100 protein-coding genes, 1 tRNA gene, 1 pseudogene and 1 riboswitch (1 of these 103 running past the window's edge) are annotated in these 115343 nt (G+C 70.3%); of the genes and pseudogenes, 47 read left to right on the forward strand and 55 right to left on the reverse strand.

The window, feature by feature from the left end:
* Positions 1 to 409: 409 nt before the first annotated feature.
* The gene (locus KCH87_RS23315; RefSeq protein ID WP_210588161.1) at positions 410 to 1417 is read right to left on the reverse strand and encodes a stage II sporulation protein M; all 1008 of its coding nucleotides are present in this window, start codon (positions 1415 to 1417) and stop codon (positions 410 to 412) included.
* Between the two features lie 128 nt (positions 1418 to 1545).
* Between KCH87_RS23315 and KCH87_RS23320 the strand changes: the two genes are divergently transcribed.
* Entirely contained in the window at positions 1546 to 2544 is a 999-nt protein-coding gene (locus KCH87_RS23320; protein WP_210588162.1) for an RDD family protein, read from the forward strand.
* Positions 2545 to 2583: 39 nt separating this feature from the next.
* On the opposite strand, the gene KCH87_RS23325 is transcribed toward KCH87_RS23320, so the two are convergent.
* Both KCH87_RS23325 and ahcY read right to left on the reverse strand, forming a co-directional pair.
* Positions 2584 to 3198 (reverse strand): hypothetical protein, encoded by a 615-nt coding sequence (locus tag KCH87_RS23325; RefSeq protein WP_210588163.1) that lies wholly within the window; start codon positions 3196 to 3198, stop codon positions 2584 to 2586.
* Positions 3199 to 3370: 172 nt separating this feature from the next.
* Positions 3371 to 4828 carry an adenosylhomocysteinase gene (gene ahcY / locus KCH87_RS23330; protein ID WP_210588164.1) on the reverse strand — a complete coding sequence of 486 codons (1458 nt, stop codon included), beginning with the start codon at positions 4826 to 4828 and terminating at the stop codon, positions 3371 to 3373.
* Positions 4829 to 5311: 483 nt separating this feature from the next.
* Here ahcY and KCH87_RS23335 point away from each other — a divergent pair, with 483 nt between their 5' ends.
* On the forward strand, positions 5312 to 7525 hold the full coding sequence (locus tag KCH87_RS23335; protein ID WP_210588165.1) for a fructose-specific PTS transporter subunit EIIC: 2214 nt from the start codon (positions 5312 to 5314) through the stop codon (positions 7523 to 7525).
* Positions 7526 to 7648: 123 nt separating this feature from the next.
* Here the strand turns inward: KCH87_RS23335 and KCH87_RS23340 are convergent, their stop codons facing one another.
* The 7 genes from KCH87_RS23340 to KCH87_RS23370 all read right to left on the reverse strand — a co-directional run bounded on the left by KCH87_RS23340 (position 7649) and on the right by KCH87_RS23370 (position 15288).
* Positions 7649 to 8629 (reverse strand): cation diffusion facilitator family transporter, encoded by a 981-nt coding sequence (locus tag KCH87_RS23340; protein ID WP_210588166.1) that lies wholly within the window; start codon positions 8627 to 8629, stop codon positions 7649 to 7651.
* Between the two features lie 116 nt (positions 8630 to 8745).
* Entirely contained in the window at positions 8746 to 9897 is a 1152-nt protein-coding gene (manA, locus tag KCH87_RS23345) for a mannose-6-phosphate isomerase, class I (RefSeq protein ID WP_210588167.1), read from the reverse strand.
* A 99-nt stretch (positions 9898 to 9996) separates the two neighbouring features.
* Positions 9997 to 11124, reverse strand: a complete 1128-nt coding sequence (locus KCH87_RS23350) for an SIS domain-containing protein (protein ID WP_210588168.1) — start codon at positions 11122 to 11124, stop codon at positions 9997 to 9999.
* A 29-nt stretch (positions 11125 to 11153) separates the two neighbouring features.
* Complete coding sequence (locus KCH87_RS23355) at positions 11154 to 11324, reverse strand: Trm112 family protein (RefSeq protein ID WP_020940431.1); 171 nt, start codon at positions 11322 to 11324, stop codon at positions 11154 to 11156.
* A gap of 294 nt (positions 11325 to 11618) precedes the next feature.
* The gene (locus tag KCH87_RS23360) at positions 11619 to 12983 is read right to left on the reverse strand and encodes a phosphomannomutase/phosphoglucomutase (RefSeq protein ID WP_210588169.1); all 1365 of its coding nucleotides are present in this window, start codon (positions 12981 to 12983) and stop codon (positions 11619 to 11621) included.
* Between the two features lie 114 nt (positions 12984 to 13097).
* Complete coding sequence (locus KCH87_RS23365; protein WP_210588170.1) at positions 13098 to 14714, reverse strand: L-lactate permease; 1617 nt, start codon at positions 14712 to 14714, stop codon at positions 13098 to 13100.
* A 151-nt stretch (positions 14715 to 14865) separates the two neighbouring features.
* Positions 14866 to 15288 (reverse strand): DUF3499 domain-containing protein, encoded by a 423-nt coding sequence (locus tag KCH87_RS23370; RefSeq protein WP_210588171.1) that lies wholly within the window; start codon positions 15286 to 15288, stop codon positions 14866 to 14868.
* A 284-nt stretch (positions 15289 to 15572) separates the two neighbouring features.
* Here KCH87_RS23370 and KCH87_RS23375 point away from each other — a divergent pair, with 284 nt between their 5' ends.
* A complete protein-coding gene (locus KCH87_RS23375; protein WP_210588172.1) occupies positions 15573 to 16022 on the forward strand; it encodes a metallopeptidase family protein in 450 nt (149 codons plus the stop codon).
* 20 nt (positions 16023 to 16042) lie between these two features.
* Here KCH87_RS23375 and KCH87_RS23380 read toward each other — a convergent pair whose 3' ends face one another.
* The 3 genes from KCH87_RS23380 to KCH87_RS23390 all read right to left on the reverse strand — a co-directional run bounded on the left by KCH87_RS23380 (position 16043) and on the right by KCH87_RS23390 (position 21664).
* On the reverse strand, positions 16043 to 17527 hold the full coding sequence (locus tag KCH87_RS23380) for a DUF5719 family protein (protein ID WP_210588173.1): 1485 nt from the start codon (positions 17525 to 17527) through the stop codon (positions 16043 to 16045).
* Positions 17524 to 21219 (reverse strand): glycosyltransferase, encoded by a 3696-nt coding sequence (locus tag KCH87_RS23385; RefSeq protein ID WP_210588174.1) that lies wholly within the window; start codon positions 21217 to 21219, stop codon positions 17524 to 17526. Before KCH87_RS23385 ends, KCH87_RS23380 begins: the two co-directional genes overlap by 4 nt.
* 181 nt (positions 21220 to 21400) lie before the next feature.
* A complete protein-coding gene (locus KCH87_RS23390; protein ID WP_003975777.1) occupies positions 21401 to 21664 on the reverse strand; it encodes a WhiB family transcriptional regulator in 264 nt (87 codons plus the stop codon).
* 680 nt (positions 21665 to 22344) lie between these two features.
* Here KCH87_RS23390 and KCH87_RS23395 point away from each other — a divergent pair.
* The 4 genes from KCH87_RS23395 to KCH87_RS23410 all read left to right on the forward strand — a co-directional run bounded on the left by KCH87_RS23395 (position 22345) and on the right by KCH87_RS23410 (position 26362).
* Positions 22345 to 22836, forward strand: coding sequence for a cysteine dioxygenase family protein (locus KCH87_RS23395; protein WP_210588175.1), 492 nt, complete (start codon positions 22345 to 22347; stop codon positions 22834 to 22836).
* 56 nt (positions 22837 to 22892) lie between these two features.
* Positions 22893 to 23852 (forward strand): 2-phospho-L-lactate transferase, encoded by a 960-nt coding sequence (gene cofD, locus KCH87_RS23400; protein WP_210588176.1) that lies wholly within the window; start codon positions 22893 to 22895, stop codon positions 23850 to 23852.
* Complete coding sequence (locus KCH87_RS23405; RefSeq protein WP_210588177.1) at positions 23849 to 25159, forward strand: coenzyme F420-0:L-glutamate ligase; 1311 nt, start codon at positions 23849 to 23851, stop codon at positions 25157 to 25159. Before cofD ends, KCH87_RS23405 begins: the two co-directional genes overlap by 4 nt.
* Before the next feature lie 183 nt (positions 25160 to 25342).
* The gene (locus KCH87_RS23410; RefSeq protein WP_210588178.1) at positions 25343 to 26362 is read left to right on the forward strand and encodes a DNA-3-methyladenine glycosylase; all 1020 of its coding nucleotides are present in this window, start codon (positions 25343 to 25345) and stop codon (positions 26360 to 26362) included.
* Between the two features lie 249 nt (positions 26363 to 26611).
* Here KCH87_RS23410 and KCH87_RS23415 read toward each other — a convergent pair whose 3' ends face one another.
* Positions 26612 to 27694 carry an NDP-sugar synthase gene (locus KCH87_RS23415; protein WP_210588179.1) on the reverse strand — a complete coding sequence of 361 codons (1083 nt, stop codon included), beginning with the start codon at positions 27692 to 27694 and terminating at the stop codon, positions 26612 to 26614.
* A gap of 137 nt (positions 27695 to 27831) precedes the next feature.
* Positions 27832 to 29217, reverse strand: coding sequence for a peptidoglycan recognition protein (locus KCH87_RS23420; RefSeq protein WP_210588180.1), 1386 nt, complete (start codon positions 29215 to 29217; stop codon positions 27832 to 27834).
* A 140-nt stretch (positions 29218 to 29357) separates the two neighbouring features.
* On the opposite strand from KCH87_RS23420, the gene KCH87_RS23425 reads away from it, so the two are divergent.
* From KCH87_RS23425 to KCH87_RS23450, 6 genes are all read left to right on the forward strand, one after another.
* Positions 29358 to 30113, forward strand: coding sequence for a TIGR03089 family protein (locus KCH87_RS23425; RefSeq protein WP_210588181.1), 756 nt, complete (start codon positions 29358 to 29360; stop codon positions 30111 to 30113).
* 140 nt (positions 30114 to 30253) lie between these two features.
* The gene (locus KCH87_RS23430; protein ID WP_374199021.1) at positions 30254 to 31507 is read left to right on the forward strand and encodes an LCP family protein; all 1254 of its coding nucleotides are present in this window, start codon (positions 30254 to 30256) and stop codon (positions 31505 to 31507) included.
* Positions 31508 to 31735: 228 nt separating this feature from the next.
* The gene (locus tag KCH87_RS23435; protein ID WP_210588183.1) at positions 31736 to 33472 is read left to right on the forward strand and encodes an LCP family protein; all 1737 of its coding nucleotides are present in this window, start codon (positions 31736 to 31738) and stop codon (positions 33470 to 33472) included.
* Positions 33473 to 33554: 82 nt separating this feature from the next.
* Positions 33555 to 35114, forward strand: a complete 1560-nt coding sequence (locus tag KCH87_RS23440) for an LCP family protein (RefSeq protein ID WP_210588184.1) — start codon at positions 33555 to 33557, stop codon at positions 35112 to 35114.
* Between the two features lie 278 nt (positions 35115 to 35392).
* Entirely contained in the window at positions 35393 to 37111 is a 1719-nt protein-coding gene (locus KCH87_RS23445) for an LCP family protein (RefSeq protein WP_210588185.1), read from the forward strand.
* A gap of 31 nt (positions 37112 to 37142) precedes the next feature.
* Positions 37143 to 38807 carry an LCP family protein gene (locus tag KCH87_RS23450; protein ID WP_210588186.1) on the forward strand — a complete coding sequence of 555 codons (1665 nt, stop codon included), beginning with the start codon at positions 37143 to 37145 and terminating at the stop codon, positions 38805 to 38807.
* A gap of 10 nt (positions 38808 to 38817) precedes the next feature.
* On the opposite strand, the gene KCH87_RS23455 is transcribed toward KCH87_RS23450, so the two are convergent.
* On the reverse strand, positions 38818 to 39870 hold the full coding sequence (locus tag KCH87_RS23455; protein ID WP_210588187.1) for a glycosyltransferase family 2 protein: 1053 nt from the start codon (positions 39868 to 39870) through the stop codon (positions 38818 to 38820).
* A 241-nt stretch (positions 39871 to 40111) separates the two neighbouring features.
* Between KCH87_RS23455 and KCH87_RS23460 the strand changes: the two genes are divergently transcribed.
* Positions 40112 to 41470 (forward strand): LCP family protein, encoded by a 1359-nt coding sequence (locus KCH87_RS23460; protein ID WP_374199028.1) that lies wholly within the window; start codon positions 40112 to 40114, stop codon positions 41468 to 41470.
* Positions 41471 to 41507: 37 nt separating this feature from the next.
* On the opposite strand, the pseudogene KCH87_RS23465 reads toward KCH87_RS23460, so the two are convergent.
* A pseudogene (locus KCH87_RS23465) lies at positions 41508 to 41812 on the reverse strand (acyl-CoA thioesterase); the annotation flags it as partial.
* Between the two features lie 177 nt (positions 41813 to 41989).
* On the opposite strand from KCH87_RS23465, the gene KCH87_RS23470 reads away from it, so the two are divergent.
* Positions 41990 to 43264, forward strand: coding sequence for an LCP family protein (locus KCH87_RS23470; protein WP_210588189.1), 1275 nt, complete (start codon positions 41990 to 41992; stop codon positions 43262 to 43264).
* Positions 43265 to 43327: 63 nt separating this feature from the next.
* Here KCH87_RS23470 and KCH87_RS23475 read toward each other — a convergent pair whose 3' ends face one another.
* From KCH87_RS23475 to KCH87_RS23485, 3 genes are all read right to left on the reverse strand, one after another.
* A complete protein-coding gene (locus tag KCH87_RS23475; RefSeq protein ID WP_210588190.1) occupies positions 43328 to 43693 on the reverse strand; it encodes a four-helix bundle copper-binding protein in 366 nt (121 codons plus the stop codon).
* 112 nt (positions 43694 to 43805) lie between these two features.
* On the reverse strand, positions 43806 to 44597 hold the full coding sequence (locus KCH87_RS23480) for an SAM-dependent methyltransferase (RefSeq protein WP_210588191.1): 792 nt from the start codon (positions 44595 to 44597) through the stop codon (positions 43806 to 43808).
* Between the two features lie 139 nt (positions 44598 to 44736).
* A complete protein-coding gene (locus KCH87_RS23485) occupies positions 44737 to 45894 on the reverse strand; it encodes an acyl-CoA dehydrogenase (protein ID WP_210588192.1) in 1158 nt (385 codons plus the stop codon).
* Positions 45895 to 46069: 175 nt separating this feature from the next.
* On the opposite strand from KCH87_RS23485, the gene KCH87_RS23490 reads away from it, so the two are divergent.
* The 7 genes from KCH87_RS23490 (at position 46070) to KCH87_RS23520 (ending at position 52405) form a co-directional block, all read left to right on the forward strand.
* Positions 46070 to 47413: a UDP-glucose/GDP-mannose dehydrogenase family protein gene (locus tag KCH87_RS23490; RefSeq protein ID WP_210588193.1), complete on the forward strand. Its 1344-nt coding sequence runs from the start codon at positions 46070 to 46072 to the stop codon at positions 47411 to 47413.
* 250 nt (positions 47414 to 47663) lie between these two features.
* Positions 47664 to 48296, forward strand: a complete 633-nt coding sequence (locus tag KCH87_RS23495; protein ID WP_210588194.1) for a hypothetical protein — start codon at positions 47664 to 47666, stop codon at positions 48294 to 48296.
* Complete coding sequence (locus tag KCH87_RS23500; protein ID WP_210588195.1) at positions 48293 to 49639, forward strand: copper resistance protein CopC; 1347 nt, start codon at positions 48293 to 48295, stop codon at positions 49637 to 49639. Before KCH87_RS23495 ends, KCH87_RS23500 begins: the two co-directional genes overlap by 4 nt.
* A 27-nt stretch (positions 49640 to 49666) precedes the next feature.
* Positions 49667 to 50653 carry a plastocyanin/azurin family copper-binding protein gene (locus tag KCH87_RS23505; protein ID WP_210588196.1) on the forward strand — a complete coding sequence of 329 codons (987 nt, stop codon included), beginning with the start codon at positions 49667 to 49669 and terminating at the stop codon, positions 50651 to 50653.
* 114 nt (positions 50654 to 50767) lie between these two features.
* On the forward strand, positions 50768 to 51277 hold the full coding sequence (locus tag KCH87_RS23510; protein WP_210588197.1) for a hypothetical protein: 510 nt from the start codon (positions 50768 to 50770) through the stop codon (positions 51275 to 51277).
* Entirely contained in the window at positions 51274 to 51978 is a 705-nt protein-coding gene (locus KCH87_RS23515) for a cupredoxin family copper-binding protein (protein WP_308298892.1), read from the forward strand. The genes KCH87_RS23510 and KCH87_RS23515 overlap by 4 nt, the downstream gene beginning before the upstream one ends.
* A 25-nt stretch (positions 51979 to 52003) precedes the next feature.
* Positions 52004 to 52405, forward strand: coding sequence for a VOC family protein (locus KCH87_RS23520; protein ID WP_210588198.1), 402 nt, complete (start codon positions 52004 to 52006; stop codon positions 52403 to 52405).
* Here KCH87_RS23520 and KCH87_RS23525 read toward each other — a convergent pair whose 3' ends face one another.
* The 5 genes from KCH87_RS23525 to KCH87_RS23545 all read right to left on the reverse strand — a co-directional run bounded on the left by KCH87_RS23525 (position 52406) and on the right by KCH87_RS23545 (position 56868).
* Positions 52406 to 53536 carry a dipeptidase gene (locus tag KCH87_RS23525; protein ID WP_210588199.1) on the reverse strand — a complete coding sequence of 377 codons (1131 nt, stop codon included), beginning with the start codon at positions 53534 to 53536 and terminating at the stop codon, positions 52406 to 52408.
* Between the two features lie 96 nt (positions 53537 to 53632).
* Complete coding sequence (locus tag KCH87_RS23530) at positions 53633 to 53992, reverse strand: MerR family transcriptional regulator (protein ID WP_210588200.1); 360 nt, start codon at positions 53990 to 53992, stop codon at positions 53633 to 53635.
* A 34-nt stretch (positions 53993 to 54026) separates the two neighbouring features.
* The gene (locus KCH87_RS23535; RefSeq protein ID WP_210588201.1) at positions 54027 to 55205 is read right to left on the reverse strand and encodes a dipeptidase; all 1179 of its coding nucleotides are present in this window, start codon (positions 55203 to 55205) and stop codon (positions 54027 to 54029) included.
* 5 nt (positions 55206 to 55210) lie between these two features.
* Complete coding sequence (gene purE / locus KCH87_RS23540) at positions 55211 to 55732, reverse strand: 5-(carboxyamino)imidazole ribonucleotide mutase (RefSeq protein ID WP_210588202.1); 522 nt, start codon at positions 55730 to 55732, stop codon at positions 55211 to 55213.
* Complete coding sequence (locus KCH87_RS23545; protein ID WP_210588203.1) at positions 55729 to 56868, reverse strand: 5-(carboxyamino)imidazole ribonucleotide synthase; 1140 nt, start codon at positions 56866 to 56868, stop codon at positions 55729 to 55731. The genes purE and KCH87_RS23545 overlap by 4 nt, the downstream gene beginning before the upstream one ends.
* A gap of 163 nt (positions 56869 to 57031) precedes the next feature.
* On the opposite strand from KCH87_RS23545, the gene KCH87_RS23550 reads away from it, so the two are divergent.
* A complete protein-coding gene (locus KCH87_RS23550; protein WP_210588204.1) occupies positions 57032 to 57595 on the forward strand; it encodes a GtrA family protein in 564 nt (187 codons plus the stop codon).
* A 17-nt stretch (positions 57596 to 57612) separates the two neighbouring features.
* Here KCH87_RS23550 and KCH87_RS23555 read toward each other — a convergent pair whose 3' ends face one another.
* Both KCH87_RS23555 and KCH87_RS23560 read right to left on the reverse strand, forming a co-directional pair.
* The gene (locus KCH87_RS23555) at positions 57613 to 58887 is read right to left on the reverse strand and encodes an ATP-binding protein (protein ID WP_210588205.1); all 1275 of its coding nucleotides are present in this window, start codon (positions 58885 to 58887) and stop codon (positions 57613 to 57615) included.
* 13 nt (positions 58888 to 58900) lie between these two features.
* On the reverse strand, positions 58901 to 59578 hold the full coding sequence (locus KCH87_RS23560) for a response regulator transcription factor (RefSeq protein ID WP_037748267.1): 678 nt from the start codon (positions 59576 to 59578) through the stop codon (positions 58901 to 58903).
* A gap of 502 nt (positions 59579 to 60080) precedes the next feature.
* Here KCH87_RS23560 and KCH87_RS23565 point away from each other — a divergent pair.
* The gene (locus KCH87_RS23565; RefSeq protein WP_210588206.1) at positions 60081 to 61619 is read left to right on the forward strand and encodes a peptide MFS transporter; all 1539 of its coding nucleotides are present in this window, start codon (positions 60081 to 60083) and stop codon (positions 61617 to 61619) included.
* Positions 61620 to 61751: 132 nt separating this feature from the next.
* Here the strand turns inward: KCH87_RS23565 and KCH87_RS23570 are convergent, their stop codons facing one another.
* The 6 genes from KCH87_RS23570 to KCH87_RS23595 form a co-directional block, all read right to left on the reverse strand.
* A complete protein-coding gene (locus KCH87_RS23570) occupies positions 61752 to 63083 on the reverse strand; it encodes a hypothetical protein (protein WP_210588392.1) in 1332 nt (443 codons plus the stop codon).
* Between the two features lie 62 nt (positions 63084 to 63145).
* On the reverse strand, positions 63146 to 64228 hold the full coding sequence (locus tag KCH87_RS23575; RefSeq protein WP_374199022.1) for a hypothetical protein: 1083 nt from the start codon (positions 64226 to 64228) through the stop codon (positions 63146 to 63148).
* A complete protein-coding gene (locus KCH87_RS23580) occupies positions 64225 to 65076 on the reverse strand; it encodes a hypothetical protein (protein WP_210588207.1) in 852 nt (283 codons plus the stop codon). The genes KCH87_RS23575 and KCH87_RS23580 overlap by 4 nt, the downstream gene beginning before the upstream one ends.
* Positions 65077 to 65114: 38 nt before the next feature.
* Entirely contained in the window at positions 65115 to 65792 is a 678-nt protein-coding gene (locus tag KCH87_RS23585; RefSeq protein ID WP_210588208.1) for an LPXTG cell wall anchor domain-containing protein, read from the reverse strand.
* Between the two features lie 181 nt (positions 65793 to 65973).
* Positions 65974 to 66495 carry an ATP-binding protein gene (locus tag KCH87_RS23590; RefSeq protein ID WP_210588209.1) on the reverse strand — a complete coding sequence of 174 codons (522 nt, stop codon included), beginning with the start codon at positions 66493 to 66495 and terminating at the stop codon, positions 65974 to 65976.
* 205 nt (positions 66496 to 66700) lie between these two features.
* Positions 66701 to 67078, reverse strand: a complete 378-nt coding sequence (locus KCH87_RS23595) for an STAS domain-containing protein (RefSeq protein WP_210588210.1) — start codon at positions 67076 to 67078, stop codon at positions 66701 to 66703.
* 240 nt (positions 67079 to 67318) lie between these two features.
* Between KCH87_RS23595 and KCH87_RS23600 the strand changes: the two genes are divergently transcribed.
* The 4 genes from KCH87_RS23600 (at position 67319) to KCH87_RS23615 (ending at position 73005) form a co-directional block, all read left to right on the forward strand.
* A complete protein-coding gene (locus KCH87_RS23600; protein WP_210588211.1) occupies positions 67319 to 68245 on the forward strand; it encodes an RNA polymerase sigma factor SigF in 927 nt (308 codons plus the stop codon).
* A gap of 140 nt (positions 68246 to 68385) precedes the next feature.
* The gene (locus KCH87_RS23605) at positions 68386 to 69882 is read left to right on the forward strand and encodes a ricin-type beta-trefoil lectin domain protein (RefSeq protein WP_210588212.1); all 1497 of its coding nucleotides are present in this window, start codon (positions 68386 to 68388) and stop codon (positions 69880 to 69882) included.
* Positions 69883 to 69983: 101 nt separating this feature from the next.
* A complete protein-coding gene (locus KCH87_RS23610; protein ID WP_210588213.1) occupies positions 69984 to 70961 on the forward strand; it encodes a DMT family transporter in 978 nt (325 codons plus the stop codon).
* 112 nt (positions 70962 to 71073) lie between these two features.
* The gene (locus tag KCH87_RS23615) at positions 71074 to 73005 is read left to right on the forward strand and encodes a DUF4157 domain-containing protein (RefSeq protein ID WP_247196678.1); all 1932 of its coding nucleotides are present in this window, start codon (positions 71074 to 71076) and stop codon (positions 73003 to 73005) included.
* 15 nt (positions 73006 to 73020) lie between these two features.
* Here the strand turns inward: KCH87_RS23615 and hutI are convergent, their stop codons facing one another.
* From hutI to hutU, 4 genes are all read right to left on the reverse strand, one after another.
* Positions 73021 to 74196, reverse strand: coding sequence for an imidazolonepropionase (hutI, locus tag KCH87_RS23620; RefSeq protein ID WP_210588214.1), 1176 nt, complete (start codon positions 74194 to 74196; stop codon positions 73021 to 73023).
* 32 nt (positions 74197 to 74228) lie between these two features.
* Complete coding sequence (locus KCH87_RS23625; protein WP_210588215.1) at positions 74229 to 75590, reverse strand: formimidoylglutamate deiminase; 1362 nt, start codon at positions 75588 to 75590, stop codon at positions 74229 to 74231.
* Positions 75587 to 76789, reverse strand: a complete 1203-nt coding sequence (locus KCH87_RS23630) for an allantoate amidohydrolase (protein ID WP_210588216.1) — start codon at positions 76787 to 76789, stop codon at positions 75587 to 75589. Before KCH87_RS23630 ends, KCH87_RS23625 begins: the two co-directional genes overlap by 4 nt.
* A gap of 338 nt (positions 76790 to 77127) precedes the next feature.
* Positions 77128 to 78792 carry a urocanate hydratase gene (gene hutU / locus KCH87_RS23635; RefSeq protein ID WP_210588217.1) on the reverse strand — a complete coding sequence of 555 codons (1665 nt, stop codon included), beginning with the start codon at positions 78790 to 78792 and terminating at the stop codon, positions 77128 to 77130.
* 170 nt (positions 78793 to 78962) lie between these two features.
* On the opposite strand from hutU, the gene KCH87_RS23640 reads away from it, so the two are divergent.
* The 5 genes from KCH87_RS23640 to KCH87_RS23660 all read left to right on the forward strand — a co-directional run bounded on the left by KCH87_RS23640 (position 78963) and on the right by KCH87_RS23660 (position 82551).
* Positions 78963 to 80342, forward strand: coding sequence for a diaminopimelate decarboxylase (locus KCH87_RS23640; protein WP_210588218.1), 1380 nt, complete (start codon positions 78963 to 78965; stop codon positions 80340 to 80342).
* A 168-nt stretch (positions 80343 to 80510) separates the two neighbouring features.
* Complete coding sequence (locus KCH87_RS23645; RefSeq protein ID WP_210588219.1) at positions 80511 to 80903, forward strand: hypothetical protein; 393 nt, start codon at positions 80511 to 80513, stop codon at positions 80901 to 80903.
* On the forward strand, positions 80900 to 81658 hold the full coding sequence (locus tag KCH87_RS23650) for a transcriptional regulator (protein WP_210588220.1): 759 nt from the start codon (positions 80900 to 80902) through the stop codon (positions 81656 to 81658). The genes KCH87_RS23645 and KCH87_RS23650 overlap by 4 nt, the downstream gene beginning before the upstream one ends.
* Before the next feature lie 19 nt (positions 81659 to 81677).
* Positions 81678 to 82163, forward strand: coding sequence for a roadblock/LC7 domain-containing protein (locus KCH87_RS23655; RefSeq protein WP_210588221.1), 486 nt, complete (start codon positions 81678 to 81680; stop codon positions 82161 to 82163).
* 13 nt (positions 82164 to 82176) lie between these two features.
* The gene (locus tag KCH87_RS23660) at positions 82177 to 82551 is read left to right on the forward strand and encodes a hypothetical protein (protein WP_210588222.1); all 375 of its coding nucleotides are present in this window, start codon (positions 82177 to 82179) and stop codon (positions 82549 to 82551) included.
* Between the two features lie 122 nt (positions 82552 to 82673).
* On the opposite strand, the gene KCH87_RS23665 is transcribed toward KCH87_RS23660, so the two are convergent.
* The 3 genes from KCH87_RS23665 to KCH87_RS23675 form a co-directional block, all read right to left on the reverse strand.
* Positions 82674 to 83252: a hypothetical protein gene (locus tag KCH87_RS23665; RefSeq protein ID WP_308298893.1), complete on the reverse strand. Its 579-nt coding sequence runs from the start codon at positions 83250 to 83252 to the stop codon at positions 82674 to 82676.
* Between the two features lie 85 nt (positions 83253 to 83337).
* Positions 83338 to 84198 carry a MurR/RpiR family transcriptional regulator gene (locus KCH87_RS23670; RefSeq protein ID WP_210588223.1) on the reverse strand — a complete coding sequence of 287 codons (861 nt, stop codon included), beginning with the start codon at positions 84196 to 84198 and terminating at the stop codon, positions 83338 to 83340.
* Complete coding sequence (locus tag KCH87_RS23675) at positions 84195 to 85703, reverse strand: aromatic amino acid ammonia-lyase (RefSeq protein ID WP_210588224.1); 1509 nt, start codon at positions 85701 to 85703, stop codon at positions 84195 to 84197. Before KCH87_RS23675 ends, KCH87_RS23670 begins: the two co-directional genes overlap by 4 nt.
* Before the next feature lie 141 nt (positions 85704 to 85844).
* On the opposite strand from KCH87_RS23675, the gene KCH87_RS23680 reads away from it, so the two are divergent.
* From KCH87_RS23680 to KCH87_RS23700, 5 genes are all read left to right on the forward strand, one after another.
* Entirely contained in the window at positions 85845 to 86879 is a 1035-nt protein-coding gene (locus KCH87_RS23680) for an ABC transporter ATP-binding protein (RefSeq protein ID WP_210588225.1), read from the forward strand.
* On the forward strand, positions 86876 to 87517 hold the full coding sequence (locus tag KCH87_RS23685) for an ABC transporter permease (protein WP_210588226.1): 642 nt from the start codon (positions 86876 to 86878) through the stop codon (positions 87515 to 87517). Before KCH87_RS23680 ends, KCH87_RS23685 begins: the two co-directional genes overlap by 4 nt.
* A complete protein-coding gene (locus KCH87_RS23690) occupies positions 87517 to 88179 on the forward strand; it encodes an ABC transporter permease (RefSeq protein WP_210588396.1) in 663 nt (220 codons plus the stop codon). Before KCH87_RS23685 ends, KCH87_RS23690 begins: the two co-directional genes overlap by 1 nt.
* 11 nt (positions 88180 to 88190) lie before the next feature.
* Positions 88191 to 89123 (forward strand): ABC transporter substrate-binding protein, encoded by a 933-nt coding sequence (locus tag KCH87_RS23695; protein WP_210588227.1) that lies wholly within the window; start codon positions 88191 to 88193, stop codon positions 89121 to 89123.
* 74 nt (positions 89124 to 89197) lie between these two features.
* A complete protein-coding gene (locus tag KCH87_RS23700) occupies positions 89198 to 89629 on the forward strand; it encodes a hypothetical protein (protein WP_210588397.1) in 432 nt (143 codons plus the stop codon).
* Between the two features lie 406 nt (positions 89630 to 90035).
* Here the strand turns inward: KCH87_RS23700 and KCH87_RS23705 are convergent, their stop codons facing one another.
* Positions 90036 to 91424: a cystathionine beta-synthase gene (locus tag KCH87_RS23705; RefSeq protein WP_210588228.1), complete on the reverse strand. Its 1389-nt coding sequence runs from the start codon at positions 91422 to 91424 to the stop codon at positions 90036 to 90038.
* A gap of 162 nt (positions 91425 to 91586) precedes the next feature.
* On the opposite strand from KCH87_RS23705, the gene KCH87_RS23710 reads away from it, so the two are divergent.
* The 3 genes from KCH87_RS23710 (at position 91587) to KCH87_RS23720 (ending at position 95035) form a co-directional block, all read left to right on the forward strand.
* The gene (locus KCH87_RS23710) at positions 91587 to 92606 is read left to right on the forward strand and encodes an SGNH/GDSL hydrolase family protein (protein ID WP_210588229.1); all 1020 of its coding nucleotides are present in this window, start codon (positions 91587 to 91589) and stop codon (positions 92604 to 92606) included.
* 135 nt (positions 92607 to 92741) lie between these two features.
* Entirely contained in the window at positions 92742 to 93962 is a 1221-nt protein-coding gene (locus KCH87_RS23715) for an acetyl-CoA C-acetyltransferase (RefSeq protein WP_210588230.1), read from the forward strand.
* A gap of 296 nt (positions 93963 to 94258) precedes the next feature.
* Entirely contained in the window at positions 94259 to 95035 is a 777-nt protein-coding gene (locus KCH87_RS23720; protein WP_210588398.1) for a hypothetical protein, read from the forward strand.
* Between the two features lie 91 nt (positions 95036 to 95126).
* Here the strand turns inward: KCH87_RS23720 and KCH87_RS49215 are convergent, their stop codons facing one another.
* Positions 95127 to 95438, reverse strand: a complete 312-nt coding sequence (locus tag KCH87_RS49215) for a hypothetical protein (protein ID WP_308298894.1) — start codon at positions 95436 to 95438, stop codon at positions 95127 to 95129.
* A 104-nt stretch (positions 95439 to 95542) separates the two neighbouring features.
* Between KCH87_RS49215 and KCH87_RS23725 the strand changes: the two genes are divergently transcribed.
* Positions 95543 to 95773 (forward strand): DUF4287 domain-containing protein, encoded by a 231-nt coding sequence (locus tag KCH87_RS23725; protein WP_210588231.1) that lies wholly within the window; start codon positions 95543 to 95545, stop codon positions 95771 to 95773.
* 61 nt (positions 95774 to 95834) lie between these two features.
* On the opposite strand, the gene KCH87_RS23730 is transcribed toward KCH87_RS23725, so the two are convergent.
* The 3 genes from KCH87_RS23730 to KCH87_RS23740 all read right to left on the reverse strand — a co-directional run bounded on the left by KCH87_RS23730 (position 95835) and on the right by KCH87_RS23740 (position 98385).
* Entirely contained in the window at positions 95835 to 96734 is a 900-nt protein-coding gene (locus KCH87_RS23730) for a Bax inhibitor-1/YccA family protein (protein ID WP_210588232.1), read from the reverse strand.
* A 201-nt stretch (positions 96735 to 96935) separates the two neighbouring features.
* Positions 96936 to 98111, reverse strand: a complete 1176-nt coding sequence (locus KCH87_RS23735; RefSeq protein ID WP_210588233.1) for a 4-hydroxybenzoate 3-monooxygenase — start codon at positions 98109 to 98111, stop codon at positions 96936 to 96938.
* Between the two features lie 191 nt (positions 98112 to 98302).
* Positions 98303 to 98385: transfer RNA gene (locus KCH87_RS23740), tRNA-Leu, on the reverse strand.
* Between the two features lie 395 nt (positions 98386 to 98780).
* Between KCH87_RS23740 and KCH87_RS23745 the strand changes: the two genes are divergently transcribed.
* On the forward strand, positions 98781 to 99551 hold the full coding sequence (locus KCH87_RS23745; RefSeq protein ID WP_210588234.1) for an ABC transporter ATP-binding protein: 771 nt from the start codon (positions 98781 to 98783) through the stop codon (positions 99549 to 99551).
* Positions 99551 to 102085, forward strand: a complete 2535-nt coding sequence (locus KCH87_RS23750; RefSeq protein ID WP_210588235.1) for an ABC transporter permease — start codon at positions 99551 to 99553, stop codon at positions 102083 to 102085. Before KCH87_RS23745 ends, KCH87_RS23750 begins: the two co-directional genes overlap by 1 nt.
* A gap of 82 nt (positions 102086 to 102167) precedes the next feature.
* Here the strand turns inward: KCH87_RS23750 and KCH87_RS23755 are convergent, their stop codons facing one another.
* Both KCH87_RS23755 and KCH87_RS23760 read right to left on the reverse strand, forming a co-directional pair.
* A complete protein-coding gene (locus KCH87_RS23755; RefSeq protein ID WP_210588236.1) occupies positions 102168 to 103472 on the reverse strand; it encodes a cyclopropane-fatty-acyl-phospholipid synthase family protein in 1305 nt (434 codons plus the stop codon).
* Between the two features lie 205 nt (positions 103473 to 103677).
* Positions 103678 to 105057, reverse strand: coding sequence for an NAD(P)/FAD-dependent oxidoreductase (locus tag KCH87_RS23760; protein ID WP_210588237.1), 1380 nt, complete (start codon positions 105055 to 105057; stop codon positions 103678 to 103680).
* 544 nt (positions 105058 to 105601) lie between these two features.
* Between KCH87_RS23760 and KCH87_RS23765 the strand changes: the two genes are divergently transcribed.
* The gene (locus KCH87_RS23765) at positions 105602 to 105817 is read left to right on the forward strand and encodes a hypothetical protein (RefSeq protein ID WP_210588238.1); all 216 of its coding nucleotides are present in this window, start codon (positions 105602 to 105604) and stop codon (positions 105815 to 105817) included.
* A 69-nt stretch (positions 105818 to 105886) separates the two neighbouring features.
* Here the strand turns inward: KCH87_RS23765 and KCH87_RS23770 are convergent, their stop codons facing one another.
* The 8 genes from KCH87_RS23770 to KCH87_RS23805 all read right to left on the reverse strand — a co-directional run bounded on the left by KCH87_RS23770 (position 105887) and on the right by KCH87_RS23805 (position 114259).
* Complete coding sequence (locus KCH87_RS23770) at positions 105887 to 106855, reverse strand: Ppx/GppA phosphatase family protein (RefSeq protein ID WP_210588239.1); 969 nt, start codon at positions 106853 to 106855, stop codon at positions 105887 to 105889.
* On the reverse strand, positions 106852 to 107382 hold the full coding sequence (locus KCH87_RS23775) for a DUF501 domain-containing protein (RefSeq protein ID WP_210588240.1): 531 nt from the start codon (positions 107380 to 107382) through the stop codon (positions 106852 to 106854). Before KCH87_RS23775 ends, KCH87_RS23770 begins: the two co-directional genes overlap by 4 nt.
* Before the next feature lie 50 nt (positions 107383 to 107432).
* Positions 107433 to 107909, reverse strand: a complete 477-nt coding sequence (locus KCH87_RS23780) for a septum formation initiator family protein (protein WP_210588241.1) — start codon at positions 107907 to 107909, stop codon at positions 107433 to 107435.
* A 124-nt stretch (positions 107910 to 108033) separates the two neighbouring features.
* On the reverse strand, positions 108034 to 109320 hold the full coding sequence (gene eno / locus KCH87_RS23785; RefSeq protein ID WP_210588242.1) for a phosphopyruvate hydratase: 1287 nt from the start codon (positions 109318 to 109320) through the stop codon (positions 108034 to 108036).
* A gap of 332 nt (positions 109321 to 109652) precedes the next feature.
* Positions 109653 to 110336, reverse strand: coding sequence for a transglycosylase family protein (locus KCH87_RS23790; RefSeq protein ID WP_210588243.1), 684 nt, complete (start codon positions 110334 to 110336; stop codon positions 109653 to 109655).
* A 3-nt stretch (positions 110337 to 110339) separates the two neighbouring features.
* Positions 110340 to 110521: riboswitch (cyclic di-AMP (ydaO/yuaA leader) on the reverse strand.
* Positions 110522 to 110719: 198 nt separating this feature from the next.
* The gene (locus KCH87_RS23795; protein WP_210588244.1) at positions 110720 to 111715 is read right to left on the reverse strand and encodes a transglycosylase family protein; all 996 of its coding nucleotides are present in this window, start codon (positions 111713 to 111715) and stop codon (positions 110720 to 110722) included.
* 146 nt (positions 111716 to 111861) lie between these two features.
* A complete protein-coding gene (locus KCH87_RS23800) occupies positions 111862 to 113160 on the reverse strand; it encodes a cytochrome P450 (RefSeq protein ID WP_210588245.1) in 1299 nt (432 codons plus the stop codon).
* A gap of 112 nt (positions 113161 to 113272) precedes the next feature.
* Positions 113273 to 114259, reverse strand: a complete 987-nt coding sequence (locus KCH87_RS23805; RefSeq protein WP_210588246.1) for a nucleoside triphosphate pyrophosphohydrolase — start codon at positions 114257 to 114259, stop codon at positions 113273 to 113275.
* A 126-nt stretch (positions 114260 to 114385) separates the two neighbouring features.
* Here KCH87_RS23805 and KCH87_RS23810 point away from each other — a divergent pair, with 126 nt between their 5' ends.
* A complete protein-coding gene (locus tag KCH87_RS23810; protein WP_210588247.1) occupies positions 114386 to 114988 on the forward strand; it encodes a carboxymuconolactone decarboxylase family protein in 603 nt (200 codons plus the stop codon).
* Positions 114985 to 115343: the start of an RNA polymerase sigma-70 factor gene (locus KCH87_RS23815; RefSeq protein ID WP_210588248.1), read on the forward strand. Its footprint extends 511 nt past the window's final position; the window shows 359 of its 870 coding nt (coding positions 1-359); its start codon is at positions 114985 to 114987; its stop codon lies off the right edge, out of view. Before KCH87_RS23810 ends, KCH87_RS23815 begins: the two co-directional genes overlap by 4 nt.

Here is a 115343-nt window from a genome sequence, read left to right on the forward strand (position 1 = left end):
AACGGACACTTCCTTCGTACTCACCCGAGAGACTCTCTCAAGGCTTTCCTCCGGGCGCTTCCCTTCGGTGTTTCCAACCCTACCAGATCCTTTTTCCGTTCCGTTTCCGGTCGGAATTCGTTTCCGGTGGCCGTTGGAGTGGCCTTGCCTATTCGGTTGCCCTGCGGCTCCCTTTCGGCGAGCCCGACTTTATCAGAAGTTTTCGGCCAGTCTGACCGGCCACTCATTTCTGAATAATCGGGGACTTCTCGGGAAGTGAATCCACAAGAAGCCGATAGATGCTAACAGTCGCCGCGGGGCAAGTCCTGCCCTCTAGGCAACTGTTCAAATCTACCTCCCCACTCTCTCCGTGTCAACGGCTTTTGTGGGGCGAAGGAGAGACTAACAGCTCAGCAGACATGTCCGCACATCAGGCAGCCGTTGGAACCACGGCGCTGCGCTCCGCAGCCTCGACATCGCCCGTCTCCCCGGTACGGGCCGCACGACCGCCCATGACGTAGACGTAGGCAAGGAAGACGAGTTCGGCGATGACGCCGATACCTATTCGCGCCCACGTGGGCAGGCCCGACGGGGTCACGAAGCCTTCGACGGCGCCTGAGACGAAGAGGACCAGCGCGAGGCCGATGGCCATGCCCACGGCGGCTCGGCCCTCCTCGGCAAGCGCCGTGCGTCGGCTGCGCGGGCCGGGGTCGATGACGGTCCAGCCGAGGCGCAGGCCGGTGCCGGCGGCGACGAAGACCGCGGTCAGTTCGAGCAGGCCATGGGGCAGGACGAGACCGAGGAAGGTGTCGAGCCGGCCGGCTGACGACATCAGACCGAAGCCGACGCCCAGGTTGAGCATGTTCTGGAACAGGATCCACAGGACCGGGAGGCCCAGGAAGACCCCGAGGATCAGGCACAGAGCGGCGGCCCAGGCATTGTTCGTCCACACCTGGGCGGCGAAGGAGGCCGCGGGATGGCTCGAGTAGTACGTCTCGTACTGACCACCGGGGCGGGTGAGCTCACGCAGCTCGGTGGGGGCCGCTATGGAGGACTGCACTTCCGGGTGGGTGCCTATCCACCAGCCCAGAAGTGCTGCGACAAGGGTCGACAAGAGTGCGGTGGGTACCCACCAGTGGCGCGACTTGTAGACCGCGGCGGGGAACCCGTGGGCGAGGAAGCGGGTGACGTCGCGCCAGGAGGCACGGCGGGTGCCTGTTACGGCACTACGCGCGCGTGCCACGAGTTGGCTGAGCCGACCGGTCAGTTGCGGGTCGGGGGCGCTGGACTGGATCAGGGAAAGGTGGGTGGCGGTGCGCTGGTAGAGGACGACGAGTTCGTCGGCCTCGGCGCCGGTGAGGCTGCGCTGGCGCCGGAGCAGGGCGTCGAGGCGGTCCCATTCGGCTCGGTGGGCGGTGACGAAGACGTCGAGGTCCATCGGTTTGCCTGCTCCTGGGCTGTTCGTCGGCGGCTCGTCGTGGTGTCAGCTTGTCGTACTGGGGCGCGATGCGCCCTCAGCTTGGCAGACTGGCCGTTCTCAGGGCAGGTCAGGGGAAGGACAGCGTCGTGAGTGAGCTTGTGACGGGCGAGGCGGTGGCGCTGGAGTTGCGCCCCGCGCGGCTGCCCAGCAGGGCGCTGGCCGTCCTGCTCGATCTGGTCGTGGCCATGATCGCCTACATCGTCGTAACCATCGGTCTGGTGGCCTCCACGGCCGCACTGGACGAGGCGGCACAGACCGCCCTGTCGATTGCGACGTTCGTATTGCTTCTGGTGGGTGCGCCGATTGCGGTCGAGACGCTGAGCCATGGGCGGTCGCTCGGCAAGATGGCGTGCGGGCTGCGCGTGGTGCGGGACGACGGCGGGCCGATCCGGTTCCGGCATGCGCTGGTGCGGGGCGGGATCGGCGTGATCGAGATTCTGATGACATTCGGCGTGATCGCCTGCGTCGCTTCTCTCGTATCGGCGCGCGGGCGGCGGCTCGGGGATGTGTTCGCAGGGACCCTGGTCGTGAGGGAACGGGTGCCCGTGGCTCGTACGGGTTTCGTTCCTCCGCCGCCGCCCTGGCTGGCCGGGCGGTTCTCCGGGCTGGACCTGTCGGCGGTTCCGGACGGTCTGTGGCTTGCCATCCGCCAATACCTGACGCGGATGCAGCAACTGGATCCGCAGGTCGGCTCGGCGATGGCGGAGCGGCTCGCCGGCGACCTCGCGGGTCGAACGGGGAGCCCGGCGCCGCAGGGCGTACCACCGGCCGCGTATTTGGCGGCGGTGGTGCAGGAACGGCAGGCCAGGGATGCCCGGCGCGCCTTCGCGAACGGCTCGGCCGTCGGCGCTCCGGCAGCCGGTGGCGCCTCCGCGAGCGGCGTACCGACGGGGTATGTGCCTTCGGCAGCTCCGCCCGCGGCTCCTCCCTCCTATCCCGCGTACGTCGCCCAGGCGGCGCCGGCGGACGGTTCGGGCGCGAATCAGGTCGGTGGTCAGCCGGAGGCTCCGGTCAGCCGCCGGATCGAGGCCCACGAAACGTCGCCCGCCGACCGTCCCGCCACTGGGTTCGTACCGCCTGCCTAGCCCTGCCTGCCGACCGACCAGCCCGCACGCTCGCAGCGCTCAGCTGAACGCGGACGGTGGCGAGTCAAGGTCCTCCAACTCGATGCCCGGCGCCGCGAGTACGACGTCGCCGGCGATGTGCACGGCGTGCTGCTCGCCCGTGTCCAGGGCTGTGACCTGGTATTCGTCCACGGTCAGAGGGCCGTTGTCAGTGGCGTGTGCTTCTCTTTTCATCAAGGCCCAGGACTGGTCCACGGTGCGCGGGGCGAGGACCGGGTCTGTGAAGGCGACGAGGCGTACGCGGGTTGCTGAGCCGGAAGGGGTGAGGCGCAGGAGACGAGTGGTGGCGATGAGGAATGCGGGGGATGTGCCGGTGAAGGCGTGGGCGCGGACATTGCCTTCTGTGGCATGAGCCCCGGTGGGGTCGGTGCGGACCCAGGTGACGCCGTCGAGCGCAGCACCGCGGACTTGCCAGCCCGCGGCGTGGAGTTCGAGGCGGATGGGGCGGCCGAGTTCGTCGAGGGCGAGGTCGACGGAGCCGCTGTGATCACCCGCGGGGGTGGTCAGTTGTGCGACATAACGCCAGCCGGAAGGGCCGGGGGCGCAGTGGAAGTGTTCGTGTGCAAGGGGGGTGTGATCGTGCGGATCGTGGAGCGAATAGCGGCCGCGGGGCATGGGGGTCCTGGGTCTTGACGGGCTGATCCGGCCGGCCGCAATGGCCAAAGGGGCAGGCCCCCGGCACGGGGGTGCGGGGGCCTGCCTCAGAGGGCCTGCTGGTGAGAGCGCGTCAGCGCACCGACGCGCTCGTCACGTACTGCGGTCAGTACTCAACTGCTGAGCCGACGGCTCAGTAGCGGTAGTGGTCCGACTTGTACGGCCCCTCGACCTCGACGCCGATGTAGGACGCCTGCTCGGGGCGCAGCGTGGTCAGCTTCACGCCGAGTGCGTCCAGGTGGAGCCGGGCGACCTTCTCGTCCAGGTGCTTGGGCAGCACATAGACGTCGGTCGGGTACTCCTCCGGCTTGGTGAACAGCTCGATCTGGGCCAGGGTCTGGTCCGCGAAGGAGTTGGACATCACGAAGGACGGGTGGCCGGTGGCGTTGCCCAGGTTCAGCAGGCGGCCCTCGGAGAGGACGATGAGCACCTTGCCGTCGGGGAACGTCCAGGTGTGAACCTGCGGCTTGACCTCGTCCTTGACGATGCCCGGGATCTTCGCCAGGCCCGCCATGTCGATCTCGTTGTCGAAGTGGCCGATGTTGCCCACGATCGCCTGGTGCTTCATCTTGGCCATGTCGCTCGCCATGATGATGTCCTTGTTGCCGGTCGTGGTGACGAAGATGTCGGCCTTGTCGATGACCTCGTCGAGGGTCGTGACCTGGTAGCCGTCCATCGCCGCCTGGAGCGCGCAGATCGGGTCGATCTCGGTGATGATCACGCGGGCGCCCTGTCCGCGCAGGGACTCCGCGCAGCCCTTGCCCACGTCGCCGTAGCCGAAGACGACCGCGGTCTTGCCGCCGATGAGGACATCGGTGGCGCGGTTGATGCCGTCGATCAGGGAGTGGCGGCAGCCGTACTTGTTGTCGAACTTCGACTTGGTGACGGCGTCGTTGACGTTGATCGCCGGGAACAGGAGGGTGCCGTCGCGGTGCATCTCGTACAGGCGGTGGACGCCGGTCGTGGTCTCCTCGGTCACGCCGCGGATCTCCGAGGCGAGCTGGGTCCACTTCTGCGAGCCGTCGGTGATGGTGCGGGTCAGGACCTCAAGGACGACGCGGTGCTCGTCGGACTCGGCGGTGTCGAGGGAGGGGACCTTGCCGGCCTTCTCGTACTCGACGCCCTTGTGGACGAGCATGGTGGCGTCGCCGCCGTCGTCCAGGATCATGTTCGGGCCGCCGGTGGGGGTGTTCGGCCAGGTCAGCGCCTGCTCCGTGCACCACCAGTACTCCTCCAGGGTCTCGCCCTTCCAGGCGAAGACCGGGATGCCCTGCGGGTTGTCGGGCGTGCCGTTCGGGCCGACGGCGATGGCGGCGGCCGCGTGGTCCTGGGTGGAGAAGATGTTGCAGGACACCCAGCGGACCTCGGCGCCCAGGGCGACCAGGGTCTCGATCAGGACGGCGGTCTGCACGGTCATGTGCAGCGAGCCCATGATGCGGGCGCCGGCCAGCGGCTGGGCGGCGGCGAACTCCCGGCGGATCGACATCAGGCCGGGCATCTCGTGCTCGGCGAGGGTGATCTCCTTGCGGCCGAACTCGGCCAGGGAGAGGTCGGCGACCTTGAAGTCCTGCCGGTTGTCGACAGTCGTCATTGCGAACTGCTCCTTGGAGGTTGGGGCGAGGTGGGTACGGCTGGTCTGCGCGGCGACGGACACAGGAGTGCCCGAAAAGAGGACACAGGCATGCCCGCGTACACGCAGCGCAGTCCGTCGGAGGCCCTCTCTCCCTCGGTCGGTCCGCGGTGGGACCGCCCGACCGCCATCAGCAGCGACGTCTGGCTCCGTCCCAAGCTACACCGGTAGGCCGGGCCGTCCCCAGTCCGCCTCCGAACCCATCGGACCGATCACGGGCGTGGCTACCGCCTCACCCTGCGGGCAGACGACGGTTGTGACAGCGATAACAGGACACGCACAAACGGGAGGACAGGAGTCGACAGACCAGGAGTTTCCAGGACTTTCGCGCCTTTGAGCCGGGCGGGAGGTGTTGCAGGATGCGAGGAGATCGGGACATCTGATCGATCCTGCGGGGACGTCCGGGACGGCGTTCTCGCGTGACAAAGGCGTTAGGAGATCGACGTGACCAGTCCGGCCGGCCCTCCCCCCACGGGCAGTGGCGGTGGCGAGCGCAAGAGGTTGAAGCTGCTCGCGGTGACCGCGTGCCCGACCGGCATCGCCCATACGTACATGGCTGCGGAGAAGCTCGCGCAGGCCGCCGCGAGCCGTGGCATCGACATGAAGGTGGAGACCCAGGGATCCATCGGGGCCGAAAACGTACTAGATGACAACGATGTCAGCTCTGCCGACGGCATCATCGTCGCCGCGGACAAGGATGTTGACCTGAGCCGATTCGCGGGCAAGCGGGTCCTGACCGTCGGGGTCGCCGAGGGCATTCGCCACCCCGAGCAGCTGATCGAGCGGGTGCAGTCGGCACCCGTGCACAAGGAGGGCGGTTCCCCCACGGCCGCCCCTGCCTCCGGTGGCAAGGAACGCAGCGTCGGGTACAAGGCGCTGATGAACGGGGTCAGTTACATGATTCCGTTCGTGGTGGTCGGCGGGTTGCTGATCGCGGTGTCGCTGGCGATCGGCGGGCACACCACGCCGGACGGCCTGGTCATTCCGGAGGATTCCTTCTGGATGGACGTGAACAACATCGGTGTCATCGGCTTCACGCTGATGGTGCCGATCCTGTCCGGCTATATCGCGTACGCGATAGGCGACCGGCCCGCGTTGGTGCCGGGCATGATCGGTGGCTGGATCGCCAACACCGGTGAGCTGTACGACTCCAAGGCGGGCGCGGGGTTCATCGGGGCGATCGTGACCGGGTTCCTGGCCGGCTATCTGGTTCTGTGGATCAAGAAGGTCAGGGTCCCGAAGTTCGTCCGGCCGATCATGCCGATCATTGTGATCCCGATCGTGGCGACCTCGGCGCTCGGGCTGTTCTTCATCTACGTCATCGGCAAGCCGATCTCCTGGGTGTTCGAGCATCTGACCAGCTGGCTCAGCGGAATGGCGGGCACGAGCGCGATTCTGCTCGGGGCGATTCTCGGGCTCATGATCGCCTTTGACATGGGCGGCCCTGTGAACAAGACGGCGTTCCTGTTCGGCGCCGGGCTCATCGCGACCGGCAATCAGACCGTCATGGGCATGTGTGCCGCCGCGATTCCGGTCATGCCGCTGGGGCAGGGTCTCGCCACGCTGATCCGCAAGCGGCTCTACACCGAGCAGGAACGGGAAACCGGTCTGGCCTCGCTGTTCATGGGCTGCTTCGGCATCTCCGAGGGCGCGATTCCGTTCGCGGCGGCGCGGCCCGCGCAGGTCATCCCGGCCAACATGCTCGGCGGTGCAGTCGCCGGTGCGATCGCCGGGCTCGCCGGGGTCGAGGACGCGGTGCCGCACGGTGGGCCGATCGTGGCCGTGCTGGGCGCGGTGAGCGGCGTGCCGATGTTCTTCGTGGCCGTCGCGATCGGCACGGCCGTCACCGCGCTGACGACGGTCGCCCTCGTCGACATCGTCGAGCGGAGGCGGGGTACGCCGGTCGGCGGTCCGGGCTTGAGCGGGCCCGAGCCCTTGCTGGTCGGTGCCGGCGTGGGAGCGGGGGGCGCAACCGGCGTCGTACCGCCGCATGCCGCCGCCCGTGCATCCGCAGTGCTGGTGAAGGGCGGTTCGAGCACTGGCGCATCCGCCGAGGCCACGGCTGCGCGTACCCCGGGCACGACGGACGAAGCCGCGACGTCTGCCCCTGCGGTGGACGCCGACGTCGCCCCGGCCCCACAGGCCGCCCCCGCCGTGGAAACAGCCGCGTCCGAAGCCGAAGCACCGGCCACCACTGCCTCCGAAGCCCTCTCCGGCCACCTCACCGCGCAGACCGTGAAGGTCCGGCTCGACGCCGTCGACAAGGAGGCGGCGATCCGTGAAATGGCGGCTCTGCTGGCGCGGACCGGCAGGGTTGCGGACGTCGACGAGTTGGTGGCGACGGCGTTGCGGCGTGAGGCGCAGGGCACGACGGGGCTCGGTGAGGAGATCGCGATACCGCATGCCAAGACGGACGCGGTGACCGCGCCGGTCGTCGGGTTCGCGCGGTCGGACGAGGGCATCGAGTGGGGCTCGCTGGACGGTACGAAGGCGAGGCTGGTGTTCATGATCGCCGTACCGGAGGCGGCAGCGGGTGACGAGCATCTGCGGATTCTGGCGCTGTTGTCGCGGAAGTTGATGGACGCCGGGTTCCGGGAGCGGCTCATGGCGGCGCCGGACGAGGCGGCGGTGCTCGGCGTGCTGAGCGAGATCCAGTAGCCGGAACAGAGGAGCCCGAGGCGCGGCTGCTCCTTGGACGTGCCACGTGCCGGGAAACCGCTGGGGCCCGCCGAACGCTCGGCGGGCCCCATGGTCGTGAGAACGCGGTCGTACGACGACGTATCAGTGCTCGGAGGTGTGCGGCGTCGGTCCTCCCGGCGTCGCCTCGCGGTCGGCGCCACGCGCGGCCTCGGACTCGCTGTAGATGTCCGGCTCCAGGTAGATCACGCGGGCGATCGGGACGGCCTCGCGGATGCGGGACTCGGCTGCGTTGATGGCGGAGGCCACCTCGGTGGCCGTGTCGTCGTGCTGGACGCCGATCTTGGCGGCGACGAGCAGTTCCTCGGGGCCGAGGTGGAGCGTGCGCATGTGGATGATGCCGGTGACGGTGTCGCCGGCGACGATCGCGGCCTCGATCTTCTGGACGTCTTCGACGCCCGCGGCCTCGCCGAGCAGCAGCGACTTGGTCTCGGCGGCCAGCACGAGGGCGATCAGGATGAGGAGCACGCCGATGCAGAGCGTGCCGATGCCGTCCCAGACGCCGTCGCCGGTGGCGAGGGCCAGGCCGACGCCACCGAGGGCGAGGATCAGACCGACCAGCGCGCCGAGGTCCTCCAGGAGAACAACAGGCAGTTCGGGCGCCTTGGCGTGGCGGACGAACTCCGTCCAGGACTTCTTCCCGCGCAGGGTGTTGGACTCCTTGATGGCCGTCCGGAACGAGAAGGTCTCGGCGATGATCGCGAAGATGAGGACGCCGACCGGCCAGTACCAGTGGTCGATCTCGTGCGGGTGCTTGATCTTCTCGTAGCCCTCGTAGATGGCGAACATGCCGCCGACCGAGAAGAGGACGATGGAGACGAGGAATGCGTAGATGTAGCGCTCGCGCCCGTACCCGAAGGGGTGTTGGGGGGTCGCCTCGCGCTGGGCCTTCTTGCCGCCGACGAGGAGCAGGGCCTGGTTTCCGGAGTCGGCGAGGGAGTGCACCGACTCGGCGAGCATCGACGACGAGCCGCTGAAGAGGAACGCCACGAATTTCGCTACCGCGATCGCGAGGTTGGCGGCGAGTGCCGCCACGATCGCCTTGGTGCCGCCTGACGCGCTCATGTATTCGCGATTTCCCTTCGTACGTACGCCGTCCAGACCTTTGCCCGGTCTTTGCCAGTGGGCCATTGTTGCAGCCCGCTCCGACAACGGCGCGCCAGGCCGCAACTCCTTGACCGTCAGGTGACGACAGTGGCCCGGAAGACCGTTCCGGAACCGGATACTTCGGCCTTTTCGCCTGCCGGGACGAAGACCGACTGACCGGGGCTCAGCTCGTGCTCCCCGGCCCGTACCGAGCCCGCCGTGCAGAGCAGAATCTGCGGGGTCTCTCGGGTGAGGTCGTGGGCCGCGCCGCCCGCGGGGAGGACGTACCTGGACAGCCGGAACTCGTCGATCGGGGTCTCGTAGACCTCCTCGCCGTCCGGAGAGGCTTCCGGGCGCAGGACGCCGGGGTCGCTCGGCTCGAAGCGGACGATGCGCAGGAGTTCGGGGACGTCGACGTGCTTGGGGGTCAGGCCGCAGCGCAGGACGTTGTCGGAGTTGGCCATGATCTCGACGCCCAGGCCGTTGAGGTAGGCGTGCGGGACGCCGGCGCCGAGGAAGAGGGCCTCGCCGGGCTGTAGGCGTACGTGGTTGAGGAGCATCGCGGCGATGACGCCGGGGTCGCCCGGGTAGTGGTGGGCGATGTCCGCGTAGGGGGCGTACTCGCCGCCGAGTCGCGCGCAGGCCGCGGCGGCCGCGGTGACGGTGTGGGCCATCTCCTCGCGGTCGGCGCTGAGCACGGCCGTCAGCACCTCGCGCAGCGCCGCCTCCTCGGGGTGGGCGTGCAGCAGGTCGACGTACGGCTTGAGGGAGTCGACACCGAGGCCGGCGAGCAGGCCGGCGGCCTGGGCCGGGTCGCGGAAGCCGCACAGGCCGTCGAACTCGGTGAGTGCGCAGATGAGTTCGGGCTTGTGGTTGGCGTCCTTGTAGTTGCGGTGCGGGGCGTCCACGGGGATCCCGCGGCGCTCCTCGTCCTCGTAACCCTCCTTCGCCTGCTCCAGGTTGGGGTGCACCTGGAGGGAGAGCGGGGCGCCGGCGGCGAGGATCTTGAGCAGGAAGGGCAGGCCCGGGCCGAACTTGGCGACGGCCGCGGCGCCGAGTTCGCGCTCCGGGTCGGCGGCGATGATCTCGACGAGTGTGCCGCGGTCGGTGCGCGAGGGCGCGCCCGGGTGGGCTCCCATCCACATCTCCGCCTGCGGTTCGCCGGTCGGCTCGACGCCGAGCAGTTGCGGGATCGCGGTGGTGGAACCCCAGGCGTAGGGGCGGATGGTGTTGTCGAGGCGGTCCATTCGGCTCTCTGTCTGCTCTCTCTGCGTTCGACGCGGGTTCGCCGGGTGTATGGCTGTCGTCCCGTCCCGCGTACGGCGGTCAGGGCGTCCTGGGTCAGATCAGGCCCTCGAAGCGAGCGCCAGGTAAACGGCGGCGAAATCCGTGATGGCGATCAGTTCGGCGAGGGTCTCCAGTTCGCCGCCGGGCTCCGGCTCCAGCTCACTGATCGGCGTGTCGTGACTGAGGGCCAGGTCACGGGCGGCTGGGGCGGCGGTGAGACCCCCGAGCGGGCGGTCGCGGAGCAGCACTACGCGCGCGTGCATCGCGGGCGGCTCGTCGACGCGGTCACGGAAGAAGTCGTCGGGGTCGGCGCTGGCGGCGAGCGATCCGGCGAGCAGGGCGCCGTGCGCGGCGAGCGCCTCGGGCAGTTCGGCGACCACGGCGGGCGTGCCGGAGAGCTCGGCGAGGGCCGCGGCGAACCGGCGGCCGGCCGGTCCCGCCGAGGTGCCCTCCGTCCAGATCACCGGGAGTGCGTCGGCGAGTTCGGCGGCGAGGGTCTTCGCGGGGTTGCTGTACGTCGCGATGGCCGGCCCGCAGCGCTCGGCGATGTGATCCAGGCGATCGGCGACCTTCTGGATGGCGTCCGGCGGAGCGGTGAGCAGGCCGGTGCGGTCGAGGAGGCCGAGCAGCGGGGTCAGCAGCGCCCAGAGGACGCCGGGCGCGGACGCGGCGTGGGGTTCGTCCTGCTCGTACGGGGCGGTCGCGAGCGGTACGAAGAGGCCGTGGGCGCCTTCCACCGCCTCGTCGAGCGGGGTGCCGGGCGGGGCGACGGCGACGACCGTGCAGCCGCGGCGGTAGGCCTGGTCGGCGAGCAGGGAGAGGCCGGGTTCGGTGCCGTCCGGGGTGGCGATGAGCAGCAGGTCCACCGAGCCGGCCCAGCCGGGCAGCTCCCAGCGCAGGGCGCCGGCGGCGGGGGCGACGCCGGAGGGGGCCAGGCGCGTGACGGGGCTGCCTGCGCCGGCGAGCGTGCCGAGGAGGTCGGCTACGCAGCTGGCGGCGGCGCCGGGGCCCGCGATGAGGACGGCGCGGGGGCGGCCGTCCGGCTTGAGGTCGTGGACGCCGGCCTCGGCGGCGTGCCGGGCCGCGGTGCGGACCCGGGCGCCGGCTTCGGCTGCGCCGCGGAGCAGGCCGCGTTGGTCGGCCTCCGAGAGTGCCTCGGGGGCGTCGAGCAGCGATTCGTCGAGCATGGGCGGCAGCCTCCGATCGCCGGTCGTCGTTACGCGGGGCGGCGGGCTTCGTCGACGAGGAGGACGGGGATGCCGTCGCGGACGGGGTATGCCAGGCCGCAGTCCTGGCCGGTGCAGATCAGCTCCGCGTCCTGCTCCTTGAGGGGGGCGTGGCAGGCCGGGCAGGCGAGGATCTCCAGGAGGCCGGCTTCGAGCGGCATGGGTGGTCCCTTCGGGGGCGGGGTGTTCTACGTCTTTGTGTGCGGATGTGCCTGGTCAGGGTACCGCCGGAGGGGGTGGGGTGCGGGGGTTGGATGGGGCGGGGTTCAGGGGTGAGCGGCGTTGGTGTGACCGTGGCCGGTTTTCGCCCCCGCCGCCCCTTCCCGTCCCGTCCCTGGGGGCTGCGCCCCCAGACCCCCGCTTCGGCCTGAACGGCCTCGTCCTCAAACGCCGGACAGGCTGAAATGCCCGGACCGGCGTCGAAAAGTCAGCCAAAGGCCGCCCTCCGGCGTTCGTCAGCCCCTGATGATCCCCAGCGCCTCGTCCCGCACCCGCTCCATCGTCGCCTCGTCGCGGGCCTCGGCGTTCAGCCGCAGCAGCGGCTCCGTGTTGGACGGGCGGACGTTGAACCACCAGTCGGCGGACGTGACCGTGAGACCGTCGAGGTCGTCGAGCTGGACGCCCTCGCGGCCCTCGTAGGCGGAGCGTATCGCGGCGAGGCGGGCGGTCTGGTCGTCGACCGTGGAGTTGATCTCGCCGGAGCCGGCGTAGCGGTCGTACTGGGCGACGAGGCCGGAGAGGGGGCCGTCCTGGCCGCCGAGGGCCGCGAGGACGTGGAGGGCGGCGAGCATGCCCGTGTCCGCGTTCCAGAAGTCGGCGAAGTAGTAGTGGGCGGAGTGCTCGCCGCCGAAGATCGCGCCGGACTTGGCCATCTCGGCCTTGATGAAGGAGTGGCCCACACGCGTGCGGACGGGCGTACCGCCGTTCTCCTTGACGACCTCCGGGACCGACCAGGACGTGATCAGGTTGTGGATGACCGTGCCCTTGCCGCCGTGCTTGGCCAGCTCGCGTGAGGCGACCAGGGCGGTGATGGCGGACGGGGAGACCGGGTCGCCGTGCTCGTCGACCACGAAGCAGCGGTCGGCGTCGCCGTCGAAGGCGATGCCGAGGTCGGCGTCCTCCTCGCGGACGCGCTTCTGGAGGTCGACGATGTTCGCCGGGTCGAGGGGGTTGGCCTCGTGGTTGGGGAAGGTGCCGTCCAGCTCGAAGTACATCGGGACCAGGGTCAGGGGCAGGCCGTCGAAGACTGTGGGCACGGTGTGGCCGCCCATGCCGTTACCCGCGTCGACGACGACCTTGAGCGGGCGGATGGGGGTCAGGTCGACGAGGGAGCGGAGGTGCGCCGCGTAGTCCTCCAACGTGTCGCGCTGCGTGATCGTTCCCGTCGTCGCCGCCGGTTCAGGGGCACCCGACTCCATCCAGCCCTCGACCAGTTCACGGATCTCGGTGAGCCCGGTGTCCTGGCCGACGGGGGCCGCGCCCGCCCGGCACATCTTGATGCCGTTGTACTGGGCCGGGTTGTGCGAGGCCGTGAACATGGCGCCCGGCAGGTCGAACGCGCCGGACGCGTAGTACAGCTGGTCGGTCGAGCACAGGCCGATCTCGGTCACGTCGGCACCGCACGCCGCCGCACCGCGCGCGAAGGCACCCGACAGCCCCGGGGACGAGGGCCGCATGTCGTACCCGATCACGATCGCGCTCGCCCCGGTCACCTGGACGAAGGCAGCCCCGAAGAGCTCGGCCAGCGACTCGTCCCACTGGTCGGGGACCACCCCGCGCACGTCGTACGCCTTCACGAGCTGCGACAGATCAGCAGACACGGCCAACCTTCCTGAAAAGTCCTATCGGTCACCACAAGCTACCCGCACCCGCTGACAGTGCGCTGTGCGCGGTCCCGGAGGACTCCCAGCCGTAACCTCAGGTCAGGCCTCGGGTCAGGGCAGCATCCACCCCAGCACCGGCGAGCTCTGTCCGACCACGATCAGACACATGATCATCAGCAGCCCCACGCTCCAGGGCAGCACCTTGCGCAGAATGTCCCCCTCGCGGCCCGCGAGCCCGACGGCGGCACAGGCGATGGTGAGGTTCTGCGGCGAGATCATCTTGCCGAGGACACCGCCCGAACTGTTGGCGGCAGCGAGCAGTTCGGGAGACAGCCCAGACTCCCGGGCCGCGGTCACCTGGAGGGCGCCGAACAGCGCGTTGGCCGAGGTGTCCGAGCCGGAGACGGCGACACCGAACCAGCCGAGCACCGGCGACAGGAAGGCGAGTCCCGCACCGGCCGCCGCCACGAAGTAGCCGATCGTGGCCGCCTGTCCGGAGAGGTTCATGACGTAGGCGAGCGCCAGTACGGACGTCACGGTCAGGATCGCGAACCGCAGTTCGTGCACGGTGGCCGCCCACTCCTTGACCGCCACGCGCGCGTGCACCCCGAGGACGACCGCGGTGCAGATACCGGCGAGCAGCACGAGCGTGCCGCCGGTGGAGACGATCGGCCAGGTGAAGATGTTGGCGCCGACCGGCTCGCCGTCCGCGTTGACGACGTTCAGGAAGGGCCAGTCGTACGTCTGGGTCGTCTCGGCGAGCCAGTCCTTGACGGCGGGTATCTGGGCGACGGAGAAGATGGCGATGATCAGCGCGTAGGGGGCGTAGGCGCGCACGACTTCGGGCCGTGGGTCCTCCACGTCCAGGTCCTCGCTGCGCACCCCGGTCAGCACGGACGCGCGGACCGACTCGGCGGCGGGCACGCGCGCGTGCGGTACGGCGACCAGGGCGGCCGCGCCGAGCAACGCGGCGCCGATGTCGGCGAGTTGCGCGGAGACGTAGTTGGAGGCGACGAACTGGCCGACGGCGAAGGCGATTCCGCACACCAGGGCGGGCACCCAGGTCTCACGAAGCCCGCGCCGTCCGTCCACCAGGAAGACCAGCACGAGCGGCACGACGAGAGCCAGCAGCGGCGTCTGACGCCCCACCACGGAAGCCACGGAATCCAGGGGCAGGCCGGTGACTTGAGCGAGCGTCACCACCGGCGTACCCATCGCACCGAAGGCCACCGGCGCGGTGTTGGCGACCAGTGCGACGACGGCTGCGCGCACCGGCTCGAAGCCGAGGGCGACGAGCATGACCGAGCAGATGGCGACGGGTGCGCCGAACCCGGCGAGCGCCTCCAGCAAGGCACCGAAGCAGAAGGCCACGACCAGCGCCTGGATCCGCGGATCGTCGGACAGCCGCCCGAACGACCGGCGCAGGATGTCGAAGTGGCGGGTGCGGACCGTCATCCGGTACACCCACAGGGCGTTGACGACGATCCACAGGATGGGGAAGAGGCCGAAGGCGGCGCCCTGCACGGCGCTGGAGACCGTCTGGTCCAGCGGCATGCCGTACGCGAGCCAGGCGACCAGGGCGGCCGCCAGAAGGCCCGTGAGGCCCGCCAGGTGCGCCTTCATGCGGACGCCGCCGAGCAGGACGAGGACGATCACGAGGGGCAGGGCCGCCACCAGCGCCGACAGGCCGAGCGAGTCGGCGACGGGCTCCAACTCCTGGACATACACAGGCGCCTCCCCGGATTCCGCAATGCGAAAGCGATTTCTCGCGGCTCCCGGAATGGTCGTGTCCGCGACAACGGCCCGTCAATGGGTGTGCGTCACTCAGCGAAACACACAGCAAAAACACACGGAAAACGCACAGGGAAGTCGGCCGACGTCAGTTGTCGGGCGAACGCAGCACCCGCAGATGCCCCCGCCGGGCGACCTCCATCGGGTCGGCCCCACGGCCACCGCCACTGGCCTGCGCGGCACGCTCCTGGGGCCGGGCCGCCTCGCGCACGGCGTTAGCAAGCGCTTCCAGATCATCGCCGCTGGGACGTGCCGGAGCCGAGCTGTCCAAGAGCCGTACGACCTCCCAGCCGCGGGGCGCGGTGAGGCGCTCGGAGTGCTCCGCACACAGGTCGTAGCAGTGCGGTTCGGCGTAGGTGGCGAGCGGGCCGAGGACCGCGGTCGAGTCGGCGTAGACGTACGTCAGCGTCGCAACGGCGGGTCGGCCGCAAGCGGTTCGCGAACAACGACGTACAGGGCTCACGACGTTGGACGGTACCGCACTCTTGAGCGGGCCGCGACGACTCTCCACCAGGTCACTCGACCGTGTCGTGCTGTGAAACGCCCCACACGCCCCTCCGGCCACACCCTTCTGACCTGCATGGACACCGCTTGCCGGATTGCCGGACGAACCCCGTCCCGGTCACCAGTCGGCACATACCATGTCAATTGCCTTGAGATCGGCGGTCTGGGAGGGATACGGAATCGAGCCCAACCTTGGCTGGAATGGTCATCTGCCGACATGCCGTACGGGACGGGCGGGCGCCGCGTGGGGACAGAGCACCCGGCTCCGGCGGGGACTACGCTTCACCAGTGATGGACAGCCCTGTACCGCCCCCTGCCGCCGGCTCCGGACCCCGCCGTCGTGATCGCCACGGCCGGGGCATGCGCGGCCCGATCGCGCCACCGCAGGTGCCGCTGGCGGCAAGCCGAGCCGAGGCGTTCGCGGACCTGGTGCAGGACTCCGTGGAGCGCCTGGAACGACGGTGGCCGCAGCTCGCCGACATCGATTTCCTGGTCCTCGAGGTACCGCGCCTCGACGGCTCCGGGCAGGCCTGGAACGACGAATCGGTCCCCCTCGGCGGCACGATTCCCGCGCGTGAGGGGCGTCGCGCACGGGTGGTCGTCTATCGGCGTCCGGTCGAGATCCGCACGAAGGCGCGTGACGAGCGGGCCGCGCTGGTGCACGAGGTCGTCGTGGAACAGGTCGCCGAGCTGCTCGGGCTGACCCCGGAGACGGTGGATCCGCGCTACGGCGAGGAGTGAACCGGAGCAGCGCTGCCGCCCTACTTCTGGAGCACCGCCAGGTCCTCGTCCGCCTCCGGTACCGACACCATCCCCCGGTCGTCCGGCAGGGTCTGGACCGTGAAGGCCGGGACGCCGTTCGCCGTCTTCGTCAGAGTCCTGGATGCGTACACCGGGGCTCCTGAGACCGGTTCCACCGTCAGGGCGTACGTGCCCTTCAGGCCGGTCGGTACCGGTGCCTCAACGTCCTGTGTCGTGCCGGACTTGATCGTGTACGTCTTCGACACCGCCGTCCCCCCGCCGCTGCCCGCGGACGCGGTGACCTTGACCTTCGCGGTGCCGGTGGGCGCGGTCAGGGACAGCGTGGAGCCCTTCGCCGAGTTGTCCACCGCCGTCGCGCGCGTGCCGACCGGCTTCGTGGCCGGGATGAACGCCGTCTCCTGCTTGTCGCCCTTGCCCCGTACGACCCGGAGGGCGGCCACCACGGGTGTGGCCCGATCGGTCGGCGTCAGCACCAGCGACCCCGCCTCCCCGCGCGTGACGTCCCCCAGGTCGACCGCTGTCGTCATGCCCGCCTTCACGTGCAGCGTCTCGTTCCCGGCGGGCGTGATCAGTCCGGACGGAGAGGCCAGCCGCACCTTGAGGTCGGCGTCCGCGTCGCCGGGCGTGAAGGCGATCAGCCGCACGGCCGTGGCGTCCTTCGGGATGCCGGGCAGCACCAGGCTGCCGGCCGGATCCGTGGTGGCGGCCAGCCAGTCACCGCCGAGCTTGTCGTCCAGCGCCTGCACCGCGGCCGCCACCCGACCGCTGCGCACATTCACATGCACGGTCATGTTGGTCTGCTCGTCGTCGGTGAGCGTCGACAGCAGCACCGGCTCACTGGAGTGCGGCTGAACCGTGATGCCCTCGCCGACCGTCGACTCCAGGGCGCCGTCCTTGCCGTACAACTCGATGTCGACGACCGCGGCGGAGTCGTCGGGGTTCGTCAGATGCACATAGTCGGTGCGGTCGGCCGCGGTACTGGCGCCGGGAAACCAGAACTCCGTGTCCGGAGCGGAGCAGTTGACGCCTTGCAGCCCCCGCCCCGTACCCGCGGCGACCTCCGTGTTCTCCTGCACGGTCCACCCGGGCGCGAACTTCCCCTCGGCCGTACCCACCAGCGCGGGCGAGTCGGCACCGGAGGCATCCCCGGTGACCGGCGTGCCGGGGTCCTTCGGCTCCAGGACGGGCTTGTCGGCCTTCTTGTCCTTCGCCTCGCTCCCGGACTCCTCCCCCGTGGACTGAAGTTCGGCCGCGCCATCGCTGTCCGTGCCCTTCGTGACCGGCGTGAAGGACGTGTACGACGTCTCGGCGAGATCCGAAGTGCTCGGTGCCGGACACAGCAAGCTCGTGCGCTCCACGGGCAGTTCGGCCGCCGCCTTCGCGGTGTCCGTGCCGGCCGCGTCCGGCGAGGTCAGCGCAGCCAGGCCGGTGACGGCGGCGAGCGCGGTCGCGCCGGCGATCAGGGACAGGGTGGTGCGCTTCACTGCTGACTCCCGTCGGGGCGCTCACTGCCGTTCGGGTACGGCTGCGCCGGGTCGTACGTCGGGTCGTAACCCTGCTCGTCGTAACCCTGGTGGTACGTCCCGTCCTGGCCCTGCTCGTACGGAGCCTGCCCGTACGCCTGCTGGTCGTACGACGCCGACTGGGACGAACCACCGTACGCGTAAGGGTCGTACTGCCCGCCCTGGTACGGGTCCGCCGGGTACTGCTGGTCGTACGACCCGGGCGGATACTGCTGCTGGGCGCCGCCCTGGTACTGGTCGCCGCCGTAGCCGTCGTACTGGGTACCCGCGTAGTCCCACTCGCCGTAGGTCTGCTGCTGCGGAATCGCCGCGGCGGGCGCCTCCTGCGGAGGAGCCGGGAACCCCTCGGCCTGGCCCGCCTCTTCGGCCTCCGCCTGGGCGCGCAGGCGCCGGGCGCGGCGGCCCTCGCCGGACACGGGCTGGGCCGGGACGGCCGGCTCCTCCGGGAGGTCGTCGTCGATGTCGCGGCGGCGGCCGGGAAGCGCCATGACGACGAGGACGACGGCGAGGAAGCCCTGGGCCCACAGCCAGGCGGTGTGGGTGATCGGCTCGTCGAAGGTGACGTCCAGCTTCCCGCCGGAGGCGGGGAGTTCGAAGCCCTGGGCCCACCCGTCGACCGTCGTACGCGTCAGGGGCTTGCCGTCCAGGGTGGCCGTCCAGCCCTCGTCGGCGGTGTCGGCGAGACGCAGGATTCGCCCCTGCGCGCCCGCCGCGATCGTGGTGTGGATCTCGACGGGCCCGGCGGCGACGGACTGCGCACCCCCGGAGCCCGAGCCGGACCCGGCGACTATCGCCGCCCGTGAGACCTGCTGGTCGACCCGCCACAGCGCCCCGCCGTCCTGCTGGCTCAGCCGGGACAGCCCGGGCGTGGCATCCAGAACGCGGGTCACCTCGCGCGGCGCGCCCTTGTGGACGAGGACGTAACGCACCGCGAACTTGCCCAGCTGGTCGGCCTGATCGGCGCCGGACCCGGCGACGAGGTTGGCGACGACCTTGTCGAGCGTGGCGTTCTCGCCGTCCGCCGCGGCCAGTTCGCCGTCGCCCATCCGCGCCCCGGAACCGCGGACGAGCATGTAGCCGACGTGGGCCGCGGAGTCGCTGTCGAGGACGAGGGTGCGGGCCTGGTCGCGGGTGTTGCTCTCCTCGGCGACGAACGCGGGCACCTGCACCGGGTCGCGCCGCTCCAGCGGCCCGTCGGCGCCGCTGATCATCCAGCCGGCGGCGACGAGCAGCGGGCCGGCGGCCGAGGCGAAGGCGATCAGCGCGGCCACCGGCTGACGCCAACCGAAGCTCTGCTCGGCCACACGCGCGCGTGCCCCGTCGGCGCCGAGCGCGGCGGCGGCGAGGAGGGCGATGCCGTACACCAGCGTCGCGGGTCCGGCCCAGGTCGAGCTGTTGGACAGGACAGCGAAGACGAGGCCCACCAGAGCCACGGCCCAGGCCGTCCAGATTCCGAACTGACGGTGGGACCGCATCAGGGCGCCCAGCGCGGCCAGCACGATGCCGATGAGCATCAGCCCGTTGACCGTGCCGGGCCCACCCGGGCCGGCGCCGAGCAGATCGGTGGCGGACGCGGCCGAGGCGCCGTACTCCAGACCGGCTTCCCGGAAGAAGCCGAACGGGAGCAGGGACAGCGACCAGGGCGCGAGCACCAGCAGAGGGGTGCCGAGCTGGGCCAGGAAGCGCAGGCCGTGGGCGGTGATGTCGGCGCGGCGCACGGCCAGTACGCCGATGCCGAGGACCAGCGCGATGGGCCACATGATCGGCGTGAACGCGGTGGTGACGGTCAGCAGCAGCGCATACGCCCAGGTGGCGCGCCAACTGCCGCGTGCGCCCGAGGCGTTCGCCAGGCCACTGGCCGCAACGCCCGCGCGTGCGAGGAGCGGCAGCAGGATCGCGAGGACGGCGGTGCCGATGCGGCCGCCGGCGAGCGCGCCGGTCGCGGCGGGCAGGAAGGCGTAGACGACGGCCGCCCAGGCACGCAGGAGCCGCGACTCGACGAGCGGGCGGGAGGCGAAGTAGGCGGTGAAACCGGCCAGCGGTACCGAGCAGACCAGCAGGACCGTTACCGCGAGTCCGGTGGAGCCGAACAGCGCGGAGGCCAGCAGGGCGACGGCTGCGAGATACGGCGGCGCTGACTGAGTGCCGCCGGCGCCCACGGCATGCCAGGAGTCCAGGTAGCGCGACCACAGCTCGCTCGCGTCCGCCGGGGCGGGCAGCAGCGCGCCGCCCGCGAGCGCTCCGCCGCCGAGCAGTTGGCGGCAGGCGATGAGCGAGACGAACAGCAGCACCAGGAAGAGCATCGGGCCGGGGTTGCGGGCGATGCGCTTGAGGCGGACGAACTGTTCTATCTCCAGGAACTCCGCGTCGTCCCCGCCCGGCCCGGACTCGACCGCGCCGCCGTGCCGCCCGGCACCGGCGACGGTCTCGGGGTCGGAGTCGCGGAAGAAACTGCCCGCGGCCTGTTCGACGGTGGCCCGCACGGTCGCGCCGGGCGGCGGGAACAACGGCCGCAGCTCGTCCTTCTCGACCTGGGGGCGGCCGCGCCTGCGCCGCCCGGCGATGATCCGCTCGGGCCGCAGCAGCACCCCCAGCAGACCCCGGATCTCGTCGACGGCCTGCCCGGGGACCTTGCCCACGAGGTAGGCGAGGGTCCGCAGCAGGGTGCCGAGCACCAGCCGCACCAGGACCCAGGGCAGCGCGGCGGTCCGCGTGTTGACCAGCAGGGTGTAGACGGCGCCGGCCTTGTCGACCTTGTGCGGGGAGGCCGACGTACGGCCCACGCAGTCGACGGTGCGGCGCTCTCGGGAGGCCGCCTCGGCATGTCGTACGACCGCCTCGGGGGCGATGAGGACGCGGTGGCCTGCGGCCTGGGCGCGCCAGCACATGTCGACGTCGTCACGCATCAGGGGCAGCCGTCGGTCGAAGCCGCCGAGCTGCTCGAAGACATCGCGCCGGACGAGCATGCCGGCGGTGGACACGGACAGCACGGACCGGACGTGGTCGTGCTGGCCCTGGTCCTGTTCACGACGGTCCAGGCCGGTCCAGCGGCGGCCGGAGTTGGCGATGCTGACGCCGACCTCGAGCAGCTGCCGGCGGTCGTACCAGCCGCGGAGCTTGGGGCCTACGACGGCGATGTCGTCGCGGCCGAGCTCGTGTTCGTTCTCCACGACGCGCAGCAGGTGGGCCAGGGCGTCCGGCTCCGGGGCGCAGTCGTCGTGCAGCAGCCACAGCCACTGCACCGGCTCCCCGTGGGGGAGTTCGGGCAGGTCGTACGCGTCGTCGCGCCACGTGCGCGTGACGGGGTCCCAGCCGCTCGGGCGCTTGAGGTAGGGCAGCTCGTCCGGCGTGAGGACGGGAGCGGTGCGGTCCGCCTCCTCGACGGCCTGCCCGAAGCCGGTGCGGCGGGCGAGGTGCAGTACGCGGTCGGCGCCGAGGGTGTCGGTGAGCAGCTGGGCGGAGGTGTCCGCGCTGCCGGTGTCGGCGGCCATGGCGTACTGAACGGGGCGCTCCTGGCCGAGCAGCCCGGCGAGCGCGTCGGGCAACCAGCGGGCGCCGTCGTGAGAGACGAGCACCGCGGTCACCACATGACGCGGAAACTCAGGCGTGGCAGCGACGTCTTGGTCGGCTGCCGTATGGCTGTGCACGGACATCGAGGTACGGGCCCCGGTTCGATGGACTGCGGTGGACACCTGTGCCCACAGGGGGCAGCGGTGTGTCTCGGACGAGCGACCACACTATCGGCTGGGCATGACGTCGGCCCGCCGCCTGTGGATAACCCACCTGCAACGGGCCGTTCGTCACGTATGTACGAAATGGATGCGTGCCGTCCGGTCAGACGGCGGCCTTCTTCAGCCGACGGCGTTCACGCTCGGACAGACCGCCCCAGATGCCGAATCGCTCGTCGTTGGCGAGGGCGTACTCGAGGCACTCGGAGCGGACTTCGCAGGCCAGACAGACTTTCTTGGCCTCGCGGGTGGAGCCGCCCTTCTCGGGGAAGAAGGACTCGGGGTCGGTCTGGGCGCACAGCGCGCGCTCCTGCCAGCCGAGTTCCTCGTCCGCGTCGTCGACCAGCAGTTGCTGCACCAGCTCGGTCATGTGCGCCCCTCGTCAGTCTTTCGCGTCCCCGTGATGTAGCCGTAACCGATTTCGGCTGAACGACACGAGTGAAATTACAAGTGTGCTGCTCCGGGCGAGTCAAGCCGAGATCTGCTATTGAGCCCCTTATTCACTCTGCGGAACCAAGGCCTAGCGGAAAGTGTTCAAATCGTCCTAAACCTTGACAGGCAGATAAGGCCCCGGAGGGCCTCCGTCCCCGCGCAGAGCCTGCACGGGGAAGGACGCCCGGAACATCGATCCCGTTCCGACATGTGCTCGAATCGATCCGGATCACAGTCCGATCACGGGATCGCGTCGAGGTTTGCGCGCCCGGTTGTGCGCCATGTGTCCCGGCCACCCCATGCACAAACCTTTCACCAAAGACATGAACCGGATGAGGTGAACCCCGTCCCACGTACCGGGCGCCGAGTTGACAGTGGAGGTGTGAACCGCTGTCCTTGTGGGCATGCTCGCGCACTCGGCACTCACCTCGACCCGCACCGCCGGGTCCCCCGGTGCTGCCCACGTCCGCTGTAGCTGTTGTTGCCGTTCCTGCTGTTGAGCCTCACGCGCTCCGGCTGCCTCTGAGTCCATCGGATTCGCTTCCGCGCCCGTCGGACTCGGCTGTTGTTCCCCTCGCCTCCGCCACTCTTCTCTTCCGACGAGGAACCACCGCACCCATGAACAGCGACAGCGACCTCCAGATCGCCGGCGACATCCTCGAAGTCCCGCACCTGCTGCGGGCACCGCGCGAGCACCCGGCCACCGTCGCCGACTTCGTCGGCCTGGCCCGCTCCGTCGCCGCCGACCGCACCCAGTGGGAACACCTCGTCCAGTACGACGCCACGTCCCGCTGGTACCACCGGCTGCGCACCGGTCCCGGGTACGAGGTGTGGCTGCTGTCCTGGGTGCCCGGCCAGGGCAGCGGACGGCACGACCACGGCCCCTCCTCCGGTGTGCTCACCGTCCTCGACGGCACGCTGACCGAACACACGGAGCGCGGCACGCGCGCGTTGGGGGCGGGTGCGCAGAGGGTGTTCGCGCCGGGGTACGTCCACGAAGTGGTCAACGACGCGCTCGAGCCCGCGGTCAGCCTGCACGTCTACTTCCCGGGCCTCACCGAGATGCCGATGCACAGCGCCCAGTGCATAGCGGCCGCCCCGGTCACCTGACGCATTCCGCGTCACCCGCTGCCGCATTGTCGTACCCGCCTGCAAGACTTGCTCCCATGCGCATTGTGGTTCTGGCAGGCGGCATCGGCGGTGCCCGGTTCCTGCGCGGTCTGATGCAGGCCGTGCCGGACGCGGACATCACCGTCATCGGCAACACCGGGGACGACATCCACCTCTTCGGCCTGAAGGTCTGCCCGGACCTCGACACGGTGATGTACACGCTCGGCGGCGGCATCAACGAGGAGCAGGGCTGGGGCCGGGCCGACGAGACCTTCCATCTCAAGGAGGAGCTCGCGGCGTACGGCGTCGGACCCGAGTGGTTCGGGCTCGGCGACCGGGATTTCGGCACGCACATCGTGCGGACGCAGATGCTCGGCGCCGGGTATCCGCTGAGCGCGGTGACCGAGGCGCTGTGCGACCGCTGGAAGCCGGGCGTACGGCTGATCCCGATGACCGACGACCGCGTGGAGACGCATGTCGCCGTCGAGGTCGACGGCGAGCGCAGGGCCATCCACTTCCAGGAGTACTGGGTGCGGCTGCGGGCGTCGGTGCCGGCCGAGGCGGTCGTGCCGGTGGGCGCGGAGCAGTCGAAGCCCGCGCCGGGTGTCCTGGAGGCGATCGCGGAGGCGGACATCATCCTCTTCCCGCCGTCCAACCCGGTCGTGTCCGTCGGCACGATCCTCGCCGTGCCCGGCATCCGTGAGGCGATCGCCGACGCCGGGGTGCCGGTCGTCGGCCTCTCCCCCATCGTCGGGGACGCGCCCGTGCGCGGCATGGCCGACAAGGTGCTCGCGGCGGTCGGCGTCGAGTCGACGGCCGCGGCGGTCGCCGAGCACTACGGCTCGGGGCTGCTGGACGGCTGGCTGGTCGACACCGTCGACGTGGACTCCGTGGAGCGCGTCGAGGCGGCGGGCATCCGCTGCCGGGCCGTGCCGCTGATGATGACCGACCTCGACTCGGCCACCCAGATGGCCCGGGAGGCGCTGACCCTCGCGTCGGAGGTACAGGCGTCATGAGCGCGGCACCTGACGACGGCTACAGAGTCTGGGCCGTTCCCGGCCTTCCCGAGGTGGCTGCTGGCGACGACCTCGCCAAGCTGATCGCCGCCGCCGAACCCGGGCTGGCCGACGGGGACGTGCTGCTCGTCACCTCGAAGATCGTGTCCAAGGCGGAGGGCCGGGTGGTCGAGGCGGCCGACCGGGAAGCCGCCATCGACGCCGAGACCGTACGGATCGTGGCCCGGCGCGGCCCCCTGCGCATCGTCGAGAACCGGCAGGGCCTCGTCATGGCCGCCGCCGGGGTCGACGCCTCCAACACCCCTTCCGGAACAGTGCTGTTGCTGCCCGACGACCCGGACGCGTCCGCGCGGGCGATCCGCGACGGGCTGCGGGACGCGCTCGGCGTCACCATCGGCGTCGTCGTCACCGACACCTTCGGGCGCCCCTGGCGTACGGGGCTCACGGACGTCGCGATCGGCGCGGCCGGCGTGCGCGTGCTCGACGATCTGCGCGGGGGCACGGACGCGTACGGCAATCCGCTCAGCGCGACCGTCGTGGCCACCGCCGATGAGCTGGCCGCCGCCGGAGACCTGGTCAAGGGCAAGGCCGAGGGGCTGCCTGTCGCGGTCGTGCGCGGACTGCCGCATGTGGTCGACGAGGACGACGGGGAGGGGGCGCGGGCCATGGTGCGCGGTGCGCGCGACGACATGTTCCGGCTGGGCACCTCCGAGGCGGTACGGGAGGCGGTGACCCAGCGGCGTACGGTACGGGCCTTCACGGACGAGCCGGTGGACGCGGGGGCGGTACGGCGGGCTGTCGCCGCGGCGGTGACCGCGCCGGCGCCGCACCACACCACCCCGTGGCGGTTTGTGCTGCTGGAGTCGGCGGAGTCCCGGACCGGGCTGCTGGACGCCATGCGGGATGCCTGGATCGCCGACCTGCGGCGGGACGGGAAGGGCGAGGAGTCCATCGCCAAGCGGGTGCGGCGGGGGGATGTGCTGCGGAACGCGCCGTATCTGGTGGTGCCCTGTCTCGTGATGGACGGGTCGCACACGTACGGGGACGTGCGGCGGGACGGGGCCGAGCGGGAGATGTTCGTGGTCGCCGCCGGGGCCGGCGTGCAAAACTTCCTGGTCGCGCTGGCCGGGGAGCGGCTGGGGTCGGCGTGGGTGTCGTCGACGATGTTCTGCCGGGAGGTCGTGCGGGAGGTGCTCGGGCTGCCGGAGCACTGGGATCCGATGGGGGCGGTGGCGGTCGGGCATCCGGCCGAGGAACCGCGGCCTCGGCCGGAGCGGGATGCGGGGGCGTTCATCGAGGTGCGGTGACGCTCCACTGGTGGTGCCGCGAGGGGGCGTCGGTCGGCTGCGGCGCCGTCGTGGCTCGTCGCGCCCACGCGGCGGAGCCGCATATCGACACAGCCCCGCGCCCCTTTGGGGCGTTGTCCGCGTCGTTGTCGTATGTACCGCCTAGTCTCGTAAGGCTTCTCCAGTACCCCTAGGACCTCATCCGTGGCAGGACGTTTCGCTCCCCGGCCCACGCGTACGACTGTGCGCGGTGGGCATGTTTCCGTGCCCGGGGCTGCGAGTGTGCCGCGGCAGGCGCCGGCGCCCGGGCGGGTGCGGACGTGGGTGCCGGACGGGCCACTCGACCTCGGGCTGGTGCTGGGGCCGTTGCGGCGGGGGCCGGGGGATCCGACGTTCCGGGCGGCGCCGGACGGGTCCGTGTGGCGGGCCACCCGAACGCCGGCCGGGCCCGGGACGCTGCGGGTCGCGGTGCGCGGTGGTGAGGTGTGCGGGGAGGCTTGGGGGCCGGGGGGTGAGTGGCTGCTGGAGCGGTTGCCGGAGTTGCTCGGGGGCGCCGACGATCCGTCCGTCTTCGAGCCGCGGCATCGGCTGGTGGCGTTGGCGCGGCATCGGCGGCCGGGGTTGCGGCTGACGCGGACCGGGCTGGTGCTGGAGTCGTTGATTCCGTCGGTTCTGGAGCAGAAGGTCACGACCGATGAGGCGTATCGGGCGTGGCGGATTCTGGTGCGGAAGTTCGGGGCGCCGGCGCCGGGGCCTGGGCCTGGGCCGGCCGGCGGGCGGATGTGGGTGATGCCGGCGGCGCGGACGTGGGCGCTGATTCCGTCGTGGGAGTGGCATCGGGCCGGGGTCGACAACAAGCGGGCGTCGACGATTCTTCGGGCCGTGCGGGTTGCTGCGCGGCTGGAGGAGGCGGTGGGGATGTCGGTGGAGGCGGCGCAGGCTCGGTTGGAGGTCGTGCCGGGGGTGGGGCCGTGGACGTCGGCGGAGACCGTGCAGCGGAGTCATGGGGCGGCGGATGCGGTGACTGTGGGGGATCTGCATCTGCCGGGGATCGTGGGGTGGGCGCTGGCCGGGGATCGGGATGCGGATGACTCCGTGATGCTGGAGTTGCTGGAGCCGTATGCGGGGCAGCGGCATCGGGCGGCTCGGTTGATTCTGTTGAGCGGGCGGACGCCGCCGCGGCGCGCTCCGCGGATGCCGAGGGGGGACATCGGGCGGTTGTGACGTCCCCGGCGCCGATCTGACCGTCACGGTTTCCGCCCCCGCCGCCCTTACCCGTCCCGTCCCAGGGGGCTGCGCCCCCGGACCCCCGCCATCGGCCCGAAGGGCCTTGTCCTCAAACGCCGGACGGGCTGAAATGCACGAACCGGCATTGAGAAGCCAACCCCCAGCGGGTGGGCAGGGCGCTCGGGACGGCAGCACCCGTCCTCAGACGCCGGACCGGCTGAGTTGGTCAGTCGGTCCGGTGTTGGGTCACTGGTCCGAGGAGAAGCGCAGGGCGCCTGCTGGGATTTGGGCGTCGCACCAGACTCGGGCGCCGTCGGAGAGTTCGTTGTCGGCGCCGATGATGGCGCCGTCGCCTATGACGGTGCCGGTGAGGATGGAGCGTTCGCCTACGCGGGCGTGGGTGCCGATGAGGGAGTCGGTGATCACGGCGCCGGGTTCGATGACGGCGCCGGGGAGGATGGTCGTGCCGGAGACCCGGGCGCCTTCGGCGACGTACGCGCCCTCGCCGACCACCGTGCCGCCCGTGAGCTTCGCGTCCGGGGCGACCCGTGCCGTCGGCAGGATCAGGCGGTCGCCGCAGCGGCCGGGGATGGCGGGGGACGGGGCTCGGCCGAGGACCAGGTCCGCCGAGCCGCGGACGAAGGCCGCCGGCGTGCCCAGGTCCAGCCAGTACGTCGAGTCGACCATCCCCTGGAGGTGGGCTCCCGCGGAGAGGAGGTCGGGGAATGTCTCCCTCTCCACCGACACCGGGCGGCCCGCAGGGATCGTGTCCATGAGCGAGCGGCGGAAGACGTACGCCCCTGCGTTGATCTGGTCGGTGACTATCTCCTCGGGGGTTTGGGGCTTCTCCAGGAAGGCCAGGACTCTGCCCGTCTCGTCCGTGGGGACCAGGCCGTAGGCACGCGGGTCCGTCACCTTCGTGAGGTGGAGCGAGACGTCCGCGCCTGTCGTCCTGTGGGTCTCCACCAGCGCCCTGATGTCCAAGCCCGTCAGGATGTCGCCGTTGAAGATCAGGACCGGGTCGTCGGGGCCGGAGTGGAGACGGCTCGCCACGTTGCGTATCGCGCCGCCCGTGCCGAGCGGTTCCTCCTCGGTGACGTACTCCAGATGAAGGCCGAGGGACGAGCCGTCACCGAAGTGCGGCTCGAAGACCTCGGCCAGGTAGGAAGTCGCCAGCACGATGTGGTCGACACCCGCCGCTCTCGCTCTCGCCAGCTGGTGTGTGAGAAAGGGCACCCCGGCCGCGCGGACCATGGGCTTGGGCGTGTGCACGGTGAGCGGACGCAGCCGAGTGCCCTTGCCGCCGACCAGGAGGATCGCTTCTGTCACCTGTCGTCTCTGCTTCCTGCCGGGACCGGCCGAACTGTCTTTCGACCGGCCAGTGTATGCAGACCTGTCGGCACGCCTGCGACGGCCGTGCGCCGTTCCGTCCCCTGTTCACAGACGTTTCATTCATGCGCTTTGGTTCAGCGGCCCTGGTAGCGGGCCGCCGTCGAGCGGGCGGAGCCGAGCTTCCGGTAGAGCTGCCGTCCCGGGCACGCCGTGTCGAAGCCGTCCCGGTGGCCGGAGATCACGTTCAACCGAACGTTCTTTCCCTTTCGGTAGAGATTGCCACCGCCCGACTTCAGGTATGTCTTGCCGCGCGGATTCGCGCCGTACAGACCGAGCTTCCAGGCCGTGAGCCGGGCGATCGCCTTCACCGAGGCGGCGGGCGGCTTGGCGGAGCCGAAGGTGCCGAGGGCGGCGATCCCCATGCTGTTGGTGTTGAACCCGAGGGTGTGAGCGCCGAGGACCGCCTTCGCCACGCCCCCGGCGCGGCCCTCGTAAATCTTCCCGCACTTGTCGACGAGGAAGTTGTAGCCGAGGTCGCGCCAGCCCATGCTCTTGACGTGGTAGCGGTAGATACCGCGGATGACGGAGGAGGCTTGTGAGCACCGGTACTTGTTACCGGTCCCCGTGTGGTGCACGAAGGCCGCCTTCACCTTCTTCGTGTAGACGACCTTCTTGTCGCGCAGCCTCTCGTTCGCGCCCCAGCCGCGGCGGGTGACGATGCGCGGACGCGGGCCGATGTACGGCTTCGCCCGCTGCTCGTCCGTCAGTTCGGCGGCGTGCAGCGCGTGCAGCTCCCGCTCGGTCTCCTTGCGGCTGAGTTCCGGGATCTCGGTGGCGCCGAGGGGTGCGAGGTCGGCGTTGGCGTCGTCCGTCGTCGTGTCCGCGTCCCGTGCGGTGGTGTTGCGGGTGGCCGGCGGGAGGGTGCCCCCGTCCTCCCGCACCGCATCCTGGCCCGGGTCCACGAGTTCCAGGCGCAGGCCCGGGGGAAGCGCCGTGGCGGCGTCGCCGGCCCGGTCGGGTTCGGCGGGGTGCGTCTCCGCGCTGACGCGTACCTCCACTCCGTCGGAGTCCCCCACCCACAGCGGCGCCGTGGCGCCGTGTACGCGGCTCTCGGCGGCCTCGGCCGTGTCCGGATCGGGGGCGTGCTCGCCGTTGTGCGTCTCGACGTCCTGCCAGCCGGACCAGGTGCCGGTACCGGTTTCTCTCGTACGGACCTGGACGCGGCCGTGGAGTTCGGTGTCCGGGGTGTCCCAGACGACGCCGACGAGGGAGAAGCGCCGTACGTCCTGGCGGGGCAGGCCCTGTTCGGCGGTGGGGCCGAGAGTGCGGTTGCCGTTGAGGGGGACGAGGGGCAGGGACTGGGTGCTGCCGGGGACGTCCGGCTCGGCCGCCCGGGCGACGGTCCTGGCCGCCTTCGTGCTCGACGCCGGTCCCGCCGCCGCGCCTGCGGGCGGGGTCAGCGGGAGGGCGAGGGCGGCCGCGCAGGTGACGCCGATCGAGGAAGCAAGGAATCCACGCATGCTCCTGATGTTGGACATATGTATTCATATCTGTCCAACGGGGAACTGACGGACCGTCGGCTGACGTTGGGCCGAATCGGTGGTGCGGGCGTGCGCCGGGTGTTGGGTCCACGCCCGCGTGCGCGCGTACGCTTGCGCGGGTGAACGCCACCGATCGCACCCCTGCCGACCTGCTGCGTTCCGCGCTCGCCGCGGATCCCGGACGCCCCCTGCTGACCTTCTACGACGACGCCACGGGGGAACGAGTCGAATTGTCCGTGGCCACCTTCGCCAATTGGGTGGCCAAGACCGCGAATCTGCTCCAGGGCGAGTTGTCCGTGGAACCTGGCGACCGGGTCGCCCTGCTGCTGCCCGCGCACTGGCAGACGGCGGCGTGGCTGCTGGCCTGTGCGTCGGTGGGCGTGATCGCGGACGTGGGGGGCGACCCCGGGGCGGCCGATGCGGTGGTCAGCGGGCCGGACGCGCTGGACGCGGCGCGGGCGTGTTCCGGGACGCGGGTCGCGCTGGCGTTGCGGCCGCTCGGCGGTCGCTTTCCGCAGCCGCCGGAGGGTTTCGTCGACTACGCCGTCGAGGTCCCGGGGCAGGGCGATCGTTTCGTGCCGTTCGCACCGGTCGATCCGGAGGAGCCGGCGTTGATCGTGGCCGGGCGGGAGTTCAGCGGGGCCGAGGTGGTCGAGCGGGCCCGGGACGAGGCGACGGGGCTGGGGCTGACGGGGCCGACGTCCCGGATCCTGTCCGGTCTGCCGTACGACACCTGGGACGGGCTGAACGCCGGGTTGTACGGGCCGCTGGCCACCGGCGGCTCCGTGGTGCTCTGCCGCCATCTGGGCGAACTGGGCGAGGAGGCCCTGGCCAAGCGGATCGACAGCGAGCGGGTCACGGCGACGGCGAGGTAGGGCGGACAGCGGCCCCACCGCCCCTGTCCCCCGTTCGGCCCAGCCCAACCCGCCCCCGGCCCCCCATCCACGCGATGGTCGTAGCAGCAGCCGCACGACACGTTCGCAGGCGCCCGTACGCCATGAGGGGTGGACCAGACGTGAGCGACAGCGTAGGTACGCCCTCCCGGGCCCCCGGGCCGGCGGCGGGGGCGTCGGCGACCGGGAGTGGGCTGATACGGCGGCGCCGGCGGCGTTGGGTGCGTGGCACCGCTCTCGGAGTCGGGGCGGTGATGCTGGCCGCCGGCGGGGGCCTGTGGGCCCTCTACGCCAAGCTCGACGGGAACATCACGTCGGACCAGGCGGCCGCGGCCGAGCTCGCGCGGTACGAGAAGGAGCGGCCCACCGCCCTCGTCAAGGGCGCGATGAACCTGCTGGTCATCGGGTCCGACTCACGGGCCGGGGACGGGAACTCGCGGTACGGGAAGGACTCCGGGACCGAGCGGTCCGACACCACCATCCTGCTGCACCTGTCCGCCGGGCGGCGCAGCGCCACCGCCGTCTCGCTGCCCCGCGATCTGATGGTGGACGTGCCCGCCTGTCTGCGGCGGGACGGCAGCCGGACCGAGCCGATGTTCGCGATGTTCAACTACGCCTTCCAGACCGGTGGTTCGGCCTGCTCCATCCGAACCGTGGAGAAACTGACCGGCATTCGGATCGACCATCACATGGTCGTCGACTTCGACGGGTTCAAGGAGATGGTCGACGCCGTCGACGGGGTGGAGATCTGCCTCAAGGAACCCATCCGCGACAAGGACGCAAAACTGCGGCTGCCCGCAGGCAAGGTGACGCTCGACGGTGAGCAGGCACTCGGGTACGTCCGCGCCCGAAAGACGCTCGGCGATGGCAGCGACACCGACCGGATGAACCGTCAGCAGCGCTTTCTCGGCGCGCTCGTCCACAAGGTGCAGAGCAATGACGTGCTGCTGAATCCGGTGAAGCTCTATCCCGTACTGGACGCCGCCACGTCGTCGCTCACCACGGACCCGGGACTGGCCAGCCTGCGCGGTTTGTACGAACTCGTTCGCGGAGTGCGCGACATCCCCACCGAACGTGTGCAATTCCTGACCGTTCCGCGGGAGTCGTATGTCTACAACGCCAATCGAGACCAGTTGGTGGAGCCCGAGGCGGAAAAGCTGTTCGAGCGGCTGCGCACGGACACACCGGTGGTGATCGCCGGGGAGGTTCCGCGGGATTCCGACGAAAAGGGCCGCACCGACGCCGACGACGGCTACTCCGCGTATGGGCCGGACGACGGAAAGTCCGATGCGCGGCGGCCCGAAGGGCCCGTCGCCGCCGATTCGCCCGCGCCCACCTTCAGCGGGACCACTGCCGACGAGGACACCTGCGAATAAAGCCAACGCAAAGCCCAGCAACAGCTTTCAAGGAAATGGGCGGAATGACCGGTTGTAGGGCGTGGAATGTGTCACCGCCGTCGCTCGACGCTGAGCTGGGCGGTTAGTGTGAGCGCTTCAGTGCGCCCGACCACGAGGTGAAGTCCCGGGGTCGCGCGCACTGCTTGTAAGAAACCCGGGCGCCTATGGGGGTGGGGCGCCGCGCCCCGACGGAGGATTCGGACAACCGTGGACGCGCAAGGCCGAGGGCGGGCGGACAACGTCGATCCCGCAGACCAGTGGGTGCTCAATCCGAACACTGGCGAATACGAACTGCGACTGACCCCTTCCGCTCCGCAGTCGGCGGTTCCCCGGCCCCGTAGACCTGCCCCGGGCGCGGCAGCGGGTACTCCGCGCAGCCGCACGGCATCCCCCGCTGCCCCCGGCCGTACGGTCCCGCCGCAGCGCAGGCGTCGTGGGGCGCCGCCCGAGGAGCCGCTGCCCGGGCGGCGAGGGCGGCGGCCGGCGAAGCAGCAGAAGTCGAAGGCGAAGAAGGTCCTGATGTGGACCGGCGGCACCATGGCGTTCGTGGTGCTGGCCGCCGCGGGCGCCGGGTACCTCTACATCAAGCACCTCAACGACAACATCACCGCTGTCTCCGACGACGGCGCGAGCACCGGCGGCTTCAGCAAGGACAAGGCGATCAACATCCTGCTGATCGGCACCGACAAGCGCACCGGTGCGGGCAACGAGAGCTACGGCGACTCCGGCAGCGTCGGACACGCCGACACCACGATCCTGCTGCACGTCTCCAAGGACCGGACGAACGCGACCGCGCTCAGCATCCCGCGCGACCTGATCACCGACGTCCCGGACTGCCCGACCACACAGGCGGACGGCACCACGAAGACCATCCCGGGCACCGACGGCGTCCGCTTCAACACCAGCCTCGGCCAGGACGAACGTACGCCCAGCTGCACCATGCGGACCGTCACCGAGCTGACCGGGATCACGCCCGACAACTTCATGGTCGCCGACTTCAACGCGGTCAAGACGCTGACCTCCGCGGTGGGCGGCGTCGAGGTGTGTCTGGCCAAGGACATCGACGACCCGGACTCCAAGCTCAAGCTGTCGAAGGGCACGCACACCATCGAGGGCGAGGAGGCGCTCGCCTTCCTGCGCACCCGGCACTCGGTGGGCTTCGGCGGCGACCTGAGCCGGATCGAGCTTCAGCAGCAGTTCCTGAGCTCGCTGATGCGCAAGCTGAAGTCCAACGACACGCTCACCAACCCGTCGAAGATGATCAAGCTGGCCGAGGCGGGCACCAAGGCGCTGACCGTCGACTCCAAGCTCGACAGCATCGGCAAGCTGAAGGACCTCGGTCTGGAGCTGGGCAAGCTCAACACCAAGAACCTGACCTTCACCACGGTGCCGGTGATCGACAACCCGGCGGAGAAGGTGAAGGCGACGGTCGTCGTCAACGACACGACGGCGCCCGAGGTCTTCGACATGATCAAGAACGATGTGTCGTTCACCGAGGTCAAGGCGCAGCAGAAGAAGGAGGCGGCCGCCGTGGCCGCCCGGCTGAAGGGCACCAAGGCCGACGCCTCCGAGGTGCGGGTGCAGGTCCTCAACGGCGGTGCCGAGGCAGGCAGCGCGCAGGCGGAGCTGGAGTACCTTCAGAACGAGGCGGGCGTACTGAAGTCGGAGAACGCCGGCAACGCCGACGCCGACCTGGCGAAGACGACGCTCGAGTACGCCCCCGACCAGGCCGACCAGGCCCGCAGGCTCGCGGACATCATGGGCCTGTCCGGTTCGGCGATGAAGCCGGGCCAGAGCGTGGAGAACTCCCAAGGCCTGCCGACGATGGCCCTCACCCTGGGCAAGGACTTCAAGGGCGCGGGCGTGAAGCTCAACTCCTCCTCGGGGTCGACGCCGGAGGGCGTGCAGAAATCCACCGCCGACAAGGTCGAATGCGCCAAGTGAGTTGACCTGACGGGCCTGTCCTACGTCTCACAGGACGTAGGACAGGCCCGTTCCATTGGCGCAAGGGTGGGGGAAACAGCGGATGACGCTCAGCGATGTGCAGAAGGAGGAGACGCCACCCGCACACCGACGGCGTCCCAAACGCAGGCACCGGGTACTCAGATGGTCCGCGACGACGCTGTCGGTGCTGATACTGGGGACGGCCGGCGCCGGATACCTCTACTACCGGCATCTGAACGGCAACATCGAGAAGGGCGAGCGCGCCAGCGGCGACTCCAAGGTGCACAAGGCCGGTGCGAACGCCGCCGGGCAGACACCCCTGAACATCCTGCTGATCGGCTCCGACAGCCGTAACTCCGACGAGAACGTGGCGCTGGGCGGCAGCAGGGACACCCGCGGCAACCCGCCGCTGGGCGATGTGCAGATGCTCATCCACCTGTCCGCGGACCGCAGAAGCGCCGCGGTGGTGAGCATTCCGCGGGACACCCGGGTCGACATCCCCGAGTGCAAGGACCCCGACACCGGCCAGACGTTTCCGCCCACCAACACGATCATCAACGAGTCGCTGGCCCGTGGCGGGGCCGGCTGCACGCTGGCCACCTGGCAGAACCTCACCGGGGTCTACATCGACCACTGGATGACCATCGACTTCGCGGGCGTGGTGAGCATGGCGGACGCCATCGGCGGCGTCGAGGTCTGTGTGAGGCAGAACGTGTGGGACCGCCCGCTGCCGGGTGTGCCCGGCGGCTCCGGTCTGAAGCTGACGGCCGGCCGGAAGAAGGTCGAGGGCAAGCAGGCGCTCCAGTGGCTGCGCACCCGGCATGCCTGGGGCAGCGACCCGCTGCGGGCCCGGGCCCAGCACATGTACATGAACTCGATGATCCGCACGCTCAAGCAGCAGAACGTCTTCACCGACACCGGCCGGCTGATGAACCTGGCCGAGGCCGCCACCAGGTCCCTGAAGGTCTCCGAGGAGATCGGCACGGTCAAGAAGCTCTACGACCTGGGCACGCAGCTCAGGACGGTGCCGACCGACCGCATCACCATGACGACCATGCCGACCGTCCAGGACGACCAGGACAGCGACCACCTGCTCCCCGACGGAACGAACGCCGAGCAGATCTGGACGATGCTCCGCGACGACGTGCCCTTCGACGACAAGGGCACGAAGGCCGAGGAGAAGAAGCCGGCGGCCAAGGAGAAGGCCTCCGCCGACCCCGCCGCGGACAAGGACGAGATCGGCGTCCTGGTGCAGAACGCCACCCGGTCCTCCACCCTCGCCCCGGTCGGCGGCCGGGCCGGCGCGGTCGCCCGGACCCTGGTGGGCGAGGGCTTCACCAGGGCCACGGCGGACGCCTCCGCCGCGCTCTCCGAGGGGCAGACCGTCGTGCGCTATCCGAGCGCCGAGTTGGAGGGCGACGCCCAGTCGGTCGCCAAGTCCCTGGGGATTCCGCTGAGTTCGGTGAAGAGGTCGACCGACGTCTCCGGCGTCACCGTCGTCGTGGGCGCCGACTGGCGCACGGGCACGGCGTATCCGAAGGAGTCGACGCCCGAGGCCGGGGACCTGCCGGGCAACTCCGACGAGATCAACGGCTCGGACACCAAGCAGTGCATGGACGTGTACGCGCCCTACCGCTGGTAGTTCGAACGCTGCGCGCCTCACGTACGTACTCAAGTCACAAGGGGAACCCGCACACCAGGACAGCGAACCGGCTTTCAGGGAAATGGGGTGGAATGACCGCTTGTAGGGTCGTGGAGTTTGTCACTGCGGCACTCAATGCCCAACTGGGCGGATAGTGTGAGCGATTCAGTGATCCCCGGCCACAAATCTGTCCTGGGGTCGAGCACTGTGTTGACCAACACCCGCGCGCTTTCCGGGGGGAGGGCGCCGCGTGGCCCTGACGGAGGTTTCGGACAACCGTGGACGCGCAAAGCCGTGGGCGGGGGGACGACATCGATCCCGCAGACCAGTGGGTACTCAATCCGAACACCGGTGAATACGAGCTGCGACTGAGCCCTTCCGCTCCGCAGTCGTCGGTTCCCCGACCCCGTAAACCAGCGGCCGACGCGGGAGCAGGCGCTCCCCGTGGCCGTACCAGGTCCCCCGAGATCCCGCCGCAGCGCAGGCGCCGCGGGGTCCCGCCCGAGGAGCCGCTGCCCGGGCGGCGTGGGCGACGGCCGGCCAAGCAGCAGAAGTCGAAGGCGAAGAAGGCCGTGCTGTGGACCGGCGGCACCATGGCGTTCGTCCTGCTCGCCGCGGCGGGTGGCGGATACCTCTACCTCAGGCACCTGGAAGGCAACGTCTCGACGACGGACGTCGGCGACGCGGGCGCCAGCAACTTCAGCAAGGACGAGGCCTTCAACATCCTCATCGTCGGCACCGACAAGCGGACCGGTGCGGGCAACGAGAGCTACGGCGACACCGGCAGCGTCGGACACGCCGACACCACGATCCTGCTGCACGTCTCCAAGGACCGCTCGAACGCGACCGCGCTCAGCATCCCGCGTGACCTGATCGTCGACATCCCGGACTGTCCGACGACGAAGGAAGACGGCACCGAGACGGTCATACAGGGTCTCGAAGGCGCCCGCTTCAACCGGAGCCTCGGCGAGAACGGCCGGAACGCGGGCTGCACCATGCGCACCGTGAAGGCGGCCACGGGCATCCAGCCGGACCACTTCATGATGGCCGACTTCAACGCGGTGAAGACGCTGACCACGGCCGTGGACGGCGTCGAGGTCTGTGTGGAGAACGCGGTCGACGACGACAAGTCGAAGCTGGTGCTGCCCGCGGGCAAGTCGACGGTCGAGGGCGAGCAGGCCCTCGCCTTCCTCCGCACCCGGAAGGCCTTCGGCAACAGCGGCGACCTCGACCGCATCAAGGTGCAGCAGCAGTTCCTGGGCTCGCTGATGCGCAAGATGGCCTCCGGCAACACGCTCACCAACCCCGCCAAGCTGCTGAAGCTGGCCGAGGCCGCCACCAAGGCGCTGACCGTGGACGAGCCGATCGGCAACGTCAACACGCTCAAGGACATCGCCCTGGAGCTGAAGAAGGTGCCGACGAAGAACATCACCTTCACCACGATCCCGGTGGTGGACAACCCCGCCGAGAAGGTCAAGGTGACGGTGGTCGTCGACGACACGAGGGCGCCCCAGGTCTTCGACATGATCCAGAACGACATCTCCTTCACCGAGGTCAAGGCGCAGCAGAAGAAGGAGGCCGCCGCGGTCGCCGCCCGGCTGAAGGGCACCAAGGCCGACGCCTCCGAGGTGCGGGTGCAGGTCCTCAACGGCGGTGCCGCCGCCGGCAGCGCGCAGGCACAGCTGGCCTACCTACAGACCGAGGCGGGCGTGACCAAGTCGGAAAACGCAGGCAACGCCGAGGCAACGCTGGCGAAAACCACTCTGGAGTACGCTCCCGACCAGGCGGACCAGGCGCGTCGGCTCGCCGACATCATGGGTCTGTCCGGTTCGGCGATGAAGCCGGGCCAGAGCGTGGAGAACTCCCAGGGCCTGCCGACGATGACACTCACCCTGGGCAAGGACTTCAAGGGCGCGGGCGTGAAGCTCAACTCCGCCTCGGTGGCGACGCCGGACGTGGAGAAGTCCACTGCCGACAAGGTCCAGTGCGCCAGTTGAGGCTTTAGGGGCAACCTCACGGGCCCGTCGTATGTCTCCAGGACATACGGCGGGCCTGTGTGTGGCGCCGGTGTGGGCGCAAGGGGTGGGGAGGGCTCGGAAGTTGACGCAGAACAGTGTTCGGGAAGCCGTACCGGCCGCCGAGGGGGACGGCGGGCGGGACGCGGAGGGTGACGGCCGGCACGGCACCCGCCCGCCGCGCCGGGGACGCCGTGTGCTCCGGTGGTCGGCGGTGACCCTCGCGGTCCTCATACTGGGCGCGTCCGGCGCCGGATACCTCTACTACCGTCATCTGAACGGCAACATCAAGCAGGACGAGCTGAACCTGGGCGACAACAAGGTCGCCGAGCCGACGCCGAACTCCGCGGGCCAGACCCCGCTGAACATCCTGATCATCGGCTCCGACGCACGGGACACCGAGGAGAACCAGAAACTCGGCGGCGCCCGGGAGACATTCGGCGGTACTCCGCTGGCCGACGTGCAGATGCTGGTGCACCTGTCGGCCGACCGCTCCAACATGTCGGTCGTCAGCATGCCGCGCGACACCCTCGTCCGGATCCCGAAGTGCACCGACCCCGACGACGGCGAGACCTACGAGGCGAGCGACGGCCGGGTGATGACCAACCAGAGCCTCGGTCACGGCGGTCCCGGCTGCACGGTGGCCACCTGGCAGGAGCTCACCGGCATCCACATCGACCACTTCATGATGGTCGACTTCGCGGGCGTGGTGTCGATGGCGGACGCCATAGGCGGCGTCCCGGTGTGCGTGGACGCCAACATCTACTCGAAGGACAGCCAGGGCCATGGCTCCGGTCTGAAGCTGAAGGAGGGCACGCATCCGGTGCAGGGCGAGCAGGCCCTTCAGTGGCTGCGCACGCGCTACGGCTTCGAGGACGGCAGCGACCTCGCCCGTGCCAAGGCCCAGCACATGTACATGAACTCGATGGTCCGGGTGCTGCGGGAGAACGCCACGCTGAGCAACCCGAACAAGCTGCGCCGGCTTGCCGAGCGGGCCACCGCGGCCATCACGGTCGACCCGGGTCTGGGCACCGTCAAGGCGCTCTACGACCTCAGCAACGAGCTGCGGAAGGTGGAGCCGAAGCGCATCACGATGACCACGATGCCCAACCGCCTCGTGGGCGCGCGCGTGGAGCCGACGGACGACGCCGAGCAGCTCTTCCGGCTGGTGCGCGAGGACATCGCACTGGACGGCAAGGACGCGAAGAAGACGCCGGAGGAGAAGGCCGCCGCGACCGAGAAGGCGTCGTCCGACGACCCGGCGGCCCCCGACTCCGACATCGCGGTCCTGGTCCAGAACGGCACCGGCACCGACACCCTCGCCGCGGAGAACGGCCGAGCGCGCGCCGTCACCAACCTGCTCGTCGGGAAGGGCTTCGACCAGGCGATCGCCGACCCGGGCGCTTCGGAGAGCGAGGACACGACACTCGTCCGCTACCCGAGCGCCGATCTCAAGGGCGACGCCCAGGCCGTCGCCAAGTCCCTCGGAATTCCGCTGAGTTCGGTCGAGCAGTCGACGGCCGTCTCCGGTGTCACGCTCGTCGTGGGTGCGGACTGGCGCGAGGGTACGACGTACAAGGCGGCGGAGGTCGACAACACGACGCCCGACTCGGCAGAGGCCCTCAACGGCGCGGACGACGAGGCCTGTATGCACGTGAACCCGGCGTTCACCTGGTGACGACCGCCGGTCAGCTCTGGCCGGCGTCCACCCGCACCGCGGGGCGCCGGCTCGCGATCACCTTGCGGGCCAGCGAGCGGGGACTGGTCAGGAAGCCCCAGCCCCACGACATGTGCATGGTGGCGAGCGCGACGGGGATCTCCAGCCGTGCCTTCAGCGGCAGCCCCCTGCCCGCGGGGACGGAGCCGAGGGCGATCGCCGCGAGATAGCCGCCGGGGACGACAAAGCCCCACGGCGTCACCAGCGCGCCCACGACCACACCCGCCGCGATGGCGCACACCGCGGTCGGCGGGGCGAGGTAGCGCAGGTTGATGGAGCCCTCGTGGTAGCGGGCGACGACGTGCCGCCAGCGGCCGTAGTTCCGGTACTGCTTCGCGAGCTCGCGCATGTTCGGCCGCGGCCGGTACGACACCTTCAGCTCGGGCGAGAACCAGATCAGCCCGCCCGCCTCCCGGATCCGGAAGTTGAGCTCCCAGTCCTGGGCGCGGATGAACTCCTCGTTGTAGCCGCCCTGTTGCTCCAGCGCCTCGCGCCGGAAGACACCGAGGTAGACGGTCTCGGCCTGCTGTGCCTCGCCGCCCGTGTGGAAGGCCGCGTTGCCGACGCCGATCCTGGAGGTCATCGCGGCGGCGACCGCGTGCTCCCAGTCGTTCTCGCCCTCGGCGTGCATGATGCCGCCGACGTTCTGCGCGCCGGTCTCCTCCAGGAGCCGGACGGCGGTGGCGATGTAGTTCGGCGAGAGCATGCCGTGCCCGTCGACGCGGACGACGATCGGATGGCGGGAGGCCTTGATCGCGGCGTTCAGCGCGGCGGGCGTGCGGCCGGTGGGGTTCGGAACGGTGTGTACACGCTTGCTTTGAAAAGACGCGGTTTCGGCCACGAGTTCGGCGGCGATCTCGTCCGTGCGGTCCGTGGACGGACCGAGGGCGATCACGACCTCCATCTCGCCGGCGTACTCCTGCGCGAGGATCGCTTGGACGGCTCCGCGCAGATGCCGCTCCTCGTTGAGGACGGGCATGATCACGGACACGGCGGGGAGCTGCACGTCGGACTTGGCGTTCATAGGGGGCTCACGTTACCGCGAACGGGGGACACCGATGCGCCCCGCCGGTGGCGGTGCCCCGGGCCACAGATCGTATCGGCCTACGGTGTCACGGATCCCACACGCAGCCCACCGTACGGCCCCAGCGGAGGTTCCTCCCTTGCCCACGCCGCCTCGGTCCAAAGCCCGGACGCAGCGCCGCCCCCAGCCGGCACCCCGTGCGCCGCAGCCGCCCGTACGGCGGAGCAAGCCCCGCTGGGCCATGCGGGTGGTGACCACGCTGTCCGTGGTGGTCCTCGCCTCCGCCGGCATCGGGCACTCGGTGATCACGAGCCTCGACGACGACATCGCCCGGGTGGACCCCTTCAAGGACATGAAGAACCGTCCGCAGGCCGGTCACGGCATGAACGTGCTGCTGGTCGGCACCGACGGCCGCGAGAAGATCGGCGAGGCCGAGCGGCGCAGATACCGGCTGGGCGGCGCGCCCTGCAACTGCACCGACACGATCATGATCGTGCACATCTCGGAGGACCGGGAGCGGGCGAGCGTGGTGAGCCTGCCGCGCGACTCCTACGCGGAGACGCCCCCGCACGTCGACACGACCACCGGCGAGCGGCACCACGGCCACCCCCTCAAGATCAACGCGGCGTACGCGGAGGGCGGGCCGCAGCTGACGGTGCGGACCGTCGAGCACATGACCCACGTGAAGATCGACCACTACCTGGAGGTCGACTTCACCAGCTTCATGCGGACCGTGGACGTGCTCGGCGGCGTGCAGATCTGCCTCGCCGAGCCGATGAACGACTCGTACACCGGACTCGACCTGCCCGCGGGCACCCACCGGCTGAAGGGCGGCCAGGCGCTTCAGTTCGTCCGCTCCCGGCATGTCGACGGGGCCTCCGACCTCGGCCGGATGAAGCGGCAGCAGCGGTTCATGGCCGCGATGGTCGACCAGGCGACGTCGTCCGGGGTGCTGCTGAACCCGATGAAGTTCCGGGACGTGACCCGGGCGGTGCTCGGGTCCGTGCGCGCCGACAAGGGCTTCGGCGCGGGCGAGCTGATCGGCCTCGGGCGGGCGATGCGGAACTTCTCCCCCTCCTCGTCCGAGTTCACGACCGTGCCGATCGGGCAGATGGGGTACGCCGTGAAGGATGTCGGTTCCACGCTGAAGTGGGATTCGGCCGGGGCGGGCCGGATCTTCCAGGCCCTGCGCGACGACAGACCGCTGGCCGCGGAGCGTCCGAAGAGCAGGGCCGTGCGCGTGGACGTGGCCCCGAAGCAGATCCGCGTCCAGGTGGAGAACGGGTCGCCCACCTCGGGGCTCGGCACCCGGGCGGACCGGCAACTGGCGGCGGCCGGGTTCCTGACGACGCGGCAGCCGGTGACGTCGCGGGAAGCCGTGAAGCGGACGGTGGTGGCCTACGACCCGCGCTGGGACCGGTCCGCGAAGTCGCTGGCCGCCGCGCTGCCCGGCAGCGAGCTGCGCGCGGTCAAGGGGCAGGGGCCGCAGCTGAAGGTGATCGTCGGACCGGACTTCCGGGAGGTGCGGAAGGTCCGGGCCGAGGATCCGGATCAGACGGAGTCCGGGGTGGTGCGGGGGGACGAGGCGAAGTGCACGTGACGGTCGGGGCCGGTCCTCGTGTACGTAACAGCCGGGATCAGTCCTCGATGCCCTCTGCCGCCCGCCGCGCAAGCCGGTGGGTGCGGCGGATCCGGGCCTCCTGGTAACGCCGCTTGTTGTCGGCGGCGACGGCGAAGACGAGGTAGGCCCAGCCGACCTGGGTGGACGGGGTGGATTCGTTCCACCGCTCGGCCGGCACCCGCACACCGACCTCCATCGACGTCCGGCCGGTCCAGTTGACCTGGGCCTTCATCACATGGACCAGGTCGCCCACGCGGACCGACCGGCCACCGCACCCGCGGCGTCAGCGGCCAGCTTCATGATCACACCGCCGTGCACCGTGCAGCTTGCCCGGAAAGGCCGGGGTGTCGGATTCCGTGGCGCTGGCCTGGTCTGTCACGACCCCCACCTTATGCCGACTCGACATGCGCGGACTTTGTGTCAGATTCGCAACAGCCGCGCCCTTATTTTCCGACGAACCTTGTAAGCCACACAGTGCAGACCTGCACACTGGGGCGCATGAGCGATTGGCCCGGAGCAAGGTCCGACGAGAACCGCGGCAGCCGGTACGGACGCGGCAGCGCGAGCGCACAGCCTGAGGGCCCGCGCGTGATGCGGCAGGTGCGCCGCGGTCCGGCGGCACCGCCCGGGCAGGGCGCGTACGGCGGCGGGGTCCCGCAGCAGCAGTCGTACGTCAATGGCGGTTACACGGACGACGGCTACGACAGCGGCTACAACACCGGCCAGGTCTACGGCTCCCCCGGCGGCGGAGGGCCGGGCGGCCCGGACGACCCGTACGACCAGCGGCCCCGGCCGAACTGGCGGCGCCGTATCAAGTGGACGGCGATCACGCTGGTGACGCTGTTCGTCGTGGTGTCCGTCGGCACGTACTTCTGGGCCGACTCCAAGCTCAACCGCGATGTCGACCTGTCGAAGGTGATCGACCGGCCGGAGGCGGGCGAGGGTACGAACTACCTGATCGTCGGCTCCGACAGCCGTGCGGGCATGTCCGCGGAGGAGAAGAAGGAACTCCACACCGGCTCCGCCGAGGGCAAGCGCACGGACTCGATGATGGTCCTGCACACCGGCGACAACGGCCCGACGCTCATCTCGCTGCCCCGTGACTCGGACGTGGAGATCCCGACCTTCGTCGGCTCCGAGTCCGGCAAGACGTACGAGGGCACGGGCCGGCACGTGAAGCTGAACGCGGCCTACGCGGAGGACGGACCCGAGCTCCTCGTCCGGACGGTGGAGGCCAACATGGGCCTGCACATCGACCACTACGTCGAGATCGGCTTCGCGGGCTTCGCCAACATCGTGGACTCGGTGGGCGGCGTCGAGATCGAGATCCCCAAGGGCGGGATGAAGGACACCAAGTCCGGCGCCGACTTCGAGGCGGGCAAGCAGACCCTGAACGGCGAGCAGGCCCTGGCCTTCGTCCGCACCCGGTACGCCCTCGCGGGCAGCGACCTGGACCGTACGAAGAACCAGCAGAAGTTCCTCGCGGCCCTGGCCAACCAGACCGCGACGCCGAGCACGGTCCTCAACCCCTTCAAGCTCTACCCGACGATGGGCGCGGGCCTCGACACCCTCATCGTCGACAAGGACATGGGCCTGTTCGACCTGGCCGACATGTTCTGGGCCATGAAGGGCGTCACCGGCGGCGACGGCAAGTCCATGAACATGCCGATCTCCGGCTCCTCGGGCGGCAACCTCGTCTGGGACGAGGCCAAGGTCAAGACGCTGGTCAGCCAGCTGAACAACGACGAGACGGTCACCGTCTCCGGCAACTGACGGGCACGGCACACGCGATCAGGGGCACCCCGAGGGGTGCCCCTGATCGCGTTCAGGCGGGTGTCACATCCTGGCGCCGGCCATCGCGCGACAGCTCTCGGCACAGCGACGACACGCCTCGGCGCAGCGCATCATCTGGGGGTCGTCCGGCATGGACATACACGCCTCGGCGCACATGTCGCAGGCCTTGGCGCACATCGCGCACATCTCGGCCGACATGGGCGAGCGGCGCATCATCATGTCCGCGCACATACGGGTCGTCTCGGCGCAGTCCATGAGCGCGCGCATGATCTGCATCTGGGCCTGACCGCCCATCTGCATGCAGGAGCTCATGGTCTCCTCGCACATGCTGTGGCACGTCATGCACGCCTCGACGCAGTCCTGCATCTCCTTGCTCATCGCGGTCATGGTCGTGGACTGCTGCTGCATGATTCCTCCTCGGAGTCGCGGGGCCCGGAGTCGGACCCTCGCCCCTCCGTCGTACGCCCCTCTGCGCGCCCCCGCCACGGGACGGACGTACGTATTCCGCCAGTCGTGCCGATTACGGCTTCCTGCCCACCCCGCCGAAGTGGGTGACGTCGGCGGTCTCCGCGTCCGCGGCGTCGGGTCGCCAGCGGGAACAGGTCAGGATGCCGGGCTCCAGGACCTCGACGTCCTCGAAGAACCGGACGAGGTCGGTGCGGCTGCGCAGGGTCATCGGTGCCGTTCCCGTCCCGTTCCAGTAGTCCACGGCCGCGGTCATCGCCTCGCCGTCGACCTCGGTGGTGGGGTGGGAGACGACCAGGTAGCTGCCGGAGGGTACGGCGTCCAGCAGCCGGCGCACGACGGAGGCGGCCTCGTCGGTGCGCAGGACGAAGTTCAGGATGCCCAGCATCGTGATGGCGACGGGACGGCTGAAGTCCAGCGTGCGGGCGGCCTCGCCGAGGATCGCCTCGGGGTCGTGCACATCGCCCTCGACGAAGACGGCGGCCCCCTCCGGCGTGCTGTTCAGCAGTGCGTGGGCGTGCGCGAAGACGAGCGGGTCGTTGTCCACGCAGACGATCCGGCACGACGGATCCACCCGCTGGGCGATCTCGTGGGTGTTGTCGGTGGTGGGCAGCCCGGTCCCGATGTCCAGGAACTGCCGGATCCCGGCCTCGCCGGCGAGATACCGCACCGCACGCGCCAGAAACCGCCGGTCCGCGACCGCCGACCGCGGCAGCGCCGGTACGAGCGACAGGATCCGGTCGCCGACCTCGGCATCGACGGGGTAGTGCCCCATACCGCCGAGCCAGTAGTTCCAGATCCGCGCAGAGTGCGACACATCGGTGCGGAACCGAGAGGAGCCAATCATGGGACCAAGTTAAGGCCGAAAAGGCACCCATGAGGGTCCCTCGCGGACTTTTCCTGACGATCGACGTGCGTTATGACCACAGCCCCCGGCTCCGTTCCGGGGGCTGTGGCCGTTCCGACGAGGTCCCGCCGAGGTCCCGCTAGGGGAGATTCCTGGCCATCACGATGCGCTGGACCTGGTTCGTGCCTTCGTAGATCTGCGTGATCTTGGCGTCGCGCATCATGCGCTCGACCGGATAGTCACGCGTGTAGCCGTAGCCACCCAGCAGTTGGACCGCGTCCGTCGTGACCTCCATCGCGACGTCCGAGGCGAAGCACTTGGCCGCGGCGCCCTGGAAGGTGAGGTCGCTGTCGCCGCGCTCCGACTTGGCCGCCGCCGCGTACGTCAGCTGACGGGCGGCCTCGATCTTCATGGCCATGTCCGCGAGCATGAACTGAATGCCCTGGAACTCGGCGATCGGCTTGCCGAACTGCTTGCGCTCCTGGACATAGCCCTTGGCGTAGTCGAGGGCGCCCTGCGCGATGCCGAGGGCCTGGGCGGCGATGGTGATGCGGGTGTGGTCGAGGGTCTTCATCGCCGTCGCGAAGCCGGTGCCCTCCTCGCCGATCATGCGGTCCGCGGGGATGCGAACGTTGTCGAGGTAGACCTCGCGGGTGGGGCTGCCCTTGATGCCGAGCTTCTTCTCGGGGGCGCCGAAGGAGACGCCGGCGTCCGACTTCTCGACCACGAAGGCCGAGATGCCCTTCGAGCGCTTCGTGGGGTCCGTCACGGCCATCACCGTGTAGTACTCGGACTCGCCCGCGTTCGTGATCCAGCGCTTCACGCCGTTCAGGACGTAGTGGTCGCCGTCGCGGACCGCCTTCGTCTTCATGCCGGCCGCGTCGGAGCCCGCGTCGGGCTCGGAGAGGCAGTACGAGAACATCCCGTCGCCCTTGGCGAGCGGTGTCATGTACTTCTTCTTCAGGTCCTCGGAGCCGGAGAGGATCACCGGGAGCGAGCCCAGCTTGTTCACGGCGGGGATGAGGGAGGAGGACGCGCAGACGCGCGCCACCTCCTCGATCACGATCACGGTGGCCAGCGCGTCCGCGCCCGCGCCGCCGTACGACTCGGGTACGTGTACGGCGTGCAGGTCGCTGGCGACCAGCGCGTCCAGGGCCTCCTGCGGGAAGCGGGCCTCCTCGTCCACCGCGGCGGCGTACGGCGCGATCTTCGCCTCGGCCAGGGAGCGGATGGCGTCACGGAGCATGTCGTGCTCCTCGGACGGGCGGTACAGGTCGAAATCAGCCGATCCGGCCAAGGTCTCTCACGCTCCAAAGCTGTGATGCTGGCGCTAATTACCGTTAAGTAACCCAAATTTTAGAGGGCGGCCCACGGGACGGGTACGTGAGCTTGGCGACAGCGGGAAAGCTGCCCGTCAGACCCTCCGACTATGCTCGGCCCCGCACTGCCGACCAACCCTCCTGGAGCACCCCATGGCCCTCAAGATCACCGTGATCGGCACCGGCTATCTCGGCGCCACACACGCCGCGGCCATGGCCGAGCTGGGGTTCGAGGTACTGGGCCTGGACGTCGTGCCCGAGAAGATCGAGATGCTCCAGCGGGGCGCGGTCCCGATGTACGAGCCGGGTCTTGAGGAACTGCTGCGCAAGCATGTGGCGGGGATCGAGGGGTCCTCCGGCCGGCTGCGCTTCACCATGGACTGGGCCGAGGTGGCCGCGTTCGGCGACGTCCACTTCGTGTGCGTGAACACCCCGCAGCGGCACGGCGACTACGCGGCCGACATGAGTTACGTCGACAGCGCCTTCGAGCTGCTCGCCCCGCACCTCACCGGCCCCGCCCTCGTCGTCGGCAAGTCCACCGTCCCCGTCGGCTCCGCCGAGCGCCTCGCCGACTACCTCGCCGAGCACGCGCCGGCCGGCGCGGACGCGGAGCTGGCCTGGAACCCGGAGTTCCTGCGCGAGGGCTTCGCCGTCGAGGACACCCTGCATCCGGACCGGCTCGTCGTCGGCGTACACAGTGAGCGGGCGGAGAAGCTGCTGCGCGAGGTGTACGCCACACCGGTCGCCGAGGGCACGCCCTTCGTCGTCACCGACTTCCCGACCGCCGAGCTGGTGAAGACCTCCGCGAACTCCTTCCTGGCGACCAAGATCTCCTTCATCAACGCCATGGCGGAGGTCTGCGAGGCGGCGGGCGGCGATGTCGCCAAGCTCGCCGAGGCGATCGGGTACGACGACCGGATCGGCAAGAAGTTCCTGCGCGCCGGGATCGGCTTCGGCGGCGGCTGTCTGCCCAAGGACATCCGGGCGTTCATGGCGCGCGCCGGTGAGCTGGGGGCGGACCAGGCGCTGACCTTCCTGCGCGAGATCGACTCCATCAACATGCGGCGCCGCGGCCAGATGGTCGAGATGGCGCGGGAGGCGCTAGGCGGCGGCTCCTTCCTCGGCAAGCGGGTCGCCGTGCTCGGCGCCAGCTTCAAGCCCGACTCGGACGACGTCCGCGACTCGCCCGCGCTGAACGTCGCCGGGCAGATACACCTCCAGGGCGGCCAGGTCACGGTGTACGACCCGAAGGGCATGGACAACGCCCGCAGGCTCTTCCCGACGCTCGGGTACGCGGACACCGCCGTCGACGCCGTCCGGGGCGCCGACGTCGTCCTGCACCTCACCGAGTGGCGCGAGTTCCGCGAGCTGGACCCGGCCGCGCTGGGCGAGGTCGCCAACGCCCGCGTGCTGCTCGACGGGCGCAACGCGCTCGACCCGGAGCTGTGGCGGCGGGACGGATGGTCGTACCGGGCGATGGGGCGGCCGACGGCTTAAGTGCCGCAAACGGGGTTCGAAATTCAATTCGAGCAATGTGAGGGAATTTCCATGCCCTCAACCCGAATTCTTCACGGTCGCATTGCGCGTATTGACATCGGTGTAGCCCCATCTCACAAGGCACCCCCACCCGAAAGAGAGCCAGGCAACAAGCGCTTAACTGCCGTGTAGCCATGCGGAATCCGCGCCACCCCCCAATGGTCCACATTCGCTGACCGGAATGACCGGACCATGCCAGGAGTGAGTGATCATGCCCTTGTTCCGCAGGGCGCAGTGGCCGAGGGACCACCGGGACGAGTTCGTCGCCGGAGCTCTCGTCGGGGCGGTGGTGATCGTGCTCGGCTATGCGTCGGGCATCGGGCCGTCCTCCGCCCCCGGCGCCGTCGAGGCCGCCGCTCCCCCCTCGTCGCCGCCCGCGGCCACGGCCCCGCCGAGCGGCGCGACATCCGCTCCCGGGGACTCCGCACCCGGGGTTCCGGGCACCGAGGTACCAGCGGGCAGCGGGGTGATACCGGCGCCCGGAGGAAGCGGCGCGCACACCGGGCACGACAGCGGCGCGGGGCACACCGGCGACGGCTCCGGACACGACCACACCGCCTCGCCCGACCCCGGCACCACGCCCGCCCCCGTCCCGTCCCCGTCCGGCTCCGCGTCCACGGAGCCACCGCAGGGGGACGACACCTGCGAGGACGGCGAGGTACGCCTCGTGGAACCGCTCCTCACCGGCCTCACCGAGCCGTTGTTCGGCCTCCTCAACGGCACGGACGACAGCACGGACGACGAGACCCCCGAGCCCGCCGCCTCCCCCTGTGTCGGACTCGTCGCCCCCACCGGCCTGCTCGGCATCACCAGCGCCTCCCCGCTGCCGGAGGCCACCCCGTGACCCGCACGACCCGCCGTCGCGCCCTCCTCCTGCTCCTCCTCACGCCGCTTCTGTACGGCCTGTTCGGCGCGGCCCCCGCCGCCGCCCACACCGAGCTGGTCCGCTCGACGCCCAAGGACGGCGCGGAACTCACCAAGGCCCCCGACCACCTCACCCTCGTCTTCGACGTACCCGTCGACCACGCCGACGTCCGCGCCATGACGCTCGACGGCGACCGGCTCCCCGTGGCCCGTGCGCCGCGGGGCGGCACCGACACCGTGCGGGTGTCCCTCGGCAGTCCCCCGGACGGCGAACTCGCCGTCGTCTGGTCCGTCGTCGACGAGGAGGACGGCCACGCCTCCTCCGGCCGGCTCACCTTCACCGTCGGCGATCAGACCGCGGCGGGGACTGCGGCCGCCCAGAACCGCGGCGACGAGGCCACCGCACCGTCCCCCTCACCCCTGGTGCGGAAGAGCCTCGTCGCCGCTCGCTGGGCCGGCTATCTCTCGCTGGCCCTGTTCATCGGTGGGCTCGCCTTCGTCGCGCTGCTCTGGCCGCGCGGCGCGGACGAACCCCGGGCACGGGCGCTGCTCACACTGGCCTGGGCGTGCGGGCTGCTGTCGACGGTCGCAGCGATCGGACTCCAGGGCGCGTACGCCGCCTTCGGCGGCCTGAGGGACGTACTGCGCCCGGCGACCTACGCCGACGTCCTCACCACCGAGCCCGGCATCGCACTCGCCGCCCGCGGCCTGCTGTGGGTGCTCGCGGCCGTGGTGCTGGGCGCGCTGCTCCAGGGCGGTGCGGGCACGTCCCGCTCACCGGGCTGGCGCGTGGGCGCCTTCGCCGTGGCCCTGGGCCTGCTCCGTACGACCGGTATGCGGGGCCACAACTCCGAGGGCAGCGAGCCGACCTGGGGCGCGATCGCCGATCTCGTCCACCTCCTCGGCGCCGCCCTGTGGATCGGCGGCCTGGCGATGCTCACGCTGGCCGTACTGCCGCGCCGCGAGCCCGGCGAACTGGCGGCGGTGGTGCCCGGCTACTCACGGCTCGCGGCCGTCTCCGTCGCCGCGATCGCCGCCGCCGGGCTGGTGCTGGCCTGGCAGGTCGTGGGGTCGTACGACGCCCTGCTGCACACCTCGTACGGGCAGTTGCTGCTGATCAAGACGGCCGTGCTCGGTGCCGTCCTGCTGGCCGCCCAGTGCAGCCGCCAGTGGGTGCGCACCCGCCTCGATCTCGCCGTGCTGCTGCGCGGCGACGCCGCCACCGTGCGGCCCTTCGGTTTCTCGGTCGCGGCGGAGACGGGGCTCGTCCTCGTCGTACTCGCCGTGACGAGTCTGCTGGTCACGGCCGATCCCGGCCGCTGAACTCCCCTAGAAACAATAGGAGTTGAAGTGAAAAGTAGTAACGAGACCGGCGATCGGCGGCGCAGGCCGCCGGTCGGGAACCGGTCCCTGCTCGTCGCGGGACTCGGCGCGGCTCTGGCAGCCGTCCTCAGCCTCGGGCTGCTGAGCGCGGCCTCGGGCTCCACGACGGCAGCCTCCCAGGAGGAAGCGGGCGCGGCTCAGGCGCCCGTGGCCGCCGCTGCCGAGGCCCAGCCCGCCGCTGCCGCCGCCGCGGACCACCAGGTCGACATCATGAGTTACAAGTACGGCGACGGGAAGCAGCTCGTCGTCGAGGTCGGCCAGACGGTCCAGTGGACCAACCACGACAGCGCGCCGCACACGGTCACCACGACGAAGGCCCCGGTGGCCTTCGACTCGGGGTCACTCCAGCAGGGCGACTCGTGGTCGTACACCTTCACCAAGGCCGGGACCTACGAGTACTACTGCGCGGTGCACCCGGACATGGTGTCGTCGGTGAAGGTCGTCGAGCCGTCCGACGGTGGCGGATCGACGCCCACGCCCACCGCCACGCCGACATCGACCCCCACCGCCACACCCACGGCGACGCCGACCGCCACCCCGACCACCGGGCCGACGGCCACCCCGACGGCCACCGGCGGCACCGGTGACGGCGGCGACGAGCAGTGCGCCAGCGTCCAGAACGTGCTGCTGCCGATCCTCCAGCACCTCTACTCGGCGCACCTGGAGCGGTCCCCGGGGCAGCAGGTGCAGGACGCGCTGGCGCTCGACTCGTACATCAAGATGCACACGGTGTGGGTCGAGAGCATCCTCAAGCCGGCCATCGAGGGCGGCAGTTCGGTGCTCGACAACACGCTCAGCACGCTCCTTGCACACATCAACTCCGCCCACCTGGAGGAGTCGCTCGGGCAGCAGATCACCGATCTGCTCGACATCGACAGCTACGTGAAGATGCACACCGTCTGGGCCGAGCACATGCTCACCCCCACCACGGACTTCCTCACCACCAGCTGCTGACCCGCCCCCGAGAGTGGACGCCGGTCCGGCCGAGGCTCAGTCGGCCGGACCGGCGCCCGCCCCATTCTCCACACCTCCGCCATACCTCGGGAACCGCTTCCAAGGAGATCCGGGATGACGACCGTCACCCTGCCCACCGTCCCGCCCCCGCCGGAGTCACATGACGCGGCCACCGCGCTGCCCCTGCCCGGCCGGTACACCGTGGCCCCCGGCCGCTCGCTCGTCGAACTCACCGCCTGGTACGGCCCGTTGCCCACCCGGCGCCGGCGCATCGCCCTCGCCTCGGCCGCACTGACCGTGCCCGAGGATGGTGAACGCCCCGCCCTGCGCTTCGAGTTCGAGGGCCTCGACCGGTCCGGCGCCCCGGTCGCGCTCACCTCCGAGGACGTCGAACCCCTCGACGGCGGACGCCGGTTGCAGCTGACCGGTGACCTGGAGCTGCGCGGGATCCTCTTCCCGGCCCTGCTGCGCCTGCGTGTGGTGGAGCATGCCGACGACCGGCTGCTCGTCGTGGGCACCGCCCGGCTGCCGTACCGGCTGCTGCGCCGGGCGACCGGGTTCCGCCTCGGCCCGCTGCGCCCGGCCACCCGGCTACGGCTGCTGGTCGCCGCGGAGTTCGCGTGAAGGCGGCACGGTGGGCGGCCCTTTCCGCCGTACTCGCCCTCGTCACCCTCCTGATGGCCGTGCCCGGCGAGGCGTCGGCGGCCACGTACCGGGTGACGATGCAGGGGTACGCCTTCTCGCCCGCGAACCTGACCGTCCCCGCCGGGTCCACCGTGACCTGGACCAACCAGGACACGGCACCGCACGACGTGAAGACCACCTCGGGCCCGGTCTCGATCCACTCCCCCATGCTGGACAAGGGCGAGAGCTGGAGCTTCACGTTCGGCACGGCCGGTGCGTACGGCTACTACTGCACCGTGCACCCGGACATGACGGCCGGGATCACGGTCCGGGCGGCGGCACCCGCCACCTCCGCGGCGCCCACGCCCGCCCACACGCACCAGGAGACCGGATCGGGCCGGCAGCACGACGAGCACCAGGAGACGGCCACGGTCAGGCCGACGGCGAGCAGCAAGGCACCGGCATCGCCCTCCTCGTCCCCGACCCCGTCCATGGTCATGCCCACGAGCACCGCCGCCCCGGCCGTACCGGCGGCCTCCCCCTCGACGGCCGCGGCGGCTCCGCAGACGCAGCCCGTCGCCTCGGCGCGGCCACTGGACCCGCTGCTCCTCCTGGCCGGGATCGTCGCCGGGGTCGCCGTACTGTGCCTACTGTTGGTGGGCTCCCGGGCGGCCGCTCCGCGCGGGAGGGACGAGACCTGATCGAGAGCTGAAGAGGAGAAACCTCATGGCACCGGTGGCACGTCTGCGCAACGTCGTCCTCGACTGCCCCGATCCGCTCGCGCTGGCCCGCTTCTACGCGCAGGTCGCAGGGGGTACGCCCGAGGTGGACGAGGATGGCCCGGAGTGGGTCGTACTCCAGGTGCCCGGCGGTCCCCGGCTGGGCTTCCAGTACTCGGCCGGCTACACCCCGCCGGAGTGGCCGCGGGCGGACCGGAACGGGCAGCAGTTCCACCTGGACTTCGACGCGGGCCCCAGCTGGGCGGATGTCGACGCCGCTCAGGAGAAGGTGCTGGCGCTGGGAGCGCGGCCGTTGGACCTGGACGACCAGGGCGGCAAGAAGGACTTCCGGGTGTTCGCCGACCCGGCAGGGCATCCGTTCTGTCTGTGCACGATCCCGGAGGCCTGATCACCCGTCCAAGTCGGCGATCTTCGCCGTCGACGGCTCGCGCCGCTGCTGTGCGGCGCGGGCCGTGAAGTCGGCGCTGCGGAGCACGCGCTGGACGTTTCCCCAGGTCAGCAGGGTGATATCGGCCTCGGGCCAGCCCCGGCCGAGAAGTTCGGCGATAAGGCGCGGATAGCAGGAGGCGTCGGCGAGTTCGAGCGGGTGGGCGGTGCCGACGTCGTACGTGCCGGACAGGCCGACGCACTCGGGGCCCGCGAGCGCCCGCACATGGTCGAGGTGGTCGGCGACGTCGCGGACGGCCGGGCCGGTCTGCTTGGCCGTCAGCGGCACCATGCACAGGCCCTTGGCCCCGCCCAGCTCGGCGAGCAGCTCGTCGGGGAGGTTGGCCGGGTGCGGGCGCAGGGCGTGGGCGGCGGAACGGGTGCAGATGACGGGGGACTTGGACACCACGAAGGCACGGCGGAGGGTCTCCCCGGAGGCGCCGGAGAGGTCGGCGAGCACGCCGAGCCGGTTCATCTCCCGCAGGACCTCCTCGCCGAACCGGGTGAGCCCGGCCTCGCTCGCCCAGGACACCCCGGACAGGGTGAGGACGCGCAGACCGAGCGCGCACAGGGAGCGCAGGATGCCGAGCGAGTCGCCGATGGCGGACGCTCTGGCGGGGCCGAGCAGGACGGAGACCCGGCCGCACCGGCGGACGTCCGTGGTCTGCCCGGCGGTGCAGGCCAGGCGCAGGCCCTCGGGGTGCGTACGGACCACTGCCCGCACCAGGTCCAGCTGCTCCAGCGTGGCGCCGACGGCCCGGTCGCCGTCCATGCCCTCGGGCAGGTGCAGCGACCAGAACAGCGCGCCCACATGCCCTTCGCGCAGCCGCGGCATGTCCGTGTCGACGGCGGCCTCACCGGTCTCCAGGTCGTACCAGGGCAGGTGCCGCAGCGCCCACGGCAGTCCGCTGTAACCGTCGGCGACGGGATGCGCGGCGAGGATGGCGTGGGCCCGCTCCAGGGGGTCGGTGTCCGGGTCGGACACCGACACGAAGGGCTCCGCCGGGTCCGCCGGGAAGGCCTCGTCCGCGAACGGCCCGGCCGGCCCGTCGACGCCGGCCTTCGTGTGCACTTCGTCCTGGAGGTCTGCCATGGCGGGCTCCGTACGTCGTGATCGTCCCGGGGGATACGGTCACCGTCGCACGACGCCGAGGGGGCTTCCTGGTGAGCGGTGCGTTCGGGGGTACGGCTACGGCTCCCGCGCCGCGTCGATCACGTCGTCCAGCGTCTCCCGGGACCGGACCAGGTCGGCGATCATCCGGTCGATGCGGGCGCGCTCCTCGGAGAGGTCGGCGACCAGCCTCGGTGTGGCGATCGCCGACGGACCGCCGTCGGCGTCCCGCATACACGGCAGCAGCTGCGCGATCCTGCTGCTGTGCAGCCCGGCCGCGAACAGCTCCTGGATCCGGATGACCCGGTCGACGGCCGCCTCCGGGTAGTCCCGGTGCCCACCGCGCGTCCGCTCGGCCCGCAGCAGCCCCTGGGCCTCGTAGTAGCGCAGCGACCGCTCGCTCACACCGGTGCGCCGGGCCAGTTCACCGATCCGCATACTGCCTCCGCAGGGTCTCGGGGGGACTCGGCGATCAACCGTCCAGCTCGCCGATGGTCGCGTTGGACGGCCCCCGCGTCGCCCGGAGGTCGCGGGCCACGTCCTCGGCGGCGCCGAGCACCCGTACCGCGTTCTGCCAGGTCAGCTTGGTGAGGTCGGCCTTCGACCAGCCGCGGTCCAGGAGCTCCGCGATCAGGTTCGGGTAGCCGGAGACATCGCTGAGGCCGTCGGGGGTGAAGGCCGTGCCGTCGTAGTCGCCGCCGATGCCGAGGTGGTCGATGCCGGCGACCTCGCGCATGTGGTCGAGGTGGTCGGCGACCGTGGACACGGTGGCGACAGGGCGCGGGGTCCGCTCCTCGAAGTCACGGTGGACCTTCATCGCCTCGGGCGTGGTGGCGAGGTGGTGGAAGCCGTGCGCGCGCATGTTGTCGTCCGCGGCGGCCGTCCAGTCCACGGCCGCCTGGAGCACGAACTTCGGCACGAACGTCACCATCGCCATGCCGCCGTTGCCGGCCAGCCGCTCCAGCACGTCGTCGGGGATGTTGCGCGGGTGGTCGCAGACGGCCCGCGACGACGAGTGGGAGAAGATCACCGGCGCCAGGGTCGCGTCCATCGCGTCCCGCATCGTCGTCGCCGCCACGTGCGAGAGGTCGACGAGCATGCCCTCGCGGTTCATCTCCCGCACCACCGCACGGCCGAAGGCCGACAGGCCGCCGACGCCGGGCTCGTCCGTCGCCGAGTCCGCCCAGTCCACGTTGTCGTTGTGGGTGAGGGTCATGTAGCGCACGCCGAGCGCGGACAACGCCCGTAGCGTGGCGAGGGAGTTGGCGATGGAGTGGCCGCCTTCGGCGCCCATCAGCGAGGCGATACGGCCCTCCGCGCGCGCCGCCTCCATGTCGGCGGCCGTCGTCGCGGGCTTCAGGTCCTTCGGATAGCGGGCCAGCAACTGCCGTACGCAGTCGATCTGTTCCAGCGTCGCCGCGACCGGTTCGGGCTGGTCGGCGCGGACGTACACCGACCAGTACTGGGCACCGACGCCGCCCTCGCGCAGCCGCGGGATGTCGGTGTGCAGATGGGCGTTCTGGTGGGTGGCGATGTCGCGGGCGTCGAGGTCGTAGCGGACCTGCTCGCGCAGCGCCCAGGGCAGGTCGTTGTGCCCGTCGACGACCGGGAAGTCGCGCAGGAGTTCCCGGGCTGCCTCCAGCGAGCTCACGGCCGTCACTTTCCGAAACCGAAGCCGTTGGCGCCCTCGACCTTGGCGCGCAGGCGCCGGCCCTTCTCGGCGGCCTGGTCGTTCAGCTCCTGCTGGAACTCACGCATCCGGCCGAGGAGTTCCTCGTCGTGCACGGCGAGGATGCGGGCGGCGAGGAGACCGGCGTTGCGCGCGCCGGCCACGGAGACCGTGGCGACCGGGACACCGGCCGGCATCTGCACGATGGACAACAGCGAGTCCATGCCGTCCAGGTACTTCAGCGGGACGGGGACGCCGATGACCGGGAGGGGGGTCACGGAGGCGAGCATGCCCGGGAGGTGGGCGGCGCCGCCCGCCCCCGCGATGATCGCCTTGAGACCCCGCTCGGCGGCCTGCTCCCCGTACGCGACCATCTCGCGCGGCATCCGGTGCGCGGAGACGACGTCGACCTCGTACGCGATCTCGAACTCGTCGAGGGCCTGCGCGGCGGCCTCCATGACGGGCCAGTCGGAGTCCGAACCCATGACGATGCCAACAACTGGGCTCATTCGGTGATCGTGCCTCTCAGATAGCCGGCAGCGTGACGGGCGCGCTCCAGCACGTCGTCCAGGTCGTCGCCGTAAGTGTTGACGTGACCCACCTTGCGGCCGGGCTTCACGTCCTTGCCGTACATGTGGATCTTGAGCTGGGGGTCGCGGGCCATGGTGTGCAGGTACGCGTAGTACATGTCGGGGTAGTCGCCGCCGAGGACGTTGACCATGACGGTCCACTTGGCGCGGGGCCGCGGGTCGCCGAGGGGGAGGTCGAGCACGGCCCGCACATGGTTGGCGAACTGGGACGTGATGGCCCCGTCCTGGGTCCAGTGACCGGAGTTGTGGGGGCGCATGGCCAGTTCGTTGACGAGTATGCGGCCGTCGCGGGTCTGGAACAGCTCGACGGCGAGATGGCCGACGACGTCCAGGTCCTTGGCGATACGCAGCGCCATCTCCTCGGCGCGCAGGGCGAGATGACGGTCGAGGCCGGGGGCGGGCGCGATGACGGTGTCGCAGACGCCGTCGACCTGACGGGACTCCACGACGGGGTACGCGACCGCCTGGCCGTGCGGCGACCGTACGACGTTCGCGGCCAGCTCCCGTACGAAGTCGACCTTCTCCTCGGCGAGGACGGGCACGCCGGCGCGGAAGGGCTCGGCGGCTTCCTCGATGGTCCGTACGACCCACACGCCCTTGCCGTCGTAGCCGCCGCGGACGGTCTTGAGGACGACCGGGAAGCCGTCGCCCTCTCCGGCGAACGCGGCGACGTCCTCCGTGTCCCTGACGATGCGGTGCCGTGGGCAGGGCACGCCGATCGCGTCGAGCTTCGCGCGCATCACGCCCTTGTCCTGGGCGTGCTGGAGCGCGTCGGGGCCGGGGCGGACGGGGATGCCGTCCGCTTCGAGGGCCCGCAGATGCTCCGTCGGGACGTGCTCGTGATCGAAGGTGATCACGTCACAGCCGCGTGCGAAGGCGCGCAGCGTGTCCAGGTCGCGATAGTCGCCGATGACGACATCGCTGACGACCTGCGCCGCGGAATCCTGAGGGGTGTCACTGAGGAGCTTGAACCTGATGCCTAGCGGGATGCCTGCCTCGTGTGTCATACGAGCGAGCTGGCCTCCGCCGACCATGCCGACTACCGGGAACGTCACGACCCCAGGGTATCGGTCACGCCACCGCGGCCGGATTCCGCGCCTTTCCCAAGGCTTTCCGCTGCCTTTCCCCTGGGTGTGCTCCGGCCCACAGGCGTTTGCAATGGGGGGTGGTTAGCATGGCTGCGTTGACGAAATCCGACTGATGGGGGCCTGCACGACCATGGGACATGGTTCCTCGGGGCTTCATTCGGCCCCCCAAGCGCTGCGACAGCGCATCGACCGGCTCGTGCGTGAGATCGCCAAGTTCGGGGCGGTGGGTGGCGCGGGGCTCCTGGTCAACCTCCTCGTGTTCAACCTGGTACGGCATGTCACCGACCTCCAGGTGGTGCGGGCGAGCGTCATCGCGACGGTGGTGGCGATCGTCTTCAACTACGTCGGGTTCCGTTACTTCACGTACCGCGACCGTGACAAGAGCCGCCGCACCAAGGAACTGACCTTGTTCCTGCTGTTCAGCGTGGTCGGCCTCGTCATCGAGAACGGCGTGCTCTACGCGGCGACCTACGGCTTCGGCTGGGACAGCCCCCTCCAGAGCAACATCTTCAAGTTCCTCGGCATCGGCGTCGCCACCCTCTTCCGCTTCTGGTCGTACCGCACCTGGGTCTTCAAGACCCTCCCGGCCAAAGAGGCCATCTCCGACGCGGAATCGTTCCTGACGGAGCAGCGCAAGGGTTCACCCACCGAGGAGCGGCCCGCACCTGCGGCTGCCGGCCGCCGCTCCGCGTAATCACGCCGAGCCCCCGGCTACCGAACCGTCGGCTCGGATTCCCCCGCCCCCGACTTCTCCGTGGCCGTACGGGACAGGAACAACCCGAACACCGGCGGCGCGGCCTGAAGCATCTCCAGTCGCCCCCCGTCGGCCTCCGCCAGATCCCGCGCCACCGCAAGACCGATCCCCGTGGAGTTCCGCCCGCTGATCGCCCGCTCGAAGATCCGCGCCCCGAGATCGGCAGGCACCCCCGGCCCCTCGTCCGTCACCTCGACCACGGCCTGGTTACCGGTGACACGCGTACGCAGCGCGACCGTGCCGCCGCCGTGCATGAGGGAGTTCTCGATCAGCGCGGCCAGCACCTGTGCCACCGCACCCGGCGTCCCCACGGCGTGCAGATGCCGTTTGCCCGAGCTGACGATCGCCCGCCCCACACTGCGGTACGCGGGCCGCCACTCGGCGAGCTGCTGCTGGATGACCTCGTCGAGGTCGAAGGTGACGGCGGAGCCGGTACGGGGGTCGCGGGAGTTCGTGAGCAGCCGCTCGACCACGTCCGTGAGACGTTCCACCTGCGCCAGCGCGATCGTGGCCTCCTCCTTCACCGTGTGCGGATCGTCGGTGAGGGTGATCTCCTCCAGCCGCATGGACAGCGCGGTGAGCGGTGTACGGAGCTGATGGGAGGCGTCGGCGGCCAGCCGGCGTTCGGCGGTCAGCATGCGGGCGATCCGCTCGGCGGATCCGTCCAGCACATCCGCGACCCGGTCCAGCTCCGGGACGCCGTACCGCTTGTGCCGGGGCCGCGGATCACCCGACCCGAGCCGTTCGGCGGTCTCGGCGAGGTCGGTGAGCGGTGAGGCTAGCCGATTGGCCTGCCGTACGGCGAGCAGCACCGCGGCGACCACCGCAAGCAACGCCACCGCCGCGATGATCAGCAACGTCCGCCAGACCTCACGGGTCACCACGGAACGCGGCTCCTGGACGGTGACCGTCTCCTTCTGCTCGCCCGTGCGCGTGGCGCTGATGGTGTCGCCGGAGGGCTTGGTGCCGATCTCGATGGGCTTCTCACCCGGGATCCGGATCACGGCGTAGCGCTCCGCAGGCACCTGCTCCCGCAGCACGTCCGCCGTGACGGCCCCGGTGGCGATCAGCCGGCTGTCCACGATGCTGGCGAGCCGGATCGCCTCGGAGTCCACCCGCTCCTGCGCGGTGCTGCTGATCGTCCGGGTCTCGACGATCACGAGGGAGACGCCGAAGACGGCGATCACGACGAGCACCACGGCGAGCGTGGACTGGATCAGTCGACGGCGCATGGAAGCTGGTTACTCAGCTCTTCTCGAAGCGGAAGCCCACTCCGCGCACGGTGGCGATGTACCGGGGGTTCGCCGCGTCGTCGCCGAGCTTCTTGCGCAGCCAGGAGATGTGCATGTCGAGGGTCTTGGTCGACGACCACCAGGTGGTGTCCCAGACCTCGCGCATCAGCTGGTCTCGGGTGACGACCCTTCCGGCGTCCCGCACGAGGACCCGCAGCAGGTCGAACTCCTTGGCGGTGAGCTGGAGTTCCTCGTCGCCCATCCACGCGCGGTGCGACTCGACGTCGATGCGCACGCCGTGCGTGGCGGGCGGCTGCTGGGGCTCGGCGGCGCCGCGCCGGAGCAGGGCCCGGACCCGGGCGAGCAGTTCGGCGAGCCGGAAGGGCTTGGTGACGTAGTCGTCGGCGCCGGCGTCCAGGCCCACGACGGTGTCCACCTCGTCGGCGCGCGCGGTGAGGATGAGGATCGGGACGGTGTGGCCTTCGGCACGCAGCCGGCGGGCCACTTCCAGGCCGTCCATGCCGGGCAGGCCGAGGTCCAGGACACACAGGTCGATGCCGCCCTGGATGCCGGCGTCGAGCGCGGTGGGTCCGTCCTCACGCACCTCGACCTCGTACCCTTCCCGGCGCAGGGCGCGGGCCAGCGGCTCCGAGATGGACGCGTCGTCCTCGGCGAGCAGTACACGGGTCATGAGGTGATGGTAGTCCGCGGATGACAAGAGCCGGGGTGTGATCGGCGAGCCGAATTCTTACCGTCCCATGGAGCGATTCTTACCTTGGGATACTTCCGGCCGAACCTGCGGCTCCACGATGCGAATGCACAGGGACCTTGGAAAGTATGCTTGCGGTTCCGCCGACACCTGTGATCCGTGTCTCAAGTCCTTCCATATCCGGCGGTGTCCTGCCTTATGGTGAACGAACGCCTGTAGCACCGCGGGGACCTTTGGCGAGTACTTGACGCTGAAGGTCTCTTTTGTGTGCGGGCTGGCCCCGGCCAGCCTTGAAAGGAATGACCTGTGGCCGGGCCCCCAGTCGGTGGGGGCGTGGATCCCGGTGGGCACCGTCCACCGTTCCGTAACCCGGAGCGGACTCCCCGTGGGCGTGGGGGTGGACGGACCGTCCCGGCCGGTGCCGGCCTCCCCCCACCGGGCGCGCATCGCTCTTGGAGCGCGTCCCGACCAGCAAGGATCGACCATGGCGTCCAGCCTGACGAAGGACTCGGCCTCACCGGGCACCCCCGGCTCCGAGAAGACCTTCTTCGGCCACCCCCGCGGACTGGCCACTCTCTTCATGACCGAGATGTGGGAGCGGTTCTCCTACTACGGCATGAAGGCCCTGCTCACCGTCTACCTGCTCTCCGGCGGCCCCGGCGCCGGCAAGGACAGCATGGGCGGCGGCCTCGCCATGGACGTGGCCACCACGACGGTGATCGTCTCTGTCTACTCGGCGATGGTCTACCTGCTCGCCATGCCCGGCGGCTGGCTCGGTGACCGCGTCTGGGGCCCCCGCAAGACGGTGGCCATCGCCGCCGTCACGATCATGGCAGGCCACCTCGTGCTGGCACTGCCCGGCGGCCAGGCACCGTTCTTCGCCGGTCTGGCGTTGGTCGCGGCCGGTTCCGGTCTGCTCAAGGCCAACATCTCCACGATGGTCGGCCACCTGTACGACGGCCCTGAGGACCCGCGCCGCGACGGCGGCTTCACGATCTTCTACATGGGCATCAACGCGGGTGCGTTCTTCGCCCCGCTGGCCATCGGCACCGTCGGCCAAGAGGTCAACTGGCACCTCGGCTTCGGCATGGCCGCGGTCGGCATGGCGATCGGTCTGGCCGCCTTCCTGCTCGGCACCCGCCACCTGAGCCCGCAGAGCAGCGTCGTCCCGAAGCCGCTGGCGGCCGAGGAGCGCGCGGTCTGGCTGCGCAAGGGCCTGCTCTGGCTGATCGCCGCTGCCGTGTTCTACGGCGTCGTCGGCTACACCGGTCACTTCACCCTGAACTGGGCGATGATCCCGCTCACGGTCATCGGCCTGATCGTCCCGGCCGGCGTGCTGCTGCGCATCAAGCGGGACAAGGAACTGACGGCCACCGAGCAGTCGAAGATGTCCGGCTACATCTGGTTCTTCGTCGCGGCAGCCGTGTTCTGGATGATCTACGACCAGGGCGCGTCCACGGTCCAGGCGTTCGGCGAGGGCAAGGCGGCGGGCTCGCTGCTCGGCTTCGACTTCCCGTCCTCCTGGTACCAGTCGCTGAACCCGCTGTTCATCATGGCGCTGGCCCCGGTGTTCGCCTGGGTGTGGCTGTGGCTGAACCGCAACGGCAAGGAGCCGAGCACCATCGTGAAGTTCGCGATGGGACTGGTCCTGATCGGTGTCTCGTTCTTCTTCTTCCTGATCCCGCTCGGCATGGCGGCGAACGGCACCGCGGTCAGCCCGATGTGGCTGGTCGGCATCTACTTCATCCAGACCGTCGGTGAGCTGTGCCTGTCACCGGTCGGCCTGTCGGTGACGACGAAGATGGCCCCGGCCAAGTACGCCAGCCAGATGATGGGCGTGTGGTTCCTCGCGGTCACCGCGGGCGACTCGATCACCAGCCTGCTGTCCAACCCGGCCATAGCCGGTGTCGACCTGGGCGGCAAGGGCGCCGTCTTCGGAGAGGCGGCCCTCGCTGCCCTCGCCGGAGTCGCCGTGTGGATGTACCGCCGGAAGGTCAAGACACTGATGGGCGACGTGCGCTGACGCACCGCCCCGCATACGGCGAGGGCCGCCGCACATGATGTGCGGCGGCCCTCGCCGTATGACGCGCGTCGGCCGTCAGGCCTTGGTCTCCACCCCAGAGGCCGCCCCGGCACGGTCACACCACCAACACCCTTACCGCAGCCGCCTCCCCGGCATGAACGTGAACACCGCGCCGCCCAGCAGTACGGCCGTCCCCGCCACCAGGCCCAGGGCCTTCAGGGTGCTGTGCTCGTCGGAGCCCGTGGCCGCCAGGCCGCCGTCCGTCGACGAGGAGCCGCCGCCGGAGGCCGAACCGGCCGAACCGGAGCCGCCGCCCGAAGCGCCGCTTGCCTGCTCGGTGGTGTCCAGGGTCAGGGAGACCTCCGACTTGGCCGGGGTGCAGGTCGTGGTCGTGCCGAGGGCCTCGATCGTGAGGACGCCCGGCGAGAGGGTGGACTCGCCGCTCGCGCCCGGCTTGTAGGTGCCGGTCAGGTCCGGGATCTCGATCGGGTCGCCCGATTTGATGGGCTCGGCGTTGGTGGGGCCCTCCACATGGACCGTGCCGGTGTCGGCGCCGCCCAGGGCCACCTCCATCGACGGCTTGACCGAATCGGCCGGGATGTCGGCGGGACTGTCCATCACCGACTTCTTGAACTGCACGGTGAGGTCGAAACTCCCGCCGCTCTTCTTGGCGTTGATCTGGACCGGCGAGGTCGCCTCCTTGTCACCGATCGGCGTCTTGCACTCGTACGGGACCTGGACCTCCTTGCCGGTGAAGTCGGTCTGGCCGCCGTCGTCCCCGCCGGTGCTGGAACCTCCGGTGTCCGAACCACCAGTGCCGGAACCGCCGCCGGTGTCGCCGCCGGTCTCGCTCTCAGTGGGGGACGCCGATCCGGTCGGCAGCGTCGGCACTCCGGTCGGCAGCGTCGGCAGCCCCGTCGGCAACCCTCCCGTCGTACCGCCCGAACTCCCGCCCCCGTCCGTCACCTTGATGGTCGCGGCCTTCTGCACCGTCTCCTTCGGAGAGCACTTGGTGTCCGTGGAGATCGGCTTGTTGACGTTGATGTTGTACGCGTCCGGCGTCAGCGTCACCTCACCGGCCGCCGTGAGCTTCAGCCTGCCCTTCATGTCGGACAGCTTCATGTCGCTGTTCTTGGGGATCGGCGGGTTGGTCCGCGGCCCCTCCATCGCGACGTTCCCGGTCTGGGCGCCCGCCGCCTTGAGGGTCCCGGTCGGCTGGACGGTGTCCTTCTCCAGATCGAGGATGTCGGGGTTCTTGGAGGCGGCCTGGACGAACTTCCAGGTGATCTCGACCTCGTCGCCGACCTTGGCCTCGGCGGGCGCGGTGATCTCCACCTTGGTCGTGCCCTGGACCGGCGGCAGTCCGGAGATCGCCGGCGGAATGCACTCGGTGGCGTACGACACCTCGGCGGCCTGGGCGGGCGCGGCGGTGACACCGATCAGGATGCCCGCGCCGCCCAGCATCATGGCGACGCCCGCCGCGCCCGTTCTGCGTCCGCGGGCCGGTGTGACTCTCCTTGGCTTGCTCACGTCTGTCCCTTCCTGGTGGGAGTCGTAGGACTCGTCGGGCTGTCGTCGTGCGGTGCGGAGAGCTGACCGGCCGTGCCCGGATCGGCGTCCGGGGTGAACCACGGCAGGGTCGAAGTCGAAGTGGCGGGTACGTCGCTTCCCGTCGAGGAGTGGGTCAACTTCGGTAGGTGCAGGGCGAGTTCGGGCATACGGAGCCGCCCGCGGCCGGTACCGCGACGCGGCCGCACCCGGTCCACCACCGCCATCCCGACGCGGAACACCGCCGCCGGCACGACCAGGCAGACCAGGACCCAGAACAGGGTCACGCCCCACGGCCGGCCCACGCCCCAGGGCTGCTCGGCGAGGACCTTCCCGCCGTACTTGAGCGAGACGGTGTAGTCGCCGTGCGCGCCGCCGGACAGCTCGACCGGCAGCTCGATGCGCGCCTTCCGGCCGGGCTCGACGGTGCCGCGCCACTGCTGGTCCTGCCACTCAGGGGCGAACACACCGTGCGAGGTGCCGACTTGGAAGACCGGGTTCTTGATGGTCGAGGTGCCGACATTGCCGACGGTGAAGACCAGCGAGCGCGTGGGCGGCGCCCCGAACCAGGTGAGCAGCCCACTGGACCCGTCGAGCCGGGTGTCCGTCAGCACCGACAGCCGCCCGCCGGCCGCCTCCGCCGGCAATGGCTCCACCGCATGCCCGGCGACCTGGAAGATGGCGTCCGCCTCGGCCTTCGCCCCGGTCACGGTGGCGACATGCACCACACAGGGACATGGCACCGGCGGCTCGGCGACCGGCAGCTTCCGCTCGAACCGGCCCTCGCCGTCCGTCGTCACCGCCCTTCCGTCCGCGTTGGCACAGGAGTTGGTCCCGCCGATCACTCCGCGGGACGGTACGGACTGCCCGCAGATCAGAATCATCAGCAGCGCCCGCGCCCGCCAGCCGCTCCCGGTGACGGTGATCGAACCCCCGGTCCCCGCCTGCGACTTGGACAACTCGACGACGGGCTTCTCCGCCGCGGCCGCCGGTGCGACCAGGGGCGCCAGCAGCAGCGCGAGCACCGCGACCAGCATCGGAATCCGCAGCTTGCCGCTCACGTCACCGCTCCCGTCAACTCGACTTCCGTACGCGGGGATTCGGGTACCTCGCCGGCTCCGGCCGTACGGCGCCTTCGACGTCGTACGACCGCCAGGGCGGCGCCTGCCGCCACAGCACCCAGTCCGCCCGCCGCCGCACCCCACGGCACGCACCACACCGACGCCCCCGCCTCGTCACGCGCCCCGCCCGCCGCCGTCACCGTCAGCCGCACGTCGACCGAGTCAAGGGCGGGCCGGTCCGCCCACGGTTCGGTGAGCTTGACGCGGCGCCCGGGGGCCAGTTCGACGGGGAGGGTGCGCGGGGCGCGGTCGAGGACGCGGCGGCCGAAGGCGCCGTCGGCGCGGACGGCGAGCGTCGGCGCGAGGACGGTCGTACCACGATTGACCAGCTCGTACGAGATGCCGGCGGCGCCGACCGCCACGTGCTCGACGGTCAGCGCGGACAGTGTGGGCCCGACGGCGCGCAGCCGCAGCGCCACCGTCCCGGAACGCCCGTCGCCGTCCCGCGCGACGATCTCTCCCGCGAGATCGCCGGGCGCGGCCCCGGCCGGAACGCTCACGGTGAAGGGAACATCGGCGCGCGTACGGGCGGGCACCCGGACCGAGCCGTCGGCGAAGGCGACCGCGACCCCGGTCCCCCGCAGCCGCACGGTGACCGGCTCCCCGCTCCGGTTGATCACGGACACCGTGTCCTGGAGAACCGTCCCGGGCCCGCCCTCGGCGTAGAAGGACGGCCGCCCGCCGCCGGAGGGCGCGAGGGACCACCCGTCGGCGGCGGAGGCGGCGGGCGCGGCACCCGACAGGATCAGCGCGGCCAGGATCAGGACACGGAGGGCAGCGGACGACATCGGCGGCTCCAACAGTCGTACGACTACGACACAGACGGTCAGCGCGCCGCCTGATTCCTCCGCGTCAGCCACAGCACGCCCGCCGCCCCCGCCAGCAGCACCGTGCCGCCGAGGGTGCCGAGGGCGATGGCCGAGTCCTCGGGGCCGGTCTGCGGGAGTTCGGCGCCGGAGTCGGTACCGGACTGGGTGGAGCCGGTGGCGCCCTCGGCGGCCGTGACGTCGAGGGTCAGGGAGGGGCCGGGGCTGTTGGACGGTGTGCAGGTCGTCGTCGTGCCGAGCGCCTTGATGGTGAGGATGGCCGCCGTGAAGGTGACCTTGCCGGTCTTCTTCGGGGTGTAGGTGCCCGTCAAGTCATTGATCTTGATGGGGGTGTTGGCGGGAATCGCTTCCTGGTTGGCGGGCCCGGTGACGGACATCGTGCCGCTGTCGGCGCCGCCCAGCTTGATGGTGGCGCTCGGGTTCATCGCGCCCTTGCCCAGTTCGACCGGGCTGGACGAGACGCCCTTCTGCCACGACATGGTGATCTTGTAGCCGCCACCGCTCTCGACACCCTTGATGTCGATCGGCGAAACGGCGGACTTGTCGCCGATCGGCGTCTTGCACTGGTAGTTGACGTCGACGACCTCGGCCCGGGCTGCGGGGGCGGCCATCAGCACCGCCGAGCCGGCCAGGGCCGCGACGGACGCGAGCGCGGCGGTTCGTTTCCGGTACGACACGGTTCCGCTCCCTCTCAAGTTCCTGACGGCACATCAGATCGAGCCGTCAAGGTACGCCGGGGCGTGTAAGGAGGGAAGACAAAGGGAGTGTTGGAAATGTGCCGATGCGAGAGCGCACGGGGAACTGCGCGACCAGCCACGGAATACCCGCGGCCACATGACGACCGAAGCCCTACGGCGCTTAGGCGGGCGCCCCCAACTCGGCCCAAACGGTTTTCCCGGCCACCCCGGGAGTCCGTACAACCCCCCAGTCCAGACAGAGCCGCTGCACGATGAACATCCCATGCCCACCGGGCCGCCCCGCACGATGCGGAGTCCGCGGCGCCGGCTGCCCCGCCCCCCGGTCGGACACCTCGATCCGGATCACCTTGTTGTCACAGGCGATCAACAACTCGTCCGGCCCTTCGGCATGGAGGCACGCGTTGGTGACCAGCTCGGAGACGACCAGCAGAACGTCCTCCGCGGCAGCCCGCTGGTCGGCAGTCGCGGCGGGCATCCAGCCCCACGCATACAACGCCCGCCGGGTGAAGTCCCGGGCGAGCGGAACAACCCCACTCTCACCGTCCAAGCTCAGCCGCCGGACCTGGCGCCCGGCGGACGGCACGGACGCGCCCTCCTCGGGCACCCCGAAAGCGCCGCCGGCCTCCGCGCCGCTGGGCTCATGGCCGCGGTCGCCCGGCGAGTGGGGCCGGGTGGTGCTCATCAGCGCTTCACCTCACCGATTCACCAGTTCACGATTCAAAGAAGTCACTACACGGTCAGTACGGCTGTAGGGCAGTACGCGTTTCTCCTGCCCTGCCGAACCCGGGGAACACCCCCGTCTTCGGCCACAGAGGCCGTGCGAAGGGTGTGACGCCCGGAAACCGCCGGTCCCGGAGGGGGCGGGCGGGGCGCTCATACCGGCCGATTCAGCCGGTCGGGTCGGCCAGGGCCGCCTCGAGCGAGTCATGCACGGTGAAGACCGCTTCGGCCCCCGTGATTTCGAACACACGCGCCACCACGGGCAGCATCCCGGCGAGGTGTACGCCGCCTCCGGCGGCCTCCGCCTTGAGTCGCGCGCCGAGCAGCACATTGAGCCCGGTCGAATCGCAGAACTCCAGACGCGAGCAGTCGACGACCAGCCTGCTGAATCCTTTGGCCAGACATTCCTCGAGTGGCTCACGCAACAAATCGGCGGTGTGGTGATCGAGCTCACCCGCCGGGGTCACGACGGCACTGGGGCCCTCTTCCCTGACCTCCACCAAAAGCCGGCCAGACTGTGCGCTGCCGACCGTGCCGCGGTCCATGCCGTCTCTCTCTCCCGACGTCTTGGCTGCTGACTGACGCCCTCGAACACTACGCCTTCCCTACGCCCTCCGACACCCGAACATCCGCCCAGAAACGGACATTTCCCCACAGAACGCACTTGCGGCGAGCTTGGTAAACCGGGTAGGGCTAGTAGTTACACGTAACCAAACACGGCCGGCTTTGGAGGCGCCGCACACCGCAGTGCACGTACAGGCTTCGGCAGCCATATGCCGAGAACGATGGAGGACATCATGTCACCCCGGCTCGACGCATCGCATACCCACACAGCGACGTCGACATCCCCCCCGGAACATCTGGATCCCATCGCGGACGCGGACGTACCCCCAGAGCAGGACGACCTGCTCGCCGGTCTCCCGGACATCCCCCCTTACGACGAGGTGGGGCCGGTGGACGCGCGGGCCCTGTCCAAGACCCTCTTCGAGCGGCTGGAGTCGCTGGAGGAAGGCACCCACGAATACTCGTACGTCCGCAACACACTCGTCGAACTCAACCTCGCGCTGGTCAAGTTCGCCGCCTCCCGCTTTCGCTCCCGCAGCGAGCCGATGGAGGACATCATCCAGGTCGGCACCATCGGCCTGATCAAGGCGATCGACCGCTTCGAGCTGAGCCGCGGTGTGGAGTTCCCCACCTTCGCGATGCCGACCATCGTCGGCGAGATCAAGCGCTTCTTCCGCGACACCTCCTGGTCCGTGCGCGTACCGCGCCGGCTACAGGAGCTCCGGCTCGACCTGGCCAAGGCCGGCGACGAGCTGGCCCAGAAATTCGACCGCGCCCCAACGGTCGGAGAGCTGGCGGAGCGGCTCGGTCTCTCCAAGGACGAGGTCGTCGAGGGCATGGCGGCGTCCAACGCGTACACGGCCAGCTCACTCGACGCCCAGCCGGAGGAGGACGACGCCGAGGGCGCCCTCGCGGACCGCATCGGCTACGAGGACCACGGGCTCGAAGGCATCGAGTACGTCGAGTCGTTGAAGCCGCTGATCGCGGAACTCCCGTCCCGGGACCGGAAGATCCTCTCCCTGCGCTTCGTCGCCGGCATGACCCAGTCGGAGATCGGCGACGAGCTGGGGATCTCACAGATGCATGTGTCACGGCTGCTGTCGCGGACGCTGGTGCGGCTGCGGAAGGGTCTGACGGTCGAGGAGTGACCCGTCCTCGACGGACGTAGGAGCGGCTCGGCACCTGCCGGGCCGCTTTTCGTCGCCCTGTTTCCCCAAAGGCGCCCGCGCGTCCCAGCGGTCACTCCAGACTGGCCGGTAGGTCAGGAACGGGGGCGAGGAGGCCGGGGATGGCACAGGGCGGGACGGGAGACGGCATGCACTCCGGGGCGTCCGACGCGCGGCTGACCGAGCTGCTGCGCGCCGACACCCCGACCGCGTACCCGGCGCTGCACGAACTCCGCGAACGCCACCGACCGTCGGTCCTCGCCTACGCCCGCCTGTGCACGACGAGCGACTCGACGGCCCGCCAGCTGGCCGCCCAGGCCTTCACCCTGGCCGCCCGGGAGACGGCCCGCGGCACCGATCCGAGCGTGCCCTGGCGGCATCAACTCCTGCTGCTGGCAGGGCAGGTGGCCGCCTCCTGGGCCCGGGACGAGCGGTCGGCGGGGCTGGACGCGGGCCTGCTGCTGGTGCTGAACACGGCGGCCCCGGTCCCCTCGATGCTGCCGGCGTTCCAGACGCTCCCCTCCCGCACGCAGGGCCTGATCTGGTACGCGGTGGTCGAGCGCGAGCCCGACGACCGCACGGCCGCGCTGCTCGGCCTCACCCGGGCCGACGTGACGTACGGCATGGCCACCGCACTCCAGCAACTGGCCCAGGCCTGTCTGCGCACCCGACTCGCCGCCTCGGACGACCCGCGCTGCGGGGACTTCCGGCGTCTCATCGAGAAGGCGGTACGGCCGGACAACCCGCGGGACAGCGCCGACCTGCACGCCCACATGGCCCACTGCCCGCACTGCACGGCGGCGTACGAGGAACTGTCGGCGCTGCGTGACACCCCGCGGACCGCGCTGGCGGAGGGGCTGCTGCCGTGGGCGGGGACGGCGTACGTCATGGGCGAGGCGAGCGAGCCGAAGAGCACCGTCCGCACGGCTACGGGCTCGTGGCCGCAGTCCCGCCGCCTCGTGCTGGCCTCGGCCGCGCTGGGTGTGGCTCTGGTGCCGCTGCTGGTCTATCTGCTGGCGCCGGGCGACCCGGCGTCCGAGGGCGCCGCGGCGTCGGTCACCACGCCGCCGAGTCCGCCACCGGTGACGGTCACGGCGACGGTCCCGGTGCGCCCGTCCGCGTCCCCTTCCCCGTCGGTGACCTCCAAGTCGCCGTCTCCCTCCCCGAGTTCGAAGCCGCCGACATCCCCGTCCCCCGCACCGGCCCATCGCCCGCCGGGCGGCACGTACGCCCAGGTCGTGAACGCGGCGTCGGGCCTGTGCCTCGACATTCGCGACGGGGTGCTGGAGAAGGGCACGGACGTCGTGACGGCGCCGTGCGGTGCGTCCGGTACGCAGCGCTGGCGGGTGGACGCGGGACGGGGTGTCGTCCAGTCGTCCGCCGACCCCGACTACTGCCTGGACAGCCGGGGTGCCACCGACAAGGGCGTCGGCATCTGGGAGTGCGATTCCGTGGACGGGAGCAACGGGCAGAACCTGGAATTCGCGGTGGGCGGTGACGGGGTGATCCGTCCGGCGATCGCGGTCGGGACGGCGGTGACCCCGGACGGGGGCGACGGCCTGGCGCTGGTGGCGGTGAGCGGGGGTGCGGAGCAGCGCTGGCGGGCGGGGGCGCGGTGAACCGACCGAATGGTGATCGCCGATACCGGCGCTGACCTGCTCATGGCTACGCTGCCCCTCCGCTTCGCACCATGATCCGCCGGGCACCAGGAGGAGCATCCATGAGCAGCACCGCGGCCCGCCTCGGCCGGCTGGCCGATCTTCCCGTCCTGCTGGTCGCGGTGGTGTGGGGCTCCAGCTACCTCGCCGCCAAGGAAGTCACGACGGCGCAGACCGTGCTGGCCGTGCTGGTGCTGCGGTTCGCCGTGGTCCTGCCCGTGCTCGTGGTGACGGGGTGGCGGCGGCTGCGCGCGCTCGGCACCGCCCAGATACGCGGCGCGGGGCTGCTGGGGCTGATCCTCGCCGGGATCTTCCTGCTGGAGACGTACGGCGTGGTGCACACCTCGGCGACGAACGCGGGGCTGATCATCAGCCTCACCATGGTGTTCACGCCGCTCGCGGAGAGCCGGGTGCGCGGTGTCCGGCTGCCGGGTCCCTTCATTGCGGCCGCGGCGGTGTCGGTGCTCGGTGTGGGCCTGCTCACGCAGGGCGCCGGGTTCACCGCCCCGTCCGTGGGTGATCTGCTGATGCTGGGGGCCGCCGTCGTCCGTACCGTGCATGTGCTCGCCATGGCCCGCATGGACTCCGTGCGCGGCGCCGACGCCCTGTCGCTGACCACGGTCCAGCTGGGCGGCGCGGTGCTGGTGTTCTGCGTGCTCTTCGCGGTGCCGGGGACGGGTGCGTCGCCGTGGGCGGCCGCGGCCGGCTTCGGTGCCGGGGACTGGCTGTGGCTGCTGTATCTGTCCGTGTTCTGCACGCTGTTCGCGTTCTTCGTGCAGATGTGGGCGGTACGGCGTACCTCGCCGTCCCGGGTCAGCCTGCTGCTCGGCACGGAGCCGGTGTGGGCGGCGGCCGTGGGTATCGCCCTGGCCGGGGACCGGCCGGGGTGGCTGGGCCTGGTGGGCGCGGTGCTGGTCCTCGTGGGCACGGCCTGGGGGCGGGCGGCGGCCGATCGGGGGGAGCGGAAGAGCACGGCCGTCGTGGAGGGGTCCGCTGCGGTGACGAGCCCGGCTGCCACCGCCACCCCGGTGGGCGACTGACCGGCACGAAAGGGCGGTGGACCGTGCAGCTTCTCTGCCCTCAGGGCCCTTGCCCGGCCGGCCACAGCGCCGTAGATGTGGCTGGAGCGCTCCCCGGACGCCAAGGAGATTCATGCACGCCCACCGTCGAGACGACATGCCGAAGAAGCAGCCGGTGGTGTCGCGACGTACCCCTCAGCCGGCCGGCACCTCGTCCTTCGGGCGGGCACTCGGCGCGCCCTCGGCAGAGCTTCTCGGCCGGCAGCGCAGTGCCGGGAACGCCGCTGTCGTGCAGATGCTCCACAGAGCCGGGCACGGACTCGGCAACGGCGCGGAGCAGCATCAGCACGGTCCGGACTGCGGGCATCAGCCGGCCGTGCAGCGGTCCGCCGTCCACGACGTCCTGCGTGGGTCCGGCCGCCCGCTCGACAACACCGTCCGCAGCGAGATGGAGGCCCGCCTCGGCGCCGACTTCTCCGACGTGCGCCTCCACACCGACCACGCGGCCCGTTCCTCCGCGAGGGAGATCGGGGCCCGTGCGTACACCTCCGGCAGCCACATCGTCGTCGGCGACGGCGGCGCGGACAAGCACACCCTCGCCCACGAACTCACGCACGTCATCCAGCAGCGGCAGGGTCCCGTCGCCGGCACCGACCACGGAAACGGGCTCGCCGTCAGCGACCCGGCGGACCGGTTCGAGCGGGCGGCCGAGGCGAACGCGTCCCGTGCGCTGGCAGGACCGGTACCGGACGTCCAACGGGCGCTCTCCGAGGAGCCGTCGGCGGGCGGCGCAACCGCCGCGCTCCCGGCCGTGCAGCGGTACGCGTCCGGCGGCTTCAACGGTCTGGTGGGTGAGGGCACGGACGTCGAGGGCCGGGAGAAGGCAGTCGACCACTTCGTGACGCAGGGGCCCGACGCCGTGCTGCGTCCGGGCAAGTCGCCCAACAAGCTGATCGGCGCCGAGGTCGACCACCTGGACGTCCGCGCGCACCATCCCGGTGACGTCTCCCTGCTGATCTCGAACGACGGCACGCTCGCCGTCCACGACACGGAGCGCGAGCCCAAGGAGTTCTACGCGTCCTCGGCGGTGTTCAATCGGTCGGTCGCGGACCTGGAGGCGCGCGGCAGCGCCTACACCCTGGTGCAGTCCGGGGGTGCGATCCGGACCGCGGGCGGAGAGCTTCAGCGCGTCACGCCCGTGGTCAGCGGGCAGGAAGAGCAGGCCAGGGCCGCGGGGTTCGCCGATCTGGTCAAGGTGCAGTGCATCGACGTGGCGCGCAAGGTGATCGGCAGCTACGCGATGGAGATCTCGCTACAGGGTGCCTCCGCCAACGAGACCGCGCCCTGGAGCGAAAGCCAGGGCGCCGAGATCGCCGGGCGGATCGCGGAGTCGGTTCGCCAGCTGACCGGGGGCGGGGCGCCCGGGTCCGACACCTCCGTGGCCGAGCAGTACGGCACCGCGCTGCGCGAGCATCCCAGTGAAGCCGACACCGCCGCACAGCAGTTGGGCGTCAACAACTACGCCCAGCCGGAGGTGGGCGAGGCGTTCGCCACCCTGTCGATCGGCAGCGACAAGAAGATCGACTACGCGACCGCCGCGGAGGGCGCGACGTCCACGGACCGTACGGGCGAGGACGTCTGGAACTACCACTTCGCCGGAGTCGTCGCCCGCAGCGGCGACGCCAACGACTGGGTGACGTTGGAGAACTACACACGGGACCAGCAGGCGCAGAAGGCACTGCACCAGCTGGAGGGCAAACTGCTCGACGCGTACAAGAAGAAGACCAGTGGCATCTTCAACCGCGAGGGCAAGACGCCCAAGGGCATGTTCGAGAGCGACCGGATCGTGGAGATGATCCAGGAACTCGCGAAGGTGACACGCGCGAAGGCACAGACGGAGTACATGGCCCTGGGCATGGCCAAGGAGGCCTGGCAGAGCAAGTGGTTCTTCCGGATGTACGGATCAGGCGCCGGCCAGCGTTTCCACGAGAAGCAGTACAACGCCGGTCAGGGCGACTTCGTCAACCCGCTGACGGTACGGACGAAGGCGGACCGTCCCGAGTGACGCCGGCCCCGGCCCTCACACCAGCCGCTCGCCCCTGCGCCACACACCGGTGACCAGGGGCACGCCGGGCCGGTAGGCCAGGTGCACATGGCTCGGCGCGTCGAGGAGGGTGAGGTCGGCCCGCGCGCCCGGAGTGATGCGGCCGATGTCGTCGCGGCGGAGGGCCGCCGCGCCGCCCGCCGTGGCCGACCAGACCGCCTCGTCCGGCGTCATCCCCATGTCCCGTACCGCGAGCGCGATGCAGAAGGGGACGGACGAGGTGAACGACGAGCCCGGGTTGCAGTCGGTGGAGAGGGCGACGGTGGCGCCCGCGTCCAGGAGACGGCGGGCGTTCGGCCACTCGGCACGCGTCGAGAACTCGGCACCGGGGAGGAGGGTCGCGACGGTGGCGCTGCCCGCGAGCGCGTCGACGTCCGCGTCCGTGAGGTGGGTGCAGTGGTCGGCGCTGGCGGCGTCGAGTTCCACGGCGAGCTGGACTCCGGGGCCGTACGACAGCTGGTTGGCGTGGACGCGCGGGTGCAGGCCCTTCGCCTTGCCCGCCGTGAGGATCGTGCGGGCCTGGTCGCCGTCGAAGGCGCCCTTCTCGCAGAAGACGTCGATCCAACGGGCGTACGGGGCGCAGGCGTCGAGCATCTCGCCGGTGACCAGGGCGACATAGGCGGCCGGGTCGTCGGCGTAGTCCGGGGAGACGATGTGGGCGCCGAGGTAGGTGACCTCGTCCGTGTGCGCGGCGGCGATGCGCAGGGCGCGGGACTCGTCCTCGACGGTCAGGCCATAGCCCGACTTGGTCTCGAAGGTGGTGGTGCCCTGGCGGAGGGCCTCTTCGAGATAACGGGTGACGTTCGCCTCGAGTTCCTCGTCGCTCGCGGCCCGGGTGGCGGCGACCGTCGTACGGATGCCGCCCGCGCTGTAGGAGCGGCCGGACATACGGGCGTTGAACTCCTGCGTCCGGTCGCCCGCGAAGACGAGGTGGGAGTGGGAGTCGACGAAGCCGGGGAGGACGGACCGGCCGCCGGCGTCGACGCGATTGTCAGTGGCGGGTGCTTTGCTTGATTCACCGGTCCACGCGACGCGGTCGCCGTCGATGACGACGGCCGCGTCCTGGATCAGACCGAGGGGAGAACTGTCACCGAGGGAGGGGTCGTTGGTGACCAGCGTGGCGATGTTGGTGATGACGGTGCTGCTGCTCATTGCGTCCTCGTGGGGGCTCGGTTCGGTGGGCGTCAGGCGCGCAGGGCGTCCACAGCCTGGGCGAGGGCCTGCGGCACATCCGGCACAAGGGCATGCGTTCCGTCTCGTACGACATGCCGCCCGCCGACGATCGTGTGGCGTACGTCCGCTGCCGTCGCGGCGAATACGGCCGTCTCGGCGCCGAGCCTGGGCAGCGGCCCCGCGGTTCTGACCGAGTCGAGCGCGATCGTCGTGAGGTCGGCGTGGGCGCCCGTCTCGATGGTGCCCGCGTCGTCCCAGCCGAGCGCGGCATGGCCGTCGGCGGAGGCCGCGCGCAGCAGGGCGGCGGCCGTCCAGTGACCGCGGGTGTGGGTGCGCAGCCGCTCGTTCAGCTCCATGGCACGCGCCTCTTCGAGCAGGTCGATGACGGCGTGACTGTCGGAGCCGAGGGAGAGCGGGGAGCCGGCGCGCTGGAGGGCGACGGCCGGTCCGATGCCGTCGGCAAGGTCCCGCTCGGTGGTCGGGCACATACAGGTGCCGGTGCCGCTGCCACCGAGCAGCGCGATGTCCTCGTCGGTGAGGTGGGTGTTGTGCACGCCGGTGGTGCGCGGCCCGAGGACACCGTGCTCGGCGAGGAGTCGGGCGGGCGTGCAGCCATGGGCCTCGCGGCAGGCGTCGTTCTCGGCGGTCTGCTCGGACAGGTGCACATGGAGCGGGGCCCGCCGTTCCTCCGCCCATCGCGCCACGGTCGCCAACTGGCCGGCGGGCACGGCCCGTACGGAGTGAATCGCCGCACCGATCCGCGCGTGATCCCGGTCCTTGAGAACTGAACAGCGTTCCGCCCAGGCGTCCGCGGTGCCGTCGGAGAAGCGGAGCTGATGGGTGTTGGGCGGCTGTCCGCTGTGCTTGTTCAGGATGGCGGAGGAAAGGTAGGCGGTGTCGAGGAGGGTGATGCGGATACCGGCGTCGGCGGCGGCCGCGATGAGGGCTTCGCCCATGGCGTTGGGGTCGGCGTAGGGGGTGCCGTCGTGGGCGTGGTGCACGTAGTGGAACTCACCGACGGACGTGACGCCGGCCAGCGCCATCTCCGCGTACACGGCACGGGCCAGCGCGTGGTAGGTGTCGGGCGTCAGCCGGTCGGCGAACGCGTACATGACCTCGCGCCAGGTCCAGAAGGTCCCGGAGCCGACCTGGACGGTGCCGCGCAGGGCTCGGTGGAAGGCGTGGCTGTGGGCGTTGGCGAGCCCGGGGAGGGTGAGTCCGCGGAGGATCTCGGCGCCGGGGGGCGGGGTGTCGACGCCCTGCCGGACGGCGGTGATCCGCCCGTCGCTCACCTCGATCGCCACGCCCGGCTCGACGTGGGTGTCGAGCCAGGCGTGCTCCAGCCAGTACGTCTGCGTCTGCGTCTGCGTCACGTGCAGGCCAGCCCTTCCAGTACGTCGGCGAGTGCGAGCACCCCGGCCATGCAGTCGTCCTCGGCCGCGAACTCGGCCGGGGAGTGCGAGACGCCCGTGGGGTTGCGCACGAACAGCATGGCGGTCGGGATGGTCCCGGAGAGGATCCCGGCGTCGTGTCCGGCGCCGGTTCCGAGGACGGGCACCTTCAGGTCGGTGTCCTTGCCGAGGATGCGGCCGAGTTCGTCGCGCAGGGCGTGGTCGAACTCGACGACGGGCGTGAAGGACTCGCGGACGACGTCGAGGTCGATGCCGTGGGCTGCCGCGTACTCGCGGGCGGCCTTCTCGACGCCGTTGACCACGGTGTCAAGGGTCCGTTGGTCGGCGGCACGGGAGTCGAGCCAGCCGCGCACCAAGGAGGGAATGGCATTCACACCGTTGGGCTCGACGGCAATCTTGCCGAAGGTGGCGACGGCGCCGGCGAGTTGGGCTTCCCGGCGAGCCGCGAGCACGGTCTCGGCGTACGACAGCATCGGGTCACGCCGGTCCCCGAGCCGCGTGGTCCCCGCGTGGTTGGCCTCACCCCGGAAGTCGAACCGCCACCGCCCGTGCGGCCAGATGGCACTGGCGATACCGACACGATCGCCGGACAGGTCGAGCGCCCGCCCCTGCTCGACATGCAACTCGACGAAGGCCCCGATGCGCGCGAGCCGCTCCGGGTCGGGCCCGATGGCCTCGGGGTCGTACCCGGCGGCCTCCATGGCCCGCGGCAGCGTGATCCCGTCCCCATCGGTCAGCCGATGCGCCTCCTCGACGCTGAGCTGCCCCGCGGCCAGCCGCGACCCGACACAGGCCAGCCCGAACCGCGCACCCTCCTCATCGCCGAAGTTGACGATGGCGAGCGGCTTGGTGAAGTGCACCTCGCGGCCCCGGAGTTCATCGAGAGCAGCGAAGGAGGACACGACCCCGAGGGGCCCGTCGAAGGCACCCCCGTCAGGCACGGAGTCAAGATGCGACCCGGTGACGACAGCATCCCCTCGGGCGGGGTCCCCGAGCCAGGCCCACTGATTGCCGTTGCGATCGAGCTCGTACCTCAGACCCCGAGCCTCTGCCTGCCCCTTGAACCACCCCCGACACTCCGCATCGGCACCGGTCCAGGCGAAGCGACGGTAGCCGCGGGAGCCGGAGTGACGACCGACGGGGAGCAGCTCACGCCACATCTCATGAAAGGAGCCGCCAGGCTGGGGGCTACCACCCGTCCCCGCAGTCGGCACAGGCTGCGCCGCGGACCCGCCGGGCCGTCCGGCACCGCCACCCGCACCGGCAGCCGGCACAGGCTGCGAGCCGTCACTCCGTACAGGCTGCGCAGAGGCCCCACCAGGCTGCGCGGAGGCCCCACCAGGCCGCGCAGCGGACCCGCCAGGCCGCGCGGACGCACCGCCAGGCTGTGGGCAGTCGTTCCGCAGGGCGGAACGGGTGGGCACAGCCGAAGCGGCAGACGGCGGCGAGACCTCAGCCCCCACCGGACCGTTGCCGCTCGGCTCACCAGAACGCTGGGTCACGCGTCGCCGCCTTCACGCATAGGCACCCGAACACCCCGCTCATCAGCGACCGACTCCGCAATGTCGTACCCAGCATCCACATGCCGGATGACGCCCATCCCGGGGTCGTTGGTGAGGACACGCCGGATCTTCTCACCCGCAAGCTTCGTGCCGTCGGCGACCGAGACCTGCCCGGCATGAATCGACCGCCCCATACCGACCCCACCACCATGGTGAATGGACACCCAGGACGCACCCGAAGCCACGTTCACCATCGCGTTCAGCAACGGCCAGTCGGCAATCGCGTCGGAGCCGTCCAGCATGGCCTCGGTCTCACGGTACGGAGACGCCACGGACCCACAGTCGAGGTGATCCCGCCCGATCGCCAGCGGAGCCGCCAGCTCACCGCTGGCCACCATGTCGTTGAACCGCTCACCGGCCTTGTCCCGCTCGCCGTACCCGAGCCAGCAGATACGCGCCGGCAGACCCTGGAAGTGGACGCGCTCACCGGCCAGCTTGATCCAGCGGTGCAGGGACTCGTTCTCCGGGAAGAGGTCGAGGATCGCCTTGTCGGTCTTGTGGATGTCGGAGGCCTCGCCGGACAGGGCCGCCCAGCGGAAGGGGCCCTTGCCCTCGCTGAAGAGGGGGCGGATGTAGGCGGGGACGAAGCCGGGGAAGGCGAACGCCCGCTCGTACCCGGCGAGTTGGGCCTCGCCACGGATCGAGTTGCCGTAGTCGAAGACCTCCGCGCCGGCGTCCATGAAGCCGACCATGGCCTCGACATGCCTGGCCATGGACTCGCGCGCACGGGTGGTGAAGCCGGCCGGGTCCTTCGCCGCGTAGGACGCCATGTCGTCGAAGTCGACGCCCAGCGGCAGGTACGCCAGCGGGTCGTGGGCCGAGGTCTGGTCGGTGACGATGTCGATGGGGGCGCTCTCGGCGAGCATGCGCGGCAGCAGCTCCGCCGCGTTGCCGAGCAGGCCGATGGAGAGCGGGCGCCGGGCGTCGCGGGCCTCGACGGCCAGCTGGAGGGCGTGCTCCAGGGAGTCGGCGCGTACGTCGAGGTAGCGGTGCTCGATCCGGCGCTCGATGGCGCGCGGGTCAACGTCGATACAGATGGCGACGCCGTCGTTCATGGTGACGGCGAGGGGCTGGGCGCCGCCCATGCCACCGAGGCCGGCGGTCAGCGTGATCGTCCCCGCCAGCGTCCCGCCGAACTTCTTCGCGGCGACGGCGGAGAAGGTCTCGTAGGTGCCCTGGAGGATGCCCTGGGTGCCGATGTAGATCCAGGAGCCGGCGGTCATCTGGCCGTACATGGTCAGGCCGAGCTGCTCAAGGCGGCGGAACTCCTCCCAGTTGGCCCAGTCGCCGACGAGGTTGGAGTTGGCGATGAGGACGCGCGGGGCCCACTCATGGGTCTGCATCACGCCGACCGGGCGGCCCGACTGGACCAGCATCGTCTCGTCCTGCTTGAGGGTCCGCAGCGTGCGGACCATCGCGTCGAAGGAGCGCCAGTCACGGGCGGCCTTGCCGGTGCCGCCGTAGACGACGAGCTTGTCGGGGTGCTCGGCGACCTCGGGGTCGAGGTTGTTCTGGAGCATCCGCAGGGCGGCCTCCTGCTGCCATCCCAGGGCGCTCAGTTCCGTACCGCGCGGGGCTCGTACGGGGCGGGGTCCTGACATGGGCTGCCTCCTAGCGGATGTACTGCGCATTGTTTCTGCCGTTATTCACATCCTGGCTTCCTGAATAGAACTAGTCAATACATTCTTGCGTCGGCACTGGTAGGTCACCGATGTTTGGCTGGATGCACAGCACAGGCTGGACGCAGGCAACGACACGACCGGGGGATGCCATGGACAACGTCACCGACCACCACGAGAACCGCCTCGATCGGACCGGCCGCCGCGACGACGCGGTCCGCGCGGCCGTGGAGCAGGGGTGGCTCGGCCCTGACACCCCCATCGTGGGACTTCTCGACGTCACCGGCATCCGGGAGTCGGCGGCCGAGCTGCGGGCGGCGTTCGACGCGGTCGTCGCGCCGGGTACGCCGGTGCTGCACGCCTTCGCGGTGAAGGCGACCCCGCTGGTGCCGGTACTGCGGCTGCTGCGCGACGAGGGCATCGGCGCGGAGGTGGCGAGCCCGGGCGAGCTGGCGCTGGCGCGGGCGGCGGGACTGTCGCCGGCCCGGACGGTGCTCGACTCGCCCGCGAAGACCCCGGCCGAGCTACGCGAGGCGCTGGCGCTGGGCATCGCCGTCAACGCGGACAATCCGCAGGAGCTGGATCGCATCGACGGGCTCATGCGGTCCGCCATCAGCCGCTCGCCCATCGGGATCCGGGTGAATCCGCAGGTCGGCGGGGGCTCCATCGAGGCGACGTCCACGGCCACCGCGACCTCGAAGTTCGGCGTGGCGCTGCGGGACGAGGGGGCGCGGGAGTGGGTGGTGCGGGCGTATGCCGTGCGCCCGTGGCTGACCCGGCTGCATGCGCACACCGGGTCGCAGGGCATCCCCCTGGAGCTGATGGCGCAGGGCACCGCGGAACTGTTCGCGCTGGCCGAGGAGATCAACCGGCGGCTCGGGCGACCGCAGATCGACACGATCGACATCGGCGGCGGGCTGCCGGTGAACTTCGGGTCGGACGCGACGACGCCGACGTACGCCCAGTACGCGCGGGTGCTGCGGGAGGCGGTGCCGGGGCTGTTCGACGGACGGTACGGGCTGGTCACCGAGTTCGGGCGGTCGCTGCTGGCCAAGCACGGGACGGTGGTGGCGCGGGTCGAATACGCCAAGAGCGCGGGCGGGCGGCCGGTCGCGGTCACGCACGCGGGCGTGCAGGTGGCGACGCGGACGGTGTACGTGCCGCAGTCGTGGCCGCTCAGGATCGCGGCGTACGACGGGAAGGGACGGCCCAAGGAGGGGCCCGAGGTGGTGCAGGACGTGGCCGGTCCGGCCTGTTTCGCGGGTGACCTGCTCGCCGAGGGGCGTGCGCTGCCCCTGCTGGAGCAGGGCGACCATGCGGCGGCGCTGGACACGGGCGCGTACTACTTCGCGCACCACTACGCCTACAACTCCCTTGCCCGCCCGGGCATTTACGGCTTCACCCCGGACGGGGCCGGGGGCGTCGCCTTCGCGACCGTGCGGGAGCCGCAGAGCCTCGACGAGATCGTGGCCGAATCGGGAGGGGCGCACGCTTCCGCCCTCACCACCCTCCGCACGCCCGGGCGACCTTGACGCATCCGGCAGTTCCGGAGTTCAACGGGTGAGGAAAACGGGTCAGTTGACCCACCTTAGTCACTCGGCGCATGTTCCACTGGAAAATGCCAGAACCCTCACCCGCCGCTCACACGGAGCGTAGTTTCGGCGTCACTCAGCCGAACGCCAGGCAGGAGGGGAGCCACGGTGCCCGGAATCGACGAGTGCTTACTGGAAGCCATGCGACTGCCCGGTGCCCGGGGCGCCGCCCTGGTCGACTGGACCAGCGGCCTGGCCCTGGGCACGGTCGGCGAGTCCCCCGGCGGCGACCCGGACACGACCGCCGCGGAGACGGCCGAGCTCGCCCGACTGGCCGCCGAACACCGGGCGTTCGCGCCGGGCGACGACGCCGATGAGGCGGATCTCCCGGTCGAGGACCTGATCATCAGCAACCGGGACAGCTATCACGTGCTGCGGTTCGTGTGGACGTCCTTCGACAGCAGCGTGTTCCTGCATCTGTGGCTGGCCCGCGCGGAGGGCAACCTCGCGCTGGCCCGCATCCGGCTCGGCGAGATGGCCGGACGGCTGGTGCTGGGATGACGACGGTCCGAACCTCCCCTGCCACGCCGCCGCCCCGTCTGCCGGTGCGGGACCGGGCGGGGGCCGGCCGGCGTGCGTGGGGCGGAGTGTCGCCGATGCTCGGCCGCCTCGCAGACGAGCGCGCCACCGGCGTCCTCGTCCGCGAACGCGGCACGCTCCACCTCGCCGAGGGCCGCGTGGTGTACGCCGAGAGTCCGTCCTCCCCCGGCCTCGACGTGCTCCGCGCGGCCGGCGACGCCCTGGCCGAGGGCGCGCTGGAGATCTGCCACCTCGTCGCGCTGTACGACGCCGCGTACTTCGCCCTGTCCCCCAGCAGCGCACCCGGCCGCTTCCGCTACGAGGCCGAGCCCTCGCCCGGCTCCGGCCACCCGGTCCCGGTGGCCGCCGTGGAGCAGGAGACCCTGCGCCGCCGCGACCTCCTCGACGCCATCTGGCCCGATCCCACGACGGACGCCGATCCCCTCATCAGAGCCGATCCCGCCGATGCCCCACGGGTCACACCCCGGCAGAGAGCGGTGCTGACCCGGGTGGACGGCACACGGACGGCGACGGACATCGCACGGGAGCTGGGCCGCCCGGCGTTCCACACGCTGGTGGACGTACGCCGGTTGGCGGCGGCCGGGCTGGTGACCACGGCGCCGGCACTGGCGCGGGCATACGGCGACCGGGTCTCCGTGCCCGCCGAGCCGCTGCCGGCGCACGACCCCGACATCGCCTTGCTGAAGAGGGTCAGGGATGCGCTGGAGGCCCTTTGACCGACCGAGGAGAACCCTGATGGCGGCCGACCCCGCAATAGTCGACGAACTCCACCGGCTCAGAGCCCGCGTCCCCCAGCTCACCGGCGCCCTCGCCGCCAGTGTCGACGGCCTCGTCATCGCCGCGGACACCCCCGGTTCCGAACCGGAGAGCGTCGCCGCCCTGACCGCCGCCGCGCTGGGCGTGGCCGTACGGATGACGGACGTCACCGGCCAGGGCGAGCTGCGCGAGCTGCTGGTGCGCGGCGTGCAGGGCTATGTGGCGACGTATGCGGCGGGCCGCACCGCCGTACTGACGCTGCTCGCCGAGGACGGCGTGAGCGTCGGCCGCCTCCACCTGGAGGGCCGTCGCTCGGCCACCCGTATCGGAGAGCTCGTCGACGCCCGGCCCCAGACCAAGACCCAGTCGCAGGCCAAGGCCCCGGCCAGAGCCCCCGCCAAGCCCCCCACGCGCACCAGAACCCCCCGCACCAACCGCAGCACACCCACCACCACCGAAAGTTGAGAGGAACCCCGACATGGCCAACACCGAGACCGCGCTCAAAGAGGCCCTGACCTCCATCGAAGGCGCGACCGGAGTCGCGCTCGTCGACTACACCAGCGGCATGGCGCTCGGCACCCTGGGCGGCAGCAAGAACTTCGACCTGGGCGTGGCCGCCGCCGGCAACACCGATGTCGTGCGGGCCAAGATGCGCACGATGGAACACCTCGGGCTCAAGGGCCAACTGGAGGACATCCTGATCACGCTGACCGACCAGTACCACCTGATCCGGCTGCTCAGCGGCCGCAGCGGCAACGGACTCTTCCTCTACCTGGTCCTGGACATCAAGCGCTCCAACCTGGCGATGGCCCGCCACCAGCTGAAGAAGATCGAGCAGGACATCGAAGTATGAGTCGTACGATTCCCCGCGCCCCTTAGGGGCGCGGGGCTGTATCAATATGCGGCTCCGCCGCGCGGGCGCGACCAGCCACGATGGCGCCGCACCGGACCACGGCGCATCGCGGCAATTCCCGGTCAAGCCAGCGCAGCGCGACGCGCCCCACCCGGGGCCGCGTCGCCCGCCGCGATGCCGGTGCTGCGGTAGGCCTTCACGGTCTTGCCGGCGGGACGGCCACCGTTCGCGGCGAGCCAGTCGACCCGCACCCACAGCAGCGCTTCCCCGGCCCGCTCACGCCGTCCGAGCCACGCCGCCTTCAGCCACAGCCCGACCGCGCACCCGGCCGGCAACGCCCCGCCCGCGACCGGCACGGCGAACGCGCTGCCCAGCGCGGCGAGGAAGGCGAGCAGCAGCCACCAGCGGTGTCCGCGGCGCCAGTTCCGTACCGTCACATCGCGGTCCTGGAGTACGTCGTGCTTGCCGGCGCGGGCCGCCGAGTGGGCGAGTGCGACGTACCGCTTGCGCCGGGCCCAGGCCACCACGGCCATCCCCACGATGAACAGCGCGGCCCCGGCGAGCACGCCGATCCGGCGTCCCGTCAGCCCCGGCACCAGCATCCCGATGCCCGCAGCGAACACACCCAGCCACCACATCGGCGCCGCTCCGGCCCGTACGACCACGGCCACCCGAGCCAGCCCCTGACCTCCCCGAGACACGTCCCGCCTCCTCGTCGTGTCGGCACACAGTCCTTGTTGGAGCGGGAGGCTAGTGGCACAACGTGAGACGAATCTGAGAGGCGCGTCACTCGACGAAAAGCCCCTTCGCCGCCGCCTTCGCGTCGAACTCCTCCAGGCGTGCCTGCGCGTCCGGCAGGTCGTCGCACATCGCCTCCAGCAGCACCCGCCCGAGCAGCATCGGCGCGCAGGCCGTGTCGAAGGCGAGCCCCGTGCCGACGGCGGCGGGCAGCAGCAGGTCGGAGGCCTTGGCGACCGGCGCGAAGGCGGAGTCGGCGACCGTGACCACCGTCAGCCCGGCCTCCTTCGCATAGCCCAGGGTGTCCACGACCTCGCGCGGATGCCGGGGCAGCGCGAAGCACAGCAGGGCCGTGGCCCCGGCCCGGACCGCCGCGTCGATCCGGTCGTGGATCATCGTGCCGCCCTCGTTGAGCAGCCGGACGTCCGGATGGACCTTGGCGGCGAAGTAGGCGAAGCCGTACGCCTGGGAGGCCGCGGCCCGCAGCCCGAGCACCGGAAGCGGCCGGGACGCGGCCAGCAGCCTGCCCGCCCTCGCGACCGGCCGCGGATCGGCGAGCAGCTCCGCCAGATGCCGCAGGTTCTCGATCTCGGCCGCGACGGCCTGCTGGTACTCGTTGTACGACGCCGAGGCCGCCGACTGTTCGGTGGGCGCGACCTCGCGCAGGTGCTTGCGCAGTGCGGGGTAGCCGTCGAAGCCGAGGGCGACCGCGAACCGGGTCACCGACGGCTGGCTGACCCCGGCCAGCTCGGCCAGCTCCACGCTGGACAGGAACGGCACGTCGGCGGCGCTCCGCACCATGCTGTGCGCGATGCGCCGCTGGGTCGGCGTCAGCCGGTGCCCCTCGAAGAGCGCCTGAAGCCGTGCGGCCGGGCTGTCGGTCACACCCGTACTCCTGTCCGAGCTCATGACTCGCTCCCCCTCCAGATGTCCGTGAACCGGTCCAACAGTGTGGCCGCGGCCGTCACGTCGTCCGTGAGCGGCCGGTCGGCCAGGTCGTCGTCGAGCACCGACTCGGCCAGCTCCAGCGCCCTGCCGACCGGCAGCTCAGGGTCGGGCCTGAGGCCGCGCAGGCGCAACGCCCGTACGGCGGCGACGAGTTCGCAGCCGACGACGAGACGGTACGCGCCGCACGCGCGCAGTGTCTGCCGGGCGGCGAGCGAAGCGAAACTGGCCTGCTCCTCGACGCCCCGGGAGAGTACAGCGTGGCCGAGCGACGCGGGCGCGGAGAAGGCCCGCAGGTCACCGAGGGCGGCCGCGGCGGCGTACTCGAGGATCATCAGGCCGGAGGAGGCGGGTTCGTTGTCGGCGAGGAAGGGCTTGAGGCGGGTGTAGGCGGGCTCGTTGAGGGTGGACAGGCGGGAGGTGGACAACCTCGCCACCTGGGTGAGCGCGAGCCTGAAGTGGTCCAGGGACAGGGCGAGTTGGGCCTGGTAGAAGCCGCCGTGGTGGTAGGCGGTCATGTCCTCGGCGGAGATCAGCGGGTTCTCGGCGGCGGCGTTGATCTCGACGTTCAGCACCTCCTCCAGGGCGTCCGCCGCGTCCTGCGCGGGCCCGTGGATCTGGGGCAGACAGCGGAAGCCGTACGGGTCCTGGATCCGCCCGAGGGGAGGCGTGGGCCGGTCCGCCGCACCGAGCAACTCCCGCATCCGGCGGGCGACTTCGGCGGAACCCCGGTGCGGGCGGGCGGCGTGCACGGGGGCGGCGTACGCCTCGTACGAACCGTCGACGGCGAGCAGCGACAGCGCGCCGACGACCTGGGTGGCGCCGATCAGCCCGCGCAGTTCGTGCAGGGCGAGGGCGGCCTGGCCGAAAGTGAGGGCGTTGCTGCTGATGAGCGCGAGGGCGTCGTTGTTGTCGAGCGGCTGGGGTTCGGGCGCCCCCGAGCCGCGCCAGGGGTGCTCGCCCGCCAGCGCGAGCCCGGCCTGCGCGAGGGCGGCGAGGTCACCGGTGCCGACCGAGCCGAACTCGTTCACGACCGGATACGCACCGCTCTCCAACGCCTCGCACAGGGCCGTGACGACGGTGGGGCGCAGGCCCGAGCCGCCGGCCAGCAGCTGATTGGCGCGGACGGCGAGCATGGCGCGGACCTGCCGGGCCGGGAGCTCGTCGCCGATGCCGCCGGCGTGGCTGCGCAGCAGGCGGAGGCCGTGTCCGGCGGCGGCCTCGGTGGGGATGTCCTCGTTCCGGTTGGCGCCGACGCCGGTGGACCGGCCGTAGACGCGTCCGGTCGCGGCGATCCGGCGGGCGGCGTCCCAGGACTCCTCGGCGCGTTTCATGGCGTCGGTCCCGGGGACCGGCCGCGCGGCACCGTCGGCGAGGCGCACGACGTCCGCGACGCCGAGCCCCACACCGTCGAGGACGACCAGGCCGGTATGCACAGCGTCCTGCGTGTCCACGATCCGAGACGACATAAAGCCCAAACTCCCCTCAATCCAGACATTCGATCTTGCCTGCCGGTCATCCGTTACCTCGGATTAACCCCGGAGCATTGACAACCTATTCAGACACAAAGAACTCTGCATGACGTTATACAGCCGGGCAAGGGACACATCATGATCCAGTTCGACGCGGTCCACAAGCGCTTCCCGAACGGCACGACAGCAGTCAACGACCTCTCCCTGGAGATGCCGGAAGGCGGCGTGACCGTGCTGGTCGGATCCTCCGGTTGCGGAAAGACAACCACGCTCAGGATGATCAACCGAATGGTCGAGCCGACCTCCGGCACCATCCGGGTCGGCGGCCAGGACGTCACCCGGCAGGACGCGGCCGAACTGCGCCGCTCCATCGGGTACGTCATCCAGCAGTCCGGACTCTTTCCGCACCGTACGGTGCTCGACAACATCGCCACCGTGCCGATCCTGCTCGGCTGGAGCCGCCGGAAGGCGCGCTCCCGCGCGGCCGGGCTCCTCGAGACCGTGGGCCTCGCCGCCGACACCGGCAAGCGGTACCCGCACCAGCTCTCCGGCGGCCAGCAGCAGCGCGTCGGCGTGGCCCGCGCGCTCGCCGCCGACCCGCCCGTCCTGCTCATGGACGAGCCGTTCGGCGCGGTCGACCCGGTGGTCCGCACCCAGCTCCAGGACGAACTGCTGCGGCTCCAGAAGGAGTTGAGCAAGACCATCGTCTTCGTCACCCACGACGTGGACGAGGCCGTACGCCTCGGCGACCAGATCGCGATCTTCCGCACCGGCGGCCACCTGGTCCAGTGCGCGAACCCCGCCGAGCTGCTGGCCCGCCCCGCCGACGACTTCGTGTCCGACTTCCTCGGCGCCGAGCGCGGTCTGAAGCTGCTCTCGCTGAAGACCCTCGCGGAGGTCCCGCAGGGCCCGGCGCCGGAGGGCGGCACCTGGACGCTCGTGCTCGACGACGCGCGCAAGCCCCTCCACTGGACCTCCGAGGACGCCCAGATCCCCGTACGACCGCTGGGGGACAGCGACTCCCTGCTGTCCGCGCTCAACGAGTCCGTCGCCTCACCCACCGGTCTGATAGCCCGAGTCGACGCCGAGGGCGTCCTCACCGGCGTCTCGTCCCGCGACGACATCCACGAGCACGCGGGCAACGCGCACACCGAAGCGCGAGTGGCCGCATGACCGTCGACTGGTCGTGGATAGCCGACCACACCGACGACCTGACCACCCTGACGGTCTCCCACCTCCAGGCGGCCCTGAGCGCGGTCTTCTTCGGCCTGCTGATCTCGCTCCCCCTCGCCGTCGTGGCCCACCGGATCCGCCCCCTGCGCGGCTTCCTGCTCGGCCTCTCGAACGTCCTGTTCACGATCCCGTCGATCGCGATCTTCGTCCTGCTGCTCCCGGTCAGCGGTCTGACTCGCACCACGACCGTCATCGGCCTGACCGTCTACACCCTGGTCGTCCTCCTCCGGAACACGGTCGAGGGCCTGGACTCGGTCCCGGCGAAGACGAAGGAAGCGGCCAAGGCGATGGGCACCCGTCCCTTCCGAACCCTCCTCACGGTCGAACTCCCCCTCGCCCTCCCCGTGATCATGGCGGGCGTACGGATCGCGACCGTCATGTCGATCTCCCTGGTCTCCGTCGCGACCTACATCGGCGACGGCGGCCTCGGCCAGCTGTTCACGGACGGCTTCCAGCGCAACTTCCCGACCCCGGTGATCGCAGGAGTGGTCCTCACGCTGCTGCTCGCCGTGGTGGCGGACGCGCTGCTGGTCGCCGTCCAGTACGCCCTGACCCCGTGGAAGAGGCGGCGAGCCTGATGTACGAACTCTTCAAGAACCTCGGCAGCTGGCTGGTCAGCGGCGAGCAGTGGGCCGGCCCGGACGGCATCGGGCACCGCCTCGCCGAGCACCTCCAGTACTCGCTGATCGCCACGCTCGTAGCGGCCGCGATCGGCCTCCCGCTCGGCCTGCTGATCGGGCACACCGGCAAGGGCGCGTTCGTCGCGATCAACCTCGCGTCCTTCGGCCGCGCACTGCCGACCGTCGGCCTGGTCGTGCTGGTCTTCCTCTCCAGCGGCCTGTCCATGACGCCGGTGTACGTCGCCCTGGTCGCCCTCGCGGTCCCGGCGATCGTCACCAACACCTACGCCGGCATGACGGCCGTCGACCCGGACGTGAAGGACGCGGCGCGCGGCCAGGGCATGCGCGGCCACCAGGTCCTCCTCCAGGTGGAACTCCCGCTCGCCCTCCCCCTGATCATGACGGGCCTGCGCCTGGCGCTGATCCAGGTCGTCGCCACGGCCACCATCGCCGCCTACGTCTCCTTCGGCGGCCTGGGCCGCTACGTCTTCGACGGCCTCGCCCAGCGCGACCTCGTGCAGGTGATGGGCGGCGCGGTCCTCGTCGCCGTGGTCGCCATCGCCCTCGACCTCGCGCTCTCCGGCCTCCAGCGCTTCCTCTTCCGCCACCGCACCGCCTAGGGAACCCGCAAATGAATCGTCGTACGCTCCTCGGCGGCCTGTTCGCAGCAGGCTCCGTCACCGCCCTGTCCGCCTGCTCCAGCGGCATCACCTCCCTCGACAGCGGATCCACCACCAGCGGTGGCGGCGGCTCCAGCAAGGGCGGCATCACCATCGGCACCGCCAACTTCACCGAGAACCAGGTGCTGGGCTACCTGTATGCGGCCGTGCTCACCACGGCCGGAGTCGAGGTGAAGGTCCGCCCCAACCTCGGCACCCGCGAGATCCTCATCCCCGCGCTCAAGGGCGGCGACATCGATCTCCTCCCCGAGTACCAGGGCGCCCTGCTGCACTACCTCGCCCCGAAGGCCACGGCCACGGAGGAGGGCGAGATGCAGAACGCCCTCGCCATCGCGCTCCCCGCCGGCCTACAGATCCTGCCGTACGGCATGGCCGAGGACTCCGACGCCTTCGTGGTCACCCAGGAGACCGCGAGGAAGTACGGCCTGACCTCCCTCGCCGACCTGAAGAAGGAGAACGGCAAGCTGGTCATCGGCGCCGCTCCCGAGGTCAAGAAGCGCGAGGTCGGCGCGGTGGGCCTGAAGGACGTGTACGGGGTGGAGTTCAAGGAGTTCAAGTCACTGGACTCGTCGGGCCCGCTGGTCAAGGGCGCCCTCAAGAAGGGCGACGTGGACGTGGCGAACCTCTTCACCACCGACACCGACATCGTGGCCAACGACTGGGTGGTCCTCACCGACCCCAAGAACCTCATCCCCGGCCAGCACGTCGTCCCCCTCATCGCCGACCGCAAGGCCGACTCCACCGTCCGCAAGGCCCTCGCCGAACTCGGCAACGTCCTCACCACCGCCCAGCTCACCGAGCTGAACCGCCAGGTGGACAAGGACAAGAAGGACCCGGAGGACGTGGCGAACGACTACGCGAAGCAGCACGGGCTCACCGAGTAGCCCGAACCCGAACAGGGGGGCTAACCCCAGTGCAGCGCCCTCCCGCACTACCTACCGTGGAACGCATGACGGGAATGGACGCGCGGGACGCGGAGATCAAGAAGGAACTCAACGCCACTCTGCAAGCCCGCAGGGAACTGGGCGAGGAGTACGAGTCCGCGCTGGTCGACTCGTTCCTGGAGAAGGTCGACCAGCGTATCGACGGCGCGGTGGAGCGCCGGGTGCGCCGGCAGCTCGCCGAGCAGCAGATGGTGGTGGCCCGCGACTCCCGGTCGCCGAAGGCCAACGACTCCGACTCCTTCGGCGAACGCTGGGGCTTCGGCATCGTCTCGCTGGTCCTCGCGGTCCCGCTGTCGGGGATCGGCGGCGGCGTCGCGGACCTGCCGGGTCTGCTCGTCGCCTGGGCCGGCATCGTCGGCGTCAACGTGGTCCAGGCCGTCCGCAACAACCCCGGCCTCTTCCGCGGACGCCGCAAGTCCTCCCAGGACAGCGACTGGGAGGGGTGAACCGGCCGGCGGGTCAACGGGGGAGTTGGGCGAGCGCCGACTCACGTTGATTCTTCTGCCCTGAGCCGGCCCGAAAAAGCTTCCGCGGGGACCGCCGCACCCCCGTTGCCGGGGGGCGGGACGACGGCGGTCCCCGCGAGGGACGCGGGCCGGGTCAGGGCCGGGCTTGCGCGTCCATGGCGTCCATGGAGGTCCGGGAGCCGCTCCGGAGGTCCTTGACGCCGTTTTGGTGTCGGCCGGGGCGGGGAGCCGCTCCCGCCCTGCCGACACCCACTAATGTGCCGGACCCGTGTTAAGCGGGTGCTGCGCGGACGTGACGCGCTCGTACCACTTCCACGAAGTCCACGAAGGCCGTTGATCGCCGCAAGTTCGCCAGCGACACGGGTCGTTCACCGCAGGTTTCCCGTCACTTACTGCCCTTGGCGAGGAAGGCCAGCAGGTCCTGCCTGCCGATGACACCGGTCGGCTTGCCCTCGACCAGGACGATCGCCGCGTCCGCCTTGCCCAGCACGGCCATCAGGTCCCCCACCGGCTCGCCGGAGCCGACCTGCGGCAGCGGCGGCGACATGTGCTTCTCCAGCGGGTCCTCCAGCGAGGCCGTCTTGGTGAACAGCGCGTCGAGCAGCTCCCGTTCGACCACGGAGCCGATCACCTCGGCGGCCATCACGTCCGGATGACCGGCGCCCGGCTTCACGATCGGCATCTGCGAGACGCCGTACTCGCGCAGCACCTCGATGGCCTCGCCGACCGTCTCGTCCGGGTGCATGTGGACGAGGGAGGGGATGTGGCCGTGCTCCTTGTCGTCGAGCACGTCGGCGACGCGGGCGCTGGGTCCGGCGTCCTCCAGGAAGCCGTAGTCGGCCATCCACTCGTCGTTGAAGATCTTGCTGAGGTAACCGCGTCCGCTGTCGGGGAGCAGGACGATCACGACGTCGTCCGGCCCGAGCCGCTCGGCGACCTTCAGCGCCGCGACGACGGCCATACCGCACGAACCGCCGACCAGCAGCCCCTCCTCCTTGGCCAGCCGCCGGGTCATCTGGAAGGAGTCCTTGTCGGAGACCGGCACGATCTCGTCGGCGACCGTCCGGTCGTACGCCGTCGGCCAGAAGTCCTCACCGACGCCCTCGACGAGATACGGCCGCCCGGACCCGCCCGAGTACACGGACCCCTCGGGGTCGGCGCCGACGACCTGCACCTTGCCGTCGCTGACGTCCTTCAGGTAGCGCCCGGTCCCGGAGATGGTCCCGCCGGTGCCCACGCCGGCCACGAAGTGCGTGATCCGCCCCTCCGTCTGCTCCCACAGCTCGGGGCCGGTGGAGTGATAGTGCGAAAGGGGGTTGTTGGGGTTGGAGTACTGGTCGGGCTTCCAGGCTCCGGGCGTCTCGCGCACCAGCCGGTCCGAGACGTTGTAGTAGGAGTCGGGGTGCTCAGGGTCGACGGCGGTGGGGCATACGACGACCTCCGCCCCGTAGGCCCGCAACACGTTGATCTTGTCCGTCGACACCTTGTCGGGGCACACGAAGATGCACTTGTACCCCTTCTGCTGGGCCACGATCGCCAGCCCCACACCGGTGTTACCGCTGGTCGGCTCGACAATGGTGCCGCCCGGCTGAAGTTCTCCGCTCTTCTCCGCGGCCTCGATCATGCGCAGCGCGATGCGGTCCTTCACGGAGCCGCCCGGGTTGAAGTACTCCACCTTGGCCAGGACGGTGGCCCTGATGCCCTTGGTGACGTTGTTGAGCCTCAGCAGCGGGGTGTTGCCGACGAGACTGATCATCGAGTCGTGGAATTGCACCGTTGTCTCCGGATGCTTGCAAAAGGGGTGGTCGTGACTGGTGCCGCCAGCCTATGACCTGTTCGTGGCCCACGGCGGTCGTTCACTCCCCGTTGAGATTGGGCGACGCCCGGTACGGGGCAAGCAGTGGATGTACGGCAACGAGGGAGGTGGCGGCGACGCATGACGAGCATGTCGAGGGCGAGGGTGGCCCGGCGAATCGCGGCCGGCGCGGCATACGGAGGCGGCGGGATCGGACTGGCCGGCGCCGCGGCCGTGGGGCTGGTGCTGGCGGAGGTGCAGTTGGCCAAGCGTCACGTGGGCAACGGCGCGGCGCCGCACCCGCCGAACGCGAACGGCCGGTACGGCGACGCCTACACCACCCCTGACGCACCGCCCCTGCGCCTTGCGCTGCTGGGCGACTCCACGGCCTCCGGCCAGGGCGTCCACCGGGCCGGCCAGACACCGGGCGCCCTGCTGGCGTCCGGTCTCGCGGCGGTGGCGGAGCGCCCGGTGGAGCTGCGGAACGTGGCGCTGCCGGGGGCCCGCTCGGACGACCTGGACCGCCAGGTGGCGCTGGCTCTCGCGGACCCCGCGCTCGCCCCCGACGTCTGCGTGATCATGATCGGCGCGAACGACGTGACGAACCGGATGCCGGCGACGCGCTCGGTGCGTCATCTCTCGGCAGCGGTACGACGGCTGCGCACGGCCGGCGCGGAGGTGGTGGTCGGCACCTGTCCCGACCTGGGCACGATCGAGCCGGTCCAGCAGCCGCTGCGCTGGCTGGCCCGCCGGGCGTCCCGTCAGCTGGCGGCGGCCCAGACGATCGGCACCGTCGAACAGGGCGGCCGCACGGTGTCGCTGGGCGACCTGCTCGGCCCCGAGTTCGCGGCCAACCCGCGGGAACTCTTCGGCCCGGACCACTACCACCCGTCGGCGGAGGGCTACGCAACGGCGGCCATGGCCGTACTCCCGACGGTCTGCGCGTCCCTCGGTCTGTGGCCTGCGGAGGAGGAGCGCCCGGACGCCTCCCGCCGCGAGGGCTTCCTGCCGGTGGCGAGGGCGGCGGCCGAGGCAGCCTCGGAGGCCGGCACCGAGGTAGCGGCAGCGATGCCGACGGGGCCGCGCGGCCCCTGGGCGCTGCTGAAGCGGAGGCGGCGGCGCCGGGTGACGGCCACGGATCCGGCACCGCAGCCGTCCTAGCCGGAACACCAAAAAAGCAAGCGCTTAGAAAATTGCGGCCCTAGTCACACCCCCACACCCGTGACCTGGCTCATACGTACGGGTAACTTCCAAACCAGCCCTGCCAATATCCGCCTGTACGCCAATGGAGCCGTCATGCCCGAAGCCGTGATCGTCTCGACCGCCCGCTCCCCCATCGGCCGCGCCTTCAAGGGCTCGCTCAAGGACCTGCGCCCCGACGACCTCACCGCCACGATCATCCAGGCCGCCCTCGCCAAGGTCCCCGAGCTGGACCCCAGGGACATCGACGACCTGATGCTCGGCTGCGGCCTCCCCGGCGGCGAGCAGGGCAACAACCTCGGCCGCATCGTCGCCGTACAGATGGGCATGGACCACCTCCCGGGCTGCACGATCACCCGCTACTGCTCCTCGTCCCTCCAGACCAGCCGCATGGCCCTGCACGCCATCAAGGCCGGCGAGGGCGACGTCTTCATCTCGGCCGGCGTCGAGCTGGTCTCCCGCTTCACCAAGGGCAACTCGGACAGCCTCCCGGACACGCACAACCCGCTGTTCGCGGAGGCCGAGGCTCGCACCGCGGCCGTCGCCCAGCAGGAGGGCACGACCTGGCACGACCCGCGCGAGGACGGCCTCGTCCCGGACGCCTACATCGCGATGGGCCAGACCGCCGAGAACCTCGCCCGCGTCAAGGGCATCACCCGCGAGGACATGGACGAGTTCGGCGTCCGCTCGCAGAACCTCGCCGAGGAAGCCATCAAGAACGGCTTCTGGGAGCGCGAGATCACGCCGGTCACCACCCCTGACGGCACGGTCGTCGCCAAGGACGACGGCCCCCGCGCCGGCGTCACCATGGAGGGCGTGGCGGGCCTGAAGCCGGTCTTCCGCCCCGACGGCCTGGTCACGGCCGGCAACTGCTGCCCCCTGAACGACGGCGCCGCCGCGGTCGTCATCATGAGCGACACCAAGGCCCGCGAGCTCGGTCTCACGCCGCTCGCCCGCATCGTGTCCACCGGCGTCTCCGGCCTCTCCCCCGAGATCATGGGCCTGGGCCCGGTCGCGGCCTCGCAGCAGGCCCTGGGCCGCGCCGGCCTGACCATCGACGACATCGACCTGGTCGAGATCAACGAGGCGTTCGCCGCGCAGGTGATCCCCTCCTACCGCGACCTGGGCATCGACATCGACAAGCTGAACGTCAACGGCGGTGCCATCGCCGTGGGCCACCCCTTCGGCATGACCGGCGCCCGCATCACCGGCACGCTCATCAATTCCCTCCAGTTCCACGACAAGCAGTTCGGTCTGGAGACGATGTGCGTAGGCGGCGGGCAGGGCATGGCGATGGTCATCGAGCGCCTGAGCTGAGCCCGTACACCTGATCCCGTACGGTAGTTGACGTACGACCCAGCGTGACCCTCAGGCCCGGAACCCGGGAACCACCCGGGTTCTGGGCCGATTTGTGATCCAATCTCCCCCAGGATGTGACCTATCTCCCTCGAGAGAGGGATTTACGCAGCTCAGAGCCGTTTCACCACCAAACATCAGGGCCAAAGTCCTGTCCCTTTCGTGACGTTACGCACTGACAGCGGGATAGTCCTCCCTTCAAGCTGATGTAGGAAGTCGGGGGTCGACTTTGAACCGGGAGTACGTCAGTGAGCGCCATGCCGATCGCCTTGCTGCTCACCACGGTCGCCACAGGCGCCGTGGGCGTCGCCGTCCTGCGCACCCTCATGGTGCTCCGCCGACAGGTCGCGGCCCTGCACACCGAGCTGGCCGAGAGCCGGACCGCCGCACGCGCCCGCGTGCCCGCCGCCCGTCCCTCCGCCGACGCCGATGACATACGCGCCGCCGTGGCCGAGGCGCTCGCCGAGGAGCGCGAGCGTGAGCTGGCCGAGGCTCGCGCCTTCTGGGCCGCCCAGGAGACGCGGGACACCGACGCGCCGACGCTCCTCGGCCTGACCGACAGCGAGCTGTTCCTGCCCCGCCAGAGCGACTTCGCGGGCCTGGAGCCGCTCGAGCCGGTCGCCGAGCCGGGCGCGGACGCGGACGAGTACGCCGGGGACTCACCCGAGCTGGCCGCGGCCCGCCGCCGCCACCCCTCCCACCCGGACTTCGTCCCGGTCCAGTCACCGGTCGTCAACGACCACGAACGCACGGTGTCCACCCTTGAGGAACTAGCCGCCGACCGCATAGAGCTGACCGACGTCCGCCCGGGCCCCCTCGGCACCCTCGACGTCTACGTCTTCGCCGACGGCACGACCTTGTGCATGACCCCGGGCCACCGAGAAACAGCAGAACGCCTGGCAACAGCCCTGACCCAGGGCGAGTCCCCGATCCTCCTCGGCGGCTCAGGCATCTCGGGCGCGTACACCCTGACCTTCGAGTGCGGAGAAGAAACGGTCTACATCCTGGCGGACAGGGTCATAGCGTCCCTTTAGCTTTGAAGACGCCGGAGGACTGGACGCGCCCCGTCAGGGGCGCGGGGAACTGCGCGACAAGCCCCCACACACCCGCAGCCGCCAACGGACCTCAGACCCCCGCCCTCTTCTGCGCACCTTCCACCAACCGCACGGCCTCCTCAACTTCACTCTCGCTCTGAAGTACGAGAGCCAAGTCATGCACAGCAACGGTGATTTGATCGGCCGCGGCAAACATCCCCGCATCCGGCATCTCCCGAGGCTCAGCCTCAGGCGCCTCCACCAGCTGGGCCCGCCGGGCCATCTCCCTGGCCAACGCCAACGCCTCCCCCGCACCGCCCCGCTGCAAGCGAGACTGCGGGGCCGCCCGCAACCGATCGGCAAAGTGATCCACAGCTCGCGTCAAGGGCGTCGTATCAACCACGCGCAGAGCCTACGCACCTTCCCCGCACTGTTGCCAACAGACGAACGCTCAGGCACGGTGACCTGAAGGACCGGCTTACATCCCCTTTGCGTCCGGAGGCGCCGATGTCCCACGTCCTCTCCGAGGAGACCCATCGCAACCTGCTCGCCCGCATCCCCCACTGCACCGGTCGTGAAGTCGCCGACTGGCTGCGCACCGTCGACGAAGGCCCCGCCCTCTTCCGCTTCGAGGAAAAGGTCAGCTGGCTCCGGCACGAACACAACCTCGCGTACGGCCACGCGAAGGCGCTGATTCACGAGTACGACCTGAGGAGGGCCGCGCGCAACTTCCTCTAGGCGCGCACAACGGAGAAGGGCCCCGAGCGAACCCGGGGCCCTTCCGCACAACCGACTCGGATCAGTCGGAGCTGTTGAGGATCGCGATGATCCGCAGGAACTCCATGTAGATCCACACCAGCGTCAGCGTCAGGCCGAAGGCCGCCAGCCACGCCTCCTCGCGCGGCGCGCCGTACGCGATGCCGTCCTCGACCTGCTTGAAGTCGAGCGCCAGGAAGCACGCGCCGAGCAGGATGCCGACGACACCGAAGATGATGCCGAGCGGGCCGCTGCGGAAGCCGAGGCCGTCACCGCCGCCGAAGACGGCGAACAGCATGTTGATGACCATCAGCAGGATGAAGCCGAGCGCGGCCGCCATCACGAAGCCGTAGAACCGGCGGTTGACGCGGATCCAGCCCGCCTTGTAGGCGACCAGCACACCGGCGAAGACCGCCATCGTGCCGAGCACGGCCTGCATGGCAGCACCGTCGGCGATGCGGTTGTCGACGATGCTGGACAGGACGCCGAGGAAGACACCCTCGAACGCGGCGTACGACAGGATCAGCGCCGGCGAGGCCTTGCGCTTGAAGGCCTGGACGAAGGCCAGGACCATACCGATCAGCGCGGCACCGATACCGATGCCGTACGACCGGCTGATGTTCGCGTCGTCGACCGGCAGCAGCGCCCAGGCGAGGGCGGCCGTGACGATCAGTACGCCGAGCGTGGTACCGGTCCGCATGATGACGTCGTCGATCGTCATCGGGCGGCCGGTGGTGACCGGGGCCTGCGGCGGTGCGCCCTGCCGCAGGTCCTGCTGGGCGTACGGGTTCTGGGCGTACGGGTTGCCGGCCTGCGGCTGGGCGTACGGGTTGGCCTGCGTGCCTACAGCTGCGCCCCCGGCCTGCGGCGCGGTGTTGAAGCCCGCGTGGCCGTTGTCGCGGCTGAACCCCCGTCGCGAGAAGACCGGGTTGCTGCTCCTCATTTCACTCCTCCATGGCCACCCTCGTGGCCTTGGCTCAAGAGTAATAGGTAGGCAAAGGATTGACCCTAGTGCTTGGGGAGGATCTTTCCCTTGTCGTGGTGCGCAACACGCTACGCGGGTCCTTGATTCCCAGCACTGGTGGGCCTCATTCATGACCAACCTGCGACACGCCCGGAACCCACCGGAGATCACCGCCTTACGTCAGCCGAACGCAAACCCCGTGTACGCCTCGGCCAGATCCGTCTCGGCGGCCCGGGAGGACGCGATCCGCTCCAGCCGCGCCAGCTGGAGCCGGTCCTCGAAGGGAGTGGCGTCGGGGGCGCGATGCAGGAGCGTCGTCATGTCGTACGAGAACCGCTCGGCCTGCCAGACCCGCCGCAGACAGGTCTCCGAATAGGCGTCGAGCAGTTCCGCCGAACCGGTCTCCTTCTCGTACGACAGCGCCCGCGCGAAGGTGACGACGTCGCCGACGGCCAGGTTCAGCCCCTTGGCCCCCGTCGGCGGCACGATGTGCGCCGCGTCCCCGGCGAGGAAGAGCCGTCCGTGCCGCATCGGCTCATGGACGTACGACCGCATGGGTGTGACCGACTTCTGGGTGATCGGACCGCGCTCCAGCCGCCAGTCGTCGGCGGTCTCGAACCTCCGCCCCAGCTCGTCCCAGATCGCCTCGTCGCTCCAGGCTTCCGCGTCCGTGCCGTCGGGCACCTGGAGGTAGAGGCGGGAGACGGACGGGGAGCGCATGGAGAGGAGGGCGAAGCCGCGCTCGTGGCGGGCGTAGACCAGCTCGTCGTGCGAGGGCGGTACGTCGGCGAGGATGCCGAGCCAGCCGAAGGGGTACGTTCGTTCGAACACGCGGGTGAGTTCGGCGGGGATCGCCTTCCGGGCCACTCCCCAGAAGCCGTCGCAGCCGACGACGTAGTCGCACTCCAGGACGGACTCACGCCCCTCGTGCCGGAACCGCACCCGCGGGCTGCCGGTCTCCGCGCCCTCGACGGCCAGCGCCTCCGCGTCGAACAGCAGCGGGCCGCCCTCCTTGAGCTGGAGGGCGATGAGGTCCTTGCAGACCTCGGTCTGCGCGTACACCGTCACGGACCGGCCGCCGGTCAGCCCCGGGAAGTCCACGCGGTGACGCTTGCGGTCGAAGCGCAGCTCGATGCCGTCGTGTTGCAGCCCCTCCCGGTCCATCCGCTCCCCGGCCCCGGCCGCGCGCAGCACGTCGACCGTGCCCTGCTCCAGGATTCCGGCCCGCTGCCGCTGCTCGACGTAGGCACGGTCGCGGCTCTCCAGGACGACCGAGTCGATCCCGGCGTTGTGGAGCAGCCGGGCAAGGAGGAGCCCGGCGGGGCCGGCTCCGATGATGCCGACGGTGGTGCGCATCGATCGCTCTCCGTTCACAGGGCCCGTGAAGCGCTGTTCGTGTCGCTGTTCGTGTCGTGAACTTTTCTTCACCATCTCCTGAACGCGAGTCTCCGACGGCGTACGCCCCCTGTCAACGGTGGAGCGGTGAAGTCTTCAATGAACGGGGCAGGAGAAAGCGGCCGCGATGGCGGCCGCAGAAGGTCGGAAGGTGCCCGGAACCGGACTTGAACCGGTACGCCCGCGAGGGGCAGCGAGGTTTAAGCTCGCCGTGTCTGCATTCCACCATCCGGGCAGGCCATGGGCTCCGCATCGAGGTTCCGAGCCTATCGGGGCGCTTCCCCCGAACAGCGGACGGGCGGACCGATGTTGTCTTATTTTATTGACGCCTGAGGGTGCATCAGCACTTGGAACGGGCCATCCGCACTTGCCACCAGCCTTTCGTGCGACACCTGGCGGTGCATGCGGAATGACGGAATTTCACCGCCCGAACGAGGGGGCTCCACCTGTTCTCGACGTTTGGCCTCCACTCAGGGTCGAGCGTCATCCCCAGGTATGACTCGGCCGCCCGTGGTCCGACCGAAGTCGCCCCCCGGAACCAGAACAGCGGCTGACTACACGGCGCGGGACGGCGGGGACGATGGATGCACGTCCCCCGAACATCACCGTCGTCCTCAGGAGTGCCTTCTCGTGACCACCGCATCCATCGCCGGCCGGGCCACCGCCGTGGCCGCGCGCGCCACGGATCTGTCGAAGATCTACGGACAGGGCGAGACCCAGGTGGTCGCCCTCGACCGGGTCTCCATCGACTTCCGCCAGGCCGAGTTCACCGCGATCATGGGCCCGTCCGGGTCCGGCAAGTCCACGCTGATGCACTGCGTGGCCGGCCTCGACACCTTCTCCTCCGGTTCCGTGCGCATCGGCGACACCGAGCTGGGCTCCCTGAAGGACAAGCAGCTCACCAAGCTCCGCCGCGACAAGATCGGCTTCATCTTCCAGGCGTTCAACCTGCTGCCGACGCTGACGGCGCTGGAGAACATCACGCTGCCCATGGACATCGCGGGCCGCAAGCCGGACAAGCAGTGGCTGAACAACGTGATCCAGATGGTGGGCCTGAGGGACCGGCTGAGCCACCGCCCCGCCCAGCTCTCCGGCGGCCAGCAGCAGCGCGTCGCGGTCGCCCGCGCGCTCGCCTCCCGGCCCGAGATCATCTTCGGTGACGAGCCGACCGGAAACCTCGACTCGCGCTCCGGCGCCGAGGTGCTGGGCTTTCTGCGCAACTCCGTACGGGAGTTGGGGCAGACGGTGGTGATGGTCACGCACGACCCGGTGGCCGCGGCGTACGCGGACCGGGTGGTGTTCCTCGCGGACGGACGGATCGTCGACGAGATGTACCGGCCGACCGCGGACAACGTGCTCGACTTCATGAAGCAGTTCGACGCGAAGGGCCGCACCAGCTGATGTTCCGCACCGCCCTGCGCAACGTACTCGCGCACAAGGCCCGGCTCCTGATGACCGTGCTCGCCGTGATGCTCGGTGTCGCGTTCGTCTCCGGCACCCTGGTCTTCGCCGACACCCTCTCCAACGCCTTCCGCAACCAGTCGGCGAAGAGCTACGACGACGTGGCCGTCGCCATCACCTCGCACGCCAACCCGGACAACCCCAAGGAAGAGCCCGGCCTCTCCCGGAAGACCCTCGACCAGGTCTCCGCGGTGGACGGCGTCGGCGCCGCGTACGGCCGCGTCGACGGCTTCGCCGGGGTCGCCGACCCCGACGGGAAGCTGATCGGCGTCGGCTGGTCCAACAAGGGTTCCAACTTCGCCCCCGGCAAGGACGGCAAGGACCCCGCCTATACGTTCACCGACGGCTCGGGCCCGGTGAAGGACAGTCAGATCGCCCTGGACGAGGAGTCCGCGGCCAAGGGCGAGTACCAGGTCGGCGACCGGGTCCGGGTCGCCACGAACGGGCCGGTGCAGGAATTCACCCTCAGCGGCGTGTTCACCACCGAGGACGGCGCCGTGAACGCCGGCGGCAGCCTCGTCCTGTTCGACACCGCCGTCGCCCAGAAGCAGTACCTCAAGCCCGGCTACTTCCAGAGCGCCACCGTCACCGCCGCCCCCGGCGCGACCGACACGAAGATCCTGGACGCGGTCAAGCCGCTGCTGCCGGACACCGCCGAGGCCGAGACCGGCCAGGCGCTCGCGGACGAGCAGGCCGAGCAGATCGAGCAGGGCCTGGGCAATCTCCAGCAGGTCCTGCTCGGGTTCGCGGGCATCGCGCTGTTCGTCGGGATCTTCCTGATCTCCAACACCTTCACGATGCTGGTCGCCCAGCGCACGAAGGAGATCGCCCTGATGCGCGCCGTCGGTGCGTCGCGCAAGCAGGTCACCCGCTCGGTGCTCGCCGAGGCGGCGGTGGTGGGCCTGGTCGCCTCGCTGATCGGCTTCGTCCTCGGCGTCGGGCTTGCGGTCGGTCTGCGGTCCGGGATGGCCGCGTTCGGCATGAAGATGCCCGACGGCCCGCTGATCCTGTCCTTCACGCCGGTGATCGCCGCGATCGGCGTCGGTGTGCTGATCACGATGTTCGCCGCCTGGCTGCCCGGCCGCCGGGCCGCGAAGATCCCGCCGGTGGCGGCCATGAGCAGCCTCCACGCGGTGGCCACCACCAAGTCGCTGGTGGTGCGCAACTCCATCGGTACGGCCATCACCGGCCTCGGGGCGGCCGCGATCGTGCTGGGTGCCTCGACCGGCGGCGGCGACGGTCGCATGTACATCGGGGCGGGCGCGTTCTTCGCGCTGATCGGTGTGATCATCCTGATCCCGCTGCTGTCCCGGCCCGTGATCGCGCTCGTCCGTCCGCTGCTCGTCGGCCCCTTCGGGGTGGCAGGCAAGCTGGCCGGCCAGAACGCGGTCCGCAACCCGCGCCGTACCGGCGCCACCGCCTCGGCGCTGGCGATCGGACTGACGCTGGTGACCGGCCTGTCGGTGCTCGGTGCCACGGTCGGCTCGGCCATCGACAAGATGACCACGGACAACATCAAGGCCGACTACATGGTCTCGATGGCGAACGGCGGGGACCTCGACCAGTCGGCGCTGACCGCGCTGGAGAAGGCCAAGGGTGTCTCCGCGGTCTCGCCGCAGCAGGACGTCTACTTCCAGGCCGGCGACGATGACTTCGTGTCCGCTTCGGCGGTGACGCCGGGCGACATCGAGCAGGTCCTGAACGTCGACGTCGTCAGCGGCGACCTCGGTTCGCTCGGCAAGGGCCAGATCGCGGTCGCCGAGAAGACGGCCAAGAGCAGGGGCTGGCAGACCGGCGACACCGTCCCCGTCACCTTCGGCGACGAGAAGAAGGACACGCTGACGGTCGGCGCCGTCTTCAAGGACAGCGAGTTCCTTTCCCCCGTCCTCATCGACACCAAGGTCGTGAACCCGCACGAGGTGAAGCCGTACATCCCGCAGATCTTCGTGAAGGTGGACGGCGGCCAGTCCGCGGCGAACGAGAAGGTCCTCGTCGACGCGCTGGGCGACAACCCCGCGATCAAGATAATGAACCAGCAGGACATCCGTGACGAGTTCGGCGGCGCCATCAACACCCTGCTGAACATCATGTACGGCCTGCTGGCGATGGCCCTGATCATCGCGGTGCTCGGCGTCGTCAACACCCTCGCGATGTCGGTCTTCGAACGGCAGCAGGAGATCGGCATGCTGCGGGCGATCGGTCTCGACCGGCGCCGGGTGAAGCGGATGGTCCGCCTGGAGGCAGTGGTCATCTCGGTGTTCGGCGCGGTGGTCGGCATCGGTCTCGGAGCGTTCCTCGGCTGGGCGATCGGCGAGACCATCGCGGAAGAGATCCCGGGCTACGTGCTGGTCCTGCCCTGGGAACGGATCGGGATCTTCCTGGTGCTGGCCGGGCTGGTGGGCGTCCTGGCCGCGCTGTGGCCGGCCCGCAACGCCGCGAGGCTGAACATGCTGAACGCGATCAAGACCGAGTGACCAGGTTCCTGCGCACCGAAGGGCCGGGCCTCCCCGCGACGGGGAGGCCCGGCCCTTCCGCTTGCGTCCTCTTGCGTACGGGTCAACGGCGCTCGCGCTCAATCCACTTGCGGGCCCGCAGCGGCATCCCGGAGTCACCGGATTCGGGTGTGCGGACGGCCAGCACCTGGTTGACGCCGATGCGGTTGTGCTCGAAGGACAGCGCGCAGGCCGCCATGTACAGGAGCCAGACACGGGCGCGGCCCGGGCTGGTGAGCCGCATGGCACGCTCCCAGTCAGCCTGGAGATTGGTGACCCAGCGGCGCAGGGTGAGGGCGTAGTGCTCGCGGATCGCCTCGACGTCACGCACCTCGAACCCGGCGCGCTCCAGCTGGGTCACGGTGGTGCCGACCGGGGCGAGTTCGCCGTCGGGGAAGACATAGGAGTCGATGAACGAGTCCACGCTGTACGTCGATTCGTCGCGCTGCGGGCGGCGGGCGATCTGGTGGTTGAGCAGCCGTCCGCCGGGCTTGAGCAGGGCGTACAGGTCGCGGGCGTACTCCAGGTACCGGGTGGAGCCGACGTGCTCGGCCATGCCGATGGAGGAGATCGCGTCGTACGGCCCGTCGGCGACGTCCCGGTAGTCCTGCACCCGGATCTCCACCTTGTCCGTCAGACCCTCGCCGGCGACGCGCTTACGGGCGTACGCGGCCTGCTCGTGGGACAGGGTGATGCCGACGACGCTCACGCCGTACTCGCGGGCGGCGTGGATGGCCATGGAGCCCCAGCCGCAGCCGACGTCGAGGAGCCGCTGACCGGGGGTCAGGGCGAGCTTCCTACAGATGAGTTCGAGCTTGTCGCGCTGGGCGTCCTCAAGTGTCCCGGCGTCCTCCCAGTAGGCGCACGAGTAGACCATGGAGGGGCCGAGGACGATCTCGTAGAAGTCGTTGCCGACGTCGTAGTGGTGGCTGATGGCGCGCCGGTCGGAGCCCTTGGTGTGCAGGCGCGCGCGGCCGCGGCGGACCTCCTCGCGGGGCGGGGCGGGCGGCAGCGGGGGCCCGGCGAGCTTCACCAGCCCGCGTACGGCGGCCCGCACCTCGGGGTCGCGCAGCGCCTGGACCAGCGTCCGGTCGTCCTCCCCGCGCTCCCAGATGAACTCGGCCATCAGGTCGAGGGCGGCGTAGAGGTCTCCGTGGATGTCCAGGTCGCCGGCGACCCAGGCGCGGGCGAGGCCCAGCTCGCCGGGCTTCCACAGCAGCCGGCGCACGGCACGGCGATTGCGTACCACGAGAGTGGGCGCACCCGGCGGCCCCGCCTGCGAACCGTCCCAGGCGCGAATGCGCACCGGAAGGGGGGCTCCCAGCAACTGTTCGACGAGGCTCTTCAGCCGCTGCGCGGCGTCTGCCATGGCACACCTCCGTGGCGAGGATCCGGTATGTCCAACACCACGTAAACAAAAACAGGCCGCCTGCGCAGTCCCCCAGGGGCGTTACAGATCGGCAAAATACATGCAGCGGCCACATACCCGGGCCGCCGCTCCCGGGAACGCCGAAGGGCCTCCCGCACCACGGATGGCGGGAGGCCCTTGCGGTTCGTTCAGCGACCGGCGCCGGTCAGGAGGCCTTGGCCTCGGTCTTCTCCGGCTTGGGCGCCGCGGGTACGGGCTTGGCGGCCTCGTAGAACTCCTCGCGCGGGTGCTCCATCGCGCCGAGCGAGACGACCTCGCGCTTGAGGAACATGCCGAGGGTCCAGTCGGCGAAGACACGGACCTTGCGGTTCCAGGTCGGCATGGCCAGACCGTGGTAGCCGCGGTGCATGTACCAGGCGAGACGACCCTTGAGCTTGATCTTCATCTTGCCCATGACGATCATCGCGACGCCCTTGTGGAGGCCGAGACCCGCCACCGCGCCCTTGTTGCCGTGCGCGTAGTCCTGCTGCGGGAAGCCCCGCATACCGGAGATCACGTTGTCGCCGAGCACCTTGGCCTGGCGCAGCGCGTGCTGGGCGTTCGGCGGGCACCAGGCGTTCTCGTTGCCCGCCTTGCGGCCGACGAGGTCCGGCACCTGGGCGTTGTCGCCGGCGGACCAGATGTAGTCGGTGCCCTTGACCTGGAGGGTCGGCTCGCAGTCGACGTGACCGCGGGGGCCGAGCGGCAGGCCGTACCGGGCGAGGACCGGGTTGGGCTTGACGCCGGCGGTCCACACGATGGTGCTGGAGTCGACCTCGAGGCCGTTCTTCAGCACCACATGGCCGTCGACGCAGGAGTCCATGGAGGTGGAGAGGTAGATCTCGACCCCGCGGCTCTCCAGGTGCTCCTTGCCGTACTGGCCGAGCTTGGGGCCGACCTCGGGGAGGATCTTGTCGGCGGCGTCGACGAGGATGAAGCGCATGTCCTCACGGGACACGTTCTTGTAGTACTTCGTCGCGTCGCGGGCCATGTCCTCGACCTCGCCGATGGTCTCCGCACCCGCGAAGCCACCGCCGATGAACACGAAGGTGAGCGCCTTGCGGCGGATCTCCTCGTCGTTGGTGGAGTCGGCCTTGTCCAGCTGCTCGAGAACGTGGTTGCGCAGGCCGATGGCCTCCTCGATGCCCTTCATACCGATGCCCTGCTCGGCGAGGCCGGGGATCGGGAAGGTGCGGGAGACCGCGCCGAGCGCGATCACCAGGTAGTCGAAGGGCAGCTCGTACGCCTCGCCGACCAGCGGGGCGATCGTGGCGACCTTGCGGTCCTGGTCGATGGTGGTGACCCGGCCGGTGAGCACCTCCGCCTTGGGCAGCACACGTCGCAGCGGGACGACGACGTGGCGCGGGGAGATGCTGCCGGCGGCGGTTTCGGGAAGGAAGGGCTGGTAGGTCATGTACGACCGGGGGTCGACGACCGTGACGGTCGCCTCGCCGTAGCGCATCTTCTTCTGAATGCGCCGAGCTGCGTACAGGCCTACGTACCCACCGCCTACTACGAGGATCCTGGGACGCTCCGTGGTGCTCATGCCATCGAGTATCCACCTGCCCCAGGGGGGTGGCTCGTGCGCCCCTTCACAAGCTCCTACCGGGGCTGTGCTATTCTGCGCGGCCCTCGTGACGCAGGTCATGGCGGCGAGGGGGAACCACGGTGTAGGGCAACCCGTTGTCAATGCCGCGTGAGCTGCCTCTCCGCTCCACCGGCCCCCGCGCGAGCCCCTCGAAACACCCTCCGTGACACCCCCGTGAAACGCAGTCGTCACGCACGCCTGAGTACGTTCACAGGCCCGCCGGACCGCCGGAAGGGCCAACGGGGGCGCATTCGTCGCCCAACAGGGCAGTTTTCCTTGTGAAGAACTTCACGAACTTTTCCGCAGAGGCGTCACCGAGGGGCGTGTCGACGCCCCACGGATGCGCTCATACGTTATCCGGCCTGCTCAGCCGACGGCTACCGATCGGTAACAATCGAGATCGACGACACCTGCGCCACGCCCTTAGGCCACCGGTGCGTGTCATTCACCCGTCAGCCACATACCGCGTGATATTGGATGAAAGTGTGCATAGCGTGCCCGCATGAGCACTTCACAGCTGGCCAAGAAGGCCACTTCGCGAATAGTCGCAGTCAGCGCAGTCCTGGGCATGGCCCTTGCGGTGGGGACGGCGACGGCCGCAACCGCCGTCGCCGCGACGCCCGCCTCTCACGTCATCACGAAGGCCGCTCCGGCCAAGGGCGGCGGCCATGGAGACGACGGGGGGTGCAGCGGACTCATCGTCCTCCTCTGCAACTGACGGACAGCCCCGCGCGGGTTGAAGCGACGGCCCCGGTTCCTCACCAGGAGGCACCGGGGCCGCTCCGCGTCAGTACAGGTCAGTCGCCGCCGCGTCCTCCGCCACCTTGAAGGCAATGCCGTCGAGGATGTCGTGCTCGCTCACGACGACCTCCTCGGCGCCGATCCGCTCCATGATCGAGAGCAGGACCAGGGCGCCCGCCCCGATGACGTCCACGCGCCCCGGATGCATGGAGGGGATGGCGGCGCGCTCGGCGTGGGTGGAGTGCAGGAGTTGCTCGGTGATCTCCCGGACGCGGTCGTGGGAGACGCGGGAGTGGTGGATGGCGACGGAGTCGTACTCGGGCAGGTTCTGCGCGATGGCGGAGACCGTGGTGACCGACCCGGCCAGGCCGACGAGCGTGCGCGCCTCGCGCAGCGGGACCGTCTGCTCGGCGAGGTCGAGGGCCGCCTCGATGTCGGCGCGCATGGCGGCGATCTGCTGGTCGCTCGGCGGGTCGGCCACGACGCCCTCGCTCACCAGGTGCCGCTCCGTCATCCGCACACAGCCGACGTCCACGGAACGCGCGGCGCGCACCTGGTCGTCGCCGACGACGAACTCGGTCGAGCCGCCGCCGATGTCCACGACGAGGTAGGGCCGGGCGAGGTGATCACTGCCCGCGAGCTCCTTCGTCGCCCCCGTGAACGAGAACTCGGCCTCCTGATCACCGGAGATCACCTCGGGCTCCACCCCGAGAATGTCCAGCACCCCGCGCACGAACTCGTCCCGGTTCTCGGCGTCCCGGGAGGCCGACGTGGCCACGAACCGCAGCCGTTCGGCGCCGTGTTCCTTGATGATCGCCGCGTACTCACGGCAGGCCGCGAAGGTCCGTTCCAACGCCTCCGGCGCAAGCCGCCCGGTCCGGTCGACGCCCTGCCCGAGCCGCACGATCGTCATCCGCCGGTCCAGGTCGACGAGTTGACCGGTGGCGGGGTTCACGTCGGCGACGAGAAGCCGGATGGAGTTGGTGCCGCAGTCGACGGCGGCGACGCGGGTCACTTCTCGTCCTCCTTCGGCGTGGTCACGCACGCCCCCTTGAGCCACCACTCCGGCAGCATCTCGATCGCCTCGTCACCGAGGGGGTTCACACCGGGTCCGGCGGCAAGGCTGTGCGCCACCAGCACATGCAGACACTTCACCCGGTCCGGCATCCCGCCCGCACTCGGAAAGCCCTTCAGCTCCTCGATCTCGTCCCGGCGCCGCACATAGTCCTCGTGCGCGGAGCGGTACGCGGCCGCCAGCTCCGGGTCGCTCTCCAGACGCGCCGTCATCTCCTTCATGACGCCGTTGGCCTCAAGCGTGCCGATCGCCGACGCGGCCTTGGGGCACGTCAGGTAGTACAGCGTCGGGAAGGGCGTCCCGTCGGGCAGTCGCGGCGCCGTCTCCACGACGTCCGGCTGCCCGCACGGGCACCGGTGCGCGATGGCACGCAGCCCGCGCGGCGGACGCCCGAGCTGCTGCTTGAAGGCCTCGACGTCCGCGTCGGTGGGCTCGGTACGCGGAGTGGTCGGCGGAGGGGTTTCCATGCTCGTACGAAGATCTCTCTGTCAGTTCACTGGTCGAAGGTGTCTGTCCGTCACCGGTCGGAGGCGTCGGACTTGTCGACCCCGTCCCAGACGTTCGAGTACCAGGGGCGGTCGGCCGCCTCGGTATCGGCGCGCGACTGCTTGGCCGCGTCCGGGTCGACCACGATGAATCCGGTCTCCCCCGGCATCACATAGTGCAGCCGCTGCCGGATCTGCTGCTCGGCGTACGCGTCGTCCTGCCAGCGCGCCTTGAGGTCGCGCAGCTGCTCGACCCGCTGCTGGGCCTGCTGCTTCTGCTGCCGAAGATCGGCGATCTCGGCGCGCTGGGACACGTACTGCCTTATCGGATAGGCGAGGGCCACGACCAGTGAGCACAGGACGAGGGCCAGCAGCGCCGCGCGGCCGGTCAGCCGGGAGCGGCGGGCCTGGCGCTTGGTCTGTGAGCGGTAGACACGGGCGGCCGTCTGCTCGCCGAGCAGCCGGATCCTGGTCGCGGTGGAGAAACGGTCCCGGTCCTTCACGGCCATGACCCACCTCCCCTTCATACGTGCGTACGTCCCCGCACACGGTACGGGACCGAGTACGAGGACGTACGTACGACTGGCTAGGCCTTTTCCGAAGGCTCAGCCGGGAAGGCTCAGCTACGCGGGCTCAGCCCTTGAAGCGGGGGAACGCGCTGCGGCCGGCGTACACCGCCGCGTCGTCGAGGATCTCCTCGATACGCAGCAGCTGGTTGTACTTGGCGACACGCTCGGAGCGGGCCGGGGCGCCGGTCTTGATCTGGCCGCAGTTGGTGGCGACGGCCAGGTCGGCGATGGTGACGTCCTCGGTCTCGCCGGAGCGGTGGGACATCATGCACTTGAAGCCGCTGCGCTGGGCCAGTTCGACGGCGTCCAGGGTCTCGGTGAGCGAGCCGATCTGGTTCACCTTGACGAGCAGGGCGTTGGCGGCGCCGTCGTCGATGCCGCGGGCCAGGCGCTCCGGGTTGGTGACGAACAGGTCGTCGCCGACGATCTGCACCTTGTCGCCGAGCTTGTCGGTGAGGACCTTCCAGCCGGCCCAGTCGTCCTCGAACAGCGGGTCCTCGACGGAGACGAGCGGGTAGGCCGCGACGAGCTCCTCGTAGTACTCCGTCATCTCGGCGGCGGAGCGCTCCTTGCCCTCGAAGAGGTACTTGCCGTCCTTGTAGAACTCGGAGGCGGCGACGTCGAGCGCGAGGGCGATCTGCTCGCCGGGGGCGTAACCGGCTTCCTTGATGGCCTCGAGGATGAGGTCGAGGGCCTCGCGGTTGGAGCCGAGGTTCGGGGCGAAGCCGCCCTCGTCGCCGAGGCCGGTGGCCAGGCCCTTGCTCTTCAGGACCTTCTTGAGGGTGTGGTAGACCTCGGTGCCCCAGCGCAGCGCCTCGGAGAAGGACTCCGCGCCGATCGGGGCGATCATGAACTCCTGGATGTCCACGTTGGAGTCGGCGTGCGAGCCGCCGTTCAGGATGTTCATCATCGGCACCGGCAGCAGGTGCGCGTTCGGGCCGCCCAGGTAGCGGAAGAGCGGAAGGTCGCTGGCCTCGGAGGCGGCGTGGGCGACGGCGAGGGAGACGCCGAGGATGGCGTTGGCGCCGAGCGAGCCCTTGTTGTCGGTGGCGTCCAGGTCGAACATCGCCTGGTCGATCAGGCGCTGCTCGGTGGCGTCGTAGCCGACCAGCTCCGGGCCGATCTGCTCGATGACCGCGAGGACGGCCTTCTCGACACCCTTGCCCTGGTAGCGGTTCGGGTCGCCGTCGCGGAGCTCGATGGCCTCGAAGGCGCCGGTGGACGCACCGGACGGAACGGCGGCACGACCCGTGCTGCCGTCGTCGAGGCCGACCTCGACCTCGACCGTGGGGTTGCCTCGGGAGTCCAGGATTTCCCGGGCTACGACGACGTCGATGGACGGCACGAGCATCTCCTTCTTGGGGTGTGACGCGGGTACACCGGGCCGGGGCCCGGCGGGTGCAGCGCCGTGGCGGCTCTGCGAGATGAGCCTAACCGGCTCCGGGCGATCGGCCACCGGGTCACCCACCCGTTGGACAGAACCGAGAGTAAATTGTTTCTGAACGGAACAAAAAGTCGCGCGCAAGGCGACACGAAAAAAGCCCCGCCCCGGTGCGTACGGGGGAAGACGCACCGGAGCGGGGAGCCCGTGGGGACGGGGGTGACCCTCACGAGGCCTCCACTATGAAAGCCACGGATGTGAGGGGTCTGTGGTTCAGCCGTGTTCCGGCTGCGAACCCGGGATCACTTCAGGTGCAGCTGCTGACCCGGGTAGATGAGGTCGGCGTCCTTGACGATGTCCTCGTTCAGCTGGAACAGCTTGTCCCAGCCGCCCTTGACGTCGTGCTCCTCGGCGATCGTGCTGAGGGTGTCGCCCTTGACGACCTTGTACTCGCCGTCGCCCTTCTTGACCTTCTCGCCGGTCGGCGTGGTGACGGTCTTCTTGGCGGCGGGACGCTCGGTCGAACGGGAGGCGCTCTGCTCCTCGGTCGAACGGGTGCTGGTGCTGCTGTCGCTCGAAGAGCTGGAGCTGCTGGAGGACGAGCTGCCGGTCGAGGCGCTCGACAGGCCGGTGCCGCAGTTCGGCCAGGCACCCTTGCCCTGACCCGCGAGGACCTTCTCGGCTATCTCGATCTGCTGCGCCTTGGAGGCCTGGTCGGCCGTGGCGGCGTACTGCGTGCCGCCGTACGCGGCCCACGTGGAGGCGGAGAACTGGAGACCGCCGTAGTAGCCGTTGCCGGTGTTGATGGACCAGTTGCCGCCGGCCTCGCACTGGGCGACGGCGTCCCACTCGGAGGCGGTGGCGGCGGAGGCGTTGCCGGCCGCCATCAGCGGAGCGGCGATGGCGACACCGGTGACGCCGGCGAGCGCGGCGGCGCGGGTGGCCTTGGACGGACGGCGGTGCTTGCCCTTGCCGGAAAACAGCATGGTTGATCCCCTCACCGACGCCTGCGAGGTGAGCTGTCGGGTTCGGGCCGGTTGAGTTGCCCGGCCATGTCTCGTACGAGGCTTTCGTCCCGTACGGGCATGGCTTCACCCCAAGCCGCACGGTCAACTGACCGGCGCGGCGCTTACCTTGGGTCCCCCGCTCCTGCCTACGGCGCTGTTAAGCGACGACTGTTCCCGTGCGGCCACTGGCAGGATTCGGCGTTGTGGCAGCCGGGGCTCGTGTTGGCGAGCGGTGATGACCGTAGACACGCGATCCGTCGAATTTCAAAGACGATCAGGGCTTCTGAGACTCATCCCACACTTTCACCAAACCGGACATTCAGCGCGAAGCGGGGCGTCAACTACCGCTGGTTTTCGCCCGTTTAGGCACCGACTTCGAGGGTCTGACCGGGGATGATGAGGTTCGGGTCGGCGCCGACGGCTCCCTTGTTCTCGGCATAGAGCTCACGCCATCCGCCGTTCACCTCAAGGGAGTCGGCGATGGAGCAGAGCGTGTCACCGGCGCGGACGGTGTAGGAGTCGTCCGCGGCGACGCGTGCATCATCGTCACCGCGTGAGGCGTGGCGGCCGGAGGAGTCGGTACGGTCGCCGGCCGTGCCCTCGTCCGCGCTGCCGCCGCGGTGCTTGCCGGTGCCGGTGTCCGTGAGGTACGAAGAGCCGCCGTTCTGGCCCGACTTGTCCGAATCGTCGTCCTGGCTGGAACCTGTGGACGGGCTACCGGATTCCTGTGACGCACTTGCGTCGGATTCGGGTGATGTGTCGGACTTGGCGGAGTTGTCCGTCGCATCCGACGACCCGTCAGACGGGGACGACGAGGGCGAGGAGGACGGCGACGGGGAACCCGAGGCGGAGGACGACTCGGAAGACGAGGACGATTCAGGCGAGTCGGACAGCCCCGAGGAGCCGGAGGAAGTATCGGACGACGTGGACTCGTCGGCCGACGCCTCGCCCGCCAGACCCGTGTCGACGTCCGCCGAACGGGAGTCCTCACCGAGGCCGTAGACCAGCCCACAGGTGGGCCACGCGCCGGCACCCTGATCCGCGAGGACCTTCTCGGCGACGGCTATCTGCTGGGAGCGGCTGGCCTGGTCGGCGCTCGCGGCGTAGTCGAGGCCGCCGTACTGCTCCCAGTCCTCCTGCGCCAACTGGAGACCGCCGTAGAACCCGTTGCCGGAGTTGGCGCTCCAGGCGCCGCCGCTTTCACACTCCGCGACCTTGTCCCAGGTGCTGCCGTCGGCCGCACTCGCGGCGCCGGCTCCGAGGAGCGGGATGGCGATGGCGGAGCCGGTCACTCCGGCCGCGACGAGGAGAGCCGGAGCCTGACGGGGGCGACGGTGACGACCGTTCCCGGAGAGCATGCGGGGGCCTTTCACGAGACAGCGGTGACCGGCGCGGCGGGTGAGAACTAGGAGGCCGCGCTGATCCGTGAACGTATAGGCAGCACATCACTTGTCACAAGTTAATGCCGCGTAGATCACGTGAAGATCACAGATTTGAAGGCGTGTCACCTTTGCGCAGGTGAGGCGTGTTGGCCAGGTGGCGTGAACTCGACCGGCAGGGTGCGCAGTCCGCGCATGATGAGCCCGCCACGCCATCTCAAATCGGCGGAATCCACCGCGAGTCGGAGGTCCGGGAGGCGGGTGAGGAGGGTGGCGAGGGCGGTCTGGCCCTCCAGACGGGCGAGCGGGGCGCCGAGGCAGTAGTGGATGCCGTGGCCGTATCCGAGGTGCTGGTTGTCTCGGCGGCCGAGGTCGAGGACGTCGGGGTCGGCGAACCGCTCCGGGTCCCGGTCGGCGGCGGCGAGGACGACGAGGACGGGGTCGCCGGGTGCGATGTCCTGCCCGCCGACGGTGAGCGGCTCGGTCGCGAACCGCCAGGTGGCGAGTTCCACGGGGCCGTCGTAGCGCAGGAGTTCCTCGACGCCGGTTTCGAGGAGGGCGGTGTCGTGGGCGGCGAGGGACTTCTGGAGGCGGGCCCGCTGCTCGGGGTGGGTGAGCAGGGCGTATGTGCCGTTCCCGATGAGATTCACCGTGGTCTCGAAGCCGGCGAAGAGGAGGATGAAGGCCATGGCCGCGGCCTCGTTCTCGGTGAGGTACTCGCCGTGGTCCGAGGCGCGGATGAGACCGGAGATGAGGTCCTCGCCGGGCGTGGGTTCGGCGGGGAGGGCCTCGCGCTTGCGGTGGATGAGGTCGGCGAGATAGCCCCGCATCTTCTTCACGGACCGCGCGACTCCGCCTCTGGGGCCGCCTTGATGGCGGATCATCATGCCCGCCCAGTCCCGGAAGTCGTCCTGGTCCTCGCGCGGGACGCCGAGCAGGTCGCAGATCGCGTAGATGGGGAGAGGGAACGCGAACTCGTGGATGAGGTCGGCGGATCCCTTCTCGGCGAACCCGTCGATGAGGTCGTCGGTGAGTTCCTGGACCCGGGGCGCGAACTCGGCGACGCGGCGGGGCGTGAACGCCTTGGAGACGAGCCTGCGCAGCCTGGTGTGGTCCGGCGGATCGATGTTGAGCAGATGCGTCATCAACTCGGCCTTGCGCTCACCGGGGATACCGGTCTTGCCCTTGGCGTGCGCGGGCTCGTCATGATGTGCGGGGTTCTTGGACAGCCGCGGATCGGCGAGCGTCTGCTTGGCGTCGGCGTAACGGGTGACCAGCCAGGCCTCCACGCCGCTGGGCAGCCGCGTCTTGTGGACGGGGGCGTGTTCGCGGAGCCAGGCGTAGGCGGGGTAGGGGTCGCTTGCGAACTCCCAGGTGAAGAGCTCGGGGGGCGGTGGCTGGGTGGGGTGGGGCTGGTCGGTCACCCGTTGACGGTATCCGGCTCGCGGCACGCCGACGCAGGCGCTGCCGCATCCCGGTGAGCGGCGCGTTTCAGTTCTCCGTCGCCGATACCCGTTCCGTCTCCCCGGTGGTGATTCAGTCCCCCGTCACCGACACCCCCTCCACCTCCCTGATCGCATCCCGATAGGCCCGCGCCGCAGCCCGCAGCGCCGCCTCCGGGTCTACGCCGTCCGCCTCGGCGCGGACGGCCAGCGCCAGGAGTTCGTAGCCGATGCCCTCGTCCTGGGGCAGCGGTACGTCCAGTCCCGCCGTGCGTACCCGGGACGTCAGCTTCGCCGCGAGAGCGAGGCCGGGCTGGCCCAGGGGGACGCCGTCGGTGACCGACTGCCGCTGCTTCTCGATCGCCTTGGTGCGCAGCCAGTGCGCCTTGACCTCCTCGGGCGTCGTGGCCGTCTCGTCGCCGAAGACGTGCGGGTGGCGGTGGATGAGCTTGGTGACGATGCCGGCCGCGACGTCGTCGATGGAGTAGGGGGAGTCGGTGTCCTCCTCGGCGATGCGGGCGTGGAAGACGACCTGGAGCAGGACGTCCCCCAGCTCCTCGCGGAGTTCGTCGGCGTCGCCGTCCTCGATCGCCTCGACGAGTTCGTACGCCTCCTCGATCCCGTACTTCGCCAGGCCCTTGTGGGTCTGCTGGGACGACCAGGGGCACTCGACGCGGATCCGGTCCATGACCTGCACGAGGTCGAGGAGGCGGGCGCCCGGCAGGTCGTACGAGGCGGGGAGCAGCTCCAGGTCGGGCATGTGGAAGCGGCCGGAACCGGCGAGGCGCGCGAGGCCGTCCGTCAGGGCCGGCTCGCCCTCGCCCGTGGCGACGACGACCACGGTCCGTCCGCCGGCGCAGACGTCGACCAGTTCCTCGGCGGTCGGGGACGTCTCCTCGACCGATATCCCCGCCTCGCGCAGATAGGGCAGCTGCGGGTGCGCTCCGTCCGCGCACAGCACCCGGTCGGCGGCGTGCAGCGTCTGCCAGGCCGGCCAGGACAGCAGGCCGGGCGCGACCCGGTGGCTGGTGGTGAGCAGGACGATGCGGCCCGGGGCCCGATCTGAGCTGGTTGCGTTCACTCTCCGAACGTAACGCACGCCACTGACGGTGCTCCGAGTTGTCCACAGGCGGCCCGCGCCGGATGTCACATTCGCGGGGACGGCGGTGTCTTCATGTCGAACAGGCCGACACACAGGGAGAACACCATGGCGCTACGTATTCCCAAGGCAGAGCTTCCCGCGGAGCTGAAGGAGAGCATGATCAAGCAGTTCGGTGCGGTGCCCGAACCCTTCGAGGTGACGGCGCACAACATGAAGGTCGCCCAGGACTCCTCGGAGTTCGGGGGCAGGGTGAACGCGTGGGACGGGGCCGACGAGGGCCTCAAGACGTTCGCGCACATGGCGGTCGCGGCCCAGGTCGGCTGTGGCTGGTGCCTTGACATCAACTACTTCCAGGCGCTGAACAAGAACCTGGATCTGACCAAGGCGAGCCAGGTGCCGCGCTGGCGGGAGTCGGAGGTGTTCACGCCGCTGGAGCGGGACGTCCTGGAGTACGCCGAGGCCATGACGAACACGCCGCCGACCGTCACCGACGAGCTGTACGCGGGCCTGCTCGACCGGCTCGGCCCGGCGGCGATGGTCGAGCTCACCGCGTCCATCGGTTTCGCCAACCTGTCGACCAGGAACAACTCGGCGCACGGGATCACGTCGCAGGGCTTCTCCGACGCGTGCGAGCTTCCGCTGGCCGCGCGTCCCGAGAAGCGTCCCGGGAAGCGGCCCGAGACGTCCGGGATGGCGTCGACCGTATGACCGAGGATCCCTTCGTCGCCCACCGCAGCCTGCTGTTCACCGTCGCCTACGAGATGCTCGGGTCGGCGGCCGACGCGGAGGACGTGCTCCAGGAGTCCTGGCTGCGGTGGGCCGACGTCGACCGGGCACAGGTGCGTGACCCGCGCGCGTACCTCGTCAGGATCGTCACCCGGCAGGCGCTCAACCGCCTGCGCACGCTGTCGCGCAGCCGCGAGGAGTACGTCGGCGAGTGGCTGCCGGAGCCCCTGCTGACCAGCCCCGATGTCGCCGACGACGTCGAACTCGCGGAGAGCGTCTCGATCGCGATGCTGACCGTGCTGGAAACGCTCGGACCGACCGAGCGGGCGGTGTTCGT

This window comes from Streptomyces sp. GESEQ-35 (assembly GCF_017948485.1).
Classification (GTDB): Bacteria; Actinomycetota; Actinomycetes; order Streptomycetales; family Streptomycetaceae; genus Streptomyces.

Excerpts from the sequence above, each read along its gene's own strand:
- eno (WP_210588242.1), bottom strand. The coding sequence starts at position 109,320 with ATGCTCGTGCCGTCCATCGACGTCGTCGTAGCCCGGGAAATCCTGGAC.
- KCH87_RS23570 (WP_210588392.1), bottom strand. The coding sequence starts at position 63,083 with ATGCTGGGCGGCGCGGGCATCCTGATCGGTGTCACCGCCGCGCCCGCC.
- KCH87_RS23775 (WP_210588240.1), bottom strand. The coding sequence starts at position 107,382 with ATGGAAACCCCTCCGCCGACCACTCCGCGTACCGAGCCCACCGACGCG.
- KCH87_RS23690 (WP_210588396.1), top strand. The coding sequence starts at position 87,517 with ATGTACGAACTCTTCAAGAACCTCGGCAGCTGGCTGGTCAGCGGCGAG.
- KCH87_RS23660 (WP_210588222.1), top strand. The coding sequence starts at position 82,177 with ATGGCCAACACCGAGACCGCGCTCAAAGAGGCCCTGACCTCCATCGAA.
- KCH87_RS23735 (WP_210588233.1), bottom strand. The coding sequence starts at position 98,111 with ATGCGCACCACCGTCGGCATCATCGGAGCCGGCCCCGCCGGGCTCCTC.
- KCH87_RS23655 (WP_210588221.1), top strand. The coding sequence starts at position 81,678 with ATGGCGGCCGACCCCGCAATAGTCGACGAACTCCACCGGCTCAGAGCC.
- KCH87_RS23670 (WP_210588223.1), bottom strand. The coding sequence starts at position 84,198 with ATGAGCTCGGACAGGAGTACGGGTGTGACCGACAGCCCGGCCGCACGG.
- KCH87_RS23450 (WP_210588186.1), top strand. The coding sequence starts at position 37,143 with ATGTCTCCAGGACATACGGCGGGCCTGTGTGTGGCGCCGGTGTGGGCG.
- KCH87_RS23630 (WP_210588216.1), bottom strand. The coding sequence starts at position 76,789 with ATGTGGCGTGAGCTGCTCCCCGTCGGTCGTCACTCCGGCTCCCGCGGC.
- KCH87_RS23475 (WP_210588190.1), bottom strand. The coding sequence starts at position 43,693 with ATGCAGCAGCAGTCCACGACCATGACCGCGATGAGCAAGGAGATGCAG.
- KCH87_RS23390 (WP_003975777.1), bottom strand. The coding sequence starts at position 21,664 with ATGACCGAGCTGGTGCAGCAACTGCTGGTCGACGACGCGGACGAGGAA.
- KCH87_RS23600 (WP_210588211.1), top strand. The coding sequence starts at position 67,319 with ATGGAGGACATCATGTCACCCCGGCTCGACGCATCGCATACCCACACA.
- KCH87_RS23490 (WP_210588193.1), top strand. The coding sequence starts at position 46,070 with ATGGCCCTCAAGATCACCGTGATCGGCACCGGCTATCTCGGCGCCACA.
- KCH87_RS23395 (WP_210588175.1), top strand. The coding sequence starts at position 22,345 with ATGAACAGCGACAGCGACCTCCAGATCGCCGGCGACATCCTCGAAGTC.
- KCH87_RS23810 (WP_210588247.1), top strand. The coding sequence starts at position 114,386 with ATGGCGCTACGTATTCCCAAGGCAGAGCTTCCCGCGGAGCTGAAGGAG.
- KCH87_RS23340 (WP_210588166.1), bottom strand. The coding sequence starts at position 8,629 with ATGAGCGCGTCAGGCGGCACCAAGGCGATCGTGGCGGCACTCGCCGCC.
- KCH87_RS23590 (WP_210588209.1), bottom strand. The coding sequence starts at position 66,495 with ATGAGCACCACCCGGCCCCACTCGCCGGGCGACCGCGGCCATGAGCCC.
- KCH87_RS23750 (WP_210588235.1), top strand. The coding sequence starts at position 99,551 with ATGTTCCGCACCGCCCTGCGCAACGTACTCGCGCACAAGGCCCGGCTC.
- KCH87_RS23350 (WP_210588168.1), bottom strand. The coding sequence starts at position 11,124 with ATGCTCGACGAATCGCTGCTCGACGCCCCCGAGGCACTCTCGGAGGCC.
- KCH87_RS23385 (WP_210588174.1), bottom strand. The coding sequence starts at position 21,219 with ATGTCCGTGCACAGCCATACGGCAGCCGACCAAGACGTCGCTGCCACG.
- KCH87_RS23640 (WP_210588218.1), top strand. The coding sequence starts at position 78,963 with ATGGACAACGTCACCGACCACCACGAGAACCGCCTCGATCGGACCGGC.
- KCH87_RS23580 (WP_210588207.1), bottom strand. The coding sequence starts at position 65,076 with ATGTCGTCCGCTGCCCTCCGTGTCCTGATCCTGGCCGCGCTGATCCTG.
- KCH87_RS23605 (WP_210588212.1), top strand. The coding sequence starts at position 68,386 with ATGGCACAGGGCGGGACGGGAGACGGCATGCACTCCGGGGCGTCCGAC.
- KCH87_RS23355 (WP_020940431.1), bottom strand. The coding sequence starts at position 11,324 with ATGCCGCTCGAAGCCGGCCTCCTGGAGATCCTCGCCTGCCCGGCCTGC.
- KCH87_RS23495 (WP_210588194.1), top strand. The coding sequence starts at position 47,664 with ATGCCCTTGTTCCGCAGGGCGCAGTGGCCGAGGGACCACCGGGACGAG.
- KCH87_RS23325 (WP_210588163.1), bottom strand. The coding sequence starts at position 3,198 with ATGCCCCGCGGCCGCTATTCGCTCCACGATCCGCACGATCACACCCCC.
- hutU (WP_210588217.1), bottom strand. The coding sequence starts at position 78,792 with ATGTCAGGACCCCGCCCCGTACGAGCCCCGCGCGGTACGGAACTGAGC.
- KCH87_RS23405 (WP_210588177.1), top strand. The coding sequence starts at position 23,849 with ATGAGCGCGGCACCTGACGACGGCTACAGAGTCTGGGCCGTTCCCGGC.
- KCH87_RS23710 (WP_210588229.1), top strand. The coding sequence starts at position 91,587 with ATGACGAGCATGTCGAGGGCGAGGGTGGCCCGGCGAATCGCGGCCGGC.
- KCH87_RS23560 (WP_037748267.1), bottom strand. The coding sequence starts at position 59,578 with ATGACCCGTGTACTGCTCGCCGAGGACGACGCGTCCATCTCGGAGCCG.
- KCH87_RS23700 (WP_210588397.1), top strand. The coding sequence starts at position 89,198 with ATGGACGCGCGGGACGCGGAGATCAAGAAGGAACTCAACGCCACTCTG.
- KCH87_RS23680 (WP_210588225.1), top strand. The coding sequence starts at position 85,845 with ATGATCCAGTTCGACGCGGTCCACAAGCGCTTCCCGAACGGCACGACA.
- KCH87_RS23685 (WP_210588226.1), top strand. The coding sequence starts at position 86,876 with ATGACCGTCGACTGGTCGTGGATAGCCGACCACACCGACGACCTGACC.
- KCH87_RS23760 (WP_210588237.1), bottom strand. The coding sequence starts at position 105,057 with ATGAGCACCACGGAGCGTCCCAGGATCCTCGTAGTAGGCGGTGGGTAC.
- KCH87_RS23720 (WP_210588398.1), top strand. The coding sequence starts at position 94,259 with ATGCCGATCGCCTTGCTGCTCACCACGGTCGCCACAGGCGCCGTGGGC.
- ahcY (WP_210588164.1), bottom strand. The coding sequence starts at position 4,828 with ATGACGACTGTCGACAACCGGCAGGACTTCAAGGTCGCCGACCTCTCC.
- KCH87_RS23460 (WP_374199028.1), top strand. The coding sequence starts at position 40,112 with ATGCGGGTGGTGACCACGCTGTCCGTGGTGGTCCTCGCCTCCGCCGGC.
- KCH87_RS23780 (WP_210588241.1), bottom strand. The coding sequence starts at position 107,909 with ATGGCCGTGAAGGACCGGGACCGTTTCTCCACCGCGACCAGGATCCGG.
- KCH87_RS23755 (WP_210588236.1), bottom strand. The coding sequence starts at position 103,472 with ATGGCAGACGCCGCGCAGCGGCTGAAGAGCCTCGTCGAACAGTTGCTG.
- KCH87_RS23525 (WP_210588199.1), bottom strand. The coding sequence starts at position 53,536 with ATGGCAGACCTCCAGGACGAAGTGCACACGAAGGCCGGCGTCGACGGG.
- KCH87_RS23765 (WP_210588238.1), top strand. The coding sequence starts at position 105,602 with ATGAGCACTTCACAGCTGGCCAAGAAGGCCACTTCGCGAATAGTCGCA.
- hutI (WP_210588214.1), bottom strand. The coding sequence starts at position 74,196 with ATGAGCAGCAGCACCGTCATCACCAACATCGCCACGCTGGTCACCAAC.
- KCH87_RS23790 (WP_210588243.1), bottom strand. The coding sequence starts at position 110,336 with ATGCTGTTTTCCGGCAAGGGCAAGCACCGCCGTCCGTCCAAGGCCACC.
- KCH87_RS23610 (WP_210588213.1), top strand. The coding sequence starts at position 69,984 with ATGAGCAGCACCGCGGCCCGCCTCGGCCGGCTGGCCGATCTTCCCGTC.
- KCH87_RS23565 (WP_210588206.1), top strand. The coding sequence starts at position 60,081 with ATGGCGTCCAGCCTGACGAAGGACTCGGCCTCACCGGGCACCCCCGGC.
- KCH87_RS23480 (WP_210588191.1), bottom strand. The coding sequence starts at position 44,597 with ATGATTGGCTCCTCTCGGTTCCGCACCGATGTGTCGCACTCTGCGCGG.
- KCH87_RS23695 (WP_210588227.1), top strand. The coding sequence starts at position 88,191 with ATGAATCGTCGTACGCTCCTCGGCGGCCTGTTCGCAGCAGGCTCCGTC.
- purE (WP_210588202.1), bottom strand. The coding sequence starts at position 55,732 with ATGAGCCCAGTTGTTGGCATCGTCATGGGTTCGGACTCCGACTGGCCC.
- KCH87_RS23595 (WP_210588210.1), bottom strand. The coding sequence starts at position 67,078 with ATGGACCGCGGCACGGTCGGCAGCGCACAGTCTGGCCGGCTTTTGGTG.
- KCH87_RS23555 (WP_210588205.1), bottom strand. The coding sequence starts at position 58,887 with ATGCGCCGTCGACTGATCCAGTCCACGCTCGCCGTGGTGCTCGTCGTG.
- KCH87_RS23520 (WP_210588198.1), top strand. The coding sequence starts at position 52,004 with ATGGCACCGGTGGCACGTCTGCGCAACGTCGTCCTCGACTGCCCCGAT.
- KCH87_RS23730 (WP_210588232.1), bottom strand. The coding sequence starts at position 96,734 with ATGAGGAGCAGCAACCCGGTCTTCTCGCGACGGGGGTTCAGCCGCGAC.
- KCH87_RS23725 (WP_210588231.1), top strand. The coding sequence starts at position 95,543 with ATGTCCCACGTCCTCTCCGAGGAGACCCATCGCAACCTGCTCGCCCGC.
- KCH87_RS23420 (WP_210588180.1), bottom strand. The coding sequence starts at position 29,217 with ATGCGTGGATTCCTTGCTTCCTCGATCGGCGTCACCTGCGCGGCCGCC.
- KCH87_RS23455 (WP_210588187.1), bottom strand. The coding sequence starts at position 39,870 with ATGAACGCCAAGTCCGACGTGCAGCTCCCCGCCGTGTCCGTGATCATG.
- KCH87_RS23650 (WP_210588220.1), top strand. The coding sequence starts at position 80,900 with ATGACGACGGTCCGAACCTCCCCTGCCACGCCGCCGCCCCGTCTGCCG.
- KCH87_RS23530 (WP_210588200.1), bottom strand. The coding sequence starts at position 53,992 with ATGCGGATCGGTGAACTGGCCCGGCGCACCGGTGTGAGCGAGCGGTCG.
- KCH87_RS23550 (WP_210588204.1), top strand. The coding sequence starts at position 57,032 with ATGGGACATGGTTCCTCGGGGCTTCATTCGGCCCCCCAAGCGCTGCGA.
- KCH87_RS23440 (WP_210588184.1), top strand. The coding sequence starts at position 33,555 with ATGACGCTCAGCGATGTGCAGAAGGAGGAGACGCCACCCGCACACCGA.
- KCH87_RS23715 (WP_210588230.1), top strand. The coding sequence starts at position 92,742 with ATGCCCGAAGCCGTGATCGTCTCGACCGCCCGCTCCCCCATCGGCCGC.
- KCH87_RS23795 (WP_210588244.1), bottom strand. The coding sequence starts at position 111,715 with ATGCTCTCCGGGAACGGTCGTCACCGTCGCCCCCGTCAGGCTCCGGCT.
- KCH87_RS23615 (WP_247196678.1), top strand. The coding sequence starts at position 71,074 with ATGCACGCCCACCGTCGAGACGACATGCCGAAGAAGCAGCCGGTGGTG.
- KCH87_RS23375 (WP_210588172.1), top strand. The coding sequence starts at position 15,573 with ATGGACAGCCCTGTACCGCCCCCTGCCGCCGGCTCCGGACCCCGCCGT.
- manA (WP_210588167.1), bottom strand. The coding sequence starts at position 9,897 with ATGGACCGCCTCGACAACACCATCCGCCCCTACGCCTGGGGTTCCACC.
- KCH87_RS23510 (WP_210588197.1), top strand. The coding sequence starts at position 50,768 with ATGACGACCGTCACCCTGCCCACCGTCCCGCCCCCGCCGGAGTCACAT.
- KCH87_RS23470 (WP_210588189.1), top strand. The coding sequence starts at position 41,990 with ATGAGCGATTGGCCCGGAGCAAGGTCCGACGAGAACCGCGGCAGCCGG.
- cofD (WP_210588176.1), top strand. The coding sequence starts at position 22,893 with ATGCGCATTGTGGTTCTGGCAGGCGGCATCGGCGGTGCCCGGTTCCTG.
- KCH87_RS23675 (WP_210588224.1), bottom strand. The coding sequence starts at position 85,703 with ATGTCGTCTCGGATCGTGGACACGCAGGACGCTGTGCATACCGGCCTG.
- KCH87_RS23315 (WP_210588161.1), bottom strand. The coding sequence starts at position 1,417 with ATGGACCTCGACGTCTTCGTCACCGCCCACCGAGCCGAATGGGACCGC.